Here is a 115,343-nt window from a genome sequence, read left to right on the forward strand (position 1 = left end):
TGCCTGAGACGCGACGGTGCGTTTCTTTTTCATCGGCATATCCATGACCTTGATCCCTCATGATATGCCCCGCCCACGAAATTACGGATAGGTCCGCGCGCGCAGCGCCGCCGGAAGAATGACTGCTGTGTCACTCACGCCGAATGTGCGGAAACACTGATTCCAGATGCACCACTACCGCGGCTGTGCGGGGGACCCGCTTAAGAATTAGCGGTGTGAGCCGCTTTCTCTTGCTTACTTCTCTTTGCGGCCGGCAAAGAGAAGTAAGTGCCGCCCCGCACAGGGGCAACGCTAATAGACCACAAACAAATCAAGAAAAGGCCAACAACAAAAAAAAACCCACGCACCACAACAAACATCAACTAGCAGCCGCCCCAGCCCGCCGACCCTTCCGGCCCTCCCACCTGACCCGAACCCGATCCATATAAAGATACACAACCGGCGTCGTATAAAGCGTCAGCATCTGACTAACAATCAACCCACCCACAATAGCAATCCCAAGCGGCGCCCGAAGCTCGGCCCCTTCCCCGCGCCCAAACGCCAACGGCAACGCCCCCAACAAAGCAGCAAAAGTCGTCATCATGATCGGCCGAAACCGCAGCAAACAAGCCTGATGAATCGCATCCCGCGAGGACAAACCATGCCGGGACGCTTCAATAGCAAAGTCCACCATCATGATCGCGTTCTTCTTCACGATCCCGATCAGCAGAATCACCCCGATCAACGCGATGATGCTGAACTCCGTCTTGAACAGCAGCAATGCCAGCAACGCGCCCACGCCCGCCGAAGGCAGCGTCGACAGAATCGTCAACGGATGAATATAGCTCTCATACAGCATCCCCAGCACGATATACACGGCGGCCAGCGCGGCCAGAATCAGAATCGGCTGATCGGACATCGACTGCTGGAACGCCTGCGCGGTCCCCTGGAAACTGCCGTGGATAGTCCCCGGCATGCCGATCTGCGCCATCGTGTCGTAAATCGCCTGAGTCGCCGTCGACAGCGAAACGCCCGGCGGCAAATTGAACGAAATCGTCGAGGCCACGAACTGGCTCTGGTGGTTCACGGAAAGCGGCGTGCTGCCCGGCCCGAAGCTCGCGATCGCCGACAGCGGCACCATCGTTTCCTTCGCCGTCGACACCGCCGCGCCCGACGACGCGCTCGACTTGCCGCTCGCCGCAATCGAATTGATCGCCTGATTGCGCGCGGAGTCGGCGGCAATGCTCGCCGCGCTCGAAGCGGTCGTGCCCGCCGTGCCGCCCGTCGTCGCGCTCGTGGACGTGGTTGTCGCGGCGCCGGTCTCCTTCGTCACCGTGCCTGCCGGAGCGTTGGTGGTCTGCGCGCCGCTCGCGCTGCCGCCCGACGTGCTGATGTAAATCTGCTTCAGCATGTCCGGACTCTGCCAGTACTTCGGCGCGACTTCCATCACAACGTGATACTGATTCAACGGGTTATAGATCGTCGACACCTGGCGCTGGCCGAACGCGTCGTACAAGGTGTTGTCGATCTGCGCCGGCTTGATGCCAAGGCGCGCCGCGGTGGCGCGGTCGATCGTCACCATCGCTTCGAGGCCGCCTTGCTGCTGGTCGGAATTCACGTCCGCGAGTTCGGGGCGCGCCTGCAACGCCTCGGTGAGCTTCGGGCCCCACAGGTACAGGTCGGGCGTCGAATCGGCCAGCAGCGTGAACTGGTACTGCGCGTTCGATTGCCGTCCGCCGACGCGAATGTCCTGCACCGCCTGCAGGAAAGTCCGCGCACCGGCCACGTCGCCGAGCGGCTCGCGCAGTTGCTGGATCACCTGATCGGCAGAGGCCTTGCGCTCGGACTTCGATTTCAGCGTCACGAACATGAAGCCGGAATTGGTCTGCCGTCCGCCGGTAAAGCCGGCCACGCTTTCCACCGCCGGATTCTTGCCGACGATCTCCATCATCTGCGCGAACTTGCCTTTCATGGACTGGAACGAGGTGGACTGATCGGCCTGAATGCCGCCGATCAGCCGGCCCGTGTCCTGCTGCGGAAAGAAACCCTTCGGCACGATGATGTACAGCCACACATTCAGGCCGATGGTCAGCAGCAGGATCGTCACGATCAGGCGCGGATGCAGCAGCGCCCAGCCGAGCGTGCGCTCATAGCCGCGCTGCATCGACGCGAAGCCGCGTTCCAGCCAGCGGCCGAAACGTCCTTCTTCCTTCTGCTCGTGCGGCTCGCGCAGAAGGCGCGAGCACATCATCGGCGTGAGCGTGAGGGAGACGATCAGCGACACGCCGATCGCGAGCGAGAGCGTCAGTGCGAATTCGCGGAACAGGCGGCCGACAATGCCACCCATCAGCAGAATCGGCAGGAACACGGCGACCAGCGAAATGCTGATCGACAGCACGGTAAAGCCGACTTCACGTGCGCCGAGGAAAGCCGCCTTCATGCGCGGCACGCCATTCTCGATATGCCGCGAGATGTTCTCCAGCACCACGATCGCGTCGTCGACCACGAAGCCGGTCGCGATGGTCAGGGCCATCAGCGAGAGGTTGTCGATCGAGAAACCGAGCATGTACATCGCGCCGAACGTGCCGATGATGGAGATCGGCACGGCCACGCTGGGGATTAGCGTGGCGCGCCAGTTGCGCAGGAACAGGAACACCACCATCACCACCAGCGCGACCGCGACCACGAGCGTGAACTCGGTGTCTTTCAGCGAGGCGCGGATCGTGGTGGAGCGGTCGGCGGCCGGCGCGATGTCGACGTCCGCGGGCAGCGACGCGTGCAGTTGCGGCAGCATTGCCGTGACACGGTCGATGGTGTCGATGATGTTCGCGCCCGGCTGGCGGTACAGGATCACCAGCACCGAACGCTTGCCGTTGAAGAGGCCGAGGTTGCGCAGATCTTCGACCGAATCGACCACCTCGGCCACGTCGGAGAGCTTCACCGCCGCGCCGTTGCGATAGGCAATGACCAGATCCCTGTATTGCGACGCCTTGCTGGCCTGGTCGTTGGTATAGATCTGCACGCGGTTCGGGCCGAATTCGATCGAGCCTTTCGGGCTGTTCGCGTTGGCCGCGGCGAGCGCCGCGCGCACGTCTTCGAGACCGATGCCGTAGTGCGAGAGCGCATTCGGCTCCAGTTCGACACGCACGGCCGGGTTGGCCGAGCCGCTCACGTCCACTTCGCCGACGCCGTCCACCTGCGACAGCGACTGTTGCAGCACGGTGGCCGCGGAGTCGTACAACTGGCCGGCCGTGAGCGTTTTCGACGTGAGCGCAAGAATCAGGATCGGCGCGTCGGCCGGATTGACCTTGTGGTAAGTCGGATTGCTGCGCAAGCTCGCCGGCAGATCGGCGCGCGCTGCGTTGATGGCGGCCTGCACGTCGCGCGCGGCGCCGTCGATATCGCGATTCAGGCCGAACTGCATGGTGATGCGCGTCGAGCCCACCGAACTCGACGAGGTCATTTCGGTGACGTCGGCGATCGAACCGAGATGCCGTTCGAGCGGACTGGCGACACTGGTCGCCACGGTATCCGGACTCGCGCCAGGCAGTGAGGCCTGCACCGAAATGGTCGGGAAATCGACCTGCGGCAGCGGCGCGACCGGCAGCTTGGTGAACGCGAAAATGCCGGCCAGCGCGATGCCGATCGCCAGCAGCGTGGTGGCGACCGGGCGGGAGATAAACGGACGCGACAGATTCATCGCTCAGTTCCCTGCATCGCTGACGGGCGGCGTGGCGCCTTTGGACGGCCCGCCGCGATTGAAGCGCTCGCGCGCGCGGCGGCCGAGCGAGTCGAATGCGAGGTAGATCACCGGCGTGGTGAACAGCGTCAGCAACTGGCTGACGATCAGGCCACCGGCAATCGCGATACCGAGCGGACGGCGCAATTCCGAGCCTGCGCCGGTGCCGAGCATCAGCGGCAGCGCGCCGAGCAGGGCGGCGAGCGTGGTCATCAGAATCGGCCGGAAGCGCAGCAGGCACGCCTGGTAGATCGCTTCGCGCGGCGGTTTGCCTTCTTCGCGCTCGGCGTAGAGCGCGAAGTCGATCATCATGATCGCGTTCTTCTTCACGATACCGATCAGCAGCACGATCCCGATGATGCCGATGATGTCGAGATCATGCCCGGTGATCAGCAGCGCCAGCAACGCGCCGACGCCGGCCGAAGGCAGCGTCGAGAGAATCGTGATCGGATGGATGAAGCTCTCGTATAGCACGCCCAGCACGATATACATCGTGACGATCGCCGCGAGAATCAGGAACAGCTCGTTCGACAGCGACGCCTGGAACGCCAGCGCCGCGCCCTGGTAGCGCGTCTGGAACGACGCGGGCAAGCCGATGTCCTTCTTCGCCTGATCGATCGCCTTGACCGCCGCGCCGAGCGACGAACCCGGCGCGAGGTTGAACGACACCGTGGTGGCCGGGAACTGGCTCAGATGCGTGACGAGCAGCGGCGCGGGCTTTTCGATGAAGCGCGCGATCGACGACAGCGGCACCTGGCCGCCCGTGGAGGTGGAAGAGGGCAGATAGATCGACTTCAGCGATTCGGTGTAATGCTGCATCGCCGGTTGCGCTTCCAGAATCACGCGGTACTGATTCGACTGCGTGAAGATGGTGGAGATGATGCGTTGGCCGAACGCGTCGTACAGCGCACTATCCACAGTGGCCGGCGTGATGCCGTAACGCGATGCGGTGGCGCGGTCGATTTCGATGTAGACCGACTGGCCGTTGTCCTGCAAGTCGGTGGCGACGTCGGCGAGTTCGGGCGACTGCTTCAGCCGCTCGACCAGCTTGGGAACCCACGTAGTGAATTCGCCGATGTTCGCATCGGTCAACATGAACTGGTACTGCGTCGGGCTGACGGTCGAGTCGATCGTCAGATCCTGCACCGGTTGCATGTACAGCGACGCGCCGGCGATATGCGCCACGTCCTGCTGCAACTGGCGGATCACTTCGCTCGCGGTGTTGCTACGGTCGTCGCGCGGCTTCAGGTTGATCAGCATGCGGCCGCTGTTCAGCGTGATATTGCTGCCGTCCACGCCGATGAACGAGGTCAGGCTCTCCACATCCGGATTTTTCAGGATCTGCGCGGCAAGTTCCTGCTGACGCTCGGCCATCGACGCATACGACACCGACTGCGGCGCCTGCGTGATCGCCTGGATCACGCCGGTGTCCTGCACCGGAAAGAAGCCCTTCGGAATGAACACGTACAGCACGCCGGTCAGCACCAGCGTGAGCACAGCAACGACCAGCGTGGAGCGTTGCCGGTTCAGCACCCACGTGAGCGCGACCGCGTAACGCGCGATCACCCAGTCGATCGCGCGGTGCGCCTTGGCTTCGAAACGATGGCTCTCATGCGGCGGCGCGTGACGCAGCAGTTTGGCGCACATCATCGGCACGAGCGTGAGCGACACGACCGCCGAAATCACGATCGTCACGGCAAGCGTAATGGCGAATTCGTGGAACAGGCGGCCGACCACGTCGCCCATGAAGAGCAGCGGAATCAGCACGGCGATCAGCGAGACCGTCAGCGAAATGATCGTGAAGCCGATCTGTTTCGAGCCCTTCAACGCGGCTTCGAGCGGGGCTTCGCCTTCTTCTACGTAACGCGCGATGTTCTCGATCATCACGATCGCGTCGTCCACCACGAAGCCGGTCGCGATGGTCAGCGCCATCAACGATAAGTTGTCGAGCGAGAAGCCGCACAGGTACATCACGGCGAGCGTGCCGATCAGCGAGAGCGGCACCGAAAGGCTCGGAATGATGGTCGCGTAGACGTTGGCGAGGAACAGATACATGACCAGCACGACCAGCACGACCGACATGGCCAGTTCGAACTGCACGTCGCGCACGGATGCGCGGATCGTGGTGGTGCGGTCGGTGACGACTTCCACGTCGAGCGCGGCGGGCAGTGCCTGTTGCAACTGCGGCAGCAGCTTCTTGATACTGTCCACCACCTGGATCACGTTCGCGCCCGGCTGGCGCTGCACGTTCAGAATGATGGCGGGCGTGCCGTCGACCCACGCGCCGAGCTTGGTGTTCTCCGCACCCTGCACGATGTTGGCGACGTCGGTCAGCATCACCGCGCGGCCGTTCTTGTACGCCACCACGGCGCTCTTGTAGGCGTCGGCGTCGGTCAACTGGTCGTTCGCGTTGATCGTGTAGTTGCGCGTGGGGCCGTCGAAGTTACCCTTCGGCGTGTTGACGTTCAAATTCGAAATCGTGGTGCGGAGGTCGTCCAGGTTCAGACCGTACGCAGCGAGCGCGCGCGGGTTCGCCTGAATCCGCACGGCCGGGCGCTGGCCGCCCGACAGGCTCACCAGACCCACGCCCGCCACCTGCGAGATTTTCTGCGCGAGGCGCGTGTCGGCCAGATCCTGCACCTGCGTGAGCGGCAGCGTCTTCGAGGTGATCGCGAGCGTGATGATCGGCGCGTCGGCTGGATTGACCTTGGCGTAGATCGGCGGGGCGGGCAGGTCCGACGGCAGCAGATTGCCGGCCGCGTTGATGGCGGCCTGGACTTCCTGCTCGGCGATATCGAGCGGCAGGTCGAGGCTGAACTGCAGCGTGATGATCGACGAGCCGGCCGAGCTTTGCGACGACATCTGATTGAGCGACGGCATCTGCCCGAACTGACGCTCGAGCGGCGCGGTGACCGACGACGTCATCACGTCCGGGCTTGCGCCCGGATAGAAGGTCTGCACCTGGATGGTCGGATAGTCGACCTGGGGCAGCGCCGAGAGCGGCAGGAAGCGCAGCGCGACGAGACCGACCAGCATGATCGCCGCCATCAGCAGCGCGGTGCCGACGGGACGCAGGATAAAGGCGCGAGATGGATTCATGCGGTAGGTGCCGTGCCTTTATTGCGAGGCTTGCGCCGCGTGTTTGCCATGATGCGCGTGCGCGCCGGATGCGCCCGACGCAGCGGCCGCGCCACGGGCGCCCGAGGCGCCTGTGGCACCTGAGGCGCCTGAGGCACCACGAGGCTTGTCGGCCGGAATCGTGATTTTCGCGCCTTCCTTCAGACGGTCCGAACCGTCGATCACGACGCGCTCGCCGACGGCCAGGCCGGACTTGATGCTGGTGCGCTCGCCATCCACGGGGCCGAGCTTGACCGGGCGCACCGTCACGGTGTTATCGGCCTTCACGACGTACACGAACGGGCCCATCGAACCGTTGAGCACCGCCGGCGTCGGCACGATCACCGCGTCCTTGATCGTATCGACCAGCAGGCGCGCATTGACGAACTGATTCGGGAACAGCAGATTCTTGCTGTTCTGGAAGATCGCGCGCAGCTTGACCGTGCCGGTGGTGGTGTCGATCTGGTTGTCCAGCGTTTCGAGCATGCCGCCTTCGAGCGAGGTGGTGTTGCTGCGGTCATACGCGGTGACCGAGAGCTTCGCGCCCGACTGGGTCTGCTGGATGATCTGCTGAAGGTTGTCTTCAGAGGTCGTGAAGATCACGCTGATCGGCTGTAACTGCGTAATCACGACGATGCCGTTGGTCAGGCTCGGCGTGACGTAATTGCCCGGATCGACCTGGCGCAGACCGACGCGTCCCGACACCGGCGCGGTGATGCGCGCGTAGACGAGGTCGAGCTTGTAGGTGTCGATATTGGCTTTGTCGGACTTCACCGTGCCTTCGTATTGACGCACCAGTGAGGCCTGCGTATCCACCTGCTGGCTGGCGATGGAGTCTTGCGAGAGCAGCGTCTGATAACGCTTCAGGTCGAGGCGGGCGGTTTGCAGCAGAGCCTCGTCGCGGGCGAGCGTGCCTTGCGCGTTATCCAGCGAGATTTGATAGGGGCGGGGGTCGATCTGGGCCAGCACGTCGCCCTTCCTGACCATCTGGCCTTCCTTGAAATACACGTCCTGCAACACGCCGCTCAATTGCGGCAGCACGGTGACGTTAGCCAGCGGCGTGACCGTGCCGAGTGCGGTCAGCACCACCGGCATTTCGCCCTGCGTCGCGGCCGCCACGCGAACGGGCTGCGGCATATTGCCCATCGCTGCACCCCGTCCAGCGCGGCCGGCGCGGGCACCGCTCGCATCGCCCGCGCTCGCTGCGCCGCCGGGACTGCCCCACGGGTGCCAGCGCCACAGCACCACCCCGAGGATGACCAGTGCGGCGATGATCAGCGCGATATTGCGGCCGCGGTGCCGCTTCACCATGCCCGGAGGCGGGTTCGGTGTGCCGGTGGGGCCGCTGCGGGAGGACGGTTGGGAAGCCGGAGGAACAGGGCGTGTGGTTTCCGAATGCTGTTGTTGTTCGTCCATCGGTTCGGTCAGGTGACTGGCTTGGATGTGAGCCGCGTGCGCGTTCGCGCCGTTTCGACAGTTCGGCGGAGCGGCACGCGAATGGCATGACAGGCGGTTTCGACAACGGGTGCACCGCGCTCGTTCCGCGCGATCCTACCCAAGGCGCGGGACAGCGATGTTAGCGCAATGCGGCGTCGAAACAGGCGGCCGGAACGTTATCGAAGGAGAAAACCGCAAGCCGGGCGCGCGTCCCGCGGCAGGAAGGCATGATCCTACGTCGCGGGCTCTGTAACAGTCCACCCGCGTATTTTTCTGTTGATTACGAAGGTTACAGGATTGCTTGCAAAAGCCTCCGCCGCTCGCCGGCGAGCCCTGCGGCCGCTTCAGGTATCCAGGCGGCGCCCCGGCGTGCCGCCGATCTCCAGCACGATTCTCGCGACGCACTCGAGCAGCGCCGGGGCGGCACGCGAGATCAGCCAGTCGCGTGGGCATTGATCGGCTGAACCGCCGCAATTGACCGCATAGCGCTCGCCCGATGGTCCTGTGAAACCGAGTGCGATCGCGTTGAGTCCGTCGTACCATTCGCCCGTGGCGATTGCGAAGCCGCGCTCGATGGTTTCCTGCAATGCGCTGTCGAGTCGGCTGCTGAGGTGGCCCCAGTCGTCGCCTTCAGCCGCCTGCAGGCCGATCAGCAATTTTTCCCGCTCCGGTGCTTCGAGCGCAGCCAGATAGGCGCGGCCGACGGCGGTGCGGCTCAGATTCATGCGCGAGCCAATCTCAAGGCGTGACACCAGCACTGCCGAACGCGGCCGGATCGCGTCGATCACCACCATGTCGAGGCGGTCGCGCACGGCCAGATGAACGGACAACGCCGTGCGTTCGGCCAGTTCGATCAGGAACGGCCGCGCGCGAGCGCGGATATCGAAGTTGCGCAGGAAGCCGTTGCTCAGCTCGAGCACCGACGAAGTCAGCACGAAACGCTCGCTGTCCGGCAGCCGGAACAGAAAGCCCGCGCTGACCAGCGTCGCGGTGATGCGCGAGACGGTGGGCTTGGGAATGCCGGTCAGCTCGGTCAGTTCGCGGTTGCTGAGCGGCGCGTCCGCGGCGGCGACCGAGCGCAGCACGGTCAGGCCGCGCGCGAGGGCGGTGACTTCGTCGCCGGAGCCGTCTTTGTCTCTGGTCGGGTCCGCGGCAGCTTGGGAGCGCGTGGGTCGGTTCATGTGTTTTTTTGGAACTTTATTTCAATTTCTTTCTTCGTAGCCCAAGCTGGAGCCCTCTCTCAAAGCGCCGGCGGCGGCCCCAACGTGGGGCATCGAAGTGATTTTTCATCGGAAGATTCATTGTATCGGAATATTTTTCCGCCACGAACGAAGCCTCTTTAGATTTTGCTTGACTTAGTCAGCATAACCATAAAAAATGGAATCTCATTTCGAAAGACGGTTTCAGGTTCCGCATTTTGAAGTTCCGAACCTGCCGTGGCCCGCACAATGTCTGTGCCGAGTGTCTTCTCATAGTCCACCGTAACGATCTACGGCGCTCTGTACAGGCGCCGCATCGCAGGCCCAACTTTCGAATACCGTCTCTCAGGTTCTAGCACGGCCCTCGGAATGGCTAGAACTTTTTAAGGCGTCACGGCAACGTGACGCCTTTTTTTTTGTGCGTACAAGCGCACAAAAAAGTTTGCTTCCGGAATCTCTTCCAATTCTCTACCACGCATCCTTCCAGTGGGCGTGGTGAACTTCAACTACACAACGCAGCCGCCGGTCCAGATCGGTGAGCGTGTTCATGTCTCGGGCGACTCCCCGAGCGTGTCGTAATCAGCCTCTAAAACCGGCGAGATTTTCCGATTACCGCCTGTTACAGAATTGACAATCCGGCTGCACCTGCTACGGCTTGGCCCCCCTACAATCCGCCTCGTTCGTCGTTGTCTGGCATCCGCCAGAACCGGGCAGGACTGGAGAACTTCATGAAACGCGCTACCCTTTTTCTCGCGGTGGGAATCCCCGCTGCCTGTGCGTCCAGCGCGGCTTTCGCTCACGCGGACATCGGCGTTTATCTGGGCGTTCCTGGTCCCATGTATGTCGCGCCACCCCCGGTCGTGTACGAGGCGCCGCCGCCAGTGGTCTACGCGCCGGCCCCGGTCTATGGCTACGGATACCGCTATGAAGGCGACTACGGCGACGAGCGCCGGTGGCATGACCACGGCCGGCACCGTGGATGGGAACACCATCGCCATGAAGACGACGACTGATTTGTCACTCGCGGCTCGGCAAGTAGCCGCCAGGTCATGTCCTGCTGTCGCGCGCCAATGGCCGGGTCGCCAGCGCGAACAGCGTTGCGATACAGAATCCCGCCCCGGCATAGAACGTCGTACTCGCTCCGAAGCGGTCCCAGAGTTGACCGGCAACGACACTGGCGACAAGCATCGCCAGCCCGCTCATCAGGTTGAAGAAGCCGAATGCAGTGCCCTTCAGCTCGGGCGGTGCCGATTGCGCGACCATGGTCGCCAGCAGACCTTGAGTCAACCCCATATGCAGCCCCCAGAGGGCTACCCCGAATATCACAACCGGCCATGAGTTGCCATGAGCCAGCACGATGTCAGATGCGACGAGCACCAGAATGCCGGCGGCCAACAGCCTGGTGTGACTCATCGAGTCAGCCAGTTTTCCGAATGGGTACGCCGACAGCGAATACACGACATTCATTGCCACCATGACGAGAGGCACGAGGGCTATCGGGATACCACCCTGCATCGCACGCAACACCAGGAAGGCTTCGCTGAAGCGTGCGAGCGTGAAGACTGCACCGACGCCGACAACCCACCAATAAGGCCCGCTGAGTTTCTTCAAGCTGTCGAGCTTAATCGGGTTGACGCGCTTTGCTCCCGGCTGCGGTGCAGGTTCCCTGATACCGAAAACGAGTAACGCGACGGCAACAAGTCCCGGCACCACCGCGACCCAGAATACCCGACGGAAGTTGTCCGCCCACAACAGCATCAGGGCGACCGCGAGCAACGGTCCAACAAAGGCGCCGATTGTGTCGAGCGATTGCCGCAGGCCATAGGCCGCGCCACGCAGATGGGCGGGAGTGATGTCAGCCACGAGCGCGTCGCGCGGTGCACCCCGAATGCCTTTTCCCACCCGGTCGACCACACGTGCCGTCAATACGATGCCCGCGGTGGGCGCCAGCGCAAACAATGGCTTGCTTAACGCTCCCATGCCGTATCCGATGACCGCGAGCCACTTCCGGTTACCAAGGTAGTCGCTCAGCGCGCCCGAAAACATCTTGATGATGGGCGAAGCGGCCTCCGCCGCGCCTTCAATCAGGCCGACCATCGTGGCGCTCGCACCGAGACTTGTCACGAGGAACATCGGCAGAAGGCTATGGATGATTTCGGACGAGATGTCCATGAACAGGCTCACGAAGCCCAGCATCCAGATGCCGCGGGGGATCTGGCTGAGCGTACTGGCACGCTGGGGGGAATCTGTCTGCACGCGTCCTCGGATTAGTAATGGACTGTGTCAATCCTAGTATTGTCACACCGCCGAGCGATTGTGATAAACGCAATCAGCCTGAGAGACACACGGCACAGTCAGGGCGGGAGTTCTCGGACTGTGACCCGCCCGCTGTGTCATGATGGCAAGTGTGACAATGCAAACGCGTGGTCACCTGACCCGGAGCACGCACCGGAATTACTGAGAACACTCGCCGAATATCTGGAGCGGTCGCTCGATAAAGCCACAAGCGTAGCAATGATGCGACACACGGCCAGTGCCAGGGCCGATTATCCAGGCGACCCCGCAGGTCCGAGCGAAGACCTGAAACAGATTGGCGCGATTGCAACTTTGCTCGCAAACGACATGCTCGAATGGACCTCTTCGGATGCGAATCATCTGCATATCGGCGGCAGGGGTCTTTTCCGCAGATTAGCCGCAGCTCATCACTAGCAAGTTGAACCTGCAGCGGTTGTGAGTCGTAGACGATGAGATATCCTCCCAAGGTCGCCTGCTGAGGAGCGTCTGTGAAATATCCACTGATTCTGGGATTCGGTATCGTCGCTCTCGACATCGTCGTGTGGCGTTTCCGACTCCCTGCGCATGAATTGGCTCGGCTCCTGATACGGCTTACGCTTTTTTCGGTGCTGAGCTGGGTACTTTTCGCGTCCGGCCTGAGCCCATTCACCCAGGCGCCCTATGCGGACGCCGTCGAATTGCACTGGGTCGGGCAGGTGCTTGAAATAATCTGGTGGCTGATGGCAGCGCGTCTGCTTACGCTTTCGCTCGATACGCTGCTACTACCCAGCGCCTGGCGACGGCAGCGGCTATTCTCGGACGTATTCGGCGCGGTGGTATTCCTCGCCGCGGTCGTGGCCGCCCTTGGGTTTGTCCTCGAGCTGCCGGTGCGCGGCCTCGTTGCTACGTCGGGTGCCCTCGCCATTGTGCTTGGCCTCGCAATCCAGAGCACACTCAGCGACGTCTTTGCCGGAATCGTACTCAATACCACGGAGCCGTATTCTGTTGGCGACTGGGTGGAGATTGATGATGTTGAAGGCAAGGTCGTCGAGATGAATTGGCGCGCCACGCATCTGCTGACCGGTCAGGGCAACACTCTTATTGTTCCCAATGCCGTCGCCGCAAAGGCAAAAATATCCAACAACAGTAGGCCGACGAATGTTCACGGCCTCTCGCTGGTCCTGGAGATTGAGCCGGAGGCACGGCCGAAGACCGTGCTCGACGCCTTGAGCCGCGCCCTGACCGGGTGCAACGCCATCCTTGACGTTCCCGCTCCCTCCGCTCGCATGAAACGCACCACGTTGAACTCGGTGCAATACGAGGTGGTCGGCTTTGTCGACGATATGTCCAAAAAACTATCTGCATCTAACGAGCTTTTCGACCTCTGTTATCGGCATCTCGCGGCATCAGGTGTGGCACTGCGCGCACTAGGGATGCCCGCGCCAACCGCTACCGCGCATGACGCCAAGGAAGCACTTCTAAAACGAGTGAATCTATTCGAAAGCCTGACAAGCGATGAAGTAACACGGCTTGCAGCGCGACTTTCCAGACACGAATACCAGGCTAATCAACAGGTCCTGGCGTCTGAAACGGTCCCGGATAGTCTGTCAATTGTCCACTCCGGCGTACTTGCCGTTACCTATACTGAGTCGTCTGGCGCCCGTGAAATTGCCCGTATCGGACCGGACGAAACATTTGGCGAAACGGGGCTGCTCGCCGGACTTCCTATGCACGTTTCCATTGCGACACTTACCCCTTGCCTGCTATATCAGGTAAGCAAGGAGGATATGACTTCGTTCCTGAAGGAGCATCCCCAAGTGGCGAAGCAGATGTGTGAACTGCTGGCCTATCGTCAGAATGCAATCAGCAAGCTGATGACGCCGATTCCTGCAGAGCAGGAGACAGACCATTCGGTTTTCCAGTGGCTTTTCGACAAGGTTCGGCAACTGCACTCTCTGCGTAACGATTCGTGAGTCCCTTCGTCGCACACGGAAAATAGGTTTCCACTTCAGGAAGCTGCGCTACAGGCAAGACGTTTTCCCGGTCGAGCACTCCGGTGATCTTTTAATCTGTGTAACCCTATGCGTGAGCTGTTGTTGTGCGGCTCTGAATATCCCGAGGGTAGTCGACCAACCGCCGCAGGCATTCGTCGCAACGCGCGCATATTGGAGTAAAGGGGTTGCTGAAGTATCGCGTGTCCAATAACCGGCTGTCCAACACCGTCGACGTGTGGCGCCAAACCCCGGGGCATGGCGGACATCACCGCCCCGAATCGTTACGGGGTGCAAAGCTTATCTTTTCCTCCTCGTACAGCCGATAGATGAGTTCAAGCATTTCCCGAATGTCGCGCGATTCATCGAGCGCACGCATGCTCATGATGATTGGCGATACCAGAGTAGGGTCGTCCAGTTCCTTGTAGCTCACATCGTCGCGCTTCAGGCCGTACACGCTACTCGGAACGACAGAAATGCCTTCCCCCGCTGCTACGAGGCCTAGCGCAATCTGCAACTCCCGCACTTCATAGATCCGGCGCGGCTTGAGACCGCGGTCTTCGAATGCCGACAGCACCTGGTCTGCATAACTGGGGCGCGGCGCCTTAGGGAAAATAATCAGCGTTTCGTTGACCAGGTCGCTGAGAGCAAGGACGGGTTTCGCTAGTGAGAGTGGATGGCCCTCCGGGAGTGCAACGATCATCTTCTCCTCGCGAAGGATCACCCGGCGGATGTTGGCGTCCTCGTGCCGAATACGACCGAACCCGACATCGATCTGACCGTCTTTTAGCGCTCGGATCTGGTCCATTGTCGACATCTCGTGAAGGCTGAGTTCGACGGTAGTGTTCTCGTCGCGAAAGCGCCGGATGATTTTGGGCAGCATTCCATACAACGTCGAACCCACGAAACCGACAGAGAGGCTGCGCTCGATGTTGCCCACGCGCCGCGTCATGGATTCGAGTTCGGACGTCTGGGCGAGTAACTGGACGGCGTGAGCATAGAAGAACTTACCCGTCTCGGTAAGCTTCAACGGACGCGAATCACGCTGGAATAGCTGCACCTCGAGTAGCTCTTCGAGCTGCTGGATCTGCCGGCTCAAAGGCGGTTGCGCCATGTTGAGCCGCTGTGCCGCGCGCGTGAAATTGCGTTCCTCGGCTACGGCGACGAAATAGCGAAGATGCCGCAGTTCCATGTCAATACCTCGCAGATATAGACCGATACCAAATCAGTGTTGGACGGCGCCTTCCCGGGTCAATTATTCTGCATTCACACTCTGTTTCAGCACTCATTATACCTCTCAGGCATATTCTGGAGGGCGCTAAACCGAGGGTTTACCCGATCAGAAAATAGAGATTCAGGAGAAGACATGAGCGTCAAAGTGTTCGATACGAAGGAGGTGCAAGACCTGCTGAAGGCCGCTGCCAACGTGGGTAGCCAGGACGGCGGTGCTCGCGCAAAGCAGATAGTCAATCGACTGCTCGGCGACCTGTTCAAGGCCATCGACGACCTCGACATGACGCCCGACGAAATCTGGGCCGGCGTCCACTACTTCAACAAGCTCGGCCAGGACGGCGAAGCCGCGCTGCTGGCTGCCGGTCTCGGTCTGGAGAAATACCTCGACATCCGCATGGACGCGGAGGACAAGGCGGCTGAAATCACCGGCGGCACGCCGCGTACCATCGAAGGTCCGCTGTATGTCGCCGGTGCGCCGGTGCGCGATGGCGTGGCGAAAATCGATATCGATCCGGACGATGACGCCGGCCCACTGGTTATCCGCGGCACGGTAACCGGCCCGGATGGCGAGCCCGTAGCGGGCGCGTTCGTCGAATGCTGGCACGCGAACTCGAAAGGCTTCTATTCGCACTTCGACCCGACCGGCGCGCAGAGCGACTTCAATCTGCGCGGCGCGGTCGGCACCGGCTCCGACGGCAAGTACGAGTTCCGTACGCTCATGCCGGTCGGCTATGGCTGTCCGCCGCATGGCGCGACCCAGCAACTGCTGGACGTGCTCGGCCGCCATGGCAACCGCCCCGCGCATGTGCATTTCTTCGTCACCTCCGACAACTCCCGCAAGCTGACGACGCAAATCAATATCGAGGGTGATCCGTTGATCTGGGACGACTTCGCTTACGCCACTCGGGAAGATCTGATTCCCCACGTGGTTGAAAAGACCGGCGGCACTGCGCTGGGAATGAAGACCGATGCGTATAAGGAAATCCAGTTCGACATCGAGTTGACTCCGCTGATTCAGGGCAAGGATAACCAGCTCGTGCATCGTCTTCGCGCGTCTGCCAACGCCTGAGCGCTGAACGCGGCCGCTGCGTCGTACCACTGCTGCCGCTCAATCCTTCGCAAGAATCTTTCGACACTGATGCGCGTGCTCCATGAGCTGGAGCACGCGTAGGAGAGCACTCATGTCCGCAACTTTCGACAAAGCCTCGCAACTCGATGAACTGCTGCACACCGCGGTTCAGGACGACAAACAAAACGGCGTATTCCGTTGCCGCCGCGACATCTTCACGAACGCAGAATTGTTCGAGCTCGAAATGAAGCACATTTTCGAGAGCAACTGGGTCTATCTCGCGCATGAAAGCCAGATTCCCAATAACAACGACTACTACACCGCCTGGATTGGCCGTCAGCCTATCGTGGTAACCCGCGACAAAAGCGGCGAATTGCACGCGGTCATCAATGCCTGCGCGCACAAAGGCGCGATGCTGTGCCGTAAAAAGCACGGCAATAAAGGCACTTTCACGTGTCCTTTCCACGGCTGGAGCTTCGCCAACACCGGCAAGCTGCTGAAAGTGAAAGACGTGAAGACCACCGAATATCCGGTGCAGTTCAATACCAACGGTTCGCATGATCTGAAAAAAGTCGCACGTTTCCAGAGCTATCGCGGCTTCCTGTTCGGCACGCTCAACGCGGACGCGATTCCGCTCGAGGACTACCTCGGCGAGACCCGGGTCATCATCGACCAGATCGTCGACCAGGCTCCGGACGGGCTGGAAGTGTTGCGCGGCAATTCCTCGTATATCTATGACGGCAACTGGAAGATGCAGATGGAGAACGGCTGCGACGGCTACCACGTCAGCACCGTGCACTGGAATTACGCCGCCACAATGGACCGGCGCAAGGTCGAGGGCACCAAGGCCGTGGATGCAAATAGTTGGAGCAAGTCGGTAGCCGGCGTGTACGGGTTCGAGCACGGCCACATCCTGCTGTGGACCAGGACGATGAACCCGGAAGTGCGACCCGTCTATCAATACCGCGACGAAATTAAGGCACGCGTGGGCGAGGTGAAGGCGGACTTCATCGTCAACCAGACGCGCAATCTTTGTCTGTATCCGAACGTGTTCCTAATGGACCAGTTCAGCACGCAGATTCGCGTCGTACGTCCGATCAGCGTGGACAAGACCGAAGTCAGCATCTTCTGTTTCGCACCGAAGGGCGAGAGCGCATCCGACCGGGCTACGCGCATCCGCCAGTACGAAGACTTCTTCAACGTCTCGGGCATGGGCACCGCGGATGACCTCGAAGAATTCCGTGCCTGCCAGGCGGGTTATGCCGGCACCACGGCAATGTGGAACGACCTGTCGCGCGGCGCGCCGCTGTGGGTCGAAGGGGCCGACACGAACGCAAAAAATATGGGTCTGAAACCACGCATTTCGGGTGAGCGAAGCGAAGACGAAGGCCTGTTTGTGTGTCAGCACGAGTACTGGGTCCATGTGATGCGCGACGCACTCAGGAAGGAACGAGGGGAGGCTTTGGCATGAGCTTCGATCACCAGAAAATTTGCGCCGCGCTGTTCCGCGAAGCGCGCCTGCTCGACGACCGTCAATGGGACGACTGGCTTGCCTGTTATACCGAGGACGTCACGTACTGGATGCCCGCGTGGGATGACGATGATCAACTCACCGACGACCACGAGAGTCAGATTTCGCTGATGTATTACCCGGACCGTGGCGGCCTGGAAGACCGTGTGTTCCGCATCAAGACCGAGCGCAGCAGTGCCTCGATGCCGGAGCCGCGAACCAGTCACAACGTGACCAATGTGGAAGTGCTGGCCGAGCGCGAGAACGAAGTGGACGTGCGCTACAACTTCAACACGCTCAGCCACCGTTATAAAACCACCGACCAGTTTTTCGGCACGATGTTCGTCACTCTGCGCAAGGTCAACAATGAACTGTTGATCTGCTACAAGCGCATCGTATTGAAGGACGACTACATCCGCCAGGTACTCGACGTCTATCACGTTTGAGCGCAAACACCGCGGAAATGAGAAGTACAGGAGGCAAGATGTCCAGCTACAACATTGCACTGAATTTTGAAGACGGCGTGACCCGCTTCGTGACATGCAAGGCGGGCGAGAAGGTGCTCGACGCCGCCTTTCGCGCAAAAATCAATCTGCCGATGGATTGCTCCGACGGCGTGTGCGGCACCTGCAAGTGCCGGGCGGAGAGTGGAAGCTACGACCTAGGCGACGATTACATTGAAGACGCGCTGAGCGACGATGAAAAGGAAGGTGGTCTCGTGCTCACCTGCCAGATGGTGCCGCAAAGCGATTGCGTCATTGCAGTGCCGGCATCATCCACTGCATGCAAGACCGAGCAGAGCAAGTTCGCCGCGACCGTATCCAAGGTCGAAGCGCACAACGATGCGGCCATCATGCTTGAACTGGATGTGGATGCCACCGCGCCGGTATTTCTGCCGGGCCAGTATGTCAACATCGACGTGCCTGGCAGCGGTCAGCACCGTTCGTATTCTTTTTCGTCGGCGCCGGGCGAGTCGAAAATCAGTTTTCTGATCAAGAAAATTTCCGGCGGTGTGATGAGCACGTGGCTCGAATCCGCGCAGGCAGGCAACAAGGTGGAACTGACGGGACCGCTAGGCAGCTTCTATCTGCGCGCTGTCGAGAGACCCTTGTTGTTCCTCGCCGGCGGCACGGGGCTGGCACCGTTCCTGTCGATGCTTGAAGTGCTGGCTCGCACGAATTCGCAGCAGAAAGTCCATCTGATTTACGGCGTAACGCGAGACCTCGACCTCGTGCAGGTGGATGCAATCGAAACCTACCTGGCGAAGTTGCCGAACTTCACTTACAGCACGGTCGTCGCTGACACGGAGTCGACCCATCCTCGCAAAGGTTGGGTGACGCAGCATATGCCGGCGGAGGCCGTCAATGATGGCGACGTGGATGTGTATCTGTGCGGACCCCCGCCGATGGTCGACGCAGTGCGTAAGCATTTCGACGACAACGGTGTGAAGCCCAACAGCTTCCACTACGAGAAGTTCACGCCTAACGCCGCTCCGAGGACCGCATGAACACGCAACGATTCGTCGGCAAGGTCATGGTGGTCACCGGCGCCGCGCAGGGCATCGGTCGCGCGGTGGCGCTCCGCGCAGCCGCCGAAGGCGGCAAGGTGCTGTTCGTGGATCGCGCGGAGTTCGTGGCGGAAGTCGCCGCCGAAGCGCGTGGCGCAGAAACAGCCGGGTTTGTCGCCGATCTCGAGGCGTACGAAGGCGCCGCGTCGGCGATGGCCTTCGCCGCGCGCACGTTCGGCGGCATCGACATTCTGATTAACGGCGTGGGGGGCGCGATTCGCATGCGTCCCTTCGCCGAGTTCGAGCCTGCGCAAATCGATGCGGAAATCCGCCGCTCGCTTATGCCGACGCTGTACGCATGCCATGCAGTCTTGCCTTACCTGCTCAAGCGCGGAGGCGGGACGATCGTGAACGTGTCCTCGAATGCGACTCGCGGGATCCGCCGCGTTCCGTATTCGGCAGCCAAGGGCGGTGTCAATGCGATCACGCAGTCGCTGGCGATGGAATACGCGGAGCACAACATTCGCGTAGTCGCCACTGCGCCGGGTGGGACCGATGCGCCGCCGCGACGTGTCCCGCGCAATGCTGTCGGCGACAGCGAGCAGGAAAAAATCTGGATGGGCGAAGCGGTGAAGCAGGTCACTGAATCGACCTTCTTGAAGCGCTACGGCAGCATCGACGAACAGGCCGCGCCGATCCTGTTCCTCGCCTCGGACGAGGCGGGTTATATCACCGGCACGGTGTTGCCAGTTGCCGGCGGCGACACGGGTTGATTCGTCACGCTTACCGGTCAACGGGCTCGCGCAATCAGCAGGGCAGGCGGCAAAGCGCAGCTCGCGTTGTTCGCGGGTGCATCGGCTAACGTGCCTCGTGAGACGAAGCCTTTCGGGGCTCTCGTAAATATACGTAGCGACACCGCGCCGTCGCATCGCGCCCCTCAGTTTCACGCGAAGGAAGCTGCTGGTCGTGTAACGCGTCACGTCCGGGTAATATCGGGCGACCGGACTGTTCACCATTTCAGAATAGGCATCGATGACTTCGGGCGCTATCGTCGGCGGCCGAGTCGAGGCACAGCTATTCCAGTGCCACGGCGATTTCGCTACGTCGTAAGAGTACGCGCCTCGCGCGGTCCCTTTTCGAACCTTGTGGGAGTGGGCCGCGGGATGCGCGAGGACATCGCGTTGCCTTTCCGCAGCGCGCTGCTCAGCACAGAACAGGTGCCTAGCAGTTCACTTCCGTGCATCCGACAAACCCCATCGCCCTCCAACCAGGCGGCCCGTAAATGCGCGCCGGGCAAAAGCTCGACTATCGGGCGTTTGCTCTATCCGGCATGCAACTTGCGTATCAAATGCCCAGCGTCATCAGGAAAACCTCGGTCTTCGTCGCTGACTCGGGGGAGCGGATGCAAACGTCCCGGCTATGTTCGTTTTCTTCGGGAGAGCCAGTTCAACAGCATCCGCTTTCAGCAGCCAGAAATCGCAGGAGGGCATCATGCTTCGGTCCACGCCAGTCGTCGCCAGCAAAACCGTCGGCGATGAGGAGATTCACGCTGAGTTCCTCAGCGATACGGGACGACTGCGAATCATCGGCGGCGCGACAGTGCGAGCAGAATGGTTTCCGCCGCATTCCTGGTTCGCCATTGCGTCGGTTGCGGGATATAGCCGATGGGGTACGCGGCCGGACGAGACGGACTTGCTGCGCCTGATCGAAAACTTCATGCGCTTGCCAGTGCAATTGGCGAAATGAAGAGGCGATAAGCGCCATCGGCTATTACGTCTTCCGGCTGGCCCGAGGGACGTTTTTTTGAGCCGGCAGCGATGCGAATGTCGATATGCAAAGCCGGCCGCGGGCAGGCATTCCCACCTGAGGTAGCGCGTCATTGCGAACATGTTGCCGAGCGCGCAGACGATGAACTGTCTCGCGCCGGCAAACTTTCAGGCATTCATTGCACCGGTTTATCCGGCACAGTGTTGTAGTTGGGAGTCATGCCCGGCATGTCCTGATGCGCTGTGTCCGCGCTCTTGCTCAGGTCGCCAGGAACCCGGTTCCAGGGGCTCGAGACGGGCTCGCTGTGGTACGTCATGCCTGCGGTCGCGGCACCGTGAGCACCGCCGCCGCCAGACCCACCATTGCCATTCCCGCCAGCCTGCGCAAGCGTCGCGGCGCACGCGCAAAGCGACACGACAGCGACACGCGCGAACAGAAGTTTCGTCGCCGACTTTTCCATGGTGTTTCTCCTTTGATGCAGACGCGTGCATCAGCCGCGCCGAAGTCTCGTATGCCGCTAAAAGCTGACCGGTTGCGCAGCGGCGATTCGCAAGCAGCTACTCCAGCGCAATCAGGGCGGACATTGGCTGCGTCCCGATGCGAGGCATGCAGATGAGTCGTGGCTAGGCACTGAAAATGACAGAGCTACCTCGAATTCGAGCGCCTGAGGTCGATTGCCTGTCCTGTTACTTCAGCATCGGCAGACGGCGCGACAGCGACGAACATAGTCCCGTATTTCATGGTGTATTTCTCCAGAGGCGCCACGCGTCATCGCGCGGATCTGACTGCATATACGAGGAATACTCGCGACTGGATTCGAAAATGGTGTGCGCCTGTTCACACCGCGTTGCTGCGTGCCAATTCTCCCGGACGGTTACCGCGCCGCTGCGCGACCGTCATGCTCGCGCGAGCCGAGTCGAATCGTTGGCGGGACGACGCGATGTATTGTCATATTCAGTTGCTATACAGGATGGGCAATCCACGAAGGAGGTTGATTTGGACGTTCGAAAGTCAGCGTTACACGTCGAGAGCATAACGAAGCATCCATTTGAGAGCTGCTTCGTCGACCTGGGTGGGCACTCCGCAGAACGAGCCCTCACTGTGCTTACCGCGGCGGTGCATGCCGCTCAACGTGAAATGAATGCCTTTGATTGGATTACTCACGCACTTCCCGGTGCCACTCTCAAACCGGCCCTGGCATTCGGCACGGTTGGCGAGCTGTACCGGTCATACACGAGACCCGCTGAGCTGGGGCGCTTGAAAGGCGTGCTGCGCTCCTGACAGCTGACAGGGATCGGCGTCGTGGTAGCTCGCACGTAAACGAGCAGCGCATGGCTGCGGCGTTCGCGCTTGTTTTACGGCGGGCGGTTCAATACGCACTTGCGACACGCTTCACATAAGCGTCGACTTGCATGTCGATTAACGGCGTTGCCGTCACTGCGACCGCCACGTCATCCGACTCGGGCAGCAACCCAACAAATGCTGCGATGCCGGCGCCGCAGACCACCACGACAGAGATGGCAGCGGCGGCGACAAGTGAAGACGCACGCAGCGGAATGGCATTAACGAAACCCTGCAAGACGCACATGATGGCAACCTCCGTTCAGGCAGCCATATTTGCAACGATCGTGCCGACGGAGAGGTCGTTTCCGCAGAGCCATTCGAGTCGGGGCTGCAAGCCTTGTTGATGCCGATCTGGCCGAGCGAAGGCGTGATCCGATGTTGGGTTCAGGCGAACATTTCAGTTTGTCTGCTGCCGTCGAGGCCAACACTTACGCGAACTGCATGCATTGGATAGGGCGGCAATCGTCAGTTCAGAGCCGGTCGTGTAAAGACCATAAAGACGTACGACGCAACCGGGCCGCGAAAGGATTCGAAGCGGACGTCATAGCTCAATCGCGTCGTCTAGCCACCGGTGTCGGCAGAGTTGGAAAGTCTTGCGCTAAACTCTTCGAACAATCGACCACGGCGACTCATGGGGCAAGTTTCATGGACCGTACTGAATTCCTCCAGGCCACTCGACAGCTGGCAGCGGCCGCCGAGATTCTAGCCAGGGCGGGTCCTAAGGATTCGCGATTGAATGCGTCGCAAATGCTCGAATTCTTTCGCCGGTACGACCGTCCCGGTCCCGAGGTGAGCGCCGTAGCAACATCTGACGATGATCTGTTCGTCCGCACAGGCAAAGCGGCGCTGACGATGGCAGGGCGCAATGAGTTCGCCGCGTCGCAAGCTCTCCTCGAACAGGCGAAGTCTCTTTTAGCCGTGACATGAAATCAGCGACTGTGAGCCAGATTCGGTAAGCTGCTTTGAGCGCCGCCTCATGCGGCGGCACTGTGAAGGGTCTCGTGACCCTGCCGCAGGCACAGGGAATTTCGCTCGCGCGCGACCGCACTTTTAGCAAGGCAACGACATTCAAGGAGGGCCGGTGCATTTAAAGCGATTTCTGCCAATGCTGCTGTCAATGGCGGCTTTGGGTCCAACCGGAGCATGGGCAAGCGATATTCAATGTGCAACCACGCGACAACCGGCTGAACGCGTCATATGCGACCACGCCATCCTGAACAACGAATACGACGATATCTCCGCGCAACAACAGGCTCTGTTGAGCAGCGGCAAGCTTTCGCGCGAACAGGTCGCTCAGTGGCGGCAATCACGCAACGCATGCAGCGATGTTCACTGCATTGATACGGTATTCGCCAAGTGGAAGGCGTTGGCCAGATCGGCCGAAGCGAGTTCTAACGCCGCGCAGGCTCCGGCCATGGCTTCATCCACTGAAAGTGCTCCTGTTGGTCCGATTGGGGATACCGTTCCTGCGGTCGCATCTCAGGCGTCCCCGACGTCGGAGGCCTCTCTTGTGCGCCAGGGAAGTGCCGCCGGTGTGGCGCTCCCGAAGCCGGTTGAAACGCCGAGCTCTTCGCCTGCTGCCGCTTCCGCTGCTTCCGGTCCGGATGAAGGGCGCGGCACGACCGGCATGAGCGCCGGTCTGATGGTGGCCTTGCTTGTCGCGCTTGGATTCGGTGTGCTCTTCAGGCGCCGGGCGAAGAGTGGTGGAAAACCGAGGGATCGCTAAAGAGCTCAAGGCGCAAGCTCCAGCCGGTGTCAACCGTAGGCAAGGAGCGCTTCACCTCAAATTTTGATGGACCGGAACCGGCGTCGCTATGAGCGTTGATTTGTCGCCAGCCCACTCGCGATACGCTACCAATAGCGGCCGGGTCTTCGGATTCAGCCGTGCGCCCGCCGCTGACCGTTGAACATCGCGCAACCCGCGCTGAGTCAGGCGCTTACGCTCATTGAAAAGGAACCGGGCGTCAAACTGTTCAACCGGATACAGCGTAGTGCGGTCCTGACCGCCGCCGGACTGGCGAGCGTCGAAGACGTGCGGATGAGCGAATCGAGACGGGTGCGCCTTCAGCGCGACAGCAGCGACACCGTCGCAATACCGAGCATGGTCATCAGAAGCGACGCGGCCACGTGAATCACGATCTCGCCCGCCGCCCAGCCGAGCCGGCCGTCCTGCAGGCGCTGCACCACTTCCGCTGAAAAAGTCGAGAAAGTCGACAGGCCACCCATCAAGCCGGTGATGACGAAGAGCCGCCATTCGGGCGCGATCTGCGGCGCCCGCGCAAAGCCCGCGACCGCGACGCCGATCACATATCCGGCAATGACGTTGGCGGCGAAAGTGCCGAGCGGCAAGCCGCTGAAGACGCCGTTCAGGCGAATGCCCAGAAACCAGCGGAATAACGAACCGAGCGCGCCGCCGATGCCGACAGCGAGTATGGACCAATACATGAGAGGAGGCCTGGCAAAACCGGAGTGTCGACAAACCGGGCAGAGCGAGGAGCACGACGCCGACTCCGCGTTCATCCGGACGAAGCAGGCATCATCAGCCACGAGGGCGGTTAAGGGAGAATGCCATCTCCAGCGCGGAAGTCTAACAGCGGCGCGCGCATGCGGGGACAGGTCGGGGCGTTCGCAAACGGGTTGCTGCCGAGCACGGCCCGGTGGAATACCGCTGGTTCGGCGTCGGCGAGATCCGTGCGCCGGAACTGAAAAGCCACCGGCGCTCCCGGTCGCATTTCACTCCGAGGTCGCCGAAATCTTATGGATCGACAGATCGGCGCCGTTGTATTCGTCTTCCTGATCGAGCCTCAGCCCCACCGTCAACCGGATTGCGCCGTACACGAGCGTGCCGCCGAGCGTCGCGACCACGATTCCGCCCAGCGTGCCCACCAGTTGCGCGCCGAACGAAACGCCGCCCAGACCGCCGAGCGCGCGCAGGCCGAAAATGCCTGCCGCGATGCCGCCCCACGCGCCGCACAAACCGTGCAACGGCCACACGCCGAGTACGTCGTCGATGCGCCAGCGGTTCTGCACGCAGGTGAACATATAAACGAACAGCACCCCGGCGATGCCGCCAGTCACCAGCGCGCCGAGCGGATGCATCACGTCGGAGCCCGCGCAGACCGCCACCAGTCCGGCGAGCGGCCCGTTGTACGTGAAGCCGGGGTCGTTGCGGCCCGCGAGCCACGCGGTCAGCGTGCCGCCGACCATCGCCATCAGCGAATTGACAGCGACGAGGCCGCTGATCTTGTCGATGGTCTGCGCGCTCATCACGTTAAAGCCGAACCAGCCGACTGCCAGCACCCAGGCGCCGAGTGCGAGGAACGGAATATTCGAAGGCGGATGCGCGGCGATCCCACCGTCGCGGTGATAGCGGCCGTGACGGGCGCCGAGCAGCAACACGGCCGGCAACGCGACCCAGCCGCCGAACGCATGTACGACGACCGAGCCGGCGAAGTCGTGGAACGGCACACCGAACACGTAAGCAAGCCAGTCCTGGACGCCGAAGCGGTTGTTCCACGCCATCCCTTCGAAGAACGGGTAGATGAAGCCGACCAGCACGAACGTCGCGAAGAGTTGCGGGTTGAACTTCGAACGTTCGGCGATGCCGCCGGACACGATCGCCGGAATCGCGGCGGCGAAGGTCAGCAAGAAGAAGAAGCGCACCAGTGCATAGCCGTTGTGCGCGGCCAGCGACTCGGCGCTGCTGAAGAACTGCACGCCGTACGCGATGGTGTAGCCGATAAAGAAATACGCGATCGTCGAGACCGAAAAGTCCACCAGAATCTTGACCAACGCGTTGACCTGATTCTTTTTGCGCACCGTCCCAAGTTCGAGAAACGCGAACCCCGCGTGCATGGCGAGCACCATCGCGGCACCGAGCAAAAGAAAGAGCGTGTCGGTGCCGGTTTTCAGACTTTCCATCGATATGTCCCGCGTATACCAAAAAAGCGGGCAGTGAATGCAAGAAGTGGGCCAAATTTGTGCGCGAGCCGCGTCGGGAAGGTGCAAATCGGCACCGGTGAAGGGATTACGCGCGCATTTCGAGCAACGCGGACGCTGGCGCGGCCGCACCTGAGTTCGCACAAAACGCACAATTAATGTGCATGTGCTCTCCGTGACGAAAACTACGAACCAAATCGGGGCGAATTATTCGATTTGATTTACGTTTACGTCAGAACACTGACGTTTTGCGTACGACTGTGGTGCAAGCTGGCGGCGCAGACCTGGCCAATGGCGGGCGCGCTTTGTTTTCCTGCACAACGCCGACATAATGTCCCGTCCCCGAGCATGATCTGTCGGGCCACCGACCCCCAATGCGCACGCATGAGACTGACCACTAAAGGCCTGTTGCTGATCGCGATTCCGGCCCTCTTCGAGTTGTCGCTATTGTCCGGGCTGGTCAAGGCGCAAGCGGATGCGACACAGGCGGAGCGCTGGGCTGTCCATAGCCAGGACGTGCTGCGCCAGACCACCGCGATTCTCGAACCGGTGCTCGGCGAGTCGGTTGCGCTGCGCGGCGCGGTGCTTGCCAACGACGCCCGCTTTTCCACGCCCGTGTCGGTGTGGATGGACGTCGACCGGCGTATCGATCAATTGGCCGAACTGGTCGCCGACAATCCGGCGCAAGTCGAGCGCGTGGTTCAGGTGCGCCAGTCGGTGCAGGCTTACCGGCAATGGTCGGATCGCATCCAGGACCTGCTGCATTCGGGCCGGCGGCGCGACGTGCTCGCGCGCTTCCGCGACCTTGCGCCGTCCGATGTGCTCGACCGCTTTCGTCAGCAAATCGCGGCGTTCCAGACGGAAGAGCGGCGTCTCGACACATTGCGTTCGAATGCCGCCGACGCCGCCCGCGAGCGGCAGCAGACCCTGGTGGTCGCGGCCGTGTTGGGCTCCCTGCTGTTCGTCGCGCTGGCCGTCTGGTTGTTCACGCGCGGCGTGCGTGGCCGGCTTGCGGTCCTCGCCGACAACGCCGGGCGCCTCGCGGGCAATGAACCGCTGGCGCCCATCGGCCCCGGCCGCGACGAGATTGCGCGCCTCGATCTGACCTTGCACGAGACCAGCCGGCGCCTGCTCGAAGCCGAGCGCATAGAGGCGCGCTTCCGGGCCGATCTTGCGCGCCGCACTGGCGAACTGGCACGGATCAACGAGACCTTGCGTCAGCAGACCCAGGAAAACGAAATGTTCATCTACAGCGTGTCGCACGATCTGCGTGCGCCGCTGGTGAATCTGCAAGGCTTCTCGAAGGAGCTGATTCGTTCGTGCGACGAACTGCGCGCCGCCGTGCGCGAGTCGTCGCTCGCGGCCGAGACGCGGCAGCGCATCGAGCGGGTGGTCGACGAGGACATCGGCGAAGCGTTGCATTATCTGCAGACGGCGGTGCTGCGCGCTTCGCACATCATCGACGCGTTGTTGCGGCTGTCGCGCGTCGGCCGGGTCGAGTATCGGCAGCAGAAGGTCGAGGTGCGCGATATCGTGCCGCGCGTCATCGATGCGATGCAAGCCTCGATCCGCGCGCGCCGCGCTCCGGTCAGCGTGGGCGAACTGCCCGCCGTGTGGGGCGATCCCACTGCGCTGGAACAGGTGTTCGCGAACCTGATCGGCAACGCGGTGAATTATCTCGACCCTTCGCGGGAAGGCCGGATCGAGATCGGTACGACGCCCGCGCCGCCGGGTGTGCACTCGTTGCGGATCTTTTACGTGCGGGACAACGGCCTGGGGATTCCGGCGGTCGCCTTGCCGCGGCTATTCAACGCGTTTCAGCGCTTGCATGGCAACGTGGCGGCGGGCGAGGGCATCGGCCTCGCGCTCGTGCGCCGCGTGGTGGAGCGGCACGGCGGACGTGTGTGGGCGGAGTCGAAAGAAGGCGTGGGCACGACGTTCTATCTGTCGCTGCCTGAGGCCGAGGCGCGGATCGCGCAGCAGGCGGTGGGCACGTCGGCGCCACCGGTGGTGACGAGTGCTCAAGCTATTCGCGATGCCCGCCCGGGCGTGGAAGATCGCGATCGAAGGAGTGGAAGTGACGCCGCACATGCGGCGGACGCGCGGCCCGGCATCAGTACGCCGTAGCCGTTACGCGGTAAAGAGACGGCGTGGCTTGAGCATTTTTCTACCGCGAATCGACCAGTAGCAGCCACACGCTATCAGGATCGTAACGCCCGTCAGGGCTTCCAGCGGCGCCGGATGCAGACCCGGCAACCCGTCCAGTGCGAAGAGGCCGCGCGCGGCGAGCAACAGCGCAGCCCATACCGAACACGCGGCCTGAACCAGCATGCGCGTGCCCGCCAGACGGCGCGCGCGGTTTTCGCGCGACCAGTTGGCCGGCGTGCGTCCGCAGAAAAAGGCAATTGCGATCAATACGACGGCGAGAATGACGATCCAGTCGGTCAGTTCCATTGAAAAAGCTCTCCCAAGTCAGCCGGCGACTATAGAAAAGCCTTGCGTTACGAACTATCGGACGAGTCTCAATTACGGGAAGTTTTGGCGTGCGCGCGTTGCCGCAAGGACAAAGCGCGCGCCGATGGATCAGGCAGACAGATCAGAGTTCGATGCGCGTGCCGAGCAGCACGAGGAATTGGCGCAGCCATTCGGGATGCGCGGGCCACGCCGGTGCGGTGACGAAATTGGCGTCGGTGATCGCGGCGTCGACGGGAATGTCGGCGTATTCACCGCCCGCCAGCTTTACTTCGGGCGCGCAGGCCGGATAAGCGGAAATGCGTTTGCCGCGGATCACGTCGGCGGCGGCCAGCAGTTGCGCGGCGTGGCAAACGGCCGCGATCGGCTTGCCCGCTTCGGCGAATTGCCGCACGAGCTCGATCACCTTGTGATTGAGCCGCAGATACTCGGGCGCGCGGCCGCCGGCGATCGCGAGCGCGTCGTATTGGCGCGGGTCGGCATCGTCGAAGGTGGCGTTGAGTGTGAATTGATGGCCGGGCTTTTCAGTGTAGGTCTGATCGCCTTCGAAATCGTGAATTGCGGTCTTGATCCGGTCGCCCGCCTTCTTGTTCGGGCAGACCGCGTCGACTACATGGCCGACTGCCTGCAGCGCCTGGAACGGCACCATCGTTTCGTAATCCTCGGCGAAGTCGCCGGTCAGAAACAGAATCTTCTTTGCCGCCATCGTATGCCTCCAATTGATCAACGGAACACAGCGAATGAGCTGCGACGCTCACTCGTTGACGCACATCAGCTCAGGGAGTCTACTCCACTACGTTTGACAGAACCGCGACGGATCATGCGGTGGACGCGACCGGACGCGTGCGTCCGGGCCGCGGAAATCCGCGCCGGCGTAAGGCCCGGCGCGCGGCGCTGCTTCGAGCGAACCGCCTTCCAGGTGCTCGTTAAGGCGCGCTTGCAGCGCAACGGCGTATCATTGGCGCGTTTTCGCATGCGGAAGCCGCTCGACGCGGCTCACACACAATCATGATTTTATCCATCCGTTCATCCTTGCTGCGCCGTGCCGCGTTCGTTGCCGTCGTGTTCGGCGGCCTCGCCGCCTGTCAGAAGAACGACGCGTCCGCCGGCCAGGTTGCCGGCAAACTCAACGACGCGGCCCAGGTCGCCGGCCAGAAGCTCGATCAGGCGGCCAGCTACGTCGGCCAGCAGGTCGACGCGACCAAGTCCGCCGCGCAGCAGAACCTCGACTCGGCCTCGGCGCCGACGATCAAGATCGACCCCAACGCGTTGGCTTCGACGGCGCAAGCGAACCTGCAAAGCGCGGCGAGCGCCACCAATGCGCAACTCGGCAAGGCTGCCTCGCTGACCGGGCAGGGGCTCGAATCGGCGGGGCGCAAGCTCCAGGAATGGTCGGCGCAAAGCTCGGCGTCGTCGACGAATGCCGCGGCTTCGTCGTCATTGGGCGATTCGGGCGATGCGCAAAAGCAGATGGACAAGTGACATGCCGGCTGGATCGCCATATCGTTTGACAGCCGGATTAAATGTAATTACTATGGTTACACATTGTCGTCGCCGGGCGGGTTTGTTGTGAACACGAGTAGCCGGTTTGCATTCGCGGTGCATGTGCTCGCGCTGTTGTCGTTGCAGGAGGGCGCGCCGTTGTCGTCGGACATGATCGCGGGGAGCGTGAATACGAACCCCGCGCTGATCCGGCGGCTTCTGAGCATGCTGGCGGAAGCGGGCCTCACCACGTCGCAGCTCGGCGCGGGCGGCGGCGCGCTGCTGGCCCGGGCGCCGGGGCAGATCACGCTGCTCGAGGTGTATCGTGCGGTAGACGACGCGCAACTGTTCGCGTTGCATCGCGAGGAGCCGAATCCGGCGTGCATGGTCGGGCGCAATATCCAGGGCGTACTGCGCGGCATCATCGACGAAGCGCAGCAAGCCATGGAAGCCTCGCTCGGCGCGCGCACGCTGGCCGACGCCACAGCCGACGTGGTGCGTGCCGAAAAGCAGCGCGAACGCAAGAAGCGCTCGCACGGGTGACGTAGCAAAAAAGCAGTACGGAAGGGCGCGTGGCGGTCAATCGCAACATGCGCCTCTCAACGAACGGGGGCTCAAGCCCCTCTTTTTTCCGCGTTATATGTAATTGATGCAGTTACATATATGCTAACGACAGGAGCAGTGAAAATGAGCAAACAGTTGAAGATCGCATTGTTCGGCGCCACCGGCATGATTGGTTCGCGGATCGCCGCCAAAGCAGCCCGCCGCGGGCATCAGGTGACGGCCCTGGCGCGCAATCCGGCGCGCGTGCCGACCGACGTGGCGAATCTGAAAGCGGCGCAAGCGGATCTGCTCGATGCCGCGAGCGTCGGCGCGGCGGTGCGCGGCCACGACGTGGTGGCGAGCGCCTATGCGCCGCCGCAAGACGATCTCGCGGCGCTCGGCAAAGCGACTCGCGCGCTTATCGAAGGCGTGCGCGCGGCGGGCCTGAAGCGCCTCGTCGTGGTGGGCGGCGCGGGTTCGCTCGAAGTGGCGCCGGGCAAGCAACTGGTCGATTCGGAAGGCTTTCCTGACGCCTACAAGGCCATCGCGCTCGAGCATCGGAAGGTACTCGACGACTACCGCAGCGCGACCGACCTCGACTGGACCTTCTTCGCGCCGGCCGCGATCATCGCGCCGGGCGAGCGCACGGGCAAATTCCGCACGGGCGCGAACACGTTGCTGGCCGATGCCGAGGGCAATAGCCGCATTTCCGCAGAAGACTACGCCGTTGCTTTCGTCGATGAACTGGAGCAGGGCCGTTTCATCCGTCAGGTCGCAACGGTCGCTTATTGAGCCGGAAACGAGGCTGAACGGGCCGCGCGCGGGCACCGCCGACGCCGACGCCAACGCGACGTCAGGACTCGCGCGCGGTCCTCACAACGCTTGAGCCCGCGCAAGCGTCCTAACATTCGGTTACGCAAGTTCGGTCGCTCCCGATAAAAGTGCGGATACACTGGCGTCTCCCGTTTTCTTACGGATTGCCATGCAGTCATGCCCGTCGCGGCGTGAGTCCGAGGCTGCGCCGTCCAACGGCGGGCAGCCGGCGACCCACGCCGCCTTTCATTTTTCTTCTGACCGTAGCGCATGCGACGCCCGCCGTGGCGCGCGCCCGCCACTCGCCGCACGGTTCGGCGCATGGGCGGCCGCAGTTTTTGTCGCGCTGATCCTGAGTGCCGTCGGCTGGCTTCCCGCGAACGCGTTTGCCGCGGGCGCCGCCACCGGCACGCCCGTCATCCCGGCCTTGCAGAGCCTGATCAACAGCGCGACGGTCTCGGCGACCCCCGCGTCCTCCGCTTCAGGCGCATCGGCCGCGGAGGAGGCGTCCGCGCCGTCGCCGGCCAGCCAGGCGGAATTGGCGCGCTCGCTCGACAGCGTGATCTCCACGCTCGACAACGACCGCCAGCGCACCGCGCTCGTCACCCAGCTCAAAAAATTGCGCGACGTCTCCCAAAACGTCGCGCCGCCCGCGCCTGCGCAGCCGAGCGCCGGCCTGCTCGGCGCGATCGCGTCGGGCATCGCGTCGTTCGAATCGGACGTGCATCAAGGCCGTACGCCGGTCCGCTATTGGGGCGGCCGCTTCAACGCGGCGGGCAATGAGCTCTACACGATCGTCTCCGGGCAGGGGCACGAGAGCTTCGGCCGGATTCTGTTTTCGATGGCGGCAATGCTGGCCGGCTGGGGCGTCTGCGCCGGCGCGCTGATCTATGTGCAGCATCGCCTGTACCGGCGCTTCGGGATTGTCATGGGATTGCAGCCGAATCCCACCACGCGCGAATTGCTGATCTTCGCGCTGCGCCGCGTCGGCCCCTGGATCATCGCCTTCGTGGCCGCGCTGCTGTTCGTGCGCGCCATGCCCGACGCGCTCGGCCGTACGCTCGGCATGGTGGTCGCGTATGCGATCGTCGCGGGCGCGGTGTTTTCGGCGATCTGTCTGATCATGTTTTCACTGTTCGGCTCGGGGCACCGGCGGATCGCCGTGCGCCTGCTGATCGATCATGCGCGGCGCGTGCTGTTCGTGGTCGGCGTGTGCGGCGCGCTAGGCGACGCCGCCGTCAATTACGACGTCGCGCATCAACTCGGCTCGAACCTCGCCGCCTTGATTTCGACGGCGGCCAACATGACGGCCGCTGTGCTGACGGGCTATTTCGCGCTCGCGTTTCGCCGGCCGGTCGCGCATCTGATCCGCAACCGGCCTTATGAGCAGCGCACCAATCACAAGGCCGCGACCGACGCCTTCGAGGTGCTCGCCGCGCTCTGGCACGTGCCCGTGCTGGTGCTGGCCACCGCTTCGGTGGTGGCGACGCTCGGCGGTTCGGGCTCCAGCGAGAACGTGCTGCAGATTTCGGTGGTAACCGCGGCCCTGCTGGTGCTGGCGTTTTTCCTGTCGGCCATCGTGCTGCGTCTGACGCGTCCGCGCAGTGCGCGCGCGCGTCGCCGCTCGCCCTATCTGACACGCTTGCTGCGCTTTTTCGGCACGCTGCTGACGCTCTTCATCTGGTTGTTCTTCTTCGAGCTCGCCGCGCGTTTGTGGGGCGTGTCGCTCGCCGCGGTGGTCGAGGAAAACGTGGCCGCGCGCGGGATCGCGCATGCGGTGACGGCGATCGTCGCCACCGTGTTCATCGCCTGGCTGTTGTGGATTCTGGTCGACACGGCGATCACCGAGGCGCTCAATCCCGCTGGGCCGCGCAACAAGGCGCGTGCGCCGAGCATGCGCGCCCGCACGATGCTGCCGCTGGTGCGCAACGTGCTGCTGGTCTCGATCATGACGATCGCCGGCATCGTGACGGCGGCGAATCTCGGCATCAATGTCACGCCGCTGCTGGCGGGCGCCGGCGTGATCGGCCTCGCGATCGGCTTCGGCGCGCAGTCGCTCGTGACCGACCTGATCACGGGGCTGTTCATCATCATCGAGGATACGATTTCGGTGGGCGACTGGATCGACGTGGACGGCGGCCATGCGGGCACGGTCGAGCATCTGTCGATCCGCACCGTGCGGCTGCGCGACGGTCAGGGCGCCATTCACGCGATCCCGTTCTCGCAGATCAAGATCGTCAAGAACCTCTCGCGCGACTTCGCGTATGCCGTGTTCGAAGTGCGCATGTCGTTCACCACCGACGTCGATCAGATCACGCAACTGATTCGCGAAGTCGGCGCCGATCTGATGGCCGACTTCCGTTACCGGCGCGAGATGCTTGGGCCGATCGAGGTGTGGGGGCTGGACCGTTTCGATCCGAACTGGATGGTCGTGAAAGGGCAGATCAAGACGCGGCCGTTGCAGCAGTGGAGCGTGGCGCGCGCCTTCAATCTGCGTCTGAAGCGCAAGATGGACGAAGCGGGCATCGAGATTCCGGTGCCGCAGATGCGTGTGTACACGTCGTCGAAAGATAGCGAAGGGCAGCCTTTGCAGGACGATGAAGTGTCCGGATTCGCGCATCCGCATGAGCATGAGCATGCGCAGGCTGGCGCGGCGTCGGCGGCGCGGGCGGTGCATGCGCCGCTCGCCGTCGCACGCGATGTGTCGCACGAACCGCGTCCGGCACCGCCGCCGACCGGGCAAACTGCGCCGATTCCGCCGCAGATTCCGACGGCAGGCGAGGCGGGCGGGAAGAGTTGATAGCTGCCGGGAGCGGGAAGTTGGTCTTTCGTGCCCGCGTCGAGCCCATGCGAGCGCGCCGAGGTCACACGCTACTTTTGCATGTCCGGCTTGCGACGAGGCCGCGCGGCTCACGCTGTACGTGAGTTTCAGCAGGCACGGCACGCGTACCCGTTTTGCGTATCACAAGGGTCGGGGGCGCCCGTGCCGCGTGCCGATTCAGGCCAGCGCCGGCACGTCCGCCGTACGCACGATGTCATTGACGTGTGTCGCGATCTGCGCGCCCGCGACGCCGTAAATATGCAGCGAAACGGCCGGCGCTTCGCTGCGATTACCCAACTGATGAATCCCGCCGCGCCCACCGCGCACAAACGAGACCGCGCCCGTTTTGCGCGCTTGTGTGCGCGTGGCGCTCGCGCAATGCTGCGCGCCGTTCCATTCGAATACTGTTTCGCTCAGCGTGCCGTCCACCACGGCGTAGCCGCACCACGTGTGGTGCGCATGCACGGGGCTCGCCTGTTGCGGCAGCCACACCAGCGCGGCGATCGCGTAACGGCCGTGCGGATCGGCAGCCAGCAGATGACGCCGGTATTTCTCGACCGCGCCTTCGCGTTGTGCCGCCGTGAGCAATTCCGGGTTCGCCGCCGCCTCGGCGAGCGCGATGCGCATGCTGCGCGCGAAAAAGGTCGAATCTGAAGGTTCGGGCAAATGAGCACAGGCGTCGAATATCGCATCCAGGGTGTCGCAGAGGCGCGCGAGCGGCGCGTTGCGCACGGCGCGCAACAACATGTCCACCTGCTCGCACGAGGCCGCCTGAGCCGCGTTGGCGGGTAGCAAGCGTTGGGCTGGGAGGCATTCGAAGGATGCGGAGCGAAGGTCTTGACTCATGATGATCAGGCAGCGGCTGGGCTGCTCATCGGTTGTTTTCGGATAGGGATATTTATACCGGTTTGCCTGGAGAAAGAGTTTCCATATAATTCCCTCTGGAATCTGAAAAGTAGAATAATTTCCTATGGGGATGTCATGACGGGAATGGATATCATCGACCGGAAGCTGCTGGAGTTGCTGCAAGCGGACGCGACCATGCCGATCGCCGAACTGGCGCAACGCGTGAATCTGTCGCAAACGCCGTGCTGGAAGCGGCTGCAGCGTCTGAAAGAGGCGGGCGTGATCCGCGCGCAGGTCGCGCTGTGCGACGCGCGCAAACTCGGCGTGGGCACGACGGTGTTCGTCGCGGTGCGCACCAATCAGCACACCGAGGAGTGGGCGCGAACCTTCACGCATGCGGTGCAGGAGATTCCGGAAGTGGTGGAGGTGTACCGGATGAGCGGCGAAACCGATTACCTGCTGCGCGTGGTGGTGTCCGATATCGACGACTATGACCGTGTGTACAAGCAACTGATCGCCGCAGTGCCGCTGTACGACGTGAGTTCGAGTTTTGCGATGGAGCAGATCAAGTATTCGACGGCGTTGCCGGTGAGACCGGCCATGGTGAGGTAGGTGGGGCAGTGGGTGCGCCGTTTGCTGCTTTTCAGACAGCGAATCGTACGAGCGCGCGGCGACGGTCAAGGCTTCCCGGCAAGCTGACATGCGCATGCCATTGAGCCCGCCCGCTGCAAGCTGTGTGCAAGCTCAGTGGGCGTAGAATGCCGCCTTCCCAGACACCATCCGCGACTGCTTCGCGAACCGAGCCAGCCTCATGAACAAACCGCCACGCAAGAAGAACCCGACCTTTGGTATTTCTGTGTTCATCGTGGTCGCGGTGTTGCTGGTGATCGCCACGCTCTTCTATAACGCCATCAAGGAAAAGCACGACTTCGACCGCCAGAATGCAGAGGCGCCGTCGATTTCGTCGGGTGCGGCCGCAGCGGCGACTGCCGCCAAGCCGGCAAGCGGCGTTGCTCAATAGGGCGACGCGCACGTCGACGCCATTCTTCACTCGTCGGGCAGACGAATCACGCTCGCATCCTTGCGAATCTGCGCCGCCGCCGCCAGCATCTGCTTGCACTGATGCGCAAGCAATTTCATGTCATGCACGGCATCCGCCGAATAGTCCGGTGATTTCTCCGTTTCGACCACCATCGCGTCGAGTTCGCGGCCCAGCAGTTTGATCTGCTCGTTTTGATCGGCGGCCGGCGCGGTGCCGGTTTCAGCCTCGGTGAGATTGTCGCGCACGACGCTCAGCGCGCGCTGCAGCGGTTGCAGCGAGACGCCGTCGACCTGCTGTTGCGCCGAAGTGCGCAGCAGTGGCGCGGCCGCGGTGATCTGCGAGGCGAGCACGTGGCTGCGCACCAGCAGGCCGTTCAACTCCGGCACGAACTTCTGCGCGGACTTCGGTTCGAGCATCATGCGCTGAAAGGCCTGGCCCAGATTGGCGAACGCCACGTGAACGTTCTTGCGGGCGAGCCGGTAGCGGTAGTCGCGATCGAGCGCAGTCGCCGCCGCGGCAGCGGCCGCGGAGGCGCCGGAGACGGGCTTCGCGGTCGGGTTGCTGACCGTGGTCGTGCCTGCACTGGCGCCGGAGTCGGCAATTGGTTTTGCCGTTGCGCCAATGGACGCTGTCGCCGCCGCATTAGCAACACCGTTAGCGACACCGTTAGCGACACCGTTAGCGCCGGCATTCGCGCTGCCGCCCGCACCAGCGCTGGCGTGACCGTTTGCAACGCTGCCGCCGCCGCGTGCCCCGCCACCGGCCGCCGCCAACACCGGCTTGCCGAAGTCGATCGCCGGATCGGCCATCGCCGCTGCCGGCGCGCGCGCCCCGGCTTCGGTCACGGTAGCGACCACCGCGGCGGCCGGCTTGCCGCTCCACCACCAGCTCGCTTCCAGATACTGCCGCGTCGCGTTGATCATGTTGTTGACCAGCTTGCCCATCAAGCGATATTCCCAGTACGGGAATAGGTGGCTCGCGGCGATCGCGATCGCGCAGCCCACCACGGTGTCGATCGCGCGCTCGCCGATGATGCGCATGCTGCCCGGCGCGAGCAGATGGAACATGAGCAGCACATATGACGAGGTGAACACCACGCTCGCCGTGTAATTGAACAGCAACAGGCTGTAGCTCATCACCATCGACGCGAACATCACCACCAGCAGGATGTGCGGTTCCTTGACGAAGATCATCAGCGCGATACTCGCCGCGCAGCCGATCAGCGTGCCGACAATCCGCTGTCCGTTGCGCTGTTTGGTCAGCGAATAGCCGGGCTTCAGAATGATGACGGTGGTCATCACGATCCAGTAGGCATTGGTGAGCGGCAGCAGCCGCCCGAGCCAGAAGCCCACGGCGACGGCAATCGTCACGCGCAACGCGTGGCGGAAGCTCGGCGAGGCCATGGTCAGATTCGAGAAGATCTGCCCGAACGGCACGCGCCGGCTGGATACGAAACGCGTGAGCGCCTGATCGAGCCGCAGTTCGGTCTCGCTCGTGCTGGGCTCGCTGGAGAGACTTTTGCGCATCTTGTCGATCAGACGCGTGGCGCTCCAGACGCGCCGGAAAGTCGACGAGATCGCCGAATAAGCCTCGTGATTTTTTGCCGGCAGATCCTGCTTGCGCATCAGCTCGATTTCGAACTCGATGGCGCGCAATTCCGCCTTCACGTTCACGCGCCCACGCGGCGCCTGGTTCTGCAGCACCGCGAGGCCGATCTCTTCCAGATCGGCAGCCGCCTTGCGAATCAGATCGCGGTAGAACACCAGCAGATCCGAGCCGCCGAAGGTGGTGCGCACCAGCGGGTAATCGGTATGTGCGCCCACGAATAGCTCGTGAAGATCGACCGTGTTGATGAACAGATTGAACAGCATGGCGCGGCGTGGTTCGAGCTTGCCGCTCTTGAATCTGGGCAGATTGCGCAGCACGATGTCGCGCGCGGCGTCCTGGCGCTCCACCGCGGTGATCTGCTTGTCGACGAGGTTGCGATAGCACTCGTCGAGATCGTTATCGAGGTCGTAGAACTCGGCGCGCGCGAGCAGATAGTCGGCGCACGCGAACACGCTTTCGGCCAGCGCCTGCTGTTCGATGCGATGCATCATCCAGCGGCTCACGAAGGTCGACCAATAGGTGTACCAGAGGCCGCCCACCAGGATCCACGAAGCGTTGACGAGCGCCTGCATGGGCGTGAAGTGCTCTTCCAGCGTCATGATCATCATGAACAGCGTGGCGAAGCTGATCTGAGGCCAGCGGTTGCCGTACACGACGATCAGGGACAGCAGGAAGGTGAGCGGCACGACCGTGCACCACAGCGCCACCGCGTTCACCGTGGCGAGCCCGGTGGCCAGCGCGGACAGGAAGCCGATCACCGTGCACGCCAGCATCTCGTTGTGCTTGTACTTGAGCGGCCCCGGCATATCCACCACGCACGCGCCGAGCGCGCCGGTCGCGATCGTGAAGCCGAGCTCGCGATCGTGAAACACGATCAGACACAGAACCGCCGGTAACGACACGCCGACTGCGATGCGCAGGCCGCCATAAAAGTACTGGCTGTAGAGGAATTTTTTTATTTCAACCGAATAACGCATCGACTGCCTGGATTCCATTCACTGAGAAAACCGCGGTTGATGAGGCATACCCGGGCAGACCCGGGGCAGCCCCGAACTGCCGTCGAGTCTAACTGATTTTATGGCTGACCTGACCTCGTCCGTTCGGCCAGGTTCTGCCCTGGGGATGCGTTTGTTATGCTGTCGCTTCAATGTCTGTCGCGGCTTGGGGCGTTCCGCCCATGCCGCCCGCAAGCCCCAGGATCCATGCTCCAGCTCTTCTACTCGAATCGCTACGAAACCCTTGTCGGCGCGCTGCTCGACGACCTGGCACAAGCGCCGGCCGATCCCTGGACCGCGCAGCCCGTGATCGTCCCGAGCGCGGCGGTGCGGCGCCGGCTCGAACTGGATATCGCCGCGCGCCAGGGCATCTGCGCGAATGTCAACTTTGGTTATCTCGCGCAATGGCTATGGGCGCAGATCGGCGGCGTGATCGAGGTGCCGAAGCATTCGCCATTCGCGCCGGACCGGCTCGTGTGGCGTTGCTACCGGCTGTTGGGCGAGGCTGACGAAGCGCTACCGTGGAATGCGTCGCCGCGTCTACGCACGTATCTCGATGCAGCGGACGCGTCGATGCGCTATGAACTCGCGCGCCGCGTGGCGACCGTGCTCGACCACTATCTGACCTATCGCCCGGAATGGCTGCTGCAATGGCAGAAGCGCGGCTCGATCTTCGCAAGCGGCGCGGCTGACGACACCGGTCCGCGCCTTGTCGGCGCGAGTGAAGCGGCGCGCGAGGACGAGCGTTGGCAAGCGGCATTGTGGCGCGCTGTGCTGACGGAACTCTCAGGCAACGCGCAAACGCCCGCGGCTGCGTTGCCGCCCGCTTATCGTTTTCTCGACGAAATCGGCACGCTCGACCTCGAGGCGATTTCGAATGCGCAGTGGCCCGAAGCGGTCAGCGTGTTCGCGCTGCCGACCATGCCGCCGTTGCACGTGGCGTTGCTGCGCTCGCTCTCGCGTTGGATCGACGTGCGGCTGTACGTGATGAATCCGTGCCGCGAGTTCTGGTTCGACGTCGTCAGCGCAGGGCGCGTCGAGGCGCTCGACGCCGCCGGCCAGCTCGACTATCAGGAAGTCGGCCATCCACTGCTTGCCGAGTGGGGCCGCCAGACCCAGGCGCAGTTGCACATGCTGCACGAGTTGACCGAGAGCGCTGCTTCAGGCGAGGCCGGCGATTTCACCGAGAACCCGGAGCCGAGTTGGCTCGCCGCCGTGCAGAACGGCATTCTCAATCTGCGGGACGAGACTGAGGCTGACGCGTTGCCGATCGAGAGCGGCATCGAAGTTCACGTCTGCCACAGCCTGTCGCGCCAACTCGAAGTGCTGCACGATCGTCTGCTCGGCTGGTTCGACGAGTTCGACGACCTCCAGCCGTCCGACGTGCTGGTTGCCGTGTCCGACCTCGCGGCGGCCGGTCCTCTGATCGACGCCGTGTTCGGCACCACGCCGCCCGGCGACACGCGCCGCATTCCGTATCGGATTACCGGCTTGCCACCGTCGCAGGCCAATCCGGTTGCGCGGTTGCTGCTCGATTGGCTGGCCTTGCCCGAGCGCAGCGTGGGTGCGCCGGATCTGATCGAATGGCTGCGCGTCGACGCGATTGCCGTGCGTTACGGAATCGACGCCAGCTCGCTCGAAGCCGCGCAGGAATGGCTGGCGGCGGCAGGGGCGCGTCGCGGGCTCGCGCCGGTCGAGCCGTCCGGCGAGCACGTGCCGATGGCCCGTCACACGTTCGCGGATGCGCTCACGCGTCTCTATCTCGGCTACGCGATGCCGGACGGCGGCGAACCGGTCGATGCCTGGCTGCCAGTCGAAGGCGCCGACGGTTCGGAAGCGGAATTGCTCGGCCGCCTGTCGCGTTTCGTGGACGACATCGACAGCTTCGCAGCGAATTGCGCGATCGAGCGCACGCCCTCCGAATGGACGCAACTGCTGCTCGAAACGCTGGCGCAGTGTTTCGACGGCGGCGTCGAGTTCGCCGATTCGCTCGCCGCCGTGCGCGACGCGATCGACAAGATGGGCGACGCGATGCAGGCCGGCGCGCAGGAAGTCGCGATACCTGCCGCGGTGGTGCGCGGCGCACTCACCGAGGCACTCGACGACCCCGCGCGCGGCGGCGTGCCTTGGGGCAGCGTGACGTTTTCATCGTTGACGAGTTTGCGCGGCTTGCCGTATCGCGTCGTCTGCCTGCTCGGCATGGACGACGGCGTGTTGCCGAGTCTTGCGCGCGCCGACGAGTTCGATCTGATGGCCGCGTTCGGCAAAGCCGGCGACCGTCAACGGCGTGACGATGAGCGCAATCTGTTCCTCGATCTTTTGCTCGCGGCGCGCGATCGTCTCTTCATCGCTTATACGGGCCGCAGCATTCGCGACAACGCGCCGTTGCCGCCGGCCGCGCTGGTCGACGAATTGCTCGACCATCTCGCGCAGGCGTCGGCGGGCGAGGGCGCGAGTCCAGCGGAAGTCGAGCGCGCGCGGCATGCGTTCATCGTCGACCATCCGTTGCAGGCGTTCGCGTCGGACTATTTCTCGTCGCAATCCGGGCTGTTCAGCTACGACGCGGACCGCGCCGAGCTGGCCACGTTGCTGGCCGCGCCTTCACATCCGGCTGCGGCGCCGTTCTTCGATCGACCGTTGCCTCCCGAAGAACTCGCGCCGATTGCCTTCGACGAATTCGTGCGTTTCTGGCGGCATCCTGCGCGCGCGTTGTTGCGCGACCGCTTGGGTATCGTGCTGTCGGAGGCACAAGGCGAATTGCTCGATACCGAGCCGTTCGACCTGGATTACGCGGGGCGCGATGCATTGGCGGATCGTCTTTTGCCCGTGCTGCTCGACGTCGATACGGACGACGACGTCGTGTTCGAACGCGTGCGCCGCGTGGCGGCAGCGAGCCCGGAATTGCCGGGCGGTGCGACCGGCGCGGTGTGGAGAGCGCGCGAACTTGGCGCGTTGCGTCAACTCGCCGACAGCGTGCGCCGCGAGGTGGCTTCGGGTGTCGAGCGATTGCCATTCATGCTCGACATCGTGCCGCGTTGGCCCGACAGCGCCGGGATGGCCGGTGCGCTGTTCGGCCCGCATGACGCGCAGCTTCGTCAAGCCGCCGAAACGCCGCTGGAACTGCACGGCAGTCTGAACCTGCTCACCGAAACAGGACAAGTGATTTTCCGCTACGCCAAACCTACCGCCCGCGACTATCTGTCGGCATGGCTCGCGCATCTGGTCTATTGCGCCGCGCAGCCAAACGGTCCGCGCCGCACCGTTTGGCATGGCAGCGGCGAGAGCTTCGAGCTCGTGCCGGTCGCCGCACCGCTCGACGAACTGGCGCCGCTCGCCGCGTTGTTCAAGGCAGGCCGCATGCTGCCACTGCGCTTCTTCCCGAAGAGCGCATGGGCCAAGGTCAGCGAAAGCGATTCCGCGGTGCAGGGCGTGTGGATCAACGACCGCGTTCGCGGCGAGTCCGACGACCCCGCCCTGCGCATTGCCTTGCGCGGCACGCCGCTCACGCTCGACGAACCGTTCGGCAGCCTCGCCGCGATCGTGTTCAAGCCGCTCCTGCAACATCTGCGGAGCGCATCATGAGCGGTGCCACGAAGCATCACGCGCTGGTCGCCGAAGAACTCGATGTCTTCGCCTGTTCGCTCGACGGCGTGAATCAGATCGAGGCGTCGGCGGGCACCGGCAAAACCTGGAATATTTGCGCGCTGTACGTACGGCTGCTGCTCGAAAAGAACCTGAATGCGGATCAGATTCTCGTCGTCACGTTCACGAAGGCGGCGACCGCGGAATTGCACGAGCGCATACGCGGGCGTCTCGCGGAATTGGACCGCGCCATTGACCTGGACGACGACGGCGGCGATCCGTTCATCCGCCGTCTCTTTGAAACGACGCTGGCGCCGGAGCGAGGCTTCGCGCGCGAGAACGCATTGAAAGTGGTGCGGCGCGCGCTGCGCACCTTCGACCAGGCGGCGATCCACACCATCCATGCATTCTGTCAGCGCGCGTTGCAGGAAGCGCCGTTCGCCGCCGCCATGCCGTTCGCCTTCGAAATGGAAGCCGACGACGCGGCCTTGCGCTTCGAAATGGCGGCTGACTTCTGGCGTGAGCAGGTGGAACCGGTGGCGCATGCGCATCCTGCGTTCGCCGCCTGGCTGGTGGCCAAACGCGCCGGCCCGGCGTCACTCGACGAACAACTCGCGCGTCGGTTGAAAAAGCCGTTGGCGCAATTGCGCTGGGGCAAGGTCGACGCCAGCGGCACGGGTGCCGATCCGCAAGCCGGCTTCGACGCTGCCTGCGAGCTCTGGCATGCGGAGCGCGACGCGATCGTCAGTTTGCTGACCCAGGCGCAAGACCGTCTGAGCAAGACATCGCACAAGCCCGACCATGTGAGCGCCGCGATCGCCGCATGGACCGAGTACTTCGCGCAGGGCGATTGTCATGCGCCGCCGCCGAAGGCCGCGTTGAAGCTGACGGCCTCGGCGTTGAAGAAGGCCACCAAGGTCAAGTTCGAGCCGCCCGAACATGCGTTCTTCGAGCATGCCGAAGCGCTGGCGGCGGCCGTGGTCGCGGCCGAAGCCGCGCAACGCGCGCGCTGGCTCTCGCTCGTGCAGACCTGGCTCGGCTACGCGCCCGCCGAACTGGTGGCGCGCAAGCGCACGCGTCGCGTGGTGTCGTTCGACGACCTGCTGTCCAACCTGTATCGCGCGCTCGCCGCGCATCCGTGGCTGGCCGATGCGTTGCGCACGCGTTATCCCGCCGCGCTGATCGACGAGTTTCAGGACACCGATCCGCTGCAGTTCGCGATCTTCAGCCGGATCTTCGCGCCGGCCGGCCCGCTGTTTCTGGTGGGCGATCCGAAGCAGGCGATCTACAGTTTTCGCGCGGCGGATCTGCATACCTATCTGGCGGCGCGTGAGGCGGCATCCGCGTGCTACACGCTGGCTGTGAACCAACGCTCGACCGCGCCCATCGTCGAGGCGTGCAACCGGCTTTTTGAAGCCAACCACCAAGCGTTCGTGCTGGAAGGTCTCGACTATCAGCCGGTGCGCGCGGGCGAACGGCGCAGGCCGCCGTTCACCGATCCGGACGCGAGCGCCGGCGACTTCCGTATCTGGACCTTGCCGCAAGGCGACGCCGCGTTGACCAAACGCGAGGCCCAGCGCGAAGCGAGCGAAGCGTGCGCCGCCGAAATCGTGCGCTTGTTGCGCGGCGCGCGCGAAGGCGCGGTGACGATCGGCGATGAGCCGCTCGCGCCCGGCAACATCGCGGTGCTGGTGCAGACGCACAAGCAGGGCAGTCTGATCAAACGCGTGCTGGCCGCGTGGGGTGTCGGCAGCGTGGAACTGGCGCAGGCGTCGGTGTTCGCGACGCTCGACGCCGAGCAGATCGAGCGTGTGCTGGCCGCCGTCGATACGCCAGGCGATCTGCGCCGTCTGCGCGCCGCGCTCGCCACCGACTGGCTGGGTCTCGACGCCGCCGCTTTGTGGCGACTCGAGCAGGTCGCCGACGCGCCATCGGTCGCCGACGATCCCGCGCACGCCGCCGACGCGATGGGCTGGGTCGAGCGTTTCTTGCGCTATCGCACGCTGTGGCACGAGCGCGGTTTCGCGGTGATGTGGCGCACGCTGATGCGTGAGCTGCGCGTCGCGCAACGGCTGGTTGCCGCGGCGGATGGCGAACGTCGTCTGACGAACGTGAACCATCTGGCCGAACTGGTTCAGGCGCGCGCCGCAACGCAGCCCGGCATCGCGCCGACCTTGCGCTGGCTCGCCGCGCAGCGCACGCAGGGCGGCGGCGAAGACGCGCAGTTGCGTCTTGAGTCCGATCGCAACCTCGTGCAGATCGTCACGGTCCATAAATCCAAAGGGCTCGAATACGCGGTGGTGTTCTGCCCGTTCCTGAACGACGGCGGGCTGCGCGAGCCGCCGTCGTCCGGTTTGCCGGATGCGCGCGAGTATCACGACGACATGGGCGACGCGGTGCTGCACTACGGTTGCAACGACGAAGAAGCGGAGCACGCATCGCGCTACGCAGTGCGCGAACAGGCGGCGGAACGGGCGCGGCTCGTCTATGTGGCGTTGACGCGCGCGGTCTACCGCTGCTATCTGGTGGCCGGCACGTACCAGTCCTCGCGCTCCACCAAGGAGTCGCGCCGCAGCGTGTTGAACTGGCTCGTGGCCGGCGAGGGTCATGAGTTCGGCGACTGGCTCGCCGAGCCGCCCGACGAAGCCGCATTGTCGGCGCGCTGGCAGGCCCTGGCTGGCGGCCCGATCGCGCTCGCTGCACTGCCGAGGCCGGCGCGCCGCGTGCCGCTCGAAAGCCTCCAGGACCGCAGCGCGCGCATGCAGGCGCGGGCCAATCGCAGGCCGTTGCGCGATCAGTGGCGCATGGCGAGTTTTAGCGGGCTGATCGCCGCCGGCAGTAAGAGCGAAGAGATGCACGCGCCGGTGGAAGAGGTGCGTCCCGATCACGACGAGATTGCCGATGCGCTCGTTGTCGCGCCCGCGCCCACGCCTCAGGTTCCGGCCTACGCCGAGGACGACATCCTCGCGTTTCCGCGCGGCGCCGCTGCGGGCGACTGTCTGCACCGCATGTTCGAACTCGCTGATTTCACCGCGCCGCATACGTGGACCGATGCCATTCGCGGCGCGTTGCGCGAGCGTCCGGCGCCGGCTGTGCCCGAACTCGCCGCACGCTTGCCGGCGATGATGCACAACCTGCTCAGGGACGTGGTCACCACCGAACTGCAGCCCGGCATGACGCTCGCCAAGCTGAACCCGCGCCGGCGCCTGAACGAGCTCGAGTTTCTGTTCGCCGCGCCGTCGCTGGACTTCCCTGCGTTGCGCGAACTGTTGATCGAACATGGCTATCCCGACGTCGCGCTGGAACCCGGCGTGTTGCGTGGGTTTGTCAAAGGATTTATCGACATGATCGTCGAGTACGACGGGCGTTTCTGGATCGTCGACTGGAAGTCGAACCATCTGGGCGACACCGCCGCCGACTACGCCGCGGCTCCGCTCGAAGCGGCCATGGCGAGCCACGCGTATCACCTGCAGGCGCTGCTTTATACGGTTGCGCTGCATCGTTATCTGAGAACGCGGGTGCGCGATTATTCGTACGACACGCATATCGGCGGCTATCTATATCTGTTCGTGCGCGGCGTGCGCCCGCATTGGCGCGATGCCGATGGTCCAGCAGGCGTGCATATGCGGCGTCCCGCATTCGAGCTGGTCGCGCTGCTCGATGCGGCCATGATCGGAGGTGCTCAATGAGCACGTTCGAACAGAGCGCATCGGCGCCCCCCGAGCTCGACGACATCGGCGTGAGTCTGCCCGCGCCGGCGGATTTCAGTATTGCGCTCGCCGAAGGTTTCGCGCGCCGCATCGGTGCGCTGGCGCGGCGTGGCGGCGCGCCGGCCGAGGCGGTCAAGTGGGCGGCGCGGAGCGCGTTCGCCGCGAGCCGCGCGACGGCCGAAGGCCACGTATGCGTGCCGCTCGCGGTGCTGGCGCGACGCTTCGAGGCGTCGAGCGCGGAAGTGCGCGCCGCGCTGTTCGCCAGCGGCATGGCGAGCGATGGTTCGCAAAGCTCGGCGGCGTTGCGGCCGCTGGTGGTCGATGGGCAAGGGCGGCTGTATCTGGCTCGCTACTACGACTACGAGCGGCGGCTTGCGCGCGCGTTGGTGGCGCATGCGCGGGCGGGAGAGCGTGTCGGGCGATTGGCCGATGCCGGGACACTCCACCAGCGTCTCCTGCGCTACTTCGGTCCGCCGAAGGACGACCAGGTCGACTGGCAACGCGTCGCGGCGGTCATGGCGCTGTCCGGGCAACTCACCATTGTCAGCGGTGGACCGGGCACCGGCAAGACCACGACCGTGGTCGGCGTGCTCGCCTGCCTGCTCGATGCACGCGCGGATCTGCGCGTCGCACTCGCGGCCCCCACCGGCAAAGCCGCGCAGCGCATGCAGGAGGCGTTGCTCGCGCGCGCCGGCGATTTGCCGCCTGAACTCGCCGCGCGTTTGCCGCAGACGTCGTACACGTTGCACCGTTTGCTCGGCTCCGGGCCGGGAGGACGCTTCCGGCATCATCGGGACAATCCGCTGCCTTACGACGTCGTCGTGATCGACGAGGCGTCGATGATCGACGTCGCCATGGCCGCACATCTGCTCGACGCCATCGGCCCGCAGACTCGTCTCGTGATGCTCGGCGACAAGGACCAGCTCGCCGCCGTCGAAGCCGGCGCGGTGTTCGCCGAACTCAGCGCGCGCCCGGCTTTCACGCAAGGTGGTTTGCGGCGCATCGCCGACGCGCTCGGCATCGACGAAACGCAACTCGCGCAGGCATTGCCCGGCGCATCGCGGGGCTTCGGCGAGGGGCCCGCGGATTTTTTCGCGCAGCCTGATGCAGCCGACGACGATCTGTTTGCACACACGGACTCGCCTGGTGCTTTCGACGAACTGCCGGTTGGCGACCTTTTCGAAAGCGTCGCGCCACCACCTTCGCACACGGCGGCCGCGTCGCCCATGCAGAACCCGCTCGCCGATTGTGTCGTCTGGCTCGAGCGCAACTATCGGTTCGGCCTGGAATCGCCCATCGGCCGTCTGTCGCTCGCGATTCGCAATGGCTCGGCGAGCGCCGCGCTCGATGTCCTGCGCACCGATCCGACAGAAACGTGCGCTGCGGCGCTTTACGAAGACACGCACGCGACGCTTGCCGAGCGCACCGTCGCACGGCTCGCCACAGGTTTCGCGCCGTACGTCGACGCGCTTGCCACAGCGCTGGCAGCCGAAACGCCCGACCCATTGCCACTGTTCGACGCGTTGAACCGTTTTCGCATTTTGTGCGCGACCCGTTCCGGACCGCGCGGCGTCGATCAGGTGAATGCGGCGATGGCGGCGCAGGTGCGGCGCGCGGTGGGCGTGACGCTGGCAGTGGGCGCGCAGTGGTTCGCCGGCCGCCCCGTCATGGTGACGCGCAACGATTACGCGCTCGGTCTCTTCAACGGCGACATCGGTATTGCGTTGCCGGGCGCGAACGGCGCGTTGCGCGTGTATTTCCGAACGGGCGACGGCGGCTTGCGAGCGGTATCGCCGGCGGCGCTGCCGCCGCACGACACAGCGTTCGCGCTCACGGTTCACAAATCGCAGGGCTCCGAGTTCGAGCACGCGGTGCTGATGCTGCCGTCGGTATTTAGCCGGGTTTTGTCGCGCGAACTGGTGTACACGGCGATCACCCGCGCGCGTGAACGGGTCGAAGTGATCGGCGCGCGCGCCGTGCTGGCGCAGGCGATTGCGACACCGACACAGCGCGACTCGGGGCTGGCGGCGCGGATCGCGGAGGTGTGGCGTGGGGTTGAATAGCGGATTCGGACAGCGGGAGGCTGCTTCGCGAGCTGGTCGCGCGGGTTAGGCTGCAGAACGGCAGAACGGCAGAACGGCAGAACGGCAGAACGGCAGAACGGCAGAAGGTAGATTGGCGCCACGGTCCAAGCGCCCATTTCGCGCCGAACCCGTTCAACCAGCCGCGCCACCCGACTGCACACGCGCCTCGACCCGGCCAGGCATGGTCTTCCGATACCAGAACGTCCACAACGCGAGGCCGCCATAAATGGCGTAGCCGATAAACGGCGATACCACGAGGAAGCGCTCGATCGGCCACGTGAGCGCCATCCACGCACGCAACGCCGTCTCGCCGGTCAGGCCGACGCCCCACACCAGCGTCATCAAGCGCATCGCGCTGACGAGAGCCGGCCGCTCCTGCCACAGGGCCTCGAAGCGCGCCGCGCCGCCTTCCATTTCGCGCGCGACGGTGGCGCGCGCGAGATAAAAGATCAGCGGGCGGCGCATCGGCAACGAGAGCAGAAACACCACGCCGATCGCGCCGGATACCAGCGACTCGCGCAACAGCAGCATGCGCGGACTGCCACCGAGCGCCATGGCCGCGACCGAGAGTACGATGCCGGCCAACACGATCACGCTGAGCGCGTCCACGCGCCGAAATCGCGCGAGTTCGATCAGGCTCCACACGATCGGCGGCACGGCTGACGCGATCAACGCGCCGGTCTCGCCCAGATGCAGCAGCGCAAGCCGGTAGGCGAGCCACGGCAACAGAAAGTTGACAGCCAGTTCCAGCACAAACCCTGGGCGGAACTTCATGTGAATTTACGCTGTAAGCGAAAAATGCAGTATCGATGAACTGCCCGCGTCGACGCAAATAGTTTTTCGCATCGGCGGGCGCGCTCGATAGTCCGTAGTCGGTGATCGGTCGCGCGCTGTGTACACTCATGTTTTCCGATTCAAGCTCGTGTCATGACATCCCGCTATCCGATCCCGCCGAACGAAATCGAACTGACCGCGGTGCGCGCGCAAGGAGCGGGTGGTCAGAACGTCAACAAGGTGTCGAGCGCCATTCACCTGCGCTTCGATGTGCAGGCATCGTCGTTGCCGGAAGTGTTGAAAATGCGCCTGCTCGCGCTGTCCGATCACCGGCTCACGCGCGACGGCGTGGTGATCATCAAGGCGCAGGAGCATCGGACGCAGGAGATGAACCGGGCGGCGGCGCTGGCGCGGCTCGATGAACTGATTGAAAGCGTCAGCGTGACGCGCAAGCCGCGCGTCGCAACCCGGCCGACGCGCGCGTCGAACCTGCGGCGCCTCGACGGCAAAGCCAAACGCAGTGAGATCAAATCCGGCCGCGGCCGCGTCGACGACTAGCGCTTGCTGCCGCGTCCCGAAGGACCGGGTCCCGAAGGGCGCGCCACGGCGGTCGTGGCGGTCGGCACGAAATCGACGCACAACACATGCGGGCCGCCATGCTCGAAGGCGAGGGCCGCGGTGTAGCAGTCCTGACCGTCGGCGAGCGAATAGTGCGGGCCCATCATCGCGACGCGCCCCGGCGCGGCGAGCGCGTGTTTGAAGTAGGCACGCCGCGACCAGTTGCTGCGCGTATCGGTGTAGAGCGGTGCGAGCCGTAGCGGAGGCGGCGGCACCGAAGCGGCCGTCACCGAAGGCAGGGTTTGCTCGCCCAGCCCGTTGGTGATGAATACGCGGCGTGCCTCGCGCAAATGCCAGACCTTTTGCGCCGCCTGGCGCAGATCGCCGGTGGCCTTGTAGGTCTCGGCGGCGCTCAGCACGGCTTCTGCGAACCCTTCAAAACCGAGCCGCTGGTGGCCGGCATGCTTGCGTTCGTACTCCGCGAACTTGCTCCACATCGATTCGATCACCGCCGGCACCTTGGCGCAGGCCGCCTTCACGGAACTCTTCGGCTGGCCGAGCCAGAAACCCTGCACGAAATCGACATCGGCCTCCATCAGGATCATCAGCTCTTCATCGGTTTCGACGCCTTCGGCCAGCACCAGCGTGCCGGACTGATGCAGCATCGAGACCAGATGGCCGATCATCGAGTCGTCGCCTTCGCGCCTGCCGGCGCGCGCGACCAGTGAACGGTCGAGTTTGACGATGTCCGGGCGGAAGCGCCACACGCGGTCGAAATTCGAGAAGCCAGTGCCGAAGTCGTCGATCGCGATCAGGAAATCGCGCGGCTGCGACGCGGCGAGCATGCTGGCGACAGCTGATTCGTCGTCGGCGGGCTGCTCAAGCACTTCGATCACAATGCGTTCCTGCGGCAGACCGAAATGCGACGACAGTTCGTCGATGAACGCGCGTTGCGGCCAGCCGGTTTCGAACACCTGCGGGCGCGTGTTCAAAAACAGCCAGCCGGTGCTGATGCCTTGCTCCATGAAATTCGCCACATGCAGACAGCGCGCGATGCGGTCGAGTTCGCGGGCGTCCGCGGCCGAGCGGGTGCCGGAAAACAGCACGTCGGGCGAGACCGGCAAACCGACCGGATCGAAGGCACGCAGCAAGCCCTCATAGCCCACCACGCGCTGGTGCGTGACCGACAGCACCGGCTGGAACACGCTATGTAAAGTCAGCGCGCGCCACGTCGCGGTCCAGCCGGACTCGTCCCGGACCAGATGCGGGAGCAGGCCGCTCAGGGTCAGTTCGCTGACGGATGGCATAAAGGCGGGTAAGAGAGCGGACATGGCGACATCGCGGCAAACGGGTGACGGGACGCGCCAGGCAATGCGACGCGCAACGGATGCACGGCCCACGCGTGCGCGGGGCAGCTCGAATACAGCCCGGGAACGCGGAGAGCGATGCCAGCCATGCTGGACTCCGGCGAATTAGTCAAAACCAGTCTATCAGTTTGCAATTCGCGTGAATGTGCGGGTAATCACAGACGCAGGGTCATATCTGCGGTGATGCCGATCTCCACGCCGAGCGGCCGTCCGGCGTGAGTTTTGCGCGCGTTCGCCGCGCAAATCCGGTTGCGCCTCGCGCAATCAATCGCCTGTATGAAACCGAGCGTAACAGGGCGGCAAGCGGACACCCGCCAAACTCCAGGCAAGGACGGTACTCAGACGGAAGGATGCTTGAACCGGTTATGAGTCGGTGCAGGCGATGCCTGAACACGCGCGCCGCTCATTTGCGCGCAGGCCGCCTGCAGCTTTGACGAGCGCCCGGTATGCTGCTGCTTTTCGTGAAAAGGAGGTCAGGCATGTCGGAAATCGCGGTGGTCGCAATCTCGGTGGCGAAGCCGGGCTATGAAGAGCAACTGCGGCAGGCGCTCGAAGGGCTGGTCGGACCGACGCGCAACGAGCAGGGAGCGCTTCAGTACGATCTGCACCGCGACCTGCAGGAGCCGCGCCGGTTCGTGTTTGTCGAGCGTTGGGAAAGCCAGGAAGCGCTCGCGGTGCATGCGAAATCGGCACACATCGAGGCGTACAGGAAAGCGGTGGCAGACTGGGTGGAACGCGCGGAGATTCGCGTCGTGTCGAAAATCGCCTGAACCTTCAGGCGAATCGCACAACGACGAGCGCGCTGCCGGGCACGAGCGGCCCGGCACGGCGTTCGCCGTTTGTGCTGTTTGTGCTGTTAATGCGTGGCTTGCGGAACGTCGAGAATCAGGATGATGGTCCAGTCTGCGTCGCCGTCATGGTGATACTGGCGTTCCGCGACGATGAACGGCTGCTGCTTGCCGTCCGGGCCGAGAAACAGCACATCGCCTTCCATCGGCAGGCATTCGACGGGCGGCAGCGCCAGAAACGCTTCCTGACCGCCGCGCGGCATCAGTTTTTCGATTTTGCGAGATGCTGCTTCAGTCCATTCGATATCAAGCTGAATGTTGCTCATGCTGTCCTCCGCACCAAGGTGCGCACGGGTTAGGGGATTCCGGCCAGGCGCCGGTCGGTGCGCGACTTTAGCACACCGCCCGCCGGGCGCCGCAAGGCTCGAGCCGCCGGCGCGGGCCGGCTCGGCGCGCCGCGCTGCTCCGCGTCTGGCGAGTCTTTCGCCAACCCATTAAACAACAAAAAGCCGAAGCCGGCGGCGCCGGCTTCGGCTTTTGCTCGCTCGCGGCGGGGCCGCGGGTGAGTTGGGTGGCTATGCTTACGAGCCGGCGTCGGCCTTGGGCGCTTTCTTGTGATGCATGCTTCCCTTGTGGTGCTTCATCGGCATGGCCGGTGCGCTGTCCATTGCTTGCTGACGGTTTTGCAAATCTTGCGCACGCTGCTCGACGTCGGCGGCCTTGGCCGGATCGGTGCTCATCATGACGCCGTTGTCCTGCGCATAGGCCGCGCCCGTTACGGCGCTGAGGGAAACCAGGATCGCCAGGGACACTTTCTTCATTGCTACCTCCGCAGAGTGGTTGTGGACCTGAGTACTTGCCTGTCCAAACGGAAAGACAATGCATTCTAGCCAGCAATATCCGCTCCAACAGAGGGTTTTGTAACTCCAATGACAATTCGTTACATCTGGTTACGTTCGGGTGCCAATTGCGATGCGTGTTGACTGGCGCGGGAGGTCATGACGACGTATCACCACTCAAGCACATGGTTGGCATCTCTAAATAATCGTTTTGTCATGCGACTCGAATTTCAGAACCAGCCAATCGCGCGATAGACGTGAAATTGCGCGATGCCAATCAATTCGTGCAACGCGACCTCCGCACACGCCAGATTGTCATATCGCGGGAGTACACCAAGACTTGCGCCGATCGCGTTCGAAATCATCGGCTGCGGCGCGAGGCCGAAGCGGTGGAAGTCGAGCAGGGCGCGCGGCATCTGATAGGCCGAGGTGATAAGGATCAGCGAATCGTAACGCGAGCCCTGCAGAATGCTGGAGACGTTGCGTGCATTTTCGTAGGTCGTGCGGCTGCTGTTTTCCAGCACGATGTCGGCGCGCGGCACTTGCCGGCGCAGCAGGTAAGGCAGATACGTGTCGGCTTCGGTCGCGCGATGCCGCTGCGGATTGCCGCCGCTCACGATCACATGGCACGTATCCGCCGCGCGTTTGCAGGCGGCGTAGTACTCGGCGCTCGCCGCAATGCGCGCCAGCACGTCGCGTGGAGGCATGAGGACGTGGTCGTCGCCGTAGATCGTGCCGCCGCCCAGCATGATGATCGCGGTGCGCGGCGCGAACGTGGGCGGCGTCTCCGTCCGCCAGTGCGGCTGCGCCAAGCGCAGCAAGAGCGCGGTGAGCCAGCCTGAGGCGAGCAGCCAGAAGAAGGCGACCATGCAGATGGCGAGAGGGCGGCGGGCGCCCTTCCATAGCACGATTGCTGCAAAAAAAAGCGCTAATAAAGTGAATAGAATCAATTTAAATGGGGTAACGTATGTCTTTCGGGACAAATCCACGGGCTTGCTATCGCGCCGCAGCGGTTGCATCGTCGGCTCGTGGACAGAACGCTAACATGCCGTTCAGACGGGGGGTCCGAAAACGAGACCAGGCAGCACCTGGCGGAATTCGACTGCACACGTTGCAGTCAGCTTCCAGCCAAGGGCGGGTGCTACGCGCGTCACTGGTGGCGCGGTGACGTGTTGGGCATAAATGTGTCATAGCTGCACTTTAAGAAAGAAGTGAGATGACCACGTATTCCAACGAAGCGGTACTTGAAGCGCTGCGGCGGGCGCAATATCGCCAGGTCCCATGGGCTAGAAGGCCGGGTGTTTTCCAATATCTTCGCGCACTAGGCTTGATGGACACCGTTCGGCAGCGCACTGTCGCGCCGGCTCCGGGCTTTCACGCACCTGTCGATATCGCCGTGCTCACGGAGCGCGGCAGAGCCGAGTTTGCACGGCTCGCCCATGACGAACGTCTGCTCAGCTGGACAGCGCAGCGCATGAACGACTACGTCGTCGCCACCGCCGACACGCGGCCTACCGCCGCGCTCGAAGTCCGGCCTTAGGTCCGGCGGGCGGCAGGCGTCGTTTCCCGGCCGCTTCGAGCGGCTGGCGGCGTCCCCATTGCTCGGTCTTCGCTTCATTGCGCTTGCGTTGCGCCGTGTGTCTTGCGTGCCCGCAGGCCGTGCGATTTGCGCAAGGACAGCGCAAAAAAAAGCCCGTATCGCGAGGATACGGGCGTACCGGAATTACTACTGCCACGCTGTGCTAATGGCGTTAAATCAGACTGGTACGACGCGCGGTGGTTCCCCCAATTACTCAATATGCGCTGCGGAACTTCGCCGGCACGGCGCACGGCCGCGGCTCACGTCCGGCTCCGCCTAACGCCGGCGCGTCGCATCCGGCCGAGGCGGCTCCGGCCGCGTACGCACATTGCTGGCGATATCGCCGCGCAAATCCCCACGCGGCGCCGGCGGTGTGAAGTCGCGAGCGCGTGTATCGCTTTGCTGCCAGGCTTCGATGGTAGCCGGACGATCCGGCCTCCAGTTCCAGGCCTGTTGGCGCTCTTGAGCGAGCGCCGGTGCGGCCATTGATGAAACGACAATGCCGCACAGAAGCAGTGACATTGGTTTCATGCTGAGCTCCCGTCAAGCCGATCAACAAGGCCTGTTTGCATACATATAAGGTATGCCCAGTCACGAAAGCACGCTGTAAGTAATAGTAAATGGATGTTTCACCCGCAACGACGGCGCTGCTTCACACGTCTGGAGCAGCGCGCAGGCTGGGTGCGGCGGGAAGGGACGACTGTGGTGGGCGCGCCGGGAGCGGTGCCCATATCAGGCAGGGCGCGCATGAAGACGCGTCGACCTGGGTTTGATACATGCCGGGCGCCCGCAGGCGCCCGGGGGAAACAGTATGCGTCAGGCCATCTTGACCGGCGCGCGCCACGATTCCGGATTGGTCCAGAATGCGCCGCGCAGGCGATCACGGCTCGGCGGTGCCGGCGGTTTCGCGGCGGTCGCGCCAATCCGGCCGCGCAGCGAAATTTCACGGCCGCTCGTGCCGAGTCGCTTAACTATTTCGGCGAGCGTACCATCGGCTTGCCACTCGTCGAAACGGCGGCGGCAAGTCGGCGGCGACGGATAGCGGCCCGGCAGTTTGGACCAGCCTTCGCCCGTCGACAGCACCCACAGCACGGCGTTGACAACCGCGCGCGCTTCCACGCGTGGCCGACCGCGCCGTTCGCTCCGTGCGGGCTCCGCACAGAACAACGCCTCGACCAGCGCCCACTCGTTGTCTCTCAAATCGTCGAACAGCATCATGTTTCACCTCAGCGAAGCTAACTCCGGTGCGCTGCCCCGCGCCGCGCACTCTCCATGCACTCGATAGGCGAGTGCCAAGGAGGGTCGGGCTTGCCACGGTCTGCTATGCAGTCAGAATCATGGCGCCGACCCTTGTGTGCATCTAAACGCAGGAAGTGTGCCAAGTTGAGTCCAACCGCCTGAAAGCCCTGTGACAGCGGGCCAGCGCGGGCGCTAGCTAGGGGCGTATAAGAATCCAAAAAACCCATCTCGCAAATCGGGACAATCACCAATCTTGTGCAATCAGGCCCGACCAGCGTGCGTTTGCGCCTTATTGCTGCATTGCAGCGAAACTGCGAAAAGGATCTGGGGTGCTGTCTTTGGCCTTACAATGCGCATCAAATGATGCAATTGATGAGGTCGGTAAATGAATGTCACGCTGCGTCAGCTAAGGGTTTTCATCGAGGTTGCCCGTTTGCAGAGCTTCAGCCGCGCCGGCGATGAAATCGGCCTGACGCAGTCAGCAGTCAGCCGCTGCGTGCGGGAACTGGAGAGCGAGATCGGTCTCAAGCTGATCGACCGCACTACCCGGGAGGTGCAACTCACGGATGTCGGCGGCAACCTGGTGTCGAGCGTGTCGCGTCTGCTGACCGACCTTGACGACGCACTTCGCGAGATCCGCGAAATCGGTGAACAGCGCCGCGGACGCGTGGTGGTGGCCGCCAGCCCGACGGTGGCATGTCGGCTCATGCCGCGCGTGGTGGCCTCGTTCGGGCAGCAATTCCCCTATATCGCGCTCGGCTTGCGCGACGACGTGCAGAGCGACGTGGTGCGCAAGGTCAAGTCGGGCGAGGTGGACTTCGGCGTGATCATCGGCCCGTTTTCCGCCGACGACCTGCTAAGCGAATCGCTGATGACGGATTCGTTCTGCGTCGTCTCGCGCGACGATCATCCATTAGCGGCGCAGGAGCAGGTGGCGTGGACTGACCTGGACGGCCAGCAGCTCGTAATGCTCGATTACGCATCGGGCAGCCGGCCGATCATCGACGCCGCGATGCAGGAATATGGCGTGAGCGCCACGGTGGTGCAGGAGCTGGGGCATTCCGCGACCGTTTTTGGGCTGGTCGAGGCGGGCGTCGGCGTGAGCGTGCTGCCTTGGCTGGCCTTGCCGCTACCGGCGGGCGCGGCGCTGGTAGCCCGGCCGCTCGAGCCGCGCGCGGAGCGTACGGTCGAGCTGGTGCGGCGGCGCGACCGCTCCCTGTCGCCGGCGGCGGAGGCGGTGTGGGGACTGATTCGCCAGTTGCCGGGGAGGGCGGAGGACTTGAACTAGTTTGTGGTGGTCGAAGGTGCGCGATGTTCCAGGGAGTGGCGAATCCGCGGCCGCTTAAAGAGTGCGAAATTCCGATGGGTAGAAGGCGCGGTGGCGTGACGAGTGCGCTACCCTGAGTTCGGGCGGTGCGACGGGGCGATCGGCGCGGCTCTCGAAGCATGGCGCCTGGCCGCGCCCCATCCGCGACCAATCGTCCCCACGCATTCTCATCCGGCGGTTTCGCGGTCCCGAAAAGACGCACCAAGCTAAACTATCGCCTCTGCTGAAGTTCAACCCATGCCTTTCCCCGTCTGGAAGCCTCGATGAGCGAATCGGACCTGCCGGTGCCATCCATCCCGAACGCGCGCGATGCCGTGCGCGCACTGCGTCCTTCGCAGATCCGCGAAGTCGCCAACGCCGGTTTCGGCGTCGCCGACGTGCTGCCGTTCTGGTTCGGCGAATCCGACCGCGTCACGCCCGCCTTCATCCGCGAGGCCGCTAGCGCGTCGCTCGCGGCCGGCGCGACGTTCTACACGCACAACCTCGGCATCGCACCGCTGCGCGCCGCGCTGGCGGGCTATGTCAGCGACCTGCACGGCGCGACGTCGGCGCAGCACATCGCGGTGACGAGCGCGGGCGTGAATGCGCTGATGCTCGCGGCGCAACTCGTGGTGGGCGCTGGCGACCGCGTCGTCGCGGTCACGCCGCTGTGGCCGAATCTGGTCGAGATTCCGAAGATTCTCGGCGCGCATGTCGAAACGGTCGCGCTGGGTTACGGCGAGCGCGGCTGGCAACTCGACCTCGGGCAACTGCTGGCAGCGTTGACGCCGGACACGAAAATGCTCCTGATCAACTCGCCGAACAATCCGACGGGCTGGGTGATGAGCCGCGACGAGCAGCGTGCCGTGTTGGCGCATTGCCGGCGCCACGGCATCTGGATCGTCGCGGACGAAGTCTACGAACGCCTTTACTATGCGAACGCCGAGCCCGGCGCGGCCGGGGCGCCCTCGCGCACGGCGCCGTCATTCCTCGATCTGGCCACCCGAGACGAACGCGTGATCTGCATCAATTCGTTTTCGAAGGCATGGTTGATGACGGGCTGGCGGCTCGGCTGGATCGTCGCCCCGGCCGCGTTGATGGACGATCTGGGCAAGCTCGTCGAGTACAACACTTCATGCGCCCCGGCCTTCGTGCAGCAGGCGGGCATTGCGGCAATCGAGCAGGGCGAGTGCTTCACGCAGGAACTGGTGCGCGATCTGAAGGCGTCGCGCGACCATCTGGTGAGCGCGCTCGCCTCGGTGCCCGGCGTCGACGTCAAGGCGCCGCCCGGCGCGATGTATCTGTTTTTCTCGATGCCGGGCGCCTCGCGCAGCCTGGAGCTTTGCAAGGCGATGGTGCGTGATGTCGGGCTGGGCGTGGCGCCGGGCAGCGCGTTCGGTCCGCAAGGCGAGGGCTTCGTGCGTTGGTGCTACGCCTGCGACACGGCGCGGCTGGACGCGGGCGTCGAGCGCCTGAAACGGTTCTTGAGGGAACATGCAGCGGCACAATGAACTCGTGGCGGAAAAGGTGGCTGCCTGAAGCTATTGAGCCAACCAAGCGAAGATCGGCGGAAAAAAGCGGGTTTTTATCAAATTAAGCCCGCTTTTTCACTAAAGCGCGTCCGTGAAGCCGGGGTTGGAAAATGCGCGGGGGATTTCGTCTTTACGCACTGATTGTTTTTGCGTAATATGGCGCTCAGTCACGCGGTTCCCTTCAGGAATATCGCTGCTCCGTCCGGCTGGGTTTGGTTCGATTGTCTGTTTCGCCTCCCCCCGGTGCGTGCTCCCATCAATATGACCGATCAGAATCGGGCGAGCGCGTCTTCAGTTCCACATCGTCTGTTTGATCCGGTTCTTTGACCACAGGGTCTGACCTAGCTGCATGAATACCCAAGAGGCGAAGATCGTCCTCGAGACTGCCTTGATCTGCGCGCAGGAGCCGTTAAAGCTCGGCGAGTTGCGCAAGCTCTTTGCCGACGGCGTGTCGGCAGACACCGTTCGGACGTTGCTCGAAGACCTCAAGCAGGACTGGTCTGGGCGCGGTGTGGAGTTGGTCGGGCTGGCGTCGGGCTGGCGATTTCAAAGCAAGCCCGCGATGCGCTCGTATCTGGATCGTTTGCATCCTGAGAAACCGCCGAAATATTCGCGCGCGGTACTCGAAACGCTCGCGATCATTGCATACCGGCAACCGGTGACGCGCGGCGACATTGAAGAGATTCGCGGCGTCACGGTGAATACGCAGGTCGTCAAGCAACTCGAAGATCGCGGCTGGATCGAAGTGATCGGTCATCGTGACGTGCCGGGTCGCCCGGCACTGTACGCGACCACGCGGCAATTCCTCGACGACCTCGGGCTGACGGCGTTGGACGAATTGCCGCCGCTCGCCGATCCGTCGGCACAGTTGAACGCGGATCTGCTCGGCCAGCACGCAATCGAGTTCGCCGAGGCCGATGTCGCACAGGTTTCGGCTCCGGAAGAAGAGCAGGTGGATTCCGGCGTGGTAGTTGAAGCAGGCGCTGTTGCTGATGAGCTTGTGAGCGCAACTGCCGATGGCGAGGCGGAGAATATTCCGCACGCCACGAGCGAAGCGCCGCAATCCGACTCCGCCGACGCAATTGGCCATGCCGCTGACAGCCCGCCTGGAGAACTGAACGAGGCGTCAGGAACAGAAATCGCCGACAAGTTTGCTGAAGCGCACGAGACGCAGCACGCTGAGCCGGTGGAATCGGCGCAGGCGGCCGACGCGGCGGTGGAAGTCGCCGCGCAAAACGCATCGGCATCGTCCGGAGCGCATACGGACGCCGCTGCCACGCCGGCCGCGCAGGAACAGGCTGAGACTGCGCACCCGGCGAACGTTGTACCGCAGACCGGCGTCGCCGAGTCCGCAGAGAATCACGATCCGGTCTCCCAGGCCGATCCGGCAATACCCGCGCACGACTCGGGCGTACTCCGCAATACGGAGCACGCCGCCGAGCCGAACCCGACCAAGGCGGCGCACGGCGATCCTCTGGATCGTCGCGATGCGGCGCAGGACGCAGGCATTCTGACCGACGACGAACCCGAGTCGCGCAGCGCCTGACGTAACCGAACTTTTTTTGCCACGCCCGCAACGGGCGTGCGCGACCTGACATTTTGAGGTTGTTTTGACACATACCCACGACACCGATTCGTCCGAATCCGAGCGCGCCGTGCCGTCGGCGCGCGCTGACGAAACGCGCACCAAGCAAGCGTCGGCAGGCGAGGGCGAGCGCCCGGCGCAGACCACGGAAGCAGACGGCGAAGACCGTCCGCGCCGCGGCCTGCGTCGCGGCCCGCGCAGCCTGATCGCCCGGCGTCGCGCCGGCGCGAAGACGAAGGGCGCCGAAGGCGCGCCCGCGCAAGGGGCGCCGGTCGTCACCGAAGCGCCGCCGGACGGCGAAGTCGTCGCGCAAGTGCGTATGCCGCGCAAGGACGCCGGCGCCAAGGGTCAAGGGCCGCGCCGCAATGCGGGCGGCGTGAAGCGTGAGGGCGCACCGCGTGACGGCGCGCCGCGCGAAGGTCAGCGTGAAGGTCAACGTGAAGGTCAACGCGAGCGTCAGCCGCGTGAAGGCGGCCAGCGTCAGAACAGCCGCCGCGGCGGTGAAGCGCCGGCGGCCGCGGCAGTCGCGGGTCAGGACGATCTGTTTTCGTACGTCACATCGCCCGCGTTCGACGCGGACAACAGCACCACCGGCGGCGTGCGCGCGCCGATGCTGCGCCGTGGCAAGCCGGCCGCGCCCAAGCGCGTGCTCGCCGCTGACGACGACGCGCCGAAGCTGCACAAGGTGCTGGCCGAAGCCGGCATGGGTTCGCGCCGCGACATGGAAGAATTGATCGTCGCCGGCCGCGTGTCGGTGAACGGCGAGCCGGCTCACATCGGCCAGCGCATCATGCCGACCGACCAGGTTCGCATCAACGGCAAGCCGGTCAAGCGCAAGCTGGCCAACAAGCCGCCGCGCGTGCTGCTGTATCACAAACCGACCGGCGAAATCGTCAGCCATGCGGATCCGGAAGGTCGTGCTTCGGTGTTCGACAATCTGCCGCCGATGAAAACCGCCAAGTGGCTCGCGGTCGGCCGTCTCGACTTCAACACCGAAGGTCTGCTGATGCTGACCACGTCGGGCGATCTGGCGAACCGTTTCATGCACCCGCGTTATAGCGTGGAGCGTGAATATGCGGTGCGCGTGGTCGGCGAACTGGCCGAAGGCATGCGTCAGAAGCTGCTGAACGGCGTCGAGCTGGAAGACGGCCCCGCGAACTTCCTGCGTATCCGCGATGGCGGCGGCGAAGGCACGAATCACTGGTATCACGTCGCGCTCGCCGAAGGGCGTAACCGCGAAGTGCGCCGTATGTTCGAAGCGGCCGGCCTGATGGTCAGCCGCCTGATTCGTACCCGTCACGGCCCGATCTCGCTGCCCAAGGGTCTCAAGCGCGGCCGCTGGGAAGAGCTCGAGGACAACCAGGTGCGCGCGCTGATGGCGTCGGTCGGCCTGAAGGCGCCGGCGGAAGACAAGGGCGGTCGCCGGGAAGCGCCGGAGCGCAAGCAGCCGGATCCGATGCAGACGTCGATGGGCTTCATCGGCCGCGAACCCGTGCTGATGTCGCATGGCCGCTTCGACCAGCAACAACCGCGCGGCCAGGGTCAGGGACGGCGAGGTGCGGCGGGCGGTGGCTTCGGTGGTGGTGCGGGCGCAGGTTTCGGCGGTGGCTACGGCAATCGCGGCGGCGCGCGTGGCGCTGGTGGGTTCAGTGGCCCGATGGGCGGCGGCGCGGGCGGCCCGCGTGGCGGCCGTGAAGTCGATGGCAATCGCGCACCGTCCGGCAGTGGCAACCGTGCGGCCGGCGGCGGCAAGCGCGCCGGCGGCAGCGGCGGTCCCAATCCGGGTAGCGGCGGTGGCAATCGCGGGCCGGGCGGCAATCGCGGCGGTGCCGGCAACCGTGCGGGCGGCGGCAACGCCGGCGGCGCCAATCGTGGCGGCGGCGCTCCTCGCGGCCGTTCGCGCGGTCGCTAAGCACCACGCCGGTCATGCGATGGCGGTGAGCCACGGATCTTTTTCAAGGATCTTTCGCCGGCGACCGGCAGAGTCGATCGACGAAAGGCATTAGCCCGGCGCCGCTCACATTTCATGTGACGCATAAAACCGCGGCGTAAAGGGAAGTGGGGGCGGATTTCATCTGCCCCGCTTGTCCGGTGCGGGTTCAGGGCGGCGTCAGCCGCCTTGCAAAAGCCCCGAAGCGCCGTCATATCGTTGAAAGATTCCCATGAAATCAAGCGGAAAAGCGCGTTGGGCGGCGTTCTGCGGTTTGCGTTTGTCCCGAAAAATGGCTACAATCGCGAAGTCGCTGGGCGTGCGGCTTTTTATGTGCGGCTCAGGTGCGACCACCGGCAATAAGATGATGGGCGTTTAGCCCATTTTTTTTTGCCGCGCAGTTCTCAGTGGTTCGGCATCTCGGGTAGCACGAACGTGCGCCGGCTTGGCGCGCGGCCCGCATTGGTTGTTTGCAAAACAAGCGGCAGGCTCGCTGCGCGAACATCTAAGAGGGCACTGTGCAACTGACGGAACTGATTGAAACCACGGTCGTGGGACTCGGCTACGAGCTCGTCGATCTCGAGCGCACCGGGCGCGGCATGTTGTGTATCTATATCGACCAGCCGGCCGGCATCGCGATCGAAGACTGCGAGAAAGTCACGCGTCAGCTCCAGCACGTTTTGACGGTCGAAAATATCGATTACGAGCGGCTTGAAGTATCGTCGCCGGGGCTCGACCGCCCGCTGAAAAAACTGGCGGATTTTGAACGCTTCGCAGGCAGCGAAGTGGTAATCACATTGAAAAAGCCATTGGACGGACGGAAATCGTACCGGGGCATTCTGCATGCTCCGCAAGACGAGACGATCGGTCTGGAATTTGAAGGGAAGGAAGGCGCCGCGATGCTCGATTTCACGCTCGCGGATATCGATAAGGCACGCCTCGTTCCGAAGTTTGACTTTAGGAGCCGCAAACAATGAGTCGCGAAGTGTTGATGCTGGTGGATGCGCTGGCACGCGAGAAGAACGTCGACAAAGACGTGGTATTTGCCGCGCTCGAGGCGGCCCTCGCTTCGGCCTCCAAGAAACTCTTCGAAGAAGACGCGGATATTCGCGTCCAGATCGATCGTGAAAGCGGCGAACACGAAACGTTTCGACGCTGGAAAGTGGTGCCGGACGAAGCCGGCTTGCAGGAGCCGGATCAGGAAATCCTGCTGTTCGAAGCACGCGAACAGAAGCCCGAGATTCAACTCGACGAGTTCATCGAGGAACCGGTGCCGTCGATCGAATTCGGCCGTATCGGCGCGCAGGCCGCCAAGCAGGTGATCCTGCAGAAGGTGCGCGACGCCGAACGTGAACAGATCCTGAACGATTTCCTCGAGCGCGGCGAGCACATCATGACCGGCTCGGTGAAGCGTCTCGACAAGGGCAACTTCATTGTCGAAACCGGCCGTGTCGAAGCGCTGCTGCGTCGCGACCAGCTTATTCCGAAGGAAAACCTGCGCGTGGGCGACCGCGTGCGCGCCTACATCGCGAAGGTCGATCGCACCGCGCGCGGTCCGCAGATCGAACTGTCGCGTACGGCGCCCGAGTTCCTGATGAAGCTGTTCGAGATGGAAGTGCCGGAAATCGAACAAGGCCTGCTGGAAATCAAGGCGGCCGCGCGCGATCCGGGCGTGCGCGCAAAGATCGGTGTGGTCGCGTACGACAAGCGCATCGATCCGATCGGCACCTGCGTCGGCATTCGCGGTTCGCGCGTGCAGGCGGTGCGTAACGAGCTCGGTGGCGAAAACGTCGACATCGTGCTATGGTCGGAGGATCCCGCACAGTTTGTGATCGGCGCGCTCGCGCCGGCAGCCGTCCAGTCGATCGTCGTCGATGAAGAAAAACATTCGATGGACGTCGTCGTAGACGAAAACGAACTGGCGGTCGCGATCGGCCGCAGCGGCCAGAACGTGCGTCTTGCCAGCGAACTCACCGGCTGGCAGATCAACATCATGACGCCGGACGAATCTGCGCAAAAGCAGAATCAGGAACGTGGCGTTTTGCGTGACCTGTTCATGGCGCGTCTCGATGTCGACGAAGAAGTCGCTGACATCCTGATCGACGAAGGCTTTACGAGCCTCGAAGAGATTGCCTATGTGCCGCTCAACGAAATGCTCGAAATCGAAGCGTTCGACGAAGACACCGTCCACGAACTGCGTAACCGCTCGCGCGACGCGCTGTTGACGCAGGCAATCGCGAATGAAGAAAAGGTCGAAAATGTAGCGCTCGACCTGAAGAGCCTGGACGGCATGGACGCCGACCTGCTCGCCAAGCTGGCCGAACATCAGATCCAGACGCGCGACGAACTCGCCGAGCTGGCTGTGGATGAACTGGTCGAGATGACCGGAATGGAAGAGGATGCCGCTAAGGCGTTGATCATGAAAGCACGTGAACACTGGTTCCAGTGAGAAATGACCATGGCGCACTAAATTGAAGCGGCCGTCAGGCCGCATGACCCGATGCTAACCGCAAGGAATCGGTCCTTGCATTAAGAGGAATGAATGGCGAGTAACAACGTAGCCCAATTTGCCGCGGAACTGAAAATGCCTGCAGGCGTGCTGCTTGAGCAGCTGCAGGCGGCGGGCGTCACAAAAGCGAGCGAAGACGATAGCTTGTCCGAAACGGACAAGGCGCGTCTGCTCGACCACTTGCGCAAGTCTCACGGCTCGACTGATGCTGACAAGCGCAAGATCACGCTGACGAAACGGCATACGTCGGAAATCAAGCAATCCGATGCGACGGGCAAAGCTCGCACCATTCAGGTCGAGGTGCGTAAGAAGCGCACTTTCGTCCGCCGCGACGAAACCTCCGCTGAAAACGGAGATGCATCGAATCATGTGGCTGAGGCCGACATCGACGATCTGGAACTCCAGCGTCGTGAAGAGGAAGCTCGTCACGAAGCCGAGCTGCTCGAAAAGCAGGCTCAGGAGCTGAAGGCGCGTCAGGAACAACTCGAGCGCGAAGAAGCGGAACGTCAGGCGCGCGAAGCGGCTGCTGAAGCCGAGCGTCGTCGCGCCGAAGAAGAAGCCGCGAAGAAGCGTGCTGCGACCGAGGCGGCAGCTCGCGAGCAGGCGCAGGCTACCAAGCCGGCACAAGCTGCGCAGCCTGCGGCCGCGAAGGCTGAGCCGGTCGCCGCCAAGGCTGCGGAGCCGGCGGTCGCCAAGCAAAGCGAGCAGGATGACGAGCGCGCCGCAGCAGAGCGCGCCGCGCAACGCGAAGCCGCAAAGAAAGCAGAAGACGCAGCGCGTCAGGCTGCTGAAAAAGCGCGTGCCGAGCAGGAACAGATCGCCAAGCGCCGTGCCGCGGCTGAAGCCGAAGCGCGTGCGATTCGCGAAATGATGAACACGCCGCGCAAGGCGCAGGTCAAGGCGCCGGAACCGGCACCGAAGCCCGCTGAGCCGGCCAAGGCCGCGGAAGCGAAGGGCACGCTTCACAAGCCGGCGCGTCCGGCGGGTGAAGCACCGGCGCGTCCGGCAGCCAAGAAGCCGGCAGCTGCGGCTCCGGCAGCCACGACCACGCCTTCCGCCGGCGACAAGAAGAAGCCGGGCGGCGGCAAGGGCGGCTGGCAGGACGACGCCGCGAAGCGCCGCGGCATCAAGACGCGTGGCGATACGAGCGGCGGTGTCGATCGCGGCTGGCGCGGTGGCCCGAAGGGTCGCGGCAAGCATCAGGATCAGAACACCACGTTCCAGGCGCCGACCGAACCGATCGTGCGTGAAGTGCACGTGCCGGAAACCATCACGGTCGCCGATCTGGCGCACAAGATGGCCGTGAAGGCGTCGGAAGTCATCAAGTCGATGATGAAGCTCGGCCAGATGGTCACGATCAATCAGATGCTGGACCAGGAAACGGCGATGATCATCGTCGAGGAACTGGGTCACCACGCGGTTGCGGCCAAGCTGGACGATCCGGAAGCCATGCTGGTCGAAGGCGAGATTTCCGATGCGGAATCGTTGCCGCGTCCGCCGGTCGTCACGGTCATGGGTCACGTCGACCACGGCAAGACGTCGCTGCTCGACTACATCCGCCGCGCCAAGGTTGCAGCGGGCGAAGCGGGCGGGATTACGCAGCACATCGGCGCTTACCACGTCGAAACGCCGCGCGGCGTCATCACGTTCCTCGACACGCCGGGTCACGAAGCCTTTACGGCCATGCGTGCCCGCGGTGCGAAGGCAACGGACATCGTGATTCTGGTGGTTGCAGCCGACGACGGCGTGATGCCGCAAACGAAGGAAGCAATCGCTCACGCGAAGGCAGGCGGCGTGCCGCTCGTCGTCGCGATCAACAAGATCGACAAGCCGGATGCCAATCTGGAACGCGTGAAGCAGGAACTCGTCGCGGAAGGCGTCGTGCCGGAAGAATACGGTGGCGAATCGCCGTTCGTGCCGGTGTCGGCAAAGACCGGCGCGGGCATCGACGATCTGCTCGAAAACGTGCTGCTGCAAGCCGAAGTGCTGGAATTGAAGGCACCGGTCGAAGCACCGGCCAAGGGTCTCGTTATCGAAGCGAAGCTCGACAAGGGTAAGGGTCCGGTTGCAACGATCCTGGTCCAGTCGGGTACGCTGAACCGCGGCGACGTGGTGCTGGCAGGCAGCGCCTACGGTCGCGTGCGAGCCATGCTCGACGAAACCGGCAAGCCGACCAAGTCGGCGGGCCCGTCGATCCCGGTCGAAATTCAGGGTCTGTCGGAAGTCCCGCAGGCAGGCGAAGAAGTCATCGTCATGCCGGACGACCGCAAAGCGCGTGAAGTCGCACTGTTCCGTCAAGGCAAGTTCCGCGACGTCAAGCTGGCCAAGCAACAGGCCGCGAAGCTCGAGAACATGCTGGAGCAGATGGGCGAAGGCGAAGTGGCGTACATGCCGCTCATCGTCAAGGCCGACGTGCAAGGTTCGCAGGAAGCGCTGGTGCAGTCGCTGCTCAAGCTTTCGACCGACGAAGTACGCGTGCAGATCGTGCACGGCGCCGTGGGTGGCATCAGCGAGTCCGACGTCAACCTGGCAACGGCTTCGAAGGCGGTCATCATCGGCTTCAACACCCGCGCGGACGCGCAGGCGCGCAAGCTGGCGGAAGCCAACGGCGTCGATATTCGCTACTACAACATCATCTATGACGCAGTGGATGAGGTGAAGGCCGCGATGTCGGGCATGCTGGCACCGGAAAAGCGCGAAATCGTCACGGGTACGGTCGAAGTGCGTCAGGTCTTCAAGGTACCGAAGATCGGCGCGGTGGCCGGCTGTATGGTCACGGACGGTTTCGTCAAGCGCTCGTCGTCGGTGCGCGTGCTGCGCAACAACGTCGTCATCTTCACGGGCGAGCTCGATTCGCTCAAGCGCTTCAAGGACGACGTGAAGGAAGTCCGTCAGGGCTTCGAGTGCGGTATGTCGATCAAGAACTTCAACGACATCGTCGAAGGCGATCAGTTCGAAGTCTTCGAGATCACCGAAGTCGCGCGTACGCTGTAATTCACGCGGCACGGCTCTAGGGGCGGAGCGGGCTTTAACGCCCGCTCCGCCCGTTGTTTTTGGGGCCACACGTTTTGTTCGTGTCCGTCGCGCAGAGCGCCTGCGTTCGAGTTTCTTCCGGTCATCCCGGGCCGTTTGAATGCCGCGAGGATAAAGCCCGAAACGCAGCGGCGCGAACCATTTTTTTGCATCCGTCAGAACGGATCACATCACACCATGCCTAAAAAACGTTCTTCACCCAATCGCAACGTGCAGATTGCCGATCAGATCCAGCGCGATCTGTCCGAGCTGCTTCGCGAGGTCAAAGATCCGCGCATCGGCATCGTCACGATTCAAAGCGTCGAATTGACGCCGGACTACGCGCACGCCAAGATCTATTTCACGACGCTCACCGGCGATCCGCAGCAGACGCTCGAGGCGCTCACGCACGCGGCCGGCCATCTGCACAATCAGCTGTTCAAGCGCCTGCATATCCACACCGTGCCGACGCTGCATTTCCATTACGACAAAACGATCGAGCGCGCCGTCGAGATGTCGCGTTTGATCGACGAAGCCAACGCCAATCGCGCGAAAGAAGACTGAACGCGCTGTTTGCCGCGGCGCTCGCTGCCATGCCTGAGCCGCTATGCGCTCAGTGCTGTTTTCCGCACCCTTCGAAGACTTTTGTCTTTCTGACATGACCGCACCTCAACGCCCCCGCGTGCCGCGTCGCGCGCTCGACGGCGTGCTGCTGCTCGACAAGCCGCTCGGCCTGTCGAGCAACGACGCGCTGATTCGCGCGAAGCGTCTCTATCTGGCGAAAAAGGCGGGCCACACCGGCACGCTCGATCCCTTGGCCACAGGCTTGCTGCCGCTCTGTTTCGGCGAGGCCACCAAGTTTTCGCAAGACCTGCTCGAAGCCGACAAGACCTATGAGGCGACCATGCGCCTCGGTATCCGCACGACCACCGGCGACGCCGAAGGCGAAGCGATCGATACGCGTGAAGTGACCTGCGATGAGGCCGCGATTCTGGCGGTTCTACCGAAGTTCGTCGGCGAAATCACGCAAGTCCCGCCGATGTATTCGGCGCTCAAACGCGACGGCAAGCCGTTATACGAATACGCGCGTGCGGGCCAGACGGTCGAGCGGGAAGGGCGTCAGGTGACGATCCTCGCGCTCGAGATGCTCGCCTGCGCGCTGCCGGACGTAACGTTTCGCGTGACGTGCAGCAAGGGCACGTATGTGCGCACATTGGCCGAGGATATCGGCGAAGCGTTGGGCTGTGGCGCGCATCTGGTGGCGCTGCGGCGCACCGGTGTCGGCGCACTGACGCTCGACAATTCGGTGACGCTCGACGCATTGTCCGACGCAGCCGAAAGCGAACGCGATGCATGGCTTCAACCTGTCGATGCGTTGCTGTCGACATTCCCGCTGGTGCAGTTGAACGAAGACGAGACGCGCCGTTTCCTGCACGGTCAGCGGTTGAAACTATCCGAACTGACCATCACGGGCGATGCGGTGAATGCGCCGCGCGTCCGGGTGTACGCGGCGCAAGGGCGTCTGCTTGGCGTCGCCAGACGAGGCGAGGGTGTGCTGGCACCTGAACGGCTGGTCGTCACGACGGCGAGCTGAAAACCATGCAGGCGGCAAGCAAGCGCGCGACAAACGCGCTGCAAAGAAAAAGGCGGGACCGCTCAGAAGAAGCGGTCCCGCCTTTTTTATATCGTTCTGCCGGATACGGACTTGCGCCGAAAGCTCAGTGCGCCGCCGCGGCCGCCGCGCCCGCGTCGCCGCCAGCACGTTCTGGCTTCGTGATCCAGATCAACGCGATCAATGCGATAAAGATGCCGGCGGACACGAAGAACAGGTCGTTCACACCGAGTTGCGCGGCCTGTTGCGTCGCCATCGTGTTGAACAGTCCGTATGCCTGCGGTTGACTGAAGCCCGCCGCGCCCATCTGCCGGATCGACTGGTCGAACACCGGGTTGTACGCGTTAGCCTGTTCGGCCAGTTGCGCGTGATGCATGATCGTGCGGTGATCCCACGCCGTCTGGAAAATCGATGTGCCGATGCCGCCGCACATGATCCGCACGAAATTCGACAGGCCCGACGCCGCCGGAATCCGGTTGCCCGGCAGTCCCGACAGGGTGATCGACACCAGCGGGATGAAGAACCCCGCCATGCCGATCCCTTGAATCAAGGTAGGCACCAGCAGCGAAAACGTATCGACGCCGGTCGTATAACGCGAACGCATCCAGAAACACAGTGCGAACACGAGAAACGACAGGGTCGCGATATAGCGCGGATCGGTGCGCGGCAAAATCTTGCCGGTGATCGGCGACAGCAGCACCGCGAACAGGCCGACCGGCGCCATCACCAAGCCGGCTTCGGTCGCGGTGTAGCCAATGTCGGTTTGCAGCCACAACGGCAGCAGCACCAGATTGCCGAAGTAAAGGCCGTAGCCGATCGACAACGCGACGGTGCCGCCCGTGAAATTGCGCCGGCTGAACAGCGACAGGTCCACCACCGGGTGCTCGGCCGTCAACTCCCACACGATAAAGAACGCGAGCGCGATCACCGCCACCAGCGCCAGGACGACGACGGTCGTCGACGAAAACCAGTCCAGATCCTTGCCCTTGTCGAGCATGACCTGCAGAGAGCCAACCCAGACGATCAGGAGGCCTAGACCGACGCCGTCGATCGGCGCTTTTCTGATGACCGAATCGCGATTGCGGAAGATCGTCCACGTGGCCACGGCGGCAATCGCGCCGACCGGAATGTTGACATAGAAAATCCACGGCCACGAGATGTTGTCCGAGATCCAGCCGCCGAGAATCGGGCCGGCCACCGGCGCGATCAGCGTGGTCATCGCCCACATGGATAACGCCATGGGCGCCTTGGCGCGTGGATAGCTCGCGAGCAGCAGCGTTTGCGACAGCGGAATCATCGGACCGGCCACCGCCCCTTGCAACACGCGCGAAGCGAGCAGAAAGGGCAGGGTCGGTGCAAGGCCGCACATCCACGACGAGATCACGAACAGGATGATCGACGCCATGAACAGCCGCACCTGGCCGACGCGTTCGGTCAGCCAGCCGGTGAGCGGCACGGAGATCGCGTTGGCGACCGCGAACGAGGTGATCACCCACGTGCCCTGATCCGACGACACGCCGAGGTCGCCCGAAATCGAAGGAATCGACACATTGGCGATCGACGTGTCGAGCACGTTCATGAAAACGGCGAGCGACACCGCGATGGTGCCGATCACCAGTTGCGCGCCCTCGAGCGGCGGATGAGGGACTTGCGCCTGAGCCTGAGCCATTAAAGAAGCCTTGTCTGAATCGTCGCGTGCCTTACATCACTTTCGCTGCGACAGGCTTCGCGCCGTCGGCCTGGGTCGATTTTTGCGAGCCGCCGTTCGGACCTGCGTTTTGCGAAATGATGCGGGCGATTTCCGCGTCAGCCTGGTCGCCGTATTTCTCGAACACGTTCGTCTGGTAGACCGTGTTCGGCGCCTGGCCGAGCTGGCCGCCGTTGTCGTCCTTGATGCTGACGTCGGCTTGCATGGACAGGCCGATCCGCAGCGGATGCTGTTCCAGTTCCTTCGGATCGAGCGCGATCCGCACGGGCAGACGCTGCACCACCTTGATCCAGTTGCCGGTCGCGTTCTGCGCGGGCAACAGCGAGAACGCCGAACCCGTGCCCGCCGAGAAGCCGACCACCTTGCCGTGGTACACCACCGACGAACCGTACACGTCGGCCGTCAGTTCGACCGGCTGGCCGATGCGCATGTGCTTGAGTTGCACTTCCTTGAAGTTCGCGTCGACCCACACGCCGCCGAGCGGCACGATCGCCATCAACGGGGTGCCCGGGGAGACGCGCTGGCCGACCTGCACCGAGCGCTTCGCCACGTAGCCGGTGACCGGCGCCGGCAGGTTGTTACGCGCGTTGTTCAGGTACGCGTCGCGGACCTTCGCGGCGGCGGCCTGCACGTTCGGGTGATTCGCGATCGTAGTGTTGGCGGTCAGCGCGCGGTTCGAGTTCAACTGCTGCTGGGCGGCATCGACGGCGGCTTGCGCGCTCTTCACGGCGTCGCGGGCGTGCGAGATTTCTTCCTGCGACACGGCGCCGGTTTGCGCGACCGTCATACGGCGCTTCAGGTCGTCCTGGGCGCGCGACAGGTCGGCCTGGCGCTGGGCGACTTGTGCCTGGTATTGATTGTCGTCGGCGAACAGGCCGCGCACCTGGCGCACCGTCTGCGCGAGGTTCGCTTCGGCCTGATCGAGCGCGACGCGGGCGTCGGCCGGATCGAGCACGACGAGCGGGTCGCCCGCCTTCACCGTTTGCGTGTCGTCCGCGTTCACGGCGACGACCGTGCCGGTAACTTGCGGCGTGATCTGCACGACGTTGCCGTTCACGTACGCGTCGTCGGTGTCTTCATGGAAGCGCGCGACGAGGAAGTAGTAAAAGCCGTAGGCGATCGCGGCGATCAGGATCACGATGACGAGCAGCGTCATCATGAGCTTGCGTTTGCCGTTGTTCGCCGGGGGTTGTGCCGGCGGTTGCGTCGGCTGCGGGGCCGACTGGGTCGGCTGGGTCGGCTGAGTCGTAGCCGCGGGCTGTTGGGTGGTGCTCATTAATGTGCTCCGGGTTCTTTCAGACGTCGTCGTTTATTCGGATGTTTATGCGTGTGTTCGATCTGGCCGTGGTTCGCGCGCTCAGTTCGCAGCGGTGGTCGCGGCGGAGGCCGATGCCGGAGCATCGGTCGGCACCACGAGGCCGGTCTGCGTCGCGTCGAAGCCGCCGCCGAGCGCCTTGATGAGGCCGATCTGCATGTCGCGGCGGCGCATCTTGAGGCCGGTCACCGTCTGATCGGCGGCAAGGCGGTTCTGGTCGGCGGTCAGCACCTGCAACTGCGGCGACAAACCGGCCTTGTAGCGAATCACAGCCAGCTCATATGCCTTGGTCGATGCGTCGAGCGCGCGTTGTGCGTCGCCTTGCTGCTGGTCGATCGAACGGATCGACGACACTTGCGTCGCGACGTCCGAGAGGGCGCTGATCAGCGTCTGGTTGTAGTTCGCCACGTCCAGGTCGAAGTCGGCGAAGCGGCCTTTCAGTTGCGAGCGCAGCGCGCCGGCGTCGAAGATCGGCAGGTGAATGGCCGGGCCGAATTGCATCTGACGGCTGCTGGATTTAAGGAAGCGGCCCCAGCCGAACGCGTCGAAACCGAAGCCGGCCGCGAGGTTCACGTCGGGGAAGAATTCGGCTTTGGCTTCCTTCACGTCGTGCATCGCGGCTTCGACTTGCCAGCGCGCGGCGACGATATCCGCGCGTCGCGCGACGAGGTCAGCGGGCAGGTTGTCCGGCAGCGCCACCACGTTGCCGTTGGTCAGCGCGGGCTGCGCGATCTGCAGGCCGCGATCCGGACCCTTGCCGAGCAGTGCGCCCAGTTGATAGCGCACGACCGTGATCTGACCGTCGAGGTCGGTCAAATTGGACTGGCTGGTCGCAATGTTGCCGTTCGCGGTTTGCCGTTCGACATTGGTGTCGAGGCCGGCCGTCACGCGGCCGTTGGTGATGCGGCCGATATCCTGGCGGTTGGCGATTTCGCGCGCGGCGATGTCGCGGAACGCGTACAGCTGCGCGAGCTGGTTATACGTGCTCGCCACCGACGCCGCGAGCGTCACGCGCGCCTGCTGCATATCGGCCTCGGCGGCCTTTTCCTGCGACACGGCCTGACCCAGCCGCTCACGATTCTTGCCCCAGAGATCCAGATCCCACGACGCACTGGCCAGCACGTTGTTCTCGCTATACCAGGTGCCGCCGTACGGAGGCGGGTAGAGCGCGTTGGCCGAGAACAGTTCGCGGGTCCACGAATAGCTGCCGTTCACCTTCGGGTACAGCGCCGCGCGCGAACTCTCGATATACGACGAGGCTTTGGCAAGACGCGCTTGCGCCTGCGCGATCGACGGGCTGCCTTCCAGCGCTTCGGCGATCAGCTTGGGCAATTGCGGGTCGCCGAACTGGTTGGCCCAATCGAGCGACGGCCACTGGCCGCCCTGACCGGCGAGGCTCTGGGCGGACTCGTACTGAGCGGGCGACGAGATCTGCTTGTCGCTTTTCATACCGAAGTAGTTCGCGCACCCCGTGAGGGCGAGCGCCGTCACCACTGCGGCGACGGCGGCCCGGCTCGAAAGCGCGGGCGCGGACAGGGAAAGGGATTTCATCGCTCGACTCTTTGAGTGGAATGTAATGATGGACACTGCAAGCAATTTATTACGATTTGCTGTCAAAATTGCTTGCTGCATCACGGGTTAGTCCCGTTTGATCGCCGGAATTGACGAGCACGCGACGCAGCATGCTCTTCAGAAAACCCACTTCTTCCGGAGTGAAGCCGCCTAGCAGACTGTCCAGCACGCCGGTGAAAATAGCCGGCATTTTGGCGGCGATGGCGTGACCTTCCGGCGTCAGCGCGAGGCGCACGACTCGTCGGTCTTCATTGCTGCGAACCCGCGTCAGCAGACCGCGTTTCTCTAACCGGTCGATCAACCGCGTGACGGCGCTCGCGTCGATGCCGTATTCACGGGCCAGTTCCGCCGCCAGCAGGCATTTGCCGCTGGCCACCATAAACAGGATGCTGCCCTGCTGACTGGTAATGCCGAGTTCGGCCATGCTGCGCTGGGTGACCAGGTTCGACAGGGTCGATTTCACTCGCGAGATCAGATAGCCGACGCTTTCGCCTAGCTGGTATTCGCTGATCTCCGGCGGGGGTGTAGCGGACGGCTCCGTCATGATTCTCGTGCGAATGCAATGGTTGACTAGGCAGGATTATAGAGGCCGGTTGGTTGACGCGGCAAGTGTTATTACAGCTTAGGCAAGGAACTTTCTCCGCTCAAGTCATAATCCGCGTGATTTTGCGTAGGATTTCGCCCGCGTGCTTACGTTTCATTTCTGCCGGCCGCTGCGCCGCCGACCCCGGCCCTATCAGGGAATACCAGAAAGCTTCATTTGCACGTGCTACAATATTGGGTTCCCAAAAGTGCGCTTTGGGCTTTGTTGGTTTCGTTCACACAATGCTGCTGCTGGCGCACTCAACTGTCTCCAGGTTCCTATGACTCGCGCCCTACGCAACATCGCCATCATTGCTCACGTCGACCACGGCAAGACCACGCTCGTCGACCAGCTCCTCCGCCAGACCGCCACGTTCCGTGACAACCAGCAGATCGCTGAGCGCGTGATGGACTCGAACGACATCGAAAAAGAACGTGGCATCACGATTCTTTCGAAGAACTGCGCGGTCGAGTACGAAGGTACGCACATCAACATCGTCGACACGCCGGGCCACGCCGACTTCGGCGGCGAAGTGGAGCGCGTGCTGTCGATGGTCGACTCGGTGCTGCTGCTGGTCGACGCCGTCGAAGGTCCGATGCCGCAAACGCGCTTCGTGACCAAGAAAGCGCTGGCGCTCGGCCTGAAGCCGATCGTCGTGATCAACAAGGTGGACCGTCCGGGCGCGCGTATCGACTGGGTGATCAACCAGACGTTCGACCTGTTCGACAAACTCGGCGCCACCGACGAACAACTCGACTTCCCGATCGTCTACGCATCGGGCTTGAATGGCTACGCGGGCTTGACCCCGGACGTGCGTGAAGGCGACATGCGCCCGCTGTTCGAAGCCGTGCTGCAACACGTGCCGGTTCGCCCGGCCGATCCGTCGGCTCCGCTGCAATTGCAGATCACGTCGCTGGACTACTCGTCGTATGTCGGCCGTATCGGCGTGGGCCGCATTACGCGCGGCACGATCAAGCCGGGCATGTCGGTCGCCGTGCGTTCGGGTCCTGACGGCGCGATCCTGAATCGCAAGATCAACCAGGTGCTGTCGTTCAAGGGTCTCGAGCGCGTGCAGGTCGACTCGGCTGAAGCCGGTGACATCGTGCTGATCAACGGTATCGAAGAAATCGGCATCGGCGTGACCATCTGCGCACCGGAACAGCCGGAAGCGCTGCCCATGATCACCGTCGACGAACCGACGCTGACCATGAACTTCCTCGTCAATTCGTCGCCGCTGGCCGGCCGCGAAGGCAAGTTCGTCACGAGCCGTCAGATCCGTGACCGCCTGATGAAGGAACTGAACCACAATGTCGCGCTGCGCGTGAAGGAAACCGGCGACGAAACCACCTTCGAAGTGGCAGGCCGCGGTGAACTGCACCTGACCATTCTGGTGGAAAACATGCGCCGCGAAGGCTACGAGCTGGCTGTGTCGCGTCCGCGCGTGGTGATGACGGAAGTCGACGGCGTGAAGCACGAGCCGTACGAAAACCTGACGGTCGACATGGAAGACGGCCACCAGGGCGGCGTGATGGAAGAGTTGGGCCGCCGCAAGGGCGAAATGCTCGACATGGCGTCGGACGGTCGTGGCCGTACGCGTCTCGAGTACCGTATTTCGGCGCGCGGCCTGATCGGCTTCCAGTCGGAATTCCTCACGCTCACGCGTGGCACGGGCCTGATGAGCCACACGTTCGACTCGTATCAGCCGGTCAAGGAAGGCGCGGTCGGCGAGCGTCGCAATGGCGTGCTGATTTCGCAGGACGACGGCGCGGCAGTCGCGTACGCACTGTGGAAGCTGCAGGATCGCGGCCGTATGTTCGTGTCGCCGGGCGAGCCCCTGTACGAAGGCATGATCATCGGCATTCACAGCCGTGACAACGACCTGGTCGTGAACCCGATCAAGGGCAAGCAGCTGACCAACGTCCGTTCGTCGGGTACGGACGAAGCGGTGCGCCTCGTGCCGCCGATCCAGATGTCGCTGGAATACGCGGTCGAATTCATCGACGACGACGAACTCGTCGAAGTCACGCCGCAGTCCATCCGTCTGCGCAAGCGTTACCTCAAGGAACACGAGCGTCGCAGCGCAAGCCGCAAGGGCGCGGTGGACTAAGCAGGCGGACATCGGCTTTGGCCGGTGCAGCGCACGCTAGCAGTCAGGCAAAAGCCACCTTCGGGTGGCTTTTGTCGTTTCCGGCCTTCCAGTCGCCGCCGATATGCCGCGCCTGGCGCCGCTTTGACCGTTTGTCCCCGATTTCCGCAGAAGACTGTTGCGACTCCCGAAAGTGGCCCGAAAGCCCGTCGTGACGGGCTTCAGCGGCAATCCGTCTGCTATCTGCACTATCCGTTCTGTGATATGCTCCCCGGGTGCAAAGTTTTAGGTCCTTCCAAGCAAGACTTGATTCGCGCAATCCGCTAAACGGTCAGGCCGTGTCGCGGAAGGTTCTGTAACCCGCTATTTCTCGAGAAACTCGAAGAAAGGTGAGCGTAAAAATGATGAAGCAATTCCAGTCGAACTCTTATCTGTTCGGCGGCAATGCTCCGTACGTAGAAGAAATGTACGAAGCGTATCTCGATAATCCGGCGTCAGTGCCCGAGAACTGGCGCAGCTATTTCGACGCGTTGCAGAACGTCCCTGCATCGGATGGCAGCAATGCCAACGACGTGGCCCATGGCCCGATCGTCGAATCGTTTGCACAACGGGCCAAGGCTAATGCCTTCATCCCGCGTACGGCAGCCGGCGGCGAAGATCTCGCTACCGCTCGCAAGCAGGTCTATGTGCAGTCCCTCATCGGCGCATATCGCTTCCTCGGCTCGCAATGGGCCAATCTCGATCCCCTGAAGCGCCGCGAACGTCCCGCTATTCCCGAACTCGAACCCGCGTTCTACGACTTCACCGAAGCCGACATGGACCAGGAGTTCAGCGCCACGAATCTGTATTTCGGATTCGAGCGTGCTTCGCTGCGTGAGATCGTCAAGGCTCTGCGCGACACGTACTGCGGCACGATCGGCGCCGAGTACATGTACATCAGCGATCCGGAACAGAAGCGCTGGTGGAAAGAGCGGCTCGAGTCGATCCGCTCCACGCCGAACTTTTCGAACGAAAAGAAAAAGCACATCCTGAATAGGCTGACGGCCGCTGAAGGCCTCGAGCGCTTCCTGCACACCAAATACGTCGGCCAGAAACGCTTCTCGCTCGAAGGCGGCGAAAGCTTCATCGCGTCGATGGACGAAGTGGTGCGTCATGGCGGCGCCAACGGCGTTCAGGAAATCGTCATCGGCATGGCTCACCGTGGCCGTCTGAACGTGCTGGTCAATACGCTCGGCAAGATGCCGGCTGACCTGTTCGCCGAATTCGAAGGCAAGCACCACGACGACCTGCCGGCCGGCGACGTGAAGTACCACAAGGGTTTCTCGTCGGACGTCTCGACCGAAGGCGGCCCGGTTCACCTGTCGCTCGCGTTCAACCCGTCGCACCTCGAAATCGTCAACCCGGTGGTCGAAGGCTCGGCGAAGGCCCGTATGGACCGTCGCGGCGACGACAGCGGCCTGCAAGTGCTGCCGGTGCAGATCCACGGCGACGCGGCTTTCGCGGGCCAGGGCGTGGTGATGGAAACGCTGAACCTCGCGCAAACGCGCGGTTACGGCACGCACGGCACGCTGCATATCGTCATCAACAACCAGATCGGCTTCACGACGTCGGACCCGCGCGACTCGCGCTCCACGTTGTATTGCTCGGACGTCGTCAAGATGATCGAAGCGCCGGTGCTGCACGTGAACGGCGACGATCCCGAAGCGGTCGTGCTGGCTACGCAACTGGCTATCGACTTCCGGATGCAGTTCCACAAGGACGTCGTTGTCGACATCGTCTGCTTCCGCAAGCTGGGCCACAACGAGCAGGACACGCCGGCAGTCACGCAGCCGCTGATGTACAAGACGATCGCCAAGCACCCGGGCACGCGCGCACTCTACGCTGAAAAGCTGGTGCAGCAAGGCGTGATCACCGCGGAAGAAGGCGAGGAGTTCGTCAAGGCCTACCGCAAGGCGATGGACGAAGGCCACCACACGGTCGATCCGGTGCTCTCGAACTACAAGAGCAAGTACGCGGTGGACTGGGTGCCGTTCCTGAACCGCAAGTGGACCGACGCTGCGGACACCGCGGTGCCGCTCGCTGAACTGAAGCGTCTGGCCGAGCGCGTCACCACGGTGCCGGAAAACTTCAAGGTTCACCCGCTGGTCGAGCGCGTTCTCAACGACCGTCGCGCGATGGGCCGTGGCGAAGCGAAGCTCGACTGGGGCATGGGCGAACACCTGGCTTTCGCGTCGCTGGTTGCGTCGGGCTACGCAGTGCGCCTGACGGGTCAGGATTCGGGCCGCGGCACGTTCACGCACCGTCACGCGGTGCTGCACGATCAGAACCGCGAACGCTGGAACGACGGCACGTATGTGCCGCTGCAGAACATCGCCGAAGGTCAGGCGAAGTTCACGGTGATCGACTCGGTGCTGTCGGAAGAAGCGGTGCTGGGCTTCGAATACGGTTACTCGACCGCTGAACCGAATACGTTCGTCGCGTGGGAAGCGCAGTTCGGCGACTTCGTGAACGGCGCGCAAGTCGTGATCGACCAGTTCATCTCGTCGGGCGAAGTGAAGTGGGGCCGTGTTTCGGGTCTCACCATGCTGCTGCCGCACGGCTACGAAGGTCAAGGTCCGGAGCACTCGTCGGCACGTATCGAACGTTTCCTGCAATTGTGCGCAGACCACAACATGCAGGTCGTTCAACCGACCACGCCGGCGCAGATTTTCCACCTGTTGCGCCGTCAGATGATCCGCCTGTTCCGCAAGCCGCTGATCGTCGCCACGCCGAAGTCGCTGCTGCGCCACAAGGAAGCCGTGTCCGATCTGTCGGAACTGGCAAAGGGCGCGTTCCAGCCGATCCTCGGCGAAGTCGACGAAGCCATCGACGCGAAGAAGGTCAAGCGCGTGATCGCCTGCTCGGGCCGCGTGTATTACGACCTGCTGGCGCATCGCCGCGAATCGAAGTCGAACGACGTCGCGATCATCCGTATCGAACAGCTCTATCCGTTCGCGCACAAGCAGTTCGAAGCGGAAATGAAGAAGTACGACAACGCGACCGAAGTGGTCTGGGTGCAGGACGAGCCGCAGAATCAGGGCCCGTGGTTCTACATCGAGCACCACCTGAAGGACGGCATGAAGGAAGGGCAGAAGCTGGCATACAGCGGGCGTCCGGCTTCGGCCTCGCCGGCAGTCGGCTACTACGCGAAGCACTACGAGCAGCAGAAGGCGCTGGTCGAAGGCGCTTTCGGCCGCCTCAAGAGCGCGTCGATCGCTAAATAATCACAAGAGCTGAACCGGGAAAGCGCAGGGCGCTTTCCCGTGCCGCATCTGAAAGATCAGCGCGGCAGTCAAGGTTCGCAGGCGGTGACGGGTCCATGGATCGCGCGCCGTCACCCGATACGTATTCAGGATATTCATAATGGCTATTGTTGAAGTCAAGGTTCCCCAGCTTTCCGAGTCGGTCTCGGAAGCCACGATGCTCCAGTGGAAGAAGAAGCCGGGCGAAGCGGTTGCTCAAGACGAAATTCTCATCGAAATCGAGACCGACAAGGTCGTGCTCGAAGTGCCGGCACCCTCGGCCGGCGTGCTCGCGCAAGTCATCGCGAACGACGGCGACACCGTCACGGCGGATCAGGTCATCGCCAAGATCGACACCGAAGGCAAGGCAGGCGCCGCCGCTGTCGAAGCCGAAGTGAAGCCCGCTCCGGAAGCCGCACCGGCACCCGCCGCTGCGCCGGCTCCGGCGGCTCAAGCTGCATCCGCAACGGGTGCGAACACCGCTGCTTCGCCGGCTGCCGGCAAGCTGATGGCCGAAAAGGGCCTGGGCGCGGGCGATGTGTCCGGCACGGGCCGCGACGGCCGCATCACCAAGGGTGACGTGCTGACCGCGGGCGCTCCTGCTGCCAAGGCCGCACCGGCACCGGCTCCGGCCGCCGCACCGAAGGCTGCGAAGCCGTCGCTGCCGGACGTCAAGGCGCCGGCTTCGGCTGACCAATGGCTGAAGGACCGTCCGGAACAACGCGTGCCGATGTCGCGTCTGCGCGCGCGTATCGCCGAGCGTCTGCTCGAGTCGCAGCAAACCAACGCCATCCTGACCACGTTCAACGAAGTGAACATGGCGCCGGTGATGGACCTGCGCAACAAGTACAAAGACCGCTTCGAAAAGGAACACGGCGTGAAGCTCGGCTTCATGTCGTTCTTCGTGAAAGCCGCGGTTCATGCGCTGAAGAAGTTCCCGCTGGTGAACGCGTCGATCGACGGTAACGATATCGTCTATCACGGCTACTTCGACATCGGTATCGCGGTCGGTTCGCCGCGCGGTCTGGTGGTGCCGATCCTGCGCAATGCGGACCAGCTGAGCCTCGCCGAAATCGAGAAGAAGATTGCTGAATTCGGCCAGAAGGCCAAAGACGGCAAGCTGTCGATCGAAGAAATGACCGGCGGTACGTTCTCCATCTCGAACGGCGGTGTGTTCGGTTCGATGCTGTCGACCCCGATCATCAACCCGCCGCAATCCGCGATCCTGGGCGTGCACGCCACCAAGGAACGCGCTGTGGTCGAGAACGGCCAGATCGTGATCCGCCCGATGAACTACCTGGCGCTGTCGTACGACCACCGCATCATCGACGGTCGCGAAGCGGTGCTGTCGCTGGTCGCCATGAAGGATGCGCTGGAAGACCCGGCGCGCCTGCTGCTCGACCTGTAAGCGCGGCTCGGCTGGCGTCGGCTTGCCTTAGCGCAAATCGACGCCATATAGGCATCACGTCTTTCGCATTCCGCAGTACAGGAACGCCGTGCGCCACGAAGCGTGGCCGCGCGCCGTTCCGCCATCAAAAGGATTGTCATGTCCAAAGAATTTGACGTCGTCGTGATTGGCGCAGGCCCTGGCGGTTACATCGCCGCCATCCGCGCAGCGCAGCTCGGCAAGACCGTCGCATGTATCGAAAAATGGAAGAACCCGGCCGGCACGCTGAAGCTCGGCGGCACGTGCCTGAACGTGGGTTGCATTCCTTCGAAGGCGCTGCTCGCGTCGTCGGAAGAATTTGAAAACGCGTCGCATCACCTCTCTGACCACGGCATTTCCGTGGAAAACGTGCAGGTCGATATCTCGAAGATGATGGCCCGTAAAGAAGGCATCGTCGAAAAGATGACCAAGGGCATCGAATTCCTGTTCCGCAAGAACAAGATCACGTGGCTCAAGGGTCACGGCAAGTTCACCGGCAAGACGGACGCCGGCGTGCAGATCGAAGTGAGCGGCGAAGGCGAAACCGAAGTGGTCACGGCTAAGAACGTGATCATCGCCACGGGTTCGAAGGCACGTCATCTGCCGAACATTCCGGTCGACAACAAGATCGTCGCCGACAACGAAGGCGCGCTGAGCTTCGACTCCACACCCAAGAAACTCGCCGTGATCGGCGCGGGCGTGATCGGTCTGGAACTGGGCTCGGTGTGGCGCCGTCTGGGCGCGGACGTGACCGTGCTCGAAGCGCTGCCGGAATTCCTCGGCGCGGCTGACCAGGCGCTCGCGAAAGAAGCGGCCAAGCAGTTCAAGAAGCAGGGTCTGGACATCCACGTCGGCGTGAAGGTCGGCGAAGTGACCACGACCGATAACAGCGTGACGATCAACTACACGGACAAGGACGGCAACGCGCAAAAGCTCGAAGCCGACCGCCTGATCGTGTCGATCGGCCGCGTGCCGAACACGGACAACCTCGGTCTCGAAGCGATCGGCCTGAAGGCCAACGAGCGCGGCTTCATCGACGTCGACGACCACTGCGCGACCTCGGTGCCGAACGTTTACGCGATCGGCGACGTGGTGCGCGGCCCGATGCTCGCGCACAAGGCGGAAGACGAAGGCGTGCTGGTCGCTGAAATCATCGACGGTCAGAAGCCGCATATCGACTACAACTGCGTTCCGTGGGTGATCTACACCGAACCGGAAATCGCGTGGGTCGGCAAGACGGAACAGCAGCTCAAGGCCGAAGGCCGCGAGATCAAGACGGGCCAGTTCCCGATGATGGCGAACGGCCGCGCACTCGGCATCAACAAGGCGGAAGGCTTCGTCAAGATGATCGCCGACGCGAAGACCGACGAAATTCTCGGCGTGCACATCATCGCCGCGGACGCATCGGACCTGATCGCGGAAGCCGTGGTGGCGATGGAATTCAAGGCGGCGTCGGAAGACATCGGCCGTATTTGCCATCCGCACCCGTCGCTGTCGGAAGTCATGCGCGAAGCGGCGCTCGCCGTGGACCAGCGCGCGCTGAACATGTAATTCCGCGCACGCCTGACTGACAGTACTCCGGCATTACCACGAAGGCGGGCGGGTTCACTCCCTCCCGCCTTTCTATTTGCAGCAACACGATGAACGTCACCGAATACTACGAAAAAGAACTGCAGACGCGCGGCTACCAATCGGATCCGGCGCAGCGCGCGGCGGTCGACCGTCTGCAGCGGTGCTATGAAGAGTGGGTCGAATACAAGTCGCGCCGCTCGAACGCGTTCAAGAAGCTGATCATCCACCCGGACCTGCCGCGCGGCGTGTACATGTGGGGCGGCGTAGGGCGCGGCAAGAGCTTTCTGATGGACAGCTTCTACATGATCGTGCCGGTGCAGCGCAAAACGCGTCTGCATTTCCACGAATTCATGCGCGAAGTGCATCGCGAACTGGAAGATCTGAAAGGCCAGGCCGATCCGCTCGACGAACTCGCGCGCCGCATTGCCAAACGCTACCGGCTGATCTGTTTCGACGAATTCCACGTGTCGGATATTGCCGACGCGATGATCCTGTACCGCCTGCTCGACAAGCTGTTCGAAAACGGCGTGCAGTTCGTGATGACCTCGAACTACGATCCGGACACGCTGTATCCGGACGGCCTGCATCGCGACCGCATGTTGCCGGCGATCGAACTCATCAAGCAGAAGCTCGACGTGATTAACGTCGATGCGGGCATCGACTACCGGCAACGCACGCTGGCGCAGGTCGAGGTGTATCACACGCCGCTCGGCGCCGCCGCCGACAAAGCCTTGCGCGACGCGTTCGCGCGTCTTGCCGCGGTGCCCGACGAAAGCCCGATCCTGCACATCGAAAAGCGTGAGTTGAAGGCGCTGCGCCGCGCTGACGGCGTGGTGTGGTTCGACTTCGCGACCTTGTGCGGCGGTCCGCGCTCGCAGAACGACTATCTGGAACTGGCGAGCCGCTTTCACGCGGTGGTCCTCTCCGGCGTGCCGCAGATGTCCGCGCGCATGGCCTCGGAAGCACGCCGCTTCACGTGGCTGATCGACGTGTTCTACGATCACAAGGTGAAGCTGCTGATGTCCGCCGCGGTGCCGCCCGATCAACTGTATACGGATGGTCCGATGGCCAACGAGTTCGCGCGCACGGTGTCGCGCATCGTCGAAATGCAATCGAAGGAATATCTCGACACGCCACGGCGGATCGTCGACACGTCGCTGACCTGAGGCGCCGCAGGCCGTGGCCGGCGGCGCTTTTGCGATAGATCACGCGCCGTTCACCGACAGCGCGGCGTCGTCCGGCGTAATTTCAAGATTCGGATTGGTCTTATATTCCGTGCGCGGACGACTGGATATCTTTTGTCAAGGTTTTGACAAAGGAGAAACCATGAATCCTTACCGTGATATCAACGACGAAGAATGGCAACGTGTCGCACCGTTGCTTCCCGAATTGCGTCCGCGCTCCGAACTGCGTGGCCGGCCGCTCGCCAATACGCGCTCGGTGCTCAATGGCGTCCTGTGGGTCATGTACAGCGGCGCCACCTGGTCCGCCATGCCGCGCAAGTACCCGTCCTACCAGACCTGCCATCGCCGCTTCAAGGCGTGGTACGAATCTGGTGTGCTCAACCGCGTCATGGAGCAACTGTTCGGCGCGGCGAGCGAAGAGCTTTGCGGCCTGATGGAAGCGCGTATGCGTACACACGTGAACGAGAAACCGAAGAGCGGCGAAGCTGAAAAGGCGCCGGTTGTCGCACCAGCGGTGTACAGCCCGCCCACCAGCCAGCCACTGCCGTCCTCGCCGTTCCCGTTCCATTCGCCCTTCAAACACGCTGCATGACCCACACAGCGCAGCGTCTTCCAATAAAAGAAACGGCCGAACGATTGCGATCGTCGGCCGTTTTTTATCGTCCCATGCGGGCTCTGTAACGAGCCCCGAGCTACCCGTGCATCATTGCTGACGAATCCACGTCTGCGAGCGGCCCAGCAGCGACACGCCGATATACCCTCGCACGACCAGTTTGTTCCCACCGTCTTCCAGGTGCATCTTGCACTTGTAGAGCTTGCCATTTTCCGGGTCGAGAATCTGCCCGTGATCCCAGGCGTCGCCGTCCTTCTTCAGATCGCTAAGGATCGTCATGCCGAGAATCGGCTGATCCTTGCGCGCATCGGTACAGGCCGTGCAGCGGCGATCCGGCTGGTCGTTTGCGCCGAGACCCTTGATGACCTTGCCGCTGAGCGCGCCGCTGCCGTCCTGCGAGATCTGCACGAGCGCTTTGGGCTGGCCCGTATGATCGTCGATGGTTTGCCAGGTGCCGACCGGACTGTCGGCCTGCGCCATGGCCGTCACGGCATTGGCGACCAGGACGCCGGCGAGCGCCGCATGTCGGGCTGTGCGAAGCGCGACTGCGCGCGCGCGGTGGGTGAATTGCATCATTGTCTTCCTCCTTGATTAAAGACGGCGCGATCATGGTCGCGCGGCGTTATTGGCATCTCGGGCGGTCTTCAGACCACGGCCGCCGTGATGCCTTGCATGGCCCCTCAGGTTCAACTTCTGCTGCCCTCGTGCGCCGCCCGCGGCCTGTGGATTGCTGCTTGGCCGCCGCCGGTGACACGTCGTCAGCGCAGAATACGTGAAAGTGCGCGCGTCGTTTGATAGTGGATACTCTAATCAGGACGCGGCACTTCCTCGATCAATTCAGCTGATACGAGAACGTCGCGTTGATGCGCGGACTACGCGACGCGCTTTCCACCGGCGCGTCGCCGATCGCTTTGGCCACCGAGAGATCCAGGCTGTAGTACTTCGCGTCCGAGATGCGGAAGCCGAACGCGATCGACGAAAGCTTCGAAGGCGAGGGCGTGCCCGCATGCAGATAGACGCGCGCCATATCGAACGAAACGTAAGGCGTGAGCGTGCGCAGATAGGTGAAGCCCGGCGTAAACGCACGGTTGACTTCCAGTATCGCGCCCCAGCCCGAATCGCCTGATGCCTCGCCCGGCTGATAGCCCTGCGCGAAACGCTGCGCGCCGAACGAGATCTGCTCGGAGGTCGGCAGCGATACACCGCTGTATTGGCCGGTCAGCGAGACTGCCGTGCCGATCTTCAACGGCCACTCGTTGGTTTGCGAGAAGCTCGCGCCAGTGCGCACGAAGTTGATCGACGCCGGATTGATGACGGGCGAGCCCGGCACATTCGAGTCGCCCGACTTGGACGCGCCCAGAATGTCGAACGCTTTCGCCACGTTGACGCTCGCGCGGCGCACCTGGCCCGTCTGCACGCTGGTGTAATCGGCCTGCAACTGCATGACTCGCACTTGCGAGCGGAAGCCGATCTGGGCGCCGGTGTCGTGGTTGTGGTAGCGATCCTCGTCGTGCGACGCATAGACCGACGCCGTGCCGATCACGCTTTGCGTGTTGCTCAACAGGATCGGATACGCCAGCGAACCGCCGATCTTGTCATTGATGACCGTGCGTTCGATGGAAGAGGGCAGGCCGGGATTGTCGGTCGGATTGCCGCGATAGTGCGAGGCGTCGATCTTCGCGATCAGCCCGTTGCTGCCGATCGGCACCGCGCCATGCGCGGCGAGATAGGTGACGTTGTCGCGCCCCTTCGGCAGCAAGGCCGACACGCTCAACTGTTCGCCGAACGAGGTCAACCCGTTTTCAGTGGCGGTCAGAAGACCCTGCACGCCGGGGTGATTGAAGTCGATCCCGGTGCTGACGTCGAACGGCTTGCGCTCCACGTTCAGTTCGAGCGTGGTGGCGCCATCGGTGTTCTGCGGCGGCGGCACGTTGGCCGCAACCTTTACGCCCGGCAGCAGGCCGAGCACGTTGATGTAGCGCTCGAACGTAGCGCGCCGCAACGGCCGGTCGGCGGTGATGTGATCGGCAATCGCGCGGATCTTGTCTTCCACGGCGCCGGCCTTGCCCGTCACCTTGACCGCGGACACGTAGCCTTCCACCACCGTCACGCGCACCACACCGTCTGCGAATGTCTGCGCCGGAATGAAGGCGAACGGGAGCGCGAAACCGCGGTCCTGATAGAGCTTCGTGACGCCGTTGGCGACCTGGATCAGATCGCCGATCGTCGTGTCCTTGCCGACGAGCGGCGTGAAGCGCTGCGCGACATCGTCGAAGGGAATGGACTTCACGCCCTCCACCTGCACGCGCGAAGGCGTGATATGGCGCGCAAGCAATTCTTCGAGTTGAGGGGCTTGCGGCGCGACCTGCACGGTCACGTTCGGGCCTTTGTCGGGCGCCTTGATCTGCGGCAGCGAGTCCAGCGGATTGCCGCCGACCGCCGAGCCGCCAGGGCGGGACTGCGCATGCGCTTGCATTGGCAGAGTGCCCGCCGCAAATGCTGCGAGTACCACGCTCCCTAGGCTGCTGTACCCGAGTTTCATCGGATGTTCCTCGTATGTCGTTCTTGTGTGTCGCAGACGCACCGCCTGGCCGGGCGGGTCGCGAGCCCTTATGTGCGGCTCGACGTGTAGTGCGATGCTTACGTGTATTACGTCACGTACCAAGTTGGGCTTGAGTGCTCTGGGCAACCGCGCGAAGCACGTGACGAGTCGGACTGTTAGTGCGCATTGCGTCACTCGCTGCGGTTTGCATCATTCAATGAACAGCCGCGCGGCAAGTCTCACCGGGTGGCTGATGCACGCCGCAGCGATTGAATAGTTAGGCTAACTACTTATGGTTGACCGGCGCCAGACCACCTAGCAGGGTCGTCAAGCCGCTAGTCGCCGTGCCCGAGCCGCTCGTCGAACCTGCGGCCGAGCTGAGCGTGCTGGTCAACTGGCCGACCAGCGCGGTCACTGGCGCGAGCGCCTGGCCGCTGCCGCCCGAACCCGAGCCGCCGTTCGTGACGCCGGAGAGCGCGCCCGTCAACGTCGACGACGGATTCGATGCGTTACCCGAGCCAGCGAATGCCGAAGTCAACGAACTCAACGGCGAACCGATCAAGCCCGAGGAAGTCAGCGAACCCAGCGGCGTGCCGCCGAGCGCCGAGGTCAGTCCGGCCAGCGGTGTGCCGCCGAGCAGCGTCGACAGTGAGCCGAGCGGATCGCTGCCGAGCCCAAGACTCGCCAGCGAACTTTGCAGCGGGCCGAACGGATTGCTGCTGGCGGGCGGCCCATTGGCGACGCTCACGCTCGTGGCGCCGACGAGGCTCGTGAGCAGTCCGGGAATCGGCAGCGCGCCATTCGGGCCGTTCGGATTGACCAGGCCGCCTGCGTTGGTCACGGTGTTGCCGAGCGAGCCGGCCAGCGTGCCGAGATCGGCGCCGACCGGATTCTTCGTGGCGCCGCCCACTTGCGAACCCGCGGAACTCAATGCGCCGCCCACTTTCGCGAGCACGCCGCCGAGCGGCGCGCCGAGGCCGGTCTGCGTGCCGACCGCTTGCGTGACGAGTCCTGCCGTCGTCACGATCGGCGTGATGGCGGTGCTGATCGGCTGAGTGATCTGCTGCACGGGCACCGAACCGAGCGTGTTGCCGAGCGTCGCGCCACCGGCGTTGAGTGCGCCGGCAGCGGTAGAGAGCGTGCTGGCCAATGGTGTCGTGAGCGGCGCCAGCGGCGCGAGTTTGCCGCTGCCGAGGCCGCCGACGGCCGTGCTCAACCCTTGCACGACGCCGCTCGTCGAACCGACCACCGAGCCGAGTCCGGCGACCGTGGTGCCGACCGGATTGGCCGTCGTACCGGTCTGGCCGACGCCGTTGCTGACGGCATCGGCCAGCGAGTTCAGCGTGCCGCTCGTGCTCGACACGGCGTTGCCGAGCCCTTGCGTGACTTGCGGGCTGAGGCCCGGAATGGTCTGCGAGGCGATCGCCGTGCCCAGGTCGTTGGTGGTCTGCGCGGCCGCGGTGGCGACGCCGGTCGTGCCCGTCTTCGTGGTGGTGCCGCTGCCGGTATCGGTCGAACCCGAGCCGCTGCCGGTGCTTGACGTGGTGGGCGGCGCGCTGACGGTGCTGCCACCGCACGCTGCGAGCAAGCCGGCGACCGCCACGGCGACTAACGGTGCGCGCAACGACGACACCGTCGCGCACGTCGCAGGGAGAGAGAAAAAACGTTGAGTGGACATGTGTGCTCCTCTGTGTCTTCTGGATGTCGTGTGCGTTGGTGTCAGTGCGCCGTTGCAACAGATGTCTGAACGGCGCGGCCCAGTTCAGCCAGTTTTCGGGAAGCGCCGGGACGCAGTTGGCGGGCCGCGCTCCGGCCGGGTCTCGCTCAACGTTTTGCGCTGTTCCCGAAAGGGCTGCTTACTTCTTGCCCAACCCGCCGAGCAGGCCGCCGACGAGCGACGTCACTGGTGCGAGCGGATTGTTCGCGGTGCCTTTGCCCGTGCTGGTCGACAGCGACGGACCCGCGCCCGAGTTGGTGGATGCGGCGGCGGTCGTGGTGGTCGGCGCGGCGCTCGCCGTGCTGGTGACGCCGCCGAGTGCGCCGGTGACACCCGACAGCAAGCCGGTGACCGGTGCGAGCGGGCCGCTGCTGCCGCCGGCCGCGCCGGAGAGGCTGCCTGTCACGGTAGAGAGCAAGCCGGTGACGGGCGCGAGCGGGCTGCCGCCGCTCGATGCGCCGCCGACGGCGCCAGTCAAGCCACCGAGCGCGCTTGTGAGCGGCGCGAGCGGGCCGCTGCCGGTGCCGCCGGTCAAGCCGCCCAGTGCGCTTGTGAGCGGCGCGAGTGGCCCGCTGCCGGTGCCAACGGTCAATCCGCCCAGCGCGCTGGTGAGCGGCGCAAGCGGATTGCCGCCGCTGCCGCCCGTGAGCAAGCCGCCCACCGAAGCGACCGTCGTGCCGGTGTCGGTGACCGTATGGCCGAGTGCGGCCGTGACCGGGTTGCCGCCGGTCGCCGTCAACAGGGCGCCGGCCTTGCCGAGTCCGCCGCCGACCGTCGAGAGCAGGCCGTTGAGCGGCGCGCCGAGACCCGTGGTATTGCCGACCGTTTGCGTGGTCGCCGCGACCATCGACGTGATCGGTGTGATCGCCGTGCTGAGGGTTTGCGTGACTTGCTGGACCGGGCCCGTCGAGAGGGCGGTGGTGAGCGTGCTGCCGCCGTTGGCGACCGCGCCGCCGAGCGTGTTGACGACGCCGCCGAGCGGCGTGGTGATCGCCGACAGCGGAGCGAGCGGACCGCTGCCGAGACTCGTCACGAGGTTGCCCGTGTCGGTCACTGCGCCGCCGACGTGATTCAGCACACCGCCCACGCTCGAGACTGTCGTGCCGACCGCGTTGCCGCCGGTGCCGAGTTGGCCGAGCCCTTGCGACACGCCGTTGCCGAGCGTCGAAACGGCCGAGCCGACTTGTTGCACGATGCCGCCGGCGGACTGGGTGGTTTGCGAGCTGACACCGGGCAACGTCTGCGAACCGATCACGGTACCGATGCCGGTGACCGCCGAGCCGGCGTCGCTAACCACGCCGCCCGTGTTGCCGACTACCGTGCCGAGCGCGTTGGCAACGGGCGTCGTGCCCGTACCGGTTCCTGTGCCCGTACCCGTTCCCGTGCCTGTTCCCGTGCCTGTTCCCGAACCGTTGCTACCCGTGGTCGTGTTCGCACCTGCGCCCGCACCCGAGCCCGAGCCGCCCGCACCCGTCGAGCCGCTGCCGGTCGTGGAAAGTGTGCCGCCGGCGGAACCGCTGCCGCTGCTGCCGGTGCCGGAACTCAGGCTGCCGGAGCCTCCACAAGCACCAAGAGAAAGCATCGCAGCCACGCTGGCTGCAATGAGGGTTGCCCGTACTGTCGTGTTGGTCGTTTGAATGTTCATGTCGCCCTCGCATCGCATGTGTTATTGGATGTTGCTGCGTGCCTGTCTCTGCACGAGCCGTGCCATTTCGGCTGAACAATGCGAGGACTTTTTCGGCGCAAGCCGAAGCGCTATATGCGATAAGGCTTTGCGAGGAACTGACGGAGCATGCGCTAAACCAGATTGCGCTCACATTAGGCACTGCGCGGCGCCTTCGCATGGCCGGCGTAACGTAACGAGCCCCGCGCGCCGTTACGATGTACGGCGTAACGCGGGCGGGGCGAAACTGGTGCGCGCGCTTGAAACGTTCTGTTCAAACGAATAATTAGTGGAGCGAATCTAACTCATGGTTATTCCTATGTGCTGCAACGCACGAACTGCCGTTAACTAGAGTGAGTGGTAAAAATGCATACGGGATGAGATTCGGCGCAGCGGACAATTGCTTAAAAATGATTGTTCGGCTATAAAACCCGAAAGCATTGGAAGATTGATGACGGAGGTGGGTTATCGAACAGACAACTCATGCGTGGGTGTTTTATTGAAGGGCGGCTGCAGGGCATGGCACTGCGATGCAATAAACGAGACTGGGAATGAGAGCTCAACGGTCCGCGCATCCAAGGTACATGGTCGAGAATTGCAGAACGTATACGAACGAAATAAATGAAGTTCGAGGGTTCAAATGAAAAAATTCGCACAACGCTTTCTGGCCGATAACAAAGGCGTAACGGCTATCGAATATGGCCTTATCGCAGGCCTCGTCGTGCTGGTGATCGCTACCGCGGTGACGAATGTCGGCACGAACGTCTCCAATGTTTTGCAGCAAGTCGCGGATAAAATCTCGCCGTCCACCACGAAGACCGGACCGTAAAGGCAAACCGTAATCGCTGCGCGAAGCAGCCGGCGTTTCGACGTCCGCCCGCTTCGTGGGCGTAATAACGCATCGCTGAATCGTTAATGTGGATTGCATTGCAATCCACATGGCGCAGCTTCGCCTGTCGAGTTCGAGATGAATGTTTCCGTGGGCATGTTGTTATTTATCGCGTGGGCAGTGGCTGTCGCAATTAGCGATTGCCGTTGGCGGCGTATATCCAATTCAGTAGTTGTCGCCGGCCTGGCGGCGGCATTTTGCTGCGCGTTTTTTCAATGCGGGCCTTTCGGCATTTCGCTGACTCAGGCAGGCATTGGCGCAGTAATCGGTCTTGCTGTATTGCTGCCGTTTTTCGCGCTCGGCGTGATGGGTGCCGCGGATGTCAAAGTCTTCGCCGTTCTCGGCGCATGGTGCGGCATGCACGCGCTGCCCGGTCTATGGATGGCCGCGAGTCTCGCGGCCGCTGTGCACGCAGCGTGGCTTCTGATTACCACCCGCACGCGGCTCGCCGGCCTGGCCCGTCGATCCGGCGCCACGTTCGAACTCGCCGGCAAAGCAGCCACGCCTTACGCTGCGTGTCTCACCGTGGCCGCGAGCGGCTGGCTCGTTCTGCACGGCATGGCGGGAAGCGTTCGATGAAAACCGCCATGACACCACGCGCGCGCTCGCCGCATCGGCGCATCAACGTGCGCCTTGCGCGCGCGCAACGCGGCGCCACGGCCGTCGAATTCGCGCTGGTGTTCCCGCTGTTCTTCACGATCCTGTACGCGATCGTCACGTTCAGTCTGATTCTCGTCGCGCAGCAGAATCTGACAATGGCTGCGGAAGAGGGCGCACGCGCCGCGCTGAACTGGCAGAGCAACACCTCGATGCAAAGCGCGTTGACCAATCGCGGCAACGCGGCCTGCGCGGCGGCGAAACTGGTAGCCGCGACGCTCGTGCAGTCGATGCAATGCACGCCGTCTTCCAAGGCATGCGGGCCGAACAGCGCGATGCAATGCGTGAATGTCCTGGTGAGCTACGACTACCAAACCAATCCGCTGATACCGAGCTTGCCATTGCTGGGATTCGCGCTGCCGAACACGCTCACGAGCAGCGCCACGGTCCAGCTCAATCCGGAGAACATACAGTGACGCACGCGCCGGCACCCAGCTCCCTCGACCGCCTGGTCCGTCCACGTGCGATCGAACGCGCGCACGGCATGGCATCGTTTAACCGAAGCAGTCAACCTTCATGCCGAATCTGACCAAAATTCTTGCCGGCGTCCTGATCGCGGTCGCGCTCGTGCTTGGCCTGTTCGCGTGGTCGCTGTCGCGCCGCCCGGCGCCGGTGGCCGTCACGCCCGCCACGCAAGCAAGCTTCCCAGTCGTGGTGGCGACTCACACACTGCCGGCGGGCAAAGCCATCACCGTCAACGATGTGCGTGTGCAGTCGCTGCCGATCAATCCGAACGGCGCCTTCACGGACCCGGCGCAACTGGCCGGCCGCGTGCCGAACGCGGAGATCGGCGCGGAATCGCCGGTGCTAGAAAGCCAGTTGTCCTCGGGACTCGCCGAGCGCGTCGAACCGGGCGAGCGCGCGCTTGCTGTCCGGGTAGACGAAGGCAACGCGGTCGGCAACCGTTTGCGGCCGGGCAATTTCGTCGACGTGTTTTTCACGCTCAAGCGCGACGGCAGCCTGGGTAACGGCGGTGAAATCGATCGGACCCAGGCGCGTTTGCTGATGTCGAAGGTGCGCGTGCTCGCGTTCGGCAATGCGACCGCGAGCGGCGACAGCGCGGGCGATCCGAACGGCATGGTCCGCACCGCGGTGCTGGCGGTGCCGGTCGCCGATATCGACCGTTTGACGCTCGCCGAGAGCGCCGGCCGTCTGATCTTCGCATTGCGCAATCCCAAGGATCCCGAAGTAATCGACCAAACCGTGCTGCCCGCCTATCCAGGCGTGCTGAAGACGGCGGCGCATGCGGGCGCGGCCGAGCCGCTGCGGGACTCGACGCGCGCCGCAGCCGGCGTCGCGCTCGACACGTTGTCGGGCGCCGCCAACGCGAGTGGCGCGGGCGCCGCCGCGAGGCCGTCATTGCCGCATATACCGCTGCCGCCCACGCGCGTGGCTGGCACTACAAACAGTACAAAGAGCGGTATCGAAGTGATACGGGGTGGGCGCGCCGAAACGGTCGCCTGGTAAGCAGTGGTTCCAGGAGCGGACGGCCAGTCGCGTCCAATAACTACATGACAGAACGGATTTTTGTTTTCAGGAAGGCGGCGTGCGTGGGCCTGGCTTTGCTGGCCGTATCGGCGGCGACCGACGCAGCCGGTCCGGCGCAGCGGGGCCAAGCCGCGCCAGCGGCGCAGCCGGCTCAGACCGAGTTTGCCGCGCCGGCGCAAAGCATCGACCTGACGGTGGGCGCGCAGCGGCAACTCGCAGTCGGCCACACGTTGCAGCGGATTGCGATCGGCGATCCGTCGGTGGCCGACGTGCTGATCATCAAGGGCGACAAGCGCGGCGGCGTGCTGCTGGTCGGCAAGGCCGCGGGCACCACCAACCTCATGCTGTGGGCGCGCGATCGCGACGCGCCGCTGCAATACACCGTCAATGTGACCACGCCGGCGGCTGCGTCGCTGCTCGGCGCCGATACGCCGGCCGTCAAGGTGCTCGGCGGCACGGCGATCGTGTCCGGCACGTCGGCGACCATGGAGGCGCACCAGCGCGCCGTGGTCGCGGCGGAGGGCTCGCTCGGCAAGGACGGCGCGGTATTCGACACGTCGACGGTCGCAAGCCGCGCGGTCGTGCAGGTGGATGTGCGGGTCGTCGAGTTCAGCCGTTCGGTGCTCAAGGAAGTGGGCTTCAACTTCTTCAAGCAGAACAACGGCTTTACGTTCGGCTCGTTCGCGCCGTCGGCATTGAGTTCGGTATCGGCGACGGCGGGACAGGCGCCGAGTATGACGGCTGTGACGCCGATCTCGTCGGCGTTCAACCTGATCTTCAACTCCGCCACGCACGGCCTGTTCGCCAACCTGAGCCTGCTGGAAAGCAACAATCTCGCGCGGGTGCTGGCCGAGCCGACGCTCGTGGCCTTGTCCGGCCAGAGCGCGAGCTTTCTCGCCGGCGGCGAGGTGCCGATTCCGGTGCCGCAGGCGCTCGGATCGACGTCGATCGAATTCAAGCCGTATGGCGTAGGGCTCACGCTCACGCCGACCGTGCTGAGCCCGCAGCGCATCGCGCTCAAAGTCGCGCCGGAGGCGAGCCAGCTGGACTTCGCCAACGCCGTGACGATCAGCGGCGTGTCGGTGCCCGCGTTCACCACGCGGCGTGCCGATACCACCGTCGAACTCGGCGATGGCGAGAGCTTCGTGATCGGTGGGCTGATCGATCGCGAGACGGCGTCGAATGTCTCGAAGGTGCCGTTGCTCGGCGATCTGCCGGTGATCGGCACGTTCTTCAAGCAACTGAACTATCAGCAGAACGAGAAGGAACTGGTGATCATCGTGACGCCGCATCTGGTCTCGCCGCTCGCCAGGGGCGCGACCTTGCCGTCGACGCCGGGCGAGCAGTCCGAGCAGCGCAACGGGCCGGTGTGGCGTTCGCTGATCGGCGGCGTGGTGGCGCGCGATTCGTCGCCGGGATTTTCCAGGTGAAGCCGGCAGGTGCCATCGCGGCGCGGCGGCTGACTACAGGTGTGAGCCGGCGCGCGCGCGAACTGCGTGCACCCACCGGCAAGCAGTACGACGTGGGGGCTTTGCCGCCTATGCGGCATAAGGACGTGCAACATGAACGCGAGAACGCATTCATTGACTGAAAGGGCGGTCACCGATTATTTCGTGTTCGCGTCGCTGGCCGACGAACACGTGCATTGGCTCGCCGATACGCTGGCAGGCGCCGGCGTGGTCGAAGCGGCCACGCTCGATCCGTCGATGCTGATGCAGCGCATCGCGACGCTCAATCCGTCGCTGGTATTCGTCGATTTTTCAGGCGGCCGTGCCGCGGCGGCGAGTGCTGCCGCGAGCGCGGTGCGCACCACCTATCCGGGCATGCAGATCGTCGCACTGGGCTCGCTCGCCGAACCCGAAAGCGCGTTGGCGGCGTTACGCGTCGGCGTGCGCGATTTCATCGATCTGTCGGCGCCGGCCGGAGACGCGTTGCGCATCACGCGCCAGGTGCTCGACAATCTCGTCGAGCCGGTCAGCCGCCATGGCCATATCACCGCGCTGCTGGGCGCACGCATCGGCATGGGCGTGAGCACGCTGGCCGCGAATCTCGCGGTGCTGCTGCAGCGGCGCGACATCGCGCAGGGCCGGCAAGCCGCCTTGCTCGATCTCGGCCTGCCGGCCGCCGACGGCTCGCTGCTGCTGAACACGCGCAGCGAATTCAACTTCGTCGAAGCCGTGCGTAATCTGCGCCGCTTCGATCAGACCTTCGTCCATACCGCGCTGTCGCATCACTCGAGCGGCCTCGCGCTCACCACGTTGCCGCCGAATCTCGCCGATATGCGCGAGGTCTCGTATTCGTCGTCGATCGGTTTGCTGAACCGTCTGCGCGCGTTCTTCGACCAGCAGATCGTCGACCTCGGCGGCTTCACCAATAGCGAGTTCATCGCCCATGTCGTGCAGGCCGCCGATGAAACCTGGCTGCTGTGCGACCAGGGCGTGGCCTCGATCGTGTCGGCCGTCGGCGTGCTCGACGCGTTGCGCGAAGAGGGCGTGGATACCGCGAACGTGCGTCTGATCGTCAACAAGTTCGACGCCGATCTCGGTCTTGCCGCCGCGCAGATCGCGCAGCGTCTGGATATTGCACTGCTTACCACCTTGCCGGAGCGGCGCATCGCGCTCGGGCAGGCGGTCAATCAGGGACATCTGCTGGTCGATGCCGCCGCGCGCGATCCGTATGTGCGCGCACTCGAGCCGTTGATCGAGCGGCTTGGCGGCGGCGAACGCGCGGCGGCGAAGGCACGTGGCAAATCGGCACTCGGCGCGCTCAGGCGCTTCATTCCAACTACTCAAAAGCGGTCATAGACGATGGCAAAAGAGATCGAATTTGCCGACGACGCGGCTTCGTTCGCGCACAGCCAGCAGTTCCAGGACATCAAGAACGCGGCGCACGAACATCTGCTCACGCGCATCGAAGAGCTCGGCTCCGAGTTCGGCCGCTGGTCGCGTAACGCGATCAACCAGTTCGTCGATCTGGAGATGGACAGTTTCGTCAGGCTGCGCCGGATACCGATCAACGAAAGCGAGGTGCGCCTGATTGCCGAGGCGCTGACCAAGGAGCTCGCGGGCTTCGGTCCGATCGAGGATCTGCTCGCCGATCCGGCCGTCGAAGACATTCTGATCAACGGCTACAACGACGTGTACGTGTCGCGCCACGGCATTCTCACGCGCATCCAGGTGCGCTTCGCGGACAACGCGCATCTGCTGCGGATCGTGCGGCGCATTCTCGCGCCGATCGGCCGGCGTCTGGACGAATCGAATCCGATGGTCGATGCGCGTCTGCCGAACGGCGGCCGCGTGAACGTGGTGATCGAACCGCTGTCGATCGACGGCCCGATCGTCTCGATCCGCAAGTTCCGCAAGGATCCGATGCGGCCCGACGATCTGCTCGGCAACGGCACCTACAGCCCGGAAATCGGCGCGCTGCTCGAAGCGGCGGTGGCGGCGCGCTGCAACGTGCTGGTGTCGGGCGGCACGAGTTCGGGCAAGACCTCGCTGCTCAACGCGCTGGCCTTTCATATTCCCGAACCGGAACGGGTCGTGACGATCGAGGACACCGCCGAACTGTCGCTGAACCATCCACATGTGGTGCGGCTCGAAAGCCGACCGGGCGGTTTCGACGGCTCGGGCATCGTGACGATTCGCGACCTGCTGCGCAATACGTTGCGGATGCGGCCGGACCGCATCATCGTCGGTGAAGTGCGCGGCGGCGAAGTGCTCGAAATGCTGCAGGCGATGAACACCGGCCACGACGGCTCGATGGGCACCGTGCACGCCAGCTCGCCGCGCGAATGTCTGTACCGGCTCGAGATGCTCGCCGGTTTCGCGGGCTTCCAGGGCACCGAGTCCAGTCTGCGCCGCCAGATCGCCAACGCGATCGACTTCATCGTGCAGATCGGCCGGCTTTCCAACGGGCGTCGGCGGATTCTGTCGATCACGGAAGTGACTGGACTGTCGGACAACATCATCGCGACGCAGGAGTTGTATCGCTATGAGCCGATCCTGACGGCCGAAGGCGATGAACTCGACAACTGGGTGTCGCTCGGCATTCACCCGCACTCGCCGAAGCTGGCGCGTTTCCGTCAGGCGTTGGGCGGCGGCGAGGCAAGTCATGTGTTCGGCAATGCGGGCTTCGGCGGCTCGGGCGGAGGCTTTGGCGGTGGCGGTGGGTTCGGCGGAGGCTTCAATGTCTAGCGCGGTTCTGGTCTTCGCGGCGCTTGCGCTGCTCTGCGCGGCGCTTGCCTTGCTGCTCTGGCAGCGCGGCGCGCAACGCAAAGGCCAGGCGAGCGCGGAACGTTATATCGACAGCCGCATGGCGATGCCGGCCGGCGCAGCCGTGGGCGGCATGGGCGGCGGCGCGGCAAGCACTGCGCGCGTCGCCCCAGCGCGCGTCGTGGCGCAGCACGCCGTGATCGCGCCGCAGGCACCGTCGGCCGATGCAGGCTGGCTCGCGCGCTGGCGCTACTGCCAGGCGCGCGTGCGCTTTATGGTGCAGCACGCGATGGCGCGCGCCGGTATTGTCAATGCCAAAGGGCCTGCTGCGATCGCCGGCACAATCGTGGTGCTGCTGTGCGGCTGGGCCGCCATGGTGGGCGGCGCGCTCGCGGCCTGCGTCGCGTTGCTCGCCTGCGTGATGTTCTTCTATTTTCTGCTGACGATGCGAGTGAACAAACGCCGTCAGCAGATCGTGCGGCAGCTGCCGCTTTTTCTCGACGGCATCGTGCGGCTCATTACGCTCGGCAACAGTGTGCCGGCCGCCTTCCAGGCCGCGCTGCAAACCACCGAGGCGCCGCTGCGCGAATGCCTCGACTACGTGTCGCGGATGCTGCGCACCGGCGTCGAAATCGATCGCGCGCTCTCGCAGGTGGCCATGATCTACGGCGTGCGCGAACTCGAACTGGTCGGTGCCGTGCTGCGTCTGTCGGTCAAATACGGCGGCCGCGCCGACGTGATGCTCGAACGGATGGCTTCGTTCATGCGCGATCTCGAACACGCCGAGCGCGAGCTGGTGGCGATGTCGTCGGAAACGCGGCTGTCGTCGTGGGTACTGGCCATGTTGCCGATCGGCATCGGCGGTTTTCTGATTCTCTCCAATCCTAAGTATTTCGCTTCGATGTGGTTCGACCCGCTGGGGCGACAGCTCGTCTATCTGGCGTTCGTGCTGCAGGTGGTCGGGGCGTATCTGCTGTACCGCCTCGCGAATCTGAGGAATTGACGATGCAGACCCAACAACTCGCCGCGCTTGCACTGGCTCTGGCCGCGCTCGCATTGCTGCTGATCGCCGGCTTGGTGCTGGCGCGCGTGGCGGCAGCGCGGCGCAGCGAACGCACGCTGCGCAACGCACTCGACGAGCGCGCGTCGCAAAGCGCGGCGCTCGCGGCTGCCGCGGCACGTGGGGCAGAGGGCGCGCGGGGTGGTGCGAAGGGTGGCGCAAACGCTGCCGTGCGCAGCGCGCCGCCGGCGGGTTTCAAGGGCCTGCTCGAACGCTTCGTGCATACCGGGATTCGCTGGCTCGACACGCCGCTCGGCCGCCAGGTCGTCGCTGAAGAAGATCGCCGGCTGCTGGAGCAATGCGGCTTCGTGGATACGCGCACGCGCGGCCTGTTTCTGCTGGCGCGGCTGCTCGGCGCTCTGATGCTGCCGGTGCTTGCCGGCACGCTGGCGAGCGCCCATCTGGACGGATCCCGTTATGTGGCGCTGGTGATCATCGCCGTGATGGCGGGCTTCATGTTGCCGAAGTTCGTGTTGCAGCGGCGTGCCGGCAAGCGCCGTCGCGCGGTGGTCGACGAATTGCCTTTGCTGGTGGATTTGCTGCGTCTTCTGCAAGGCGTGGGTCTGTCGCTCGATCAGAGCTTGCAGGTGGTGGTCAACGATTTTCGCGGCATGCTGCCAGTGCTCGCCGGCGAACTCGAAATCGCGCAGCGCCAGTTCGCTGCCGGCCGCACGCGTGAGCAGTCGCTGAACCGGCTCGCGTCGAGTTACGACAACGAAGATCTGCGCGCCGTGGTGCGTTTGCTGGTGCAGGTCGACCGGCACGGCGGCGCCGTGCAGGAACCGCTCAAGCAGTTCGGCGACCGCCTGCGCGAGGCGCGCCGCGCGATGCTGCGCGAACGCATCGGCCGGCTCGCCGTGAAGATGACGGGCGTGATGATCGTCACGCTGCTGCCCGCGCTGATGATCGTCACGGCCGGACCCGGCGTGCTGGCTGTTCAGCATTCGCTGGGCAAGGTGAAGCACTAAGGATTTGCCATGACTCACAGTCTCTCATTCGATTCCGTCAAACCGGGCGCCCGTTGCGCGGCGGCGCTGGCCGCGTTGTCGCTGCTCGGCGCGTGCGCGTCCAAAGACGTCATGGGCTATGGCGTCGGGCCGCAGGCGGAACGCGCTGTAATGGCGCAGCAGGCCAGCAAGGATCCCGCGCCGGACACGCCCGGCATGTACCTCGGCCTGATCGATCAGATGCAATCGCAAGGGCTGTACTTTGCGTCGCTCGCGCATATCGACGCGTACGACAAGCGGTACGGCGCAAGCCCCGACTCGATTCTGCTGCGCGCCGACGCGCTGCGCAGGACCGATCAGCCGGCCGCCGCCGCGAACGCATACGGACAACTGCTGAAGACGCCGCTCGCCACGCGCGGCTACCGCGGCCTCGGTCTGATCGCGGGCGCGGCCGGCGACTTCGGGCGCGCCGCGCAGGAATTGCAGCAGGCCGTCCAGCTCGCGCCGACCGATGCGACGACGCTCTCGGACCTCGGCTATGCGCGATTGCGCGACGGCGATGTGGACGGCGCGCGCGTGCCGCTCATGAAGGCGGCGGAACTCGACCAGACCAATCCGAAGATCGTCAGCAACGTCGCGCTTTATCTGCTTGCCAATGGCAACCATGCGCAGGCGCTGGCGGTCATGAACCAGCAGAAGCTCGCGCCGGACGTGCGCGCCGCGATCCGCAGCGATGCGGCGAAGGTGGCCGCGGCGGCGCGCGCACAAACACGCGGTGCGCCGCCGCAACAAGACTCGGGTGCGCTCGGCGCGGGCGCGCGCACGGTCGCGAGCGCGCAGGGCATCGAGCCCGCGCCGCGTCTCTTACAGCGGTTCGCGCAGTGAGCGCGCGACGACCTCGTGGCGATGCATCAGGGAATCAGGGATTCAGGGAGCAGCAATGAGAAACACAACAACGAAGCGGGGCTGGAGCGCGTCGATGCCGTGCCGGTGGTTGGCAACGGCTGCGGCGGCCGGTGCGCTGCTGGGCGCGTCCGTCTCGGCCATGGCGCAGACGAGCGAAATGACCCCGGCCGATCAGAGCGCGCCGCCGGCAGTGCAAGCCAGCGAAGTGGGTCACGCGACCCGCGCATGGCGCGACCTGCAGAGCAGCAACACGGAAGCCGCGCCGGCGCTGCCGATGCTCGGCGCCGAAGCCGGGCTGGCCTACCGCCGCTACATGGAATCGTTCAAGAGCAAGATTCCCGATCTGTACGGCTCCGCGTTGAACGCGGGCAGCGGCGGCAATGGTGCGATGGCTGTCAACGGCGGGCTCGGTGGAAGCGGCGGCGGATCGAACTGACATGCGCCAATTGCCTTGCGCCATGACCCGTGCCGCGCGCCACGCGCATCCTCTGTGGATGCGGCGCGCGGGCGCGCGCCGTCAGCATGGCTCGGTCGCGGTGGTCGCGGTGATCTGGCTGAGCGTGGCGATCGCGGCGCTCGGCGCGCTCGACGTCGGCAACGTGTTTTTCGCGCGCCGGCAGTTGCAGCGCACGGCCGATCTGGCGGCGCTGGCGGCGGTCCAGATGATCGGCTCCACGGGCGGCTGCGCGACCGCTACCACGGCCGCGCAGCAGAACGCGGCGGCCAACGGTTTCACGGCCGGCGCCACCACGACGATCAATACGACCTGCGGCCGCTGGGATACCAGCAAGAGCACCTATTTCGGCACTAGCGGCAATCCGCTGAATGCAGTGCAGGTGACGACGACGCAGGTCGTGCCGTACTTCTTCGTCGGACCAAGCCGCAACGTTTCGGCGACGGCTACTGCGTTCGCTTCCAACATCGACGCGTTCTCGCTCGGCACCGGCATCGCGTCGATCAATACGCAGCAGTCGGCGCTGTTGGATGCGATTCTTGGCGGCTTGCTGAAAACCAGTGTGTCGCTGAGCGTGGGCGACACACAGAGCCTCGCGACTGCGCACATCAAGCTGCAGGATCTGATGGTGGCGCTCGGCGCCTCGACCATGCAAGGTTTGCTCGGCACCACTGTGAGCTTTCAGAAGTTGATGGTCGCCATGGTCACCGCGTTGCAGGCAGGCGGCGACACCATCAATGCATCGATTCTGCAGAAGGTGGCGGTGGCTATTCCAGGTGGGCAGAACATCACGATCGGCGACGGCGGTGCGACTTCGCCGGGGCTGCTCGCGCTCGGCCTTGCCACTCCGAACGCCGCGGCAACCGCGACGGTCAATGCGTTCGATGCGTTGCTGGTCGCCGCGCAGATCGCGCAGCGCAGTCCGGACGGAACACAGGGCAACGCGCCGGTGATCAATGTGGCGACGGGTCTCGCGGGCGTGGCGGGCATTTCGCTAAAGGTTATCAAGCCACCGGTGCTGGCGGTCGGCGAGGGCGGCATGTTGCCCAATGGGACGTATCGCACGATGGCGCGCACGGCGGTGGTGAACGCGAGCGTGAATCTGCTGCCGCTGACGTTCGCGCCAATCACCTTGAATCTTGGCATCGGCTCGATCAGCATTTCCGCCTTGAGTACACCGATCATGCTTTCGCTGACGAGCGCGCAGGGCACTGCCGCGCTCAGTTCGGTCGACTGCGAGTCGACCAAGGCAGCGACCAATGCCACGATTCTGGTGCAACCGAGCATCGCGACGGTCTGCGTGGGGGCGAATCCGGCTTGCGGCGGAACGATCAATGTCGCCGACGTTACGGTATGGACCCTGCCAACCGGCACGAACGAACTCACGAAAATTGCGATCAACGGAACGGAGCAATTGCCCTTGGCGCCGCCTTCGTCCCAGCCCGTTACGTTCAACGGCGCATTCGGCAGTTTCGATTCGTCGGTCACCATCAATTCCAATGCCGTTGGCAGCGATGCGTCGACGCTGACCGCGCAGCTACTCAAGGTGTTGCCCAACACACTACAGGTGACCGCCTTGGGACTCAATCTGACCGCGGTGATCCAGCCTTTGCTCTCCGCCCTTGCGCCGGTGCTGTCGGCTGCACTACAACCTGTCTTCTCGCTGCTCGACGCGGTGCTCGTGCCCACACTGTCCCTGCTCGGCGTTCAGGTCGGCACCGCCACGGTCCACAACATGTCGCTGACGTGCGGCGTTTCGCAACTGGTCAACTAGCCAATCCAAGATGAGAACCACCACCAAAATCGAGGAACTCGATATCTACGTCTGGGAGGGCAAGGCCGACATCGTCGACCGGGTCGCGCGCTGCATGGCGAGCTTCGATGTCGAAGTGATCCGTGCGGACGACATCGCGATCTCGCCCGAGCGGACCGCGCTGCGGCCGTCGCTTGCGATCATCAGCGTGTCGGTGATCGACAGCGGCGCGCTGATCCTGCGCGACTGGCAGGCCGCGCACGGCATTCCGGTGGTCTGGGTCGGCGCCGCGCCGCGCGAGCACGATCCGGCCGCCTATCCGTCCGAGTACTCGCATATTCTGCCGCTCGACTTCACCTGCGCCGAACTGCGCGGCATGGTCATGAAGCTCGTGCTGCAAATGCGCGCGCACAGCGCCAAGACGCACGAGTCCGATGCGATGATCGCCAACTCGGAGTGCATGCAGGCGCTGCTGCACGAAGTCGACACCTTCGCCGATTGCGACACAAGTGTGCTGGTGCACGGCGAAACCGGCGTCGGCAAGGAGCGCATCGCGCAACTGCTGCACGAAAAACATAGCCGCTACGGACAAGGCCCGTTTGTCGCGGTGAACTGCGGCGCGATTCCCGACGGCCTGTTCGAATCGCTGTTCTTCGGTCACTCGAAAGGCTCGTTCACCGGCGCGGTGGTTGCGCACAAAGGCTACTTCGAGCAAGCCGACGGTGGCACGCTGTTTCTCGACGAAATCGGCGATCTGCCGCTGTATCAGCAGGTCAAGCTGCTGCGCGTGCTCGAAGACAGCGCGGTCACGCGCATCGGTTCGGCGACGCCGGTCAAGCTCGATTTCCGGCTGGTGGCGGCGACCAACAAACTGCTGCCGCAACTGGTGAAGGACGGCACGTTTCGCGCCGACCTTTACTACCGGCTCGCGGTGATCGAATTGAAGATTCCGTCGCTGGAAGAGCGGGGCGCCGTCGACAAGATTGCGATCTTCAAGGCGTTCATCGCGCAGATCGTCGGCGCGGAGCGTCTCGCCGCGTTGCCCGATCTGCCGTATTGGCTCGCGGACGCTGTCGCCGATACGTATTTCCCCGGCAATGTGCGTGAGTTGCGCAATCTGGCCGAACGCATCGGCGTGACCGTGCGGCAAATCGGCGCGTGGGATGCGGCGCGCCTGCAACGGCTTCTCGCGCTCGCGCGCACCACTCAGCCGGTGCCGGCGGAGAGCGTGGCCGAGGTGCTGGTGGATCGCAGCAAATGGGACATGGCCGAGCGGAATCGCGTGCTCGCCGCGCTCGACGCAAACGGTTGGCGCCGCCAGGATACGGCGCTCTATCTCGGCATTAGCCGCAAGGTGTTATGGGAGAAAATGCGCAAGTATCAAATTTTCGACGAGGAGCCCGAAACGCGGGAAAGTGAGTAATAATGGGATGGTTGTACTAAAACAAAAAAACTGTTCGAGCATAAATTACATGGACCGAAAGTCGAAACTGCGACAGATTGCGCTTGCCGCATTGATCGCAATGGGCACGGCGCAAGGCGTCAATGCGCAAGCTCTGCAGAACAGCGGCGCGAGCGGCGGTGTCGTTTCCCAGCCAGGTACGACGGCCGCGTTGCCGGCTACCTCGCAGGCAGGACAGGCGCAGACTTCCGCCCTCACGTCGGACGAAGCGAAGCAGTCCGCAGCAGGTAACGTGGCGGAATTGCAGCAGATGATCCACGGGTCGGATCTAAGCGAATTGCGCACCACGTATAACGGCAGTTACGGCGCGAGCTTGCTGTTTTACGGCAAGGAAATGACGTACTACGTGGCGCTGTTCCAGCAGAAAAATTTCTGGCGTGTCATCAAGACGCAGGACGCGACACGTGCGGACATGATCTACAAGGATTTCGTGCGTCAGACGGTGCAACTGTCGGACGTCGAGATTCGCCGCACGCAACTCGAAGCGCAAAAAGCATTCACGGAGCGGATGATCGCGTTGCAGCAGGACAATGCGAACCGCTTGCAGGCGGACCTCGATGTCGCGCGTCAGCAGCAGAGCATCGTGGCGACCCAGCAGCAGCAAACTCGAGCCGAAGCGACGTCGCTGGCTCAGCAGAAGGCTTCCGCGCAGGATCAGCTGCGTGCCGCACAGCGCCAGGTGCGCGATCTGCAACGCCAGTTGGAAAGCGGGTTGCCCTCGCGCTGAGTGTGGCGGTCTAAAGGGCATCCGGTGGGCAGGGCGGCGCGGTGTTGACCGTTTCGCTCGGCTTCACCGCAACGATGGCTCGTTGTTCAACGACCTTCGTGCAATGCGCGTAGTTCGCGAGGCCCACGCGAACGCCGTTGCCGGTTCACGCACTCGCCGGATTTTCCAATTCCTGCAGTAGTAATAGCCACCCACGTTTATTTCACGCGTGTTCGCGTGAAGTCTCACGCGCGGCGCGCGAGTGGCTCGCCGCGCTTCTTCCCCATTGTTTTGCACGCGCACTAGCGGCAGCGCTTAACGCACCGCCTACGCGATGGCGATAGCGGCGGCCACGCTTTGGCTGCTGCTTCGTTTTCCCTGTGCTCCGCCAGCCGATAAAGCGGCCAGCTCTAATGCCGCTTCTTTCCCTCCGAAGCCCCCTCCTTGTCCGACGCGTGATGCGGGTCTCCCACATCGACGGCGATCGGATCGCTGGCGGGGAAGCTTTCCTCGAGCGCCTCGTCAAGACGGTTGTCGTCGGATTCGGCGGGCGCTTGCGTTGCCGCGGGAGGGGATTCGTGTTGCTTCTTGCTGGTCATGACGTGCTCCGTGAGAAGAGAGTCAGCAAGTCAGCATAGCGCAAAGCAGGCCTCGGCGAACATCGGCCGAACGGTCCAGGACCGTGCGCCGTAAGTGCCGCTGCAAACCCGCAAGCCGAACGATGCGCAAACCGAGGCGGGTTTATCAGCCGAAACTTAAAAACCATTGCGCATCAGCTCGTTTTCCGTGTGTCGACACAGTGCGGCGCGCAAAAGAAAAGCAGGCACTGGCTGCGTGGGCCGGTAGACCGCAACGCATGCCGCGAACCGGCAATATCGCGCTCGGGAGGGGCGCAACCAGAACCCGTGAACAACAAGGCAGCGAATAACATGAACCGGAAAAAAACCGCGTGCGCGTCGCAGCGCCTCAACGCGTCGCACGTCGTGGAAGCTGAGCTGGAACACCTGGATTGGGCAACGAAGCAACCGGCGCAGCGCTGGCTGGACGCCGTGTATTGGCGCCGCCGCGTGCTGGCGGTCAAATGCGGATTTGAACTGACAGACCTGCAGGTGATGCGTCTGGAGAAGATATTGCAGCGGCTCGGCCATTCGCCGGAGTAGCCGAGCGCCGCCGCGGCGGCTTACTCGCTGCCGCCATTACCGCCATGATTGCCGCCACCGTGGTTACCGCCGCCGTGGTTGCCACCGTCGCCGCCCGTGCCGAACAGACGCCGGCGGCGCGTAACGACCACGGGGCCGTCCGACGTACCGCTGCTTCGATCCGACGCAGGCCGGTCTGAAGACGGCGCGCCATACGACTCGCGCGGTTCACGCGGTTCGCGCGGCTCACGATGATCGCGCGGTTCACGCGAGCCGTGCGGGCCGCGCGTGGTGTGCTCGCCGTGCGCGGGACGCCCCGCGCGCGGAGCCGGACGCGTGCCGGTGTCGAGCTGGATCGTCGAGATCGCGCGCTTGTAGATGCCTTGCAGGCCGACAGGCGTGCGCAGCATCACCAGATACTGATCGAACGACTCGATGCACCCGGTCAGGCGGATGCCGTTGACAAGGTAAATCTCGACGCGCTTTCGTTCTTTGCGCGCAGCGTTCATGAAGTCGTTTTGCGGATGCGATTCTGCGGAAGCCATGGACAATTCAGGTTAGAAAGACGGTTGTTCGCCGCGATTCTACCCTGTGTGGGGGCGGAACGCGTCGGCGGGCGAACTGCGTCCACTATAACGGCTTGTGGGCGCATAAGCATCTGATAACTATTGACTGTAACGTTGAGTTACGAATCTGCGGATGAATGCCGCGTTCTTCCGCCACGCGCGGCCCTGCGCGGCGCGGATGGCGGAAAAAGATGGCGGGCGCGGTGTATCGGATGGAATAAAGCGCCGCCCGACCGCGTTATACCAGGCATGGCGACACTGCATCGTGCGCGTCGCCGATCGGCTTGTGCCGGCCGCACCGGATGTTCGGGCGCTCATCCGCAAGCTTCTCGCATGAGAGCCGAGTCAGGCGCGAAAGCGCCAGCTCTGACCGACAGGAGACTCACCATGAAAGTATCGCGCATCCTTTCCGCCGTTTTCGTTCTGCTGGCACTGGCGGGGGGAACCCTCGCGACGAGCGCGTGCACGTCCGCGACCGATAGCGGCGCCTCGAGTTCGAGCGGCGGCGGCAGCGGCGGCTACTGAGCGCCGCTCGCCGGGTGAATTTCGAAGCCGAAGTGATTTCGTGGCTCCCGCAGCTGCGCCGCTACGCGCGCGCACTGACGGGCGACCGCGCATGGGCCGACGACCTCGTACAGGATACGGCGGAGCGCGCGCTCGCCCGTTGGGCGGCGTTCCGGCCGGACAGCAATTTGCGCGCATGGCTCCTGACGATCCTGCGGCATCTCTACATTGATCAGCTGCGCGGCCGCCGCGAGATTGCCGTCGATGAAGAGAGCGCGCCCTGGCGCAATCTCGAAGCGCCGCAGGGCGAGGTCGACGGTCTTGTGCTGCGCGATCTGCAGCGCGCGTTGTATTGTCTGCCCGTCGAACAGCGTGAAGTGCTGTTGCTGGTCTGCGTGGAGGAGCTGTCTTACCAGGAAGCGTCGCGCGCGCTCGGCGTGCCGATCGGCACGGTGATGTCGCGGCTCTCCCGCGCGCGCGAACACATGCGCGCGTTGCTGACGGAGGGACCGGCGCAGGGGCCGGCGCGTAAAAGTCCACCGTTGAAAGTAGTGAGAAACCCGTGATGAACAGCGACGACTACGATTCCAGCTTGCCCGAAGGGCTCGATCTGCGAGCGCTGTCGGCGTATGTCGACGGTGAATTGCCAGGCGCGGAGCGTGCCGCGATCGAGGCGCAGCTGGCGCAGCATCCGCAGGCCGCCGCGCGCGTGGCCGCGTGGCGCGCGCAGAAAGCCGCGTTGCGCGTGCTGTGCGGCGCGCCGCAGCGCAGCGAGCGCGATGAGCGCAACGAGCGTCATGAACGCGAGGCGGCCGATGAACCGGCCTTCATCGTGCTGCGGCGCAGGACCGCCTGGTGGCAACGCGCGGGCGTCGCGGCCTGCTGGCTCGCGGCCGGCGCCGGGCTCGCGCTCGCCCTTGGGCCGCTCGCGCCGCGTCTGACCGGCGGCGCGTGGGACGGTCTCGGCGGCAGCCCGCCGAGTTTCGCCGAGCGCGCGGACATCGCTTATGCGGTGTACACGCCGGAGCGGCGTCATCCGGTGGAAGTCGCCGCGAACGAAGAAGAGCATCTGATCAACTGGCTCTCCAAACGGCTGAACCGGCCGCTCTCGGTACCGTCCTTGCAGGAATACGGCTACTCGCTGGTGGGCGGCCGGTTGTTGCCGGGCGAAGCGGGTCCGGCGGCGCAGTTCATGTACGAGAACACCAGCGGCGCGCGGCTCACGCTCTACGTCACCGGCATCTCGCGCGACGAAACCGCGTTCCGCCTGTTTCGCGACGGCAACCGCCGCACCTTCTACTGGGTCAGCGACGGCATGGGCTACGCGCTCTCCGGGCCGATCGCGGAAGGCAAGCTGCGCACGATCGCCATCGACGTGTGCAGCGCGCTCGGCGGCAAACCGGAGTCGTGGCAGTAGGGGCATGTGCGAGTCCGCTCCGCGCGACTGTCGTGTCGGTCGGCAGAGGCCGTGCAACACCCGGTAACAGCATCGGCGTGCGCTTGCGCCGCGCGGACGGAATAGCGTCGCGCGGCGCCGCGTTTACTTGTTGCTGGATCGTGCCTTTCCCGCGTGCGTACATGGCTACATGGCAAGGTCTTCAGCGAGACAAACGACGGTGTCTTCACGGTGCCGACACGTTTCTTGCGGCCGCAATGCCGGTGCGCGTCGGACAGCATAGAGGCAGCAAAATCATGCTCACATTTCATCAATTCGGCAGCGGGCTGTATTGCGGCTTAGCTTGTGTGTGCCTGTGCGCCGCGTGTGCGGCGCCGGTCGAGGCGCAAGCGGATGCGCCGGTGTGCCGGTTCGTGGCGGGGCAGGCGCAAATCGACGGCGTCATGCAGCAGATCACCGGCCGCGCGTGCCTGCAACCGGACGGCACATGGCAGATCGTCGAGGACGATGCCGCCGCGCAGGCCTTGGCGGATGGCCCGGTCTACTACTACGATCCATGGTATTGGGGGCCGCCGGTGGTGTTCGGGGTCGGCGTGTCGTTCGTGTTCGTCGACCGCTTTCATCATTTCCATCATATGGATCATGTGCGCTATGTGCATGGCGTGCACGGATCGTTCGGCGCGGGCGGACGCGGCGGTTGGCACGGCGCGGCGCCCATGCACACGTGGGGCGGCATGCCGCACGGCGGCGGAGGAATGCGCCGCTGACTCGCCGCCAATGACTCGTGCCGCTGACTCACCGCCGCGGATTCGCGCGGCGGCCAGGGAGACGCTTTGATTCGCAACTTGCCGCCAAAGGTGTCCGCCGCGCAGTTCGACCGCGCGCTCGCCGGTTGGCGTTCGATTGTCGGCGAGCCGCAGGTGGTGACCTCGGCGGACGGCCTCGCCGCGTATCTCGATCCGTTCGCGCCCGGCGAGCGCGAAGCGTTTTCGGCAAGTGCCGCCGTCTTGCCCGGCTCCGTCGATGAAATCCGCGCGGTGCTGCGCATTGCCAATCAATTTCGCATTCCGCTGTGGACCGTTTCGACCGGACGCAACTTCGCGTATGGCGGCGCCGCGCCGCGTCTTGCCGGTTCGGTCGTGCTCGATCTGCACAGGATGAACCGCATCATCGAAGTGAACGAGGCCATGGCGTACGCGCTGGTCGAGCCGGGCGTCAGCTACTTCGATCTGTACGCGCATCTGCGCGACAAGGGCTACAAGCTGTGGGTCGATCCGCCCGCGGCCGGTTGGGGCAGCGTGGTCGGCAATACGCTCGAACGCGGCTTCGGCTATACCGCGTACGGCGATCACGCGGCGTCGCAGTGCGGCATGGAAGTGGTGCTCGCCAACGGCGATGTGTTGCGCACGGGCATGGGCGGGATCGAAATCGGCACCGCGTGGCAGTTGTACCAGCCGGGTTACGGGCCGTCGTTCGACGCGATGTTCATGCAGTCGAATTACGGCATCGTCACCAAGCTCGGCGTCTGGCTGATGCCCGCGCCGCCCGCTTATCTGCTCGGCGAAATCCAGTTTCAACACGAAGCGGATCTCGAAGCGATCGTGGAGATCTTGCGGCCTTTGCGGCTCGATGAAACGATCCGCAATCACGCGGTGATCGAAGGCGGTTTGCGCCGCGCGGCCGGCTTGTCGGCGCGCGCGCAGTGGTATGACGGACCGGGGGCGATGCCCGGAAGCGCGGTGGACGCGATGCTCGAGAAGCTGAATGTGGGCCGCTGGAATCTGCATTACGCGCTTTACGGTACGCCTGAATCGATCGACGCGCGCCATGCGATCGTTCAGCGCGCGTTTGCGCGCATACCGCGGGCGCGCTTTCTGGCGGCGCGCTACGCGGGCGACGCGCAGCCCACGGCGGGCGGCGACCGCAACCTCGCCGGCATTCCGGCGATGAGCGCGTTTCGCATGCTCGACTGGCGCGGCGGCGCGGGCGCGCACGTGGACTTCGCGCCGGTGTGTCCCGCGACCGGGCGCGACGCGTTGCGTCAATACACGATGGTCAAGGCACGCGCCGCGGAATACGGCTTCGATTACTACGGCGGTTTTACGGCGGGCGTGCGCCATCTGCATCACATTTTCGCGGCGATCTTCGACCGCGACGACGCGAACCAGGTCGAGCAGGCCGGCGCGCTATTGCGCTCGCTGATGAGCGACGCGCGCGCGGCGGGCTACGGCGAATACCGCGCGCATCTCGCGTATATGGATTTTGCCGCGGCCCAGTACAGCTTCAACGACGGCGCGTTGCTGCGGTTCTCGGAAACGATCAAGGACGCGCTCGACCCGAACGGCATTCTCGCGCCGGGCAAGCAGGGCATCTGGCCGGCGGCGTGGCGCGACCGGCGCGGCTATACCTGAGGGCGCGGCCGCAAACGAGGCATGACGACAGGAGCAGTGCATGGACCGGCGCACTTTCATGATGATCGGCGCTTGCCTCTCGACCGCGGCAGGCAGCGCGTGGCCGTGGCTCGCGCATGCGGCGGCGCGTGGCAATACGGTGGCGGTGGTCGACTCCACGTTGGCGTACGGCGCCGCATTCGTCGGCTATGCAGCACACCGGCGGTTGCCCGTGTTCGAAACCGGCGACGATATCGGCGCGCTTTGGTACACGACACTTGCACCGCTGCTTTGCGCAACGCCGACACGTACACCCACACCTACGCCCACGTTCCTGTCGGTTTCGCTAATCGGCCTCACGCGCGCGTCCGACTACTTCGTGCTGAACCAACTCGCTAAAAGCGCGGGACAGGTGATCGAACACGAACACAGTCACGAGCAAAGCGCCGGCTCGGACAGGCAGCATGGTCACGTCGCATTTGCATTCGCCTTCGCGCCGCGCGTATTGCACGAGAGTTAGAAGCTGTACGCCTTGTTCTTCGGATCGAAGGTCGAGTCGTCGAATGTTTTCGGTGTGATGGTTTCGAACACGATCTTCTCGAAGATCTTGCCGTCGTTGTCATAAGACTCGACGGTGCGGAAATACGGATGCCGCAGGTCGAGGCCGAGCGTTTCTTTCTTCGCGTAGAACTGCGGCTGGCCGGTCGGCGTTTCGAAGGTGAAGGCCACCACGCGCACGCCGTCGACCGTCTTGACTTCCACCAGGGTCGAACGCGGCAAGCCGGCCTCGATGTATTTCTTGCCTTCGCTGAGGTACTGGTTTGCGATGTATTCCGTGCCGAGATCGCGCACCTGATGATTCGATTGCGCGCGGGCGAGGGCGCCGGTCAGCGAGGTCCACACCGGCATCACGTTCATGATGCCGCCCAGATGCCCGTACATCTCATCGGTCCGTTTGGATTCGTCGTAGATGATTTCCTGGCCGGCGTGCGCGCCGTCGGGCAGCCACTTCGCGTAGATGCGCAACGGGTCGTGCGCGACGCGCACCAGCATGTGATCGGGCTTGTCGGGCCATTGGCCGTGAATGCGTTCCGAACGCGCCATGGTGAACTCGTACGACGGGTAGCCGTTCGGCCCTTCCTTGATATAGCGCGGCAACGCGAGTGGATCGAGCGACTGGAACAGCGCGACCAGTTGCGCGTCACTGAGTTTTTCCATCGCGCCGCTTTGTTGCGCGGCGCGCAGCCACTTGACCTGCTGATCCAGCGTCAGCTTGCCGACCTGCGCGGAGGGCGTGGACGGCGCCTTGACGGTGCTGGCGCTGTCGAGCGCGGGCGGCGTGTCGTCGTTTTGCGCGAATGCGACCGGCGTGGCGAGTGCGGCCGCGCCCGCCACGAGCGCCGCGATCAGGAGCTTGCGCGACGGCACGCTATGCAACGATGCGCGCAAGCGTGTGAATAAGTCCGCACGCAAACCAGCGGTCCGCAGCGACGAAAGCGACGAAAGCAACAAACCGGCGAGGCGCATGAAGACGGGCGTGCGGCGTGATCGTGCGGACAGGCGGTGCTTCATGAATCTCTCCGAAAGGTGACGCGAAGCGCCTTCCCTGTCAGGCAGGCTTTTGCTTCGCGAGTTCCTCGTCGCGCAGGGCGCGGCGCAGAATCTTGCCGACATTGGTTTGCGGCAGCTCGTCGCGGAACTCGACGAGCTTCGGCACCTTGTAGCCGGTCAGGTTCTTGCGGCAGTGGGCGATCACCTGTTCCGCCGTCAGGGAGGGATTGCGCTTGACGATGAATACCTTCACCCGTTCGCCCTGCGCGGCGTCGGGCACGCCGATTGCGGCGACTTCGCGCACGTCCGGAAGCGCCGCGATCACGTCTTCCACTTCATTCGGATAGACGTTGAAGCCCGATACCAGAATCATGTCCTTCTTGCGGTCGATCAGCCGAATAAAGCCGCGCGAATCCATCACGCCGATGTCGCCGGTGGCGAGCCAGCCGTCGTCGTCGATCACCTTGGCGGTTTCTTCCGGACGATTCCAGTAGCCTTTCATCACCTGGGGTCCCTTCACGCACAATTCGCCCGCCTCGCCGATGTTCGCCCAATGGCCGTCGTCCTTCCTGAAACGCACTTGCGTGGACGGCGCGGGCAACCCGATCGAACCTTCGAAGTCACGCATATTGGAGAGGTCGACCGGATTCATCGACACGATCGGCGAGCATTCCGTGAGCCCGTAGCCTTCGATGATCGGCTTGCCGGTCACCGCCTTGAAGCGCTCGGCCACTGACTTCTGCGTGGCCATGCCGCCCGCCATCGCCAGCTTGAGATCGGAGAAGTCGCGCTTGCAGAATTCCTCGTTGTCGAGGAACGCGTTATAGAGCGTGTTCACGGCGGTCATGCCGGTGAATTTCTCGTGACGGATGATCATCATCACGCGCTTCATGTCGCGCGGATTGGCGATCAGAATGTTGCGCCCGCCCAATCCCATGAAGATCAGCGCGTTCACCGTCAACGAATAGATGTGGTACAGCGGCAGCGGCGTGAGCACTGTTTCGACCTCGCCGGTCAGTTGGCCTTCTGACCACGCCTTGGCCTGCAAGAGATTCGCAATGATGTTCCTGTGCGTGAGCATCGCGCCCTTGGCGACGCCGGTCGTGCCGCCTGTGTACTGCAGGAACGCGATGTCGTCGTGGGTGGGCCGCACGGGCGTCAACGGCCGCGAGTAGCCCGTCGAAAGCGCTTCGAGCAGTGGCACCGCTTTGGGCAGGTTGTACGCGGGCACCATCTTCTTCACGTGCCGCAGCATGAAATTGAGCAGACGTCCCTTCAGATTCAGGCCGTCGGCGAGCAGATCGCCGAGTCCCGTCACGATCACGTTCTGCACTTTGGTGCCGGGCAGCGCGTCTTCGACCGTCTTCGCGAAGTTCTCGAACACGATGATGGTTTGCGCGCCGCTGTCCTTCAACTGATGCGCGAGTTCGCGCACCGTATAGAGCGGATTCACGTTGACCACCACGCCGCCGGCCTTCAGTACGCCGAACAGCGAGACCGGATACTGGAACGTATTCGGCAACATGATCGCGACGCGTTCGCCCGGCTTCACGCCGATGCTCTGCAGATACGCGGCGAACGCGGTGGCCTTGCGGCCGAGTTCACCGTAGGTCATGCTCGCGCCCACGCTCACATACGCGACACGCTCGCGGAACTGCGCGATGCATTCGTCGAAGAACTGTACGACCGATTCGTATTTCGACACGTCGATTTCACGCGGCACATCCGCCGGATAGGACGCGTACCAGATGCCGTCGGTGTTGGGCGCGTGAGCCTGTGTGAAAGCAGGCGCCGGGTTGGCCGCGTTCGGCGCCCCCGGTTCGCCGCCGGGCGCAAGCGTGGTTTGAGTGGGCTGGGTCATGGTCGTCTCCTGAAGCTGTGGCTTCATCTCTTTGTGTGCCGGCCCGGTGGCCGGTCATCGAAGCAATCAACGCGAGTGTGGCAGCGTGTGAAGCAAAAACATGCGGCGAAGCAAACACTGAAACGCATCTCGTGCTCAGCGTTCGAGAATCGCGACCACCCCCTGGCCGCCCGCCGCGCAGATCGAAATCAGCCCGCGCGCGGTGCCGGCCGGTTTGTCGAGTTGCGCGAGCATTTTCGCGAGGCCGGCGACGATGCGTCCACCCGTCGCCGCGAATGGATGGCCTGTGGCCAGCGAGCTGCCGTTCACATTCAATTTTGCCCGATCGATCGCGCCGAGCGGGCCCGGCAAGCCGAGCTGCGTGCGGCAATACTCGTCATCCTGCCATGCCGCGAGCGTACACAACACCTGGGCGGCAAAGGCTTCGTGGATTTCGTACAGATCGAAGTCCTGCAACGTGAGCCCGGCGCGCGCCAGCATGCGCGGCACGGCGTAGGCGGGCGCCATCAGCAGGCCTTCTTTCTTGTCGAAGAAGTCGACGGCGGCGGTTTCGGACCAGCTCAGGTACGCGAGCACCGGCAGTCCGTGACGCGCGGCCCATTCTTCACTCGCGAGCAGCACGGCGGAAGCGCCGTCGGTGAGCGGCGTCGAATTGCCCGCGGTCAGCGTGCCGGCGTCGCGATCGAATACCGGTTTCAGGCTAGCAAGTTTTTCGAGCGTGAGGTCGGAGCGCAGATTGTTGTCGCGCGCGAGACCGCGGTACGGCGTCATCAGATCGTTGACGAAACCGCGCGCATACGCCTCCGTGAGCTTGCGGTGGCTGTCGTAGGCGAGCACGTCCTGGGCCTCGCGGGAGATGTTCCAGCGCTTGGCCATCAGTTCGCAATGCTCGCCCATCGAAAGGCCCGTGCGCGGTTCGCCGTTACGCGGCAGAAGCGGCTTGAAAAACATGCCGGGCCGCAGCTTGCTCAGCGCGCTGACGCGTTGCCCGGTGCTCCTGCCGCGATTGGCTTCAAGCAGGATCTTGCGCATCCGCTCGTTGACGCCGATCGGCGCATCGGAGGTCGTATCGACGCCGCCCGCGATGCCCGCTTCGATCTGCCCCAAGGCGATCTTGTTGGCGACGAGAATGGCCGCCTCGAGTCCGGTGCCGCAGGCCTGTTGCACATCGTAAGCGGGCGTTTCTTTGGCAAGCGTGGTGGACAGCACGGATTCGCGCGTCAGATTGAAGTCGCGCGAATGCTTGATGACGGCGCCCGCGGCGACTTCGCCCAGACGTTCGCCGTGCAGGTTATAGCGGTCGATCAGCCCTTGGAGCGTGAAGGTCAGCATGTCCTGATTCGACGCGGTCGCGTAGGCGGTATTCGAGCGGGCAAACGGAATCCGGTTGCCCCCGACGATGGCGACT

92 protein-coding genes, 2 pseudogenes and 1 riboswitch (1 of these 95 running past the window's edge) are annotated in these 115,343 nt (G+C 63.7%); of the genes and pseudogenes, 60 read left to right on the forward strand and 34 right to left on the reverse strand.

What is annotated here, in order from left to right; translation table 11 throughout:
• Positions 1 to 358 precede the first annotated feature (358 nt).
• The 4 genes from B0G73_RS28535 to B0G73_RS28550 form a co-directional block, all read right to left on the reverse strand.
• A complete protein-coding gene (locus B0G73_RS28535) occupies positions 359 to 3,679 on the reverse strand; it encodes an efflux RND transporter permease subunit (protein ID WP_106284521.1) in 3,321 nt (1,106 codons plus the stop codon).
• Between the two features lie 3 nt (positions 3,680 to 3,682).
• Positions 3,683 to 6,817: an MdtB/MuxB family multidrug efflux RND transporter permease subunit gene (locus tag B0G73_RS28540; RefSeq protein ID WP_106284522.1), complete on the reverse strand. Its 3,135-nt coding sequence runs from the start codon at positions 6,815 to 6,817 to the stop codon at positions 3,683 to 3,685.
• A gap of 18 nt (positions 6,818 to 6,835) precedes the next feature.
• Positions 6,836 to 8,251, reverse strand: coding sequence for an MdtA/MuxA family multidrug efflux RND transporter periplasmic adaptor subunit (locus tag B0G73_RS28545; protein WP_106284523.1), 1,416 nt, complete (start codon positions 8,249 to 8,251; stop codon positions 6,836 to 6,838).
• Positions 8,252 to 8,616: 365 nt separating this feature from the next.
• Positions 8,617 to 9,453 (reverse strand): IclR family transcriptional regulator, encoded by an 837-nt coding sequence (locus B0G73_RS28550; RefSeq protein WP_106284524.1) that lies wholly within the window; start codon positions 9,451 to 9,453, stop codon positions 8,617 to 8,619.
• 746 nt (positions 9,454 to 10,199) lie between these two features.
• Here B0G73_RS28550 and B0G73_RS28555 point away from each other — a divergent pair.
• Positions 10,200 to 10,484 (forward strand): hypothetical protein, encoded by a 285-nt coding sequence (locus B0G73_RS28555; RefSeq protein WP_106284525.1) that lies wholly within the window; start codon positions 10,200 to 10,202, stop codon positions 10,482 to 10,484.
• A gap of 34 nt (positions 10,485 to 10,518) precedes the next feature.
• On the opposite strand, the gene B0G73_RS28560 is transcribed toward B0G73_RS28555, so the two are convergent.
• Positions 10,519 to 11,667, reverse strand: a complete 1,149-nt coding sequence (locus tag B0G73_RS28560) for an MFS transporter (protein WP_181196666.1) — start codon at positions 11,665 to 11,667, stop codon at positions 10,519 to 10,521.
• Positions 11,668 to 12,254: 587 nt separating this feature from the next.
• Between B0G73_RS28560 and B0G73_RS28570 the strand changes: the two genes are divergently transcribed.
• On the forward strand, positions 12,255 to 13,718 hold the full coding sequence (locus tag B0G73_RS28570) for a mechanosensitive ion channel family protein (RefSeq protein WP_106284527.1): 1,464 nt from the start codon (positions 12,255 to 12,257) through the stop codon (positions 13,716 to 13,718).
• A 286-nt stretch (positions 13,719 to 14,004) separates the two neighbouring features.
• Here B0G73_RS28570 and B0G73_RS28575 read toward each other — a convergent pair whose 3' ends face one another.
• On the reverse strand, positions 14,005 to 14,928 hold the full coding sequence (locus tag B0G73_RS28575) for a LysR family transcriptional regulator (protein ID WP_106284528.1): 924 nt from the start codon (positions 14,926 to 14,928) through the stop codon (positions 14,005 to 14,007).
• Positions 14,929 to 15,102: 174 nt separating this feature from the next.
• On the opposite strand from B0G73_RS28575, the gene catA reads away from it, so the two are divergent.
• From catA to B0G73_RS28605, 6 genes are all read left to right on the forward strand, one after another.
• Complete coding sequence (gene catA, locus B0G73_RS28580) at positions 15,103 to 16,038, forward strand: catechol 1,2-dioxygenase (protein ID WP_106284529.1); 936 nt, start codon at positions 15,103 to 15,105, stop codon at positions 16,036 to 16,038.
• A gap of 112 nt (positions 16,039 to 16,150) precedes the next feature.
• On the forward strand, positions 16,151 to 17,509 hold the full coding sequence (locus B0G73_RS28585; protein ID WP_106284530.1) for a Rieske 2Fe-2S domain-containing protein: 1,359 nt from the start codon (positions 16,151 to 16,153) through the stop codon (positions 17,507 to 17,509).
• Positions 17,506 to 17,994 (forward strand): benzoate 1,2-dioxygenase small subunit, encoded by a 489-nt coding sequence (gene benB / locus B0G73_RS28590; protein WP_106284531.1) that lies wholly within the window; start codon positions 17,506 to 17,508, stop codon positions 17,992 to 17,994. Before B0G73_RS28585 ends, benB begins: the two co-directional genes overlap by 4 nt.
• A 38-nt stretch (positions 17,995 to 18,032) precedes the next feature.
• Positions 18,033 to 19,055: a benzoate 1,2-dioxygenase electron transfer component BenC gene (gene benC, locus B0G73_RS28595; protein ID WP_106284532.1), complete on the forward strand. Its 1,023-nt coding sequence runs from the start codon at positions 18,033 to 18,035 to the stop codon at positions 19,053 to 19,055.
• Positions 19,052 to 19,828 carry a benzoate diol dehydrogenase BenD gene (gene benD, locus B0G73_RS28600; protein WP_106284533.1) on the forward strand — a complete coding sequence of 259 codons (777 nt, stop codon included), beginning with the start codon at positions 19,052 to 19,054 and terminating at the stop codon, positions 19,826 to 19,828. The genes benC and benD overlap by 4 nt, the downstream gene beginning before the upstream one ends.
• A 646-nt stretch (positions 19,829 to 20,474) precedes the next feature.
• Positions 20,475 to 20,801, forward strand: a complete 327-nt coding sequence (locus tag B0G73_RS28605) for a hypothetical protein (RefSeq protein ID WP_308706153.1) — start codon at positions 20,475 to 20,477, stop codon at positions 20,799 to 20,801.
• Between the two features lie 196 nt (positions 20,802 to 20,997).
• On the opposite strand, the gene B0G73_RS28610 is transcribed toward B0G73_RS28605, so the two are convergent.
• Positions 20,998 to 21,282 (reverse strand): hypothetical protein, encoded by a 285-nt coding sequence (locus B0G73_RS28610; RefSeq protein WP_106284535.1) that lies wholly within the window; start codon positions 21,280 to 21,282, stop codon positions 20,998 to 21,000.
• A 909-nt stretch (positions 21,283 to 22,191) separates the two neighbouring features.
• The gene (locus B0G73_RS28620; RefSeq protein WP_106284537.1) at positions 22,192 to 22,410 is read right to left on the reverse strand and encodes a hypothetical protein; all 219 of its coding nucleotides are present in this window, start codon (positions 22,408 to 22,410) and stop codon (positions 22,192 to 22,194) included.
• A 401-nt stretch (positions 22,411 to 22,811) separates the two neighbouring features.
• Between B0G73_RS28620 and B0G73_RS28625 the strand changes: the two genes are divergently transcribed.
• From B0G73_RS28625 to B0G73_RS28635, 3 genes are all read left to right on the forward strand, one after another.
• Complete coding sequence (locus B0G73_RS28625) at positions 22,812 to 23,093, forward strand: hypothetical protein (protein ID WP_106284538.1); 282 nt, start codon at positions 22,812 to 22,814, stop codon at positions 23,091 to 23,093.
• A 178-nt stretch (positions 23,094 to 23,271) separates the two neighbouring features.
• Positions 23,272 to 23,892, forward strand: coding sequence for a hypothetical protein (locus B0G73_RS28630; RefSeq protein WP_258193658.1), 621 nt, complete (start codon positions 23,272 to 23,274; stop codon positions 23,890 to 23,892).
• Positions 23,893 to 24,069: 177 nt separating this feature from the next.
• Positions 24,070 to 24,297 (forward strand): LysR family transcriptional regulator, encoded by a 228-nt coding sequence (locus tag B0G73_RS28635; protein WP_106284540.1) that lies wholly within the window; start codon positions 24,070 to 24,072, stop codon positions 24,295 to 24,297.
• On the opposite strand, the gene crcB is transcribed toward B0G73_RS28635, so the two are convergent.
• On the reverse strand, positions 24,231 to 24,611 hold the full coding sequence (crcB, locus tag B0G73_RS28640; RefSeq protein WP_106284541.1) for a fluoride efflux transporter CrcB: 381 nt from the start codon (positions 24,609 to 24,611) through the stop codon (positions 24,231 to 24,233). The genes B0G73_RS28635 and crcB overlap by 67 nt on opposite strands.
• Positions 24,612 to 24,689: 78 nt before the next feature.
• Positions 24,690 to 24,751, reverse strand: a riboswitch (Fluoride riboswitch).
• 148 nt (positions 24,752 to 24,899) lie between these two features.
• On the reverse strand, positions 24,900 to 26,087 hold the full coding sequence (locus B0G73_RS28645; protein WP_106284542.1) for an ammonium transporter: 1,188 nt from the start codon (positions 26,085 to 26,087) through the stop codon (positions 24,900 to 24,902).
• Positions 26,088 to 26,489: 402 nt separating this feature from the next.
• On the opposite strand from B0G73_RS28645, the gene B0G73_RS28650 reads away from it, so the two are divergent.
• Complete coding sequence (locus tag B0G73_RS28650) at positions 26,490 to 28,232, forward strand: ATP-binding protein (RefSeq protein ID WP_106284543.1); 1,743 nt, start codon at positions 26,490 to 26,492, stop codon at positions 28,230 to 28,232.
• Positions 28,233 to 28,235: 3 nt separating this feature from the next.
• Here the strand turns inward: B0G73_RS28650 and B0G73_RS28655 are convergent, their stop codons facing one another.
• Both B0G73_RS28655 and B0G73_RS28660 read right to left on the reverse strand, forming a co-directional pair.
• A complete protein-coding gene (locus B0G73_RS28655; protein ID WP_106284544.1) occupies positions 28,236 to 28,559 on the reverse strand; it encodes a hypothetical protein in 324 nt (107 codons plus the stop codon).
• 142 nt (positions 28,560 to 28,701) lie between these two features.
• Positions 28,702 to 29,283, reverse strand: coding sequence for a DJ-1/PfpI family protein (locus B0G73_RS28660; protein ID WP_106284545.1), 582 nt, complete (start codon positions 29,281 to 29,283; stop codon positions 28,702 to 28,704).
• A gap of 302 nt (positions 29,284 to 29,585) precedes the next feature.
• Between B0G73_RS28660 and B0G73_RS28670 the strand changes: the two genes are divergently transcribed.
• From B0G73_RS28670 to B0G73_RS28685, 4 genes are all read left to right on the forward strand, one after another.
• Complete coding sequence (locus tag B0G73_RS28670) at positions 29,586 to 30,059, forward strand: hypothetical protein (protein WP_106284547.1); 474 nt, start codon at positions 29,586 to 29,588, stop codon at positions 30,057 to 30,059.
• A gap of 87 nt (positions 30,060 to 30,146) precedes the next feature.
• Positions 30,147 to 30,602: an Rrf2 family transcriptional regulator gene (locus tag B0G73_RS28675; RefSeq protein ID WP_106284622.1), complete on the forward strand. Its 456-nt coding sequence runs from the start codon at positions 30,147 to 30,149 to the stop codon at positions 30,600 to 30,602.
• A 144-nt stretch (positions 30,603 to 30,746) separates the two neighbouring features.
• A complete protein-coding gene (locus B0G73_RS28680) occupies positions 30,747 to 31,394 on the forward strand; it encodes an NAD(P)-dependent oxidoreductase (protein WP_106284548.1) in 648 nt (215 codons plus the stop codon).
• Between the two features lie 190 nt (positions 31,395 to 31,584).
• Positions 31,585 to 34,215, forward strand: coding sequence for a mechanosensitive ion channel family protein (locus B0G73_RS28685; protein WP_106284549.1), 2,631 nt, complete (start codon positions 31,585 to 31,587; stop codon positions 34,213 to 34,215).
• 198 nt (positions 34,216 to 34,413) lie between these two features.
• Here the strand turns inward: B0G73_RS28685 and B0G73_RS28690 are convergent, their stop codons facing one another.
• Positions 34,414 to 34,983 carry a cysteine dioxygenase family protein gene (locus B0G73_RS28690; RefSeq protein ID WP_106284550.1) on the reverse strand — a complete coding sequence of 190 codons (570 nt, stop codon included), beginning with the start codon at positions 34,981 to 34,983 and terminating at the stop codon, positions 34,414 to 34,416.
• Positions 34,984 to 35,226: 243 nt separating this feature from the next.
• Here B0G73_RS28690 and B0G73_RS28695 point away from each other — a divergent pair, with 243 nt between their 5' ends.
• Together B0G73_RS28695 and B0G73_RS28700 are read left to right on the forward strand one after the other, a co-directional pair.
• Complete coding sequence (locus tag B0G73_RS28695; RefSeq protein WP_181196667.1) at positions 35,227 to 35,694, forward strand: Lrp/AsnC family transcriptional regulator; 468 nt, start codon at positions 35,227 to 35,229, stop codon at positions 35,692 to 35,694.
• Between the two features lie 199 nt (positions 35,695 to 35,893).
• Positions 35,894 to 36,103 carry a hypothetical protein gene (locus B0G73_RS28700; protein WP_106284552.1) on the forward strand — a complete coding sequence of 70 codons (210 nt, stop codon included), beginning with the start codon at positions 35,894 to 35,896 and terminating at the stop codon, positions 36,101 to 36,103.
• 26 nt (positions 36,104 to 36,129) lie between these two features.
• On the opposite strand, the gene B0G73_RS28705 is transcribed toward B0G73_RS28700, so the two are convergent.
• Positions 36,130 to 38,709 (reverse strand): FUSC family membrane protein, encoded by a 2,580-nt coding sequence (locus B0G73_RS28705; protein ID WP_106284553.1) that lies wholly within the window; start codon positions 38,707 to 38,709, stop codon positions 36,130 to 36,132.
• Positions 38,710 to 38,934: 225 nt separating this feature from the next.
• On the opposite strand from B0G73_RS28705, the gene recC reads away from it, so the two are divergent.
• From recC to B0G73_RS28720, 3 genes are read left to right on the forward strand one after another with little or no spacing between them, the layout of a single operon-like run.
• Positions 38,935 to 42,309 (forward strand): exodeoxyribonuclease V subunit gamma, encoded by a 3,375-nt coding sequence (recC, locus tag B0G73_RS28710; RefSeq protein ID WP_106284554.1) that lies wholly within the window; start codon positions 38,935 to 38,937, stop codon positions 42,307 to 42,309.
• Entirely contained in the window at positions 42,306 to 45,998 is a 3,693-nt protein-coding gene (gene recB / locus B0G73_RS28715) for an exodeoxyribonuclease V subunit beta (protein WP_106284555.1), read from the forward strand. The genes recC and recB overlap by 4 nt, the downstream gene beginning before the upstream one ends.
• Positions 45,995 to 48,082 carry an AAA family ATPase gene (locus B0G73_RS28720; protein ID WP_106284556.1) on the forward strand — a complete coding sequence of 696 codons (2,088 nt, stop codon included), beginning with the start codon at positions 45,995 to 45,997 and terminating at the stop codon, positions 48,080 to 48,082. The genes recB and B0G73_RS28720 overlap by 4 nt, the downstream gene beginning before the upstream one ends.
• Before the next feature lie 153 nt (positions 48,083 to 48,235).
• Here the strand turns inward: B0G73_RS28720 and B0G73_RS28725 are convergent, their stop codons facing one another.
• Positions 48,236 to 48,877, reverse strand: a complete 642-nt coding sequence (locus tag B0G73_RS28725) for a VC0807 family protein (protein WP_106284557.1) — start codon at positions 48,875 to 48,877, stop codon at positions 48,236 to 48,238.
• Between the two features lie 153 nt (positions 48,878 to 49,030).
• On the opposite strand from B0G73_RS28725, the gene arfB reads away from it, so the two are divergent.
• On the forward strand, positions 49,031 to 49,435 hold the full coding sequence (gene arfB / locus B0G73_RS28730; protein ID WP_012432640.1) for an alternative ribosome rescue aminoacyl-tRNA hydrolase ArfB: 405 nt from the start codon (positions 49,031 to 49,033) through the stop codon (positions 49,433 to 49,435).
• On the opposite strand, the gene B0G73_RS28735 is transcribed toward arfB, so the two are convergent.
• On the reverse strand, positions 49,432 to 50,766 hold the full coding sequence (locus tag B0G73_RS28735; protein ID WP_258193664.1) for an EAL domain-containing protein: 1,335 nt from the start codon (positions 50,764 to 50,766) through the stop codon (positions 49,432 to 49,434). The genes arfB and B0G73_RS28735 overlap by 4 nt on opposite strands.
• 515 nt (positions 50,767 to 51,281) lie before the next feature.
• On the opposite strand from B0G73_RS28735, the gene B0G73_RS28740 reads away from it, so the two are divergent.
• Positions 51,282 to 51,572, forward strand: a complete 291-nt coding sequence (locus tag B0G73_RS28740; RefSeq protein ID WP_106284559.1) for a putative quinol monooxygenase — start codon at positions 51,282 to 51,284, stop codon at positions 51,570 to 51,572.
• An 86-nt stretch (positions 51,573 to 51,658) separates the two neighbouring features.
• Here the strand turns inward: B0G73_RS28740 and B0G73_RS28745 are convergent, their stop codons facing one another.
• The 3 genes from B0G73_RS28745 to B0G73_RS28755 all read right to left on the reverse strand — a co-directional run bounded on the left by B0G73_RS28745 (position 51,659) and on the right by B0G73_RS28755 (position 53,379).
• Positions 51,659 to 51,916, reverse strand: coding sequence for a hypothetical protein (locus B0G73_RS28745; RefSeq protein ID WP_007182306.1), 258 nt, complete (start codon positions 51,914 to 51,916; stop codon positions 51,659 to 51,661).
• 255 nt (positions 51,917 to 52,171) lie between these two features.
• Positions 52,172 to 52,411 (reverse strand): hypothetical protein, encoded by a 240-nt coding sequence (locus B0G73_RS28750; RefSeq protein WP_106284560.1) that lies wholly within the window; start codon positions 52,409 to 52,411, stop codon positions 52,172 to 52,174.
• A gap of 248 nt (positions 52,412 to 52,659) precedes the next feature.
• Positions 52,660 to 53,379: a YdcF family protein gene (locus tag B0G73_RS28755; RefSeq protein ID WP_374957040.1), complete on the reverse strand. Its 720-nt coding sequence runs from the start codon at positions 53,377 to 53,379 to the stop codon at positions 52,660 to 52,662.
• 266 nt (positions 53,380 to 53,645) lie between these two features.
• Between B0G73_RS28755 and B0G73_RS28760 the strand changes: the two genes are divergently transcribed.
• Positions 53,646 to 53,969 (forward strand): hypothetical protein, encoded by a 324-nt coding sequence (locus B0G73_RS28760; protein WP_091794922.1) that lies wholly within the window; start codon positions 53,646 to 53,648, stop codon positions 53,967 to 53,969.
• 315 nt (positions 53,970 to 54,284) lie between these two features.
• Here the strand turns inward: B0G73_RS28760 and B0G73_RS28765 are convergent, their stop codons facing one another.
• Together B0G73_RS28765 and B0G73_RS28770 are read right to left on the reverse strand one after the other, a co-directional pair.
• Positions 54,285 to 54,539 carry a hypothetical protein gene (locus B0G73_RS28765; protein WP_106284562.1) on the reverse strand — a complete coding sequence of 85 codons (255 nt, stop codon included), beginning with the start codon at positions 54,537 to 54,539 and terminating at the stop codon, positions 54,285 to 54,287.
• Positions 54,540 to 54,827: 288 nt separating this feature from the next.
• Positions 54,828 to 55,223, reverse strand: a pseudogene (locus B0G73_RS28770) (transposase); the annotation flags it as partial.
• Positions 55,224 to 55,632: 409 nt separating this feature from the next.
• On the opposite strand from B0G73_RS28770, the gene B0G73_RS28775 reads away from it, so the two are divergent.
• The 9 genes from B0G73_RS28775 (at position 55,633) to truB (ending at position 68,715) form a co-directional block, all read left to right on the forward strand.
• A complete protein-coding gene (locus B0G73_RS28775; protein ID WP_106284563.1) occupies positions 55,633 to 56,535 on the forward strand; it encodes a LysR family transcriptional regulator in 903 nt (300 codons plus the stop codon).
• 302 nt (positions 56,536 to 56,837) lie between these two features.
• Positions 56,838 to 58,064, forward strand: a complete 1,227-nt coding sequence (locus tag B0G73_RS28780) for a pyridoxal phosphate-dependent aminotransferase (RefSeq protein WP_106284564.1) — start codon at positions 56,838 to 56,840, stop codon at positions 58,062 to 58,064.
• Between the two features lie 370 nt (positions 58,065 to 58,434).
• Complete coding sequence (gene scpB / locus B0G73_RS28785) at positions 58,435 to 59,631, forward strand: SMC-Scp complex subunit ScpB (protein ID WP_106284565.1); 1,197 nt, start codon at positions 58,435 to 58,437, stop codon at positions 59,629 to 59,631.
• Between the two features lie 64 nt (positions 59,632 to 59,695).
• Positions 59,696 to 61,582 (forward strand): 23S rRNA pseudouridine(2605) synthase RluB, encoded by a 1,887-nt coding sequence (gene rluB / locus B0G73_RS28790; RefSeq protein WP_106284566.1) that lies wholly within the window; start codon positions 59,696 to 59,698, stop codon positions 61,580 to 61,582.
• 536 nt (positions 61,583 to 62,118) lie between these two features.
• Positions 62,119 to 62,577: a ribosome maturation factor RimP gene (rimP, locus tag B0G73_RS28795; RefSeq protein WP_106284567.1), complete on the forward strand. Its 459-nt coding sequence runs from the start codon at positions 62,119 to 62,121 to the stop codon at positions 62,575 to 62,577.
• A complete protein-coding gene (gene nusA / locus B0G73_RS28800) occupies positions 62,574 to 64,049 on the forward strand; it encodes a transcription termination factor NusA (RefSeq protein ID WP_012432652.1) in 1,476 nt (491 codons plus the stop codon). The genes rimP and nusA overlap by 4 nt, the downstream gene beginning before the upstream one ends.
• Positions 64,050 to 64,142: 93 nt before the next feature.
• Positions 64,143 to 67,103 carry a translation initiation factor IF-2 gene (infB, locus tag B0G73_RS28805; protein WP_106284568.1) on the forward strand — a complete coding sequence of 987 codons (2,961 nt, stop codon included), beginning with the start codon at positions 64,143 to 64,145 and terminating at the stop codon, positions 67,101 to 67,103.
• A 216-nt stretch (positions 67,104 to 67,319) separates the two neighbouring features.
• Positions 67,320 to 67,685, forward strand: a complete 366-nt coding sequence (gene rbfA, locus B0G73_RS28810) for a 30S ribosome-binding factor RbfA (RefSeq protein WP_007182294.1) — start codon at positions 67,320 to 67,322, stop codon at positions 67,683 to 67,685.
• Positions 67,686 to 67,779: 94 nt separating this feature from the next.
• The gene (truB, locus tag B0G73_RS28815) at positions 67,780 to 68,715 is read left to right on the forward strand and encodes a tRNA pseudouridine(55) synthase TruB (RefSeq protein ID WP_106284569.1); all 936 of its coding nucleotides are present in this window, start codon (positions 67,780 to 67,782) and stop codon (positions 68,713 to 68,715) included.
• 124 nt (positions 68,716 to 68,839) lie between these two features.
• On the opposite strand, the pseudogene B0G73_RS28820 reads toward truB, so the two are convergent.
• The 4 genes and pseudogenes from B0G73_RS28820 to B0G73_RS28835 all read right to left on the reverse strand — a co-directional run.
• A pseudogene (locus B0G73_RS28820) lies at positions 68,840 to 70,414 on the reverse strand (DHA2 family efflux MFS transporter permease subunit); the annotation flags it as partial.
• Positions 70,415 to 70,433: 19 nt separating this feature from the next.
• Positions 70,434 to 71,717: an EmrA/EmrK family multidrug efflux transporter periplasmic adaptor subunit gene (locus tag B0G73_RS28825; protein ID WP_181196665.1), complete on the reverse strand. Its 1,284-nt coding sequence runs from the start codon at positions 71,715 to 71,717 to the stop codon at positions 70,434 to 70,436.
• 81 nt (positions 71,718 to 71,798) lie between these two features.
• On the reverse strand, positions 71,799 to 73,307 hold the full coding sequence (locus tag B0G73_RS28830) for an efflux transporter outer membrane subunit (protein WP_106284571.1): 1,509 nt from the start codon (positions 73,305 to 73,307) through the stop codon (positions 71,799 to 71,801).
• Between the two features lie 49 nt (positions 73,308 to 73,356).
• On the reverse strand, positions 73,357 to 73,872 hold the full coding sequence (locus tag B0G73_RS28835; protein WP_106284572.1) for a MarR family winged helix-turn-helix transcriptional regulator: 516 nt from the start codon (positions 73,870 to 73,872) through the stop codon (positions 73,357 to 73,359).
• A gap of 319 nt (positions 73,873 to 74,191) precedes the next feature.
• Between B0G73_RS28835 and typA the strand changes: the two genes are divergently transcribed.
• From typA to B0G73_RS28865, 6 genes are all read left to right on the forward strand, one after another.
• A complete protein-coding gene (gene typA, locus B0G73_RS28840) occupies positions 74,192 to 76,018 on the forward strand; it encodes a translational GTPase TypA (RefSeq protein ID WP_007182288.1) in 1,827 nt (608 codons plus the stop codon).
• A gap of 380 nt (positions 76,019 to 76,398) precedes the next feature.
• On the forward strand, positions 76,399 to 79,260 hold the full coding sequence (locus B0G73_RS28845; protein ID WP_106284573.1) for a 2-oxoglutarate dehydrogenase E1 component: 2,862 nt from the start codon (positions 76,399 to 76,401) through the stop codon (positions 79,258 to 79,260).
• A 139-nt stretch (positions 79,261 to 79,399) separates the two neighbouring features.
• Positions 79,400 to 80,686 (forward strand): 2-oxoglutarate dehydrogenase complex dihydrolipoyllysine-residue succinyltransferase, encoded by a 1,287-nt coding sequence (odhB, locus tag B0G73_RS28850; protein ID WP_106284574.1) that lies wholly within the window; start codon positions 79,400 to 79,402, stop codon positions 80,684 to 80,686.
• Positions 80,687 to 80,824: 138 nt separating this feature from the next.
• Positions 80,825 to 82,255 carry a dihydrolipoyl dehydrogenase gene (gene lpdA / locus B0G73_RS28855; RefSeq protein WP_106284575.1) on the forward strand — a complete coding sequence of 477 codons (1,431 nt, stop codon included), beginning with the start codon at positions 80,825 to 80,827 and terminating at the stop codon, positions 82,253 to 82,255.
• Between the two features lie 89 nt (positions 82,256 to 82,344).
• Positions 82,345 to 83,442: a cell division protein ZapE gene (gene zapE, locus B0G73_RS28860; protein WP_106284576.1), complete on the forward strand. Its 1,098-nt coding sequence runs from the start codon at positions 82,345 to 82,347 to the stop codon at positions 83,440 to 83,442.
• Positions 83,443 to 83,602: 160 nt separating this feature from the next.
• Positions 83,603 to 84,052 carry a transposase gene (locus tag B0G73_RS28865; RefSeq protein WP_106284577.1) on the forward strand — a complete coding sequence of 150 codons (450 nt, stop codon included), beginning with the start codon at positions 83,603 to 83,605 and terminating at the stop codon, positions 84,050 to 84,052.
• A 111-nt stretch (positions 84,053 to 84,163) separates the two neighbouring features.
• On the opposite strand, the gene B0G73_RS28870 is transcribed toward B0G73_RS28865, so the two are convergent.
• From B0G73_RS28870 to B0G73_RS28885, 4 genes are all read right to left on the reverse strand, one after another.
• Positions 84,164 to 84,649: a DUF2147 domain-containing protein gene (locus tag B0G73_RS28870; RefSeq protein WP_106284578.1), complete on the reverse strand. Its 486-nt coding sequence runs from the start codon at positions 84,647 to 84,649 to the stop codon at positions 84,164 to 84,166.
• Positions 84,650 to 84,905: 256 nt separating this feature from the next.
• Entirely contained in the window at positions 84,906 to 86,615 is a 1,710-nt protein-coding gene (locus tag B0G73_RS28875) for a ShlB/FhaC/HecB family hemolysin secretion/activation protein (protein ID WP_106284579.1), read from the reverse strand.
• Positions 86,616 to 86,901: 286 nt separating this feature from the next.
• Positions 86,902 to 88,293: a collagen-like triple helix repeat-containing protein gene (locus B0G73_RS28880; protein WP_106284580.1), complete on the reverse strand. Its 1,392-nt coding sequence runs from the start codon at positions 88,291 to 88,293 to the stop codon at positions 86,902 to 86,904.
• A gap of 178 nt (positions 88,294 to 88,471) precedes the next feature.
• Positions 88,472 to 89,977 carry a collagen-like triple helix repeat-containing protein gene (locus tag B0G73_RS28885; RefSeq protein ID WP_106284624.1) on the reverse strand — a complete coding sequence of 502 codons (1,506 nt, stop codon included), beginning with the start codon at positions 89,975 to 89,977 and terminating at the stop codon, positions 88,472 to 88,474.
• Positions 89,978 to 90,635: 658 nt separating this feature from the next.
• Between B0G73_RS28885 and B0G73_RS28890 the strand changes: the two genes are divergently transcribed.
• The 14 genes from B0G73_RS28890 to B0G73_RS28955 all read left to right on the forward strand — a co-directional run bounded on the left by B0G73_RS28890 (position 90,636) and on the right by B0G73_RS28955 (position 104,549).
• Positions 90,636 to 90,824 carry a Flp family type IVb pilin gene (locus B0G73_RS28890; RefSeq protein ID WP_106284581.1) on the forward strand — a complete coding sequence of 63 codons (189 nt, stop codon included), beginning with the start codon at positions 90,636 to 90,638 and terminating at the stop codon, positions 90,822 to 90,824.
• 138 nt (positions 90,825 to 90,962) lie between these two features.
• Positions 90,963 to 91,463: a prepilin peptidase gene (locus B0G73_RS28895; RefSeq protein WP_106284582.1), complete on the forward strand. Its 501-nt coding sequence runs from the start codon at positions 90,963 to 90,965 to the stop codon at positions 91,461 to 91,463.
• Positions 91,460 to 91,957, forward strand: coding sequence for a TadE/TadG family type IV pilus assembly protein (locus B0G73_RS28900; protein WP_106284583.1), 498 nt, complete (start codon positions 91,460 to 91,462; stop codon positions 91,955 to 91,957). The genes B0G73_RS28895 and B0G73_RS28900 overlap by 4 nt, the downstream gene beginning before the upstream one ends.
• Positions 91,958 to 92,057: 100 nt before the next feature.
• Positions 92,058 to 93,008, forward strand: coding sequence for a Flp pilus assembly protein CpaB (gene cpaB / locus B0G73_RS28905; RefSeq protein ID WP_106284584.1), 951 nt, complete (start codon positions 92,058 to 92,060; stop codon positions 93,006 to 93,008).
• A 44-nt stretch (positions 93,009 to 93,052) separates the two neighbouring features.
• Positions 93,053 to 94,459 carry a type II and III secretion system protein family protein gene (locus B0G73_RS28910; RefSeq protein WP_106284585.1) on the forward strand — a complete coding sequence of 469 codons (1,407 nt, stop codon included), beginning with the start codon at positions 93,053 to 93,055 and terminating at the stop codon, positions 94,457 to 94,459.
• A 132-nt stretch (positions 94,460 to 94,591) separates the two neighbouring features.
• Positions 94,592 to 95,833, forward strand: coding sequence for a fimbrial protein (locus tag B0G73_RS28915; protein ID WP_106284586.1), 1,242 nt, complete (start codon positions 94,592 to 94,594; stop codon positions 95,831 to 95,833).
• A gap of 3 nt (positions 95,834 to 95,836) precedes the next feature.
• Complete coding sequence (locus B0G73_RS28920) at positions 95,837 to 97,222, forward strand: CpaF family protein (protein WP_106284587.1); 1,386 nt, start codon at positions 95,837 to 95,839, stop codon at positions 97,220 to 97,222.
• Positions 97,215 to 98,243: a type II secretion system F family protein gene (locus tag B0G73_RS28925; protein ID WP_106284588.1), complete on the forward strand. Its 1,029-nt coding sequence runs from the start codon at positions 97,215 to 97,217 to the stop codon at positions 98,241 to 98,243. The genes B0G73_RS28920 and B0G73_RS28925 overlap by 8 nt, the downstream gene beginning before the upstream one ends.
• Before the next feature lie 2 nt (positions 98,244 to 98,245).
• Positions 98,246 to 99,268, forward strand: a complete 1,023-nt coding sequence (locus tag B0G73_RS28930) for a type II secretion system F family protein (RefSeq protein ID WP_106284589.1) — start codon at positions 98,246 to 98,248, stop codon at positions 99,266 to 99,268.
• Positions 99,269 to 99,277: 9 nt separating this feature from the next.
• Positions 99,278 to 100,132, forward strand: a complete 855-nt coding sequence (locus B0G73_RS28935) for a tetratricopeptide repeat protein (protein ID WP_106284590.1) — start codon at positions 99,278 to 99,280, stop codon at positions 100,130 to 100,132.
• A gap of 55 nt (positions 100,133 to 100,187) precedes the next feature.
• The gene (locus B0G73_RS28940) at positions 100,188 to 100,589 is read left to right on the forward strand and encodes a DUF3613 domain-containing protein (protein ID WP_106284591.1); all 402 of its coding nucleotides are present in this window, start codon (positions 100,188 to 100,190) and stop codon (positions 100,587 to 100,589) included.
• 1 nt (position 100,590) lies between these two features.
• A complete protein-coding gene (locus tag B0G73_RS28945; RefSeq protein WP_106284592.1) occupies positions 100,591 to 102,381 on the forward strand; it encodes a TadG family pilus assembly protein in 1,791 nt (596 codons plus the stop codon).
• A gap of 10 nt (positions 102,382 to 102,391) precedes the next feature.
• Positions 102,392 to 103,783 (forward strand): sigma 54-interacting transcriptional regulator, encoded by a 1,392-nt coding sequence (locus B0G73_RS28950; RefSeq protein ID WP_106284593.1) that lies wholly within the window; start codon positions 102,392 to 102,394, stop codon positions 103,781 to 103,783.
• A gap of 49 nt (positions 103,784 to 103,832) precedes the next feature.
• Positions 103,833 to 104,549, forward strand: a complete 717-nt coding sequence (locus B0G73_RS28955; RefSeq protein ID WP_106284594.1) for a DUF2968 domain-containing protein — start codon at positions 103,833 to 103,835, stop codon at positions 104,547 to 104,549.
• Positions 104,550 to 104,938: 389 nt separating this feature from the next.
• Here the strand turns inward: B0G73_RS28955 and B0G73_RS28960 are convergent, their stop codons facing one another.
• Positions 104,939 to 105,127: a hypothetical protein gene (locus tag B0G73_RS28960; RefSeq protein ID WP_106284595.1), complete on the reverse strand. Its 189-nt coding sequence runs from the start codon at positions 105,125 to 105,127 to the stop codon at positions 104,939 to 104,941.
• A 330-nt stretch (positions 105,128 to 105,457) separates the two neighbouring features.
• On the opposite strand from B0G73_RS28960, the gene B0G73_RS28965 reads away from it, so the two are divergent.
• Positions 105,458 to 105,688, forward strand: coding sequence for a hypothetical protein (locus B0G73_RS28965; protein ID WP_106284596.1), 231 nt, complete (start codon positions 105,458 to 105,460; stop codon positions 105,686 to 105,688).
• 20 nt (positions 105,689 to 105,708) lie between these two features.
• Here B0G73_RS28965 and hfq read toward each other — a convergent pair whose 3' ends face one another.
• Positions 105,709 to 106,212 (reverse strand): RNA chaperone Hfq, encoded by a 504-nt coding sequence (hfq, locus tag B0G73_RS28970; RefSeq protein ID WP_106284597.1) that lies wholly within the window; start codon positions 106,210 to 106,212, stop codon positions 105,709 to 105,711.
• A gap of 408 nt (positions 106,213 to 106,620) precedes the next feature.
• Here hfq and B0G73_RS40695 point away from each other — a divergent pair, with 408 nt between their 5' ends.
• From B0G73_RS40695 to B0G73_RS29000, 6 genes are all read left to right on the forward strand, one after another.
• Positions 106,621 to 106,758, forward strand: coding sequence for a hypothetical protein (locus B0G73_RS40695; protein ID WP_166679092.1), 138 nt, complete (start codon positions 106,621 to 106,623; stop codon positions 106,756 to 106,758).
• 14 nt (positions 106,759 to 106,772) lie between these two features.
• The gene (locus B0G73_RS28980) at positions 106,773 to 107,303 is read left to right on the forward strand and encodes a sigma-70 family RNA polymerase sigma factor (RefSeq protein ID WP_106284599.1); all 531 of its coding nucleotides are present in this window, start codon (positions 106,773 to 106,775) and stop codon (positions 107,301 to 107,303) included.
• Positions 107,303 to 108,154 carry an anti-sigma factor gene (locus B0G73_RS28985; RefSeq protein ID WP_106284600.1) on the forward strand — a complete coding sequence of 284 codons (852 nt, stop codon included), beginning with the start codon at positions 107,303 to 107,305 and terminating at the stop codon, positions 108,152 to 108,154. The genes B0G73_RS28980 and B0G73_RS28985 overlap by 1 nt, the downstream gene beginning before the upstream one ends.
• A 275-nt stretch (positions 108,155 to 108,429) precedes the next feature.
• Positions 108,430 to 108,900: a hypothetical protein gene (locus B0G73_RS28990; protein ID WP_106284625.1), complete on the forward strand. Its 471-nt coding sequence runs from the start codon at positions 108,430 to 108,432 to the stop codon at positions 108,898 to 108,900.
• A gap of 66 nt (positions 108,901 to 108,966) precedes the next feature.
• Positions 108,967 to 110,544, forward strand: a complete 1,578-nt coding sequence (locus tag B0G73_RS28995; protein ID WP_106284601.1) for an FAD-binding oxidoreductase — start codon at positions 108,967 to 108,969, stop codon at positions 110,542 to 110,544.
• Positions 110,545 to 110,584: 40 nt separating this feature from the next.
• Positions 110,585 to 111,043 carry a hypothetical protein gene (locus tag B0G73_RS29000; protein ID WP_106284602.1) on the forward strand — a complete coding sequence of 153 codons (459 nt, stop codon included), beginning with the start codon at positions 110,585 to 110,587 and terminating at the stop codon, positions 111,041 to 111,043.
• Here B0G73_RS29000 and B0G73_RS29005 read toward each other — a convergent pair.
• The 3 genes from B0G73_RS29005 to B0G73_RS29015 form a co-directional block, all read right to left on the reverse strand.
• Positions 111,040 to 112,095 (reverse strand): DUF1571 domain-containing protein, encoded by a 1,056-nt coding sequence (locus B0G73_RS29005; protein WP_106284603.1) that lies wholly within the window; start codon positions 112,093 to 112,095, stop codon positions 111,040 to 111,042. The two genes, B0G73_RS29000 and B0G73_RS29005, sit on opposite strands and share 4 nt — an antisense overlap.
• Before the next feature lie 37 nt (positions 112,096 to 112,132).
• A complete protein-coding gene (locus tag B0G73_RS29010; RefSeq protein ID WP_106284604.1) occupies positions 112,133 to 113,935 on the reverse strand; it encodes an AMP-binding protein in 1,803 nt (600 codons plus the stop codon).
• A gap of 135 nt (positions 113,936 to 114,070) precedes the next feature.
• Positions 114,071 to 115,343, reverse strand: the 3' portion of a protein-coding gene (locus tag B0G73_RS29015) for an acetyl-CoA C-acetyltransferase (protein WP_106284605.1). Its footprint extends 29 nt past the window's final position; only the last 1,273 of its 1,302 coding nucleotides appear in the window; its start codon lies off the right edge, out of view; its stop codon occupies positions 114,071 to 114,073.

The organism is Paraburkholderia sp. BL25I1N1 (assembly GCF_003002025.1).
Lineage (GTDB): Bacteria > Pseudomonadota > Gammaproteobacteria > Burkholderiales > Burkholderiaceae > Paraburkholderia.

Excerpts from the sequence above, each read along its gene's own strand:
- benB (WP_106284531.1), top strand. The coding sequence starts at position 17,506 with ATGAGCTTCGATCACCAGAAAATTTGCGCCGCGCTGTTCCGCGAAGCG.
- scpB (WP_106284565.1), top strand. The coding sequence starts at position 58,435 with ATGAATACCCAAGAGGCGAAGATCGTCCTCGAGACTGCCTTGATCTGC.
- B0G73_RS29000 (WP_106284602.1), top strand. The coding sequence starts at position 110,585 with ATGGACCGGCGCACTTTCATGATGATCGGCGCTTGCCTCTCGACCGCG.
- rbfA (WP_007182294.1), top strand. The coding sequence starts at position 67,320 with ATGCCTAAAAAACGTTCTTCACCCAATCGCAACGTGCAGATTGCCGAT.
- benC (WP_106284532.1), top strand. The coding sequence starts at position 18,033 with ATGTCCAGCTACAACATTGCACTGAATTTTGAAGACGGCGTGACCCGC.
- B0G73_RS28825 (WP_181196665.1), bottom strand. The coding sequence starts at position 71,717 with ATGAGCACCACCCAACAGCCCGCGGCTACGACTCAGCCGACCCAGCCG.
- B0G73_RS28660 (WP_106284545.1), bottom strand. The coding sequence starts at position 29,283 with ATGGCGGCAAAGAAGATTCTGTTTCTGACCGGCGACTTCGCCGAGGAT.
- B0G73_RS28950 (WP_106284593.1), top strand. The coding sequence starts at position 102,392 with ATGAGAACCACCACCAAAATCGAGGAACTCGATATCTACGTCTGGGAG.
- infB (WP_106284568.1), top strand. The coding sequence starts at position 64,143 with ATGGCGAGTAACAACGTAGCCCAATTTGCCGCGGAACTGAAAATGCCT.
- B0G73_RS28775 (WP_106284563.1), top strand. The coding sequence starts at position 55,633 with ATGAATGTCACGCTGCGTCAGCTAAGGGTTTTCATCGAGGTTGCCCGT.
- B0G73_RS40695 (WP_166679092.1), top strand. The coding sequence starts at position 106,621 with ATGAAAGTATCGCGCATCCTTTCCGCCGTTTTCGTTCTGCTGGCACTG.
- arfB (WP_012432640.1), top strand. The coding sequence starts at position 49,031 with ATGACATCCCGCTATCCGATCCCGCCGAACGAAATCGAACTGACCGCG.
- B0G73_RS28875 (WP_106284579.1), bottom strand. The coding sequence starts at position 86,615 with ATGAAACTCGGGTACAGCAGCCTAGGGAGCGTGGTACTCGCAGCATTT.
- B0G73_RS28535 (WP_106284521.1), bottom strand. The coding sequence starts at position 3,679 with ATGAATCTGTCGCGTCCGTTTATCTCCCGCCCGGTCGCCACCACGCTG.
- cpaB (WP_106284584.1), top strand. The coding sequence starts at position 92,058 with ATGCCGAATCTGACCAAAATTCTTGCCGGCGTCCTGATCGCGGTCGCG.
- B0G73_RS28895 (WP_106284582.1), top strand. The coding sequence starts at position 90,963 with ATGAATGTTTCCGTGGGCATGTTGTTATTTATCGCGTGGGCAGTGGCT.
- B0G73_RS28750 (WP_106284560.1), bottom strand. The coding sequence starts at position 52,411 with ATGAAGAAAGTGTCCCTGGCGATCCTGGTTTCCCTCAGCGCCGTAACG.
- B0G73_RS28925 (WP_106284588.1), top strand. The coding sequence starts at position 97,215 with ATGTCTAGCGCGGTTCTGGTCTTCGCGGCGCTTGCGCTGCTCTGCGCG.
- B0G73_RS28540 (WP_106284522.1), bottom strand. The coding sequence starts at position 6,817 with ATGAATCCATCTCGCGCCTTTATCCTGCGTCCCGTCGGCACCGCGCTG.
- zapE (WP_106284576.1), top strand. The coding sequence starts at position 82,345 with ATGAACGTCACCGAATACTACGAAAAAGAACTGCAGACGCGCGGCTAC.
- B0G73_RS28845 (WP_106284573.1), top strand. The coding sequence starts at position 76,399 with ATGATGAAGCAATTCCAGTCGAACTCTTATCTGTTCGGCGGCAATGCT.
- B0G73_RS28780 (WP_106284564.1), top strand. The coding sequence starts at position 56,838 with ATGAGCGAATCGGACCTGCCGGTGCCATCCATCCCGAACGCGCGCGAT.
- B0G73_RS28965 (WP_106284596.1), top strand. The coding sequence starts at position 105,458 with ATGAACCGGAAAAAAACCGCGTGCGCGTCGCAGCGCCTCAACGCGTCG.
- B0G73_RS28955 (WP_106284594.1), top strand. The coding sequence starts at position 103,833 with ATGGACCGAAAGTCGAAACTGCGACAGATTGCGCTTGCCGCATTGATC.
- B0G73_RS28885 (WP_106284624.1), bottom strand. The coding sequence starts at position 89,977 with ATGAACATTCAAACGACCAACACGACAGTACGGGCAACCCTCATTGCA.
- B0G73_RS28575 (WP_106284528.1), bottom strand. The coding sequence starts at position 14,928 with ATGGAACTGCGGCATCTTCGCTATTTCGTCGCCGTAGCCGAGGAACGC.
- B0G73_RS28585 (WP_106284530.1), top strand. The coding sequence starts at position 16,151 with ATGTCCGCAACTTTCGACAAAGCCTCGCAACTCGATGAACTGCTGCAC.
- B0G73_RS28765 (WP_106284562.1), bottom strand. The coding sequence starts at position 54,539 with ATGAAACCAATGTCACTGCTTCTGTGCGGCATTGTCGTTTCATCAATG.
- benD (WP_106284533.1), top strand. The coding sequence starts at position 19,052 with ATGAACACGCAACGATTCGTCGGCAAGGTCATGGTGGTCACCGGCGCC.
- B0G73_RS28685 (WP_106284549.1), top strand. The coding sequence starts at position 31,585 with ATGCAGTCATGCCCGTCGCGGCGTGAGTCCGAGGCTGCGCCGTCCAAC.
- B0G73_RS28645 (WP_106284542.1), bottom strand. The coding sequence starts at position 26,087 with ATGGAAAGTCTGAAAACCGGCACCGACACGCTCTTTCTTTTGCTCGGT.
- B0G73_RS29005 (WP_106284603.1), bottom strand. The coding sequence starts at position 112,095 with ATGAAGCACCGCCTGTCCGCACGATCACGCCGCACGCCCGTCTTCATG.
- truB (WP_106284569.1), top strand. The coding sequence starts at position 67,780 with ATGACCGCACCTCAACGCCCCCGCGTGCCGCGTCGCGCGCTCGACGGC.
- B0G73_RS28940 (WP_106284591.1), top strand. The coding sequence starts at position 100,188 with ATGAGAAACACAACAACGAAGCGGGGCTGGAGCGCGTCGATGCCGTGC.
- B0G73_RS28725 (WP_106284557.1), bottom strand. The coding sequence starts at position 48,877 with ATGAAGTTCCGCCCAGGGTTTGTGCTGGAACTGGCTGTCAACTTTCTG.
- B0G73_RS28890 (WP_106284581.1), top strand. The coding sequence starts at position 90,636 with ATGAAAAAATTCGCACAACGCTTTCTGGCCGATAACAAAGGCGTAACG.
- B0G73_RS28865 (WP_106284577.1), top strand. The coding sequence starts at position 83,603 with ATGAATCCTTACCGTGATATCAACGACGAAGAATGGCAACGTGTCGCA.
- lpdA (WP_106284575.1), top strand. The coding sequence starts at position 80,825 with ATGTCCAAAGAATTTGACGTCGTCGTGATTGGCGCAGGCCCTGGCGGT.
- B0G73_RS28690 (WP_106284550.1), bottom strand. The coding sequence starts at position 34,983 with ATGTTGTTGCGCGCCGTGCGCAACGCGCCGCTCGCGCGCCTCTGCGAC.
- B0G73_RS28735 (WP_258193664.1), bottom strand. The coding sequence starts at position 50,766 with ATGTCCGCTCTCTTACCCGCCTTTATGCCATCCGTCAGCGAACTGACC.
- B0G73_RS28560 (WP_181196666.1), bottom strand. The coding sequence starts at position 11,667 with ATGCTGGGCTTCGTGAGCCTGTTCATGGACATCTCGTCCGAAATCATC.
- crcB (WP_106284541.1), bottom strand. The coding sequence starts at position 24,611 with ATGTATTGGTCCATACTCGCTGTCGGCATCGGCGGCGCGCTCGGTTCG.
- B0G73_RS28935 (WP_106284590.1), top strand. The coding sequence starts at position 99,278 with ATGACTCACAGTCTCTCATTCGATTCCGTCAAACCGGGCGCCCGTTGC.
- B0G73_RS28745 (WP_007182306.1), bottom strand. The coding sequence starts at position 51,916 with ATGAGCAACATTCAGCTTGATATCGAATGGACTGAAGCAGCATCTCGC.
- B0G73_RS28945 (WP_106284592.1), top strand. The coding sequence starts at position 100,591 with ATGCGCCAATTGCCTTGCGCCATGACCCGTGCCGCGCGCCACGCGCAT.
- B0G73_RS28760 (WP_091794922.1), top strand. The coding sequence starts at position 53,646 with ATGACCACGTATTCCAACGAAGCGGTACTTGAAGCGCTGCGGCGGGCG.
- typA (WP_007182288.1), top strand. The coding sequence starts at position 74,192 with ATGACTCGCGCCCTACGCAACATCGCCATCATTGCTCACGTCGACCAC.
- B0G73_RS28915 (WP_106284586.1), top strand. The coding sequence starts at position 94,592 with ATGAACGCGAGAACGCATTCATTGACTGAAAGGGCGGTCACCGATTAT.
- recC (WP_106284554.1), top strand. The coding sequence starts at position 38,935 with ATGCTCCAGCTCTTCTACTCGAATCGCTACGAAACCCTTGTCGGCGCG.
- B0G73_RS28960 (WP_106284595.1), bottom strand. The coding sequence starts at position 105,127 with ATGACCAGCAAGAAGCAACACGAATCCCCTCCCGCGGCAACGCAAGCG.
- odhB (WP_106284574.1), top strand. The coding sequence starts at position 79,400 with ATGGCTATTGTTGAAGTCAAGGTTCCCCAGCTTTCCGAGTCGGTCTCG.
- B0G73_RS28920 (WP_106284587.1), top strand. The coding sequence starts at position 95,837 with ATGGCAAAAGAGATCGAATTTGCCGACGACGCGGCTTCGTTCGCGCAC.
- B0G73_RS28695 (WP_181196667.1), top strand. The coding sequence starts at position 35,227 with ATGGATATCATCGACCGGAAGCTGCTGGAGTTGCTGCAAGCGGACGCG.
- B0G73_RS28625 (WP_106284538.1), top strand. The coding sequence starts at position 22,812 with ATGGACCGTACTGAATTCCTCCAGGCCACTCGACAGCTGGCAGCGGCC.
- B0G73_RS28910 (WP_106284585.1), top strand. The coding sequence starts at position 93,053 with ATGACAGAACGGATTTTTGTTTTCAGGAAGGCGGCGTGCGTGGGCCTG.
- B0G73_RS28700 (WP_106284552.1), top strand. The coding sequence starts at position 35,894 with ATGAACAAACCGCCACGCAAGAAGAACCCGACCTTTGGTATTTCTGTG.
- B0G73_RS28720 (WP_106284556.1), top strand. The coding sequence starts at position 45,995 with ATGAGCACGTTCGAACAGAGCGCATCGGCGCCCCCCGAGCTCGACGAC.
- B0G73_RS28740 (WP_106284559.1), top strand. The coding sequence starts at position 51,282 with ATGTCGGAAATCGCGGTGGTCGCAATCTCGGTGGCGAAGCCGGGCTAT.
- B0G73_RS28985 (WP_106284600.1), top strand. The coding sequence starts at position 107,303 with ATGAACAGCGACGACTACGATTCCAGCTTGCCCGAAGGGCTCGATCTG.
- recB (WP_106284555.1), top strand. The coding sequence starts at position 42,306 with ATGAGCGGTGCCACGAAGCATCACGCGCTGGTCGCCGAAGAACTCGAT.
- B0G73_RS28900 (WP_106284583.1), top strand. The coding sequence starts at position 91,460 with ATGAAAACCGCCATGACACCACGCGCGCGCTCGCCGCATCGGCGCATC.
- B0G73_RS28705 (WP_106284553.1), bottom strand. The coding sequence starts at position 38,709 with ATGCGTTATTCGGTTGAAATAAAAAAATTCCTCTACAGCCAGTACTTT.
- B0G73_RS28835 (WP_106284572.1), bottom strand. The coding sequence starts at position 73,872 with ATGACGGAGCCGTCCGCTACACCCCCGCCGGAGATCAGCGAATACCAG.
- hfq (WP_106284597.1), bottom strand. The coding sequence starts at position 106,212 with ATGGCTTCCGCAGAATCGCATCCGCAAAACGACTTCATGAACGCTGCG.
- B0G73_RS28990 (WP_106284625.1), top strand. The coding sequence starts at position 108,430 with ATGCTCACATTTCATCAATTCGGCAGCGGGCTGTATTGCGGCTTAGCT.
- B0G73_RS28880 (WP_106284580.1), bottom strand. The coding sequence starts at position 88,293 with ATGTCCACTCAACGTTTTTTCTCTCTCCCTGCGACGTGCGCGACGGTG.
- B0G73_RS28930 (WP_106284589.1), top strand. The coding sequence starts at position 98,246 with ATGCAGACCCAACAACTCGCCGCGCTTGCACTGGCTCTGGCCGCGCTC.
- B0G73_RS28610 (WP_106284535.1), bottom strand. The coding sequence starts at position 21,282 with ATGGAAAAGTCGGCGACGAAACTTCTGTTCGCGCGTGTCGCTGTCGTG.
- B0G73_RS28545 (WP_106284523.1), bottom strand. The coding sequence starts at position 8,251 with ATGGACGAACAACAACAGCATTCGGAAACCACACGCCCTGTTCCTCCG.
- B0G73_RS28830 (WP_106284571.1), bottom strand. The coding sequence starts at position 73,307 with ATGAAATCCCTTTCCCTGTCCGCGCCCGCGCTTTCGAGCCGGGCCGCC.
- B0G73_RS28680 (WP_106284548.1), top strand. The coding sequence starts at position 30,747 with ATGAGCAAACAGTTGAAGATCGCATTGTTCGGCGCCACCGGCATGATT.
- B0G73_RS28555 (WP_106284525.1), top strand. The coding sequence starts at position 10,200 with ATGAAACGCGCTACCCTTTTTCTCGCGGTGGGAATCCCCGCTGCCTGT.
- B0G73_RS28550 (WP_106284524.1), bottom strand. The coding sequence starts at position 9,453 with ATGAACCGACCCACGCGCTCCCAAGCTGCCGCGGACCCGACCAGAGAC.
- B0G73_RS28630 (WP_258193658.1), top strand. The coding sequence starts at position 23,272 with ATGCTGCTGTCAATGGCGGCTTTGGGTCCAACCGGAGCATGGGCAAGC.
- B0G73_RS28605 (WP_308706153.1), top strand. The coding sequence starts at position 20,475 with ATGTTCGTTTTCTTCGGGAGAGCCAGTTCAACAGCATCCGCTTTCAGC.
- B0G73_RS28655 (WP_106284544.1), bottom strand. The coding sequence starts at position 28,559 with ATGGAACTGACCGACTGGATCGTCATTCTCGCCGTCGTATTGATCGCA.
- B0G73_RS28870 (WP_106284578.1), bottom strand. The coding sequence starts at position 84,649 with ATGATGCAATTCACCCACCGCGCGCGCGCAGTCGCGCTTCGCACAGCC.
- B0G73_RS28650 (WP_106284543.1), top strand. The coding sequence starts at position 26,490 with ATGAGACTGACCACTAAAGGCCTGTTGCTGATCGCGATTCCGGCCCTC.
- B0G73_RS28670 (WP_106284547.1), top strand. The coding sequence starts at position 29,586 with ATGATTTTATCCATCCGTTCATCCTTGCTGCGCCGTGCCGCGTTCGTT.
- B0G73_RS28620 (WP_106284537.1), bottom strand. The coding sequence starts at position 22,410 with ATGTGCGTCTTGCAGGGTTTCGTTAATGCCATTCCGCTGCGTGCGTCT.
- catA (WP_106284529.1), top strand. The coding sequence starts at position 15,103 with ATGAGCGTCAAAGTGTTCGATACGAAGGAGGTGCAAGACCTGCTGAAG.
- nusA (WP_012432652.1), top strand. The coding sequence starts at position 62,574 with ATGAGTCGCGAAGTGTTGATGCTGGTGGATGCGCTGGCACGCGAGAAG.
- B0G73_RS29010 (WP_106284604.1), bottom strand. The coding sequence starts at position 113,935 with ATGACCCAGCCCACTCAAACCACGCTTGCGCCCGGCGGCGAACCGGGG.